Annotated in this window: 107 protein-coding genes and 2 pseudogenes (1 of these 109 only partly in view); 49 read left to right on the plus strand and 60 right to left on the minus strand. The window is 70.6% G+C overall.

Features of this window, described 5'->3' with window-relative positions; all coding sequences use genetic code 11:
- The 9 genes from ABID77_RS12860 to ABID77_RS12900 all read right to left on the minus strand — a co-directional run.
- The coding region (locus ABID77_RS12860; RefSeq protein WP_082519739.1) for a GTP-binding protein at window positions 1–94 on the minus strand (94 nt) is incomplete at its 3' end.
- A 237-nt stretch (window positions 95–331) separates the two neighbouring features.
- Entirely contained in the window at window positions 332–2431 is a 2100-nt protein-coding gene (gene fusA, locus ABID77_RS12865; protein ID WP_429596183.1) for an elongation factor G, read from the minus strand.
- An 84-nt stretch (window positions 2432–2515) separates the two neighbouring features.
- The gene (rpsG, locus tag ABID77_RS12870) at window positions 2516–2989 is read right to left on the minus strand and encodes a 30S ribosomal protein S7 (RefSeq protein WP_296314662.1); all 474 of its coding nucleotides are present in this window, start codon (window positions 2987–2989) and stop codon (window positions 2516–2518) included.
- 148 nt (window positions 2990–3137) lie between these two features.
- Entirely contained in the window at window positions 3138–3515 is a 378-nt protein-coding gene (rpsL, locus tag ABID77_RS12875; RefSeq protein WP_013543948.1) for a 30S ribosomal protein S12, read from the minus strand.
- 151 nt (window positions 3516–3666) lie between these two features.
- Window positions 3667–4845: a D-alanyl-D-alanine carboxypeptidase family protein gene (locus ABID77_RS12880; RefSeq protein ID WP_429596186.1), complete on the minus strand. Its 1179-nt coding sequence runs from the start codon at window positions 4843–4845 to the stop codon at window positions 3667–3669.
- Window positions 4846–4873: 28 nt separating this feature from the next.
- A complete protein-coding gene (locus ABID77_RS12885; RefSeq protein ID WP_429596189.1) occupies window positions 4874–5506 on the minus strand; it encodes an alpha/beta hydrolase in 633 nt (210 codons plus the stop codon).
- 46 nt (window positions 5507–5552) lie between these two features.
- Complete coding sequence (locus ABID77_RS12890; protein ID WP_429596192.1) at window positions 5553–5933, minus strand: (2Fe-2S) ferredoxin domain-containing protein; 381 nt, start codon at window positions 5931–5933, stop codon at window positions 5553–5555.
- Between the two features lie 9 nt (window positions 5934–5942).
- A complete protein-coding gene (locus tag ABID77_RS12895; protein WP_429597295.1) occupies window positions 5943–7052 on the minus strand; it encodes a VanZ family protein in 1110 nt (369 codons plus the stop codon).
- 59 nt (window positions 7053–7111) lie between these two features.
- The gene (locus ABID77_RS12900) at window positions 7112–7540 is read right to left on the minus strand and encodes a CopD family protein (protein WP_429596195.1); all 429 of its coding nucleotides are present in this window, start codon (window positions 7538–7540) and stop codon (window positions 7112–7114) included.
- 22 nt (window positions 7541–7562) lie between these two features.
- On the opposite strand from ABID77_RS12900, the gene ABID77_RS12905 reads away from it, so the two are divergent.
- The 4 genes from ABID77_RS12905 to ABID77_RS12920 all read left to right on the plus strand — a co-directional run bounded on the left by ABID77_RS12905 (window position 7563) and on the right by ABID77_RS12920 (window position 11032).
- Window positions 7563–7754, plus strand: a complete 192-nt coding sequence (locus ABID77_RS12905) for a hypothetical protein (protein ID WP_429596198.1) — start codon at window positions 7563–7565, stop codon at window positions 7752–7754.
- Between the two features lie 124 nt (window positions 7755–7878).
- The gene (gene hemB, locus ABID77_RS12910; protein WP_429596200.1) at window positions 7879–8886 is read left to right on the plus strand and encodes a porphobilinogen synthase; all 1008 of its coding nucleotides are present in this window, start codon (window positions 7879–7881) and stop codon (window positions 8884–8886) included.
- A 17-nt stretch (window positions 8887–8903) separates the two neighbouring features.
- Window positions 8904–10100: a magnesium transporter CorA family protein gene (locus ABID77_RS12915; protein WP_429596203.1), complete on the plus strand. Its 1197-nt coding sequence runs from the start codon at window positions 8904–8906 to the stop codon at window positions 10098–10100.
- A gap of 23 nt (window positions 10101–10123) precedes the next feature.
- Window positions 10124–11032, plus strand: a complete 909-nt coding sequence (locus ABID77_RS12920) for a LysR substrate-binding domain-containing protein (protein WP_429596206.1) — start codon at window positions 10124–10126, stop codon at window positions 11030–11032.
- 91 nt (window positions 11033–11123) lie between these two features.
- Here the strand turns inward: ABID77_RS12920 and ABID77_RS12925 are convergent, their stop codons facing one another.
- The 3 genes from ABID77_RS12925 to ABID77_RS12935 all read right to left on the minus strand — a co-directional run bounded on the left by ABID77_RS12925 (window position 11124) and on the right by ABID77_RS12935 (window position 12998).
- Window positions 11124–11465 (minus strand): alpha/beta hydrolase, encoded by a 342-nt coding sequence (locus ABID77_RS12925; RefSeq protein ID WP_429596210.1) that lies wholly within the window; start codon window positions 11463–11465, stop codon window positions 11124–11126.
- A 156-nt stretch (window positions 11466–11621) separates the two neighbouring features.
- Window positions 11622–12305: a dienelactone hydrolase family protein gene (locus tag ABID77_RS12930; protein ID WP_429596213.1), complete on the minus strand. Its 684-nt coding sequence runs from the start codon at window positions 12303–12305 to the stop codon at window positions 11622–11624.
- Window positions 12306–12389: 84 nt separating this feature from the next.
- Complete coding sequence (locus tag ABID77_RS12935; RefSeq protein ID WP_429596216.1) at window positions 12390–12998, minus strand: 2-hydroxychromene-2-carboxylate isomerase; 609 nt, start codon at window positions 12996–12998, stop codon at window positions 12390–12392.
- Window positions 12999–13072: 74 nt separating this feature from the next.
- Here ABID77_RS12935 and ABID77_RS12940 point away from each other — a divergent pair, with 74 nt between their 5' ends.
- Both ABID77_RS12940 and ABID77_RS12945 read left to right on the plus strand, forming a co-directional pair.
- The gene (locus ABID77_RS12940; RefSeq protein ID WP_429596219.1) at window positions 13073–13831 is read left to right on the plus strand and encodes an SDR family oxidoreductase; all 759 of its coding nucleotides are present in this window, start codon (window positions 13073–13075) and stop codon (window positions 13829–13831) included.
- Window positions 13832–13853: 22 nt separating this feature from the next.
- Window positions 13854–14501, plus strand: a complete 648-nt coding sequence (locus tag ABID77_RS12945) for a MarC family protein (RefSeq protein WP_429596222.1) — start codon at window positions 13854–13856, stop codon at window positions 14499–14501.
- 33 nt (window positions 14502–14534) lie between these two features.
- Here the strand turns inward: ABID77_RS12945 and ABID77_RS12950 are convergent, their stop codons facing one another.
- From ABID77_RS12950 to ABID77_RS12965, 4 genes are read right to left on the minus strand one after another with little or no spacing between them, the layout of a single operon-like run.
- Window positions 14535–15197, minus strand: coding sequence for an ABC-type transport auxiliary lipoprotein family protein (locus tag ABID77_RS12950; RefSeq protein ID WP_429596225.1), 663 nt, complete (start codon window positions 15195–15197; stop codon window positions 14535–14537).
- Between the two features lie 50 nt (window positions 15198–15247).
- Window positions 15248–16228, minus strand: a complete 981-nt coding sequence (locus tag ABID77_RS12955) for an MlaD family protein (RefSeq protein ID WP_429596228.1) — start codon at window positions 16226–16228, stop codon at window positions 15248–15250.
- 12 nt (window positions 16229–16240) lie between these two features.
- Window positions 16241–17059, minus strand: coding sequence for an ABC transporter ATP-binding protein (locus tag ABID77_RS12960; RefSeq protein WP_429596231.1), 819 nt, complete (start codon window positions 17057–17059; stop codon window positions 16241–16243).
- Window positions 17056–18249, minus strand: coding sequence for an MlaE family ABC transporter permease (locus tag ABID77_RS12965; protein WP_429596234.1), 1194 nt, complete (start codon window positions 18247–18249; stop codon window positions 17056–17058). Before ABID77_RS12965 ends, ABID77_RS12960 begins: the two co-directional genes overlap by 4 nt.
- 284 nt (window positions 18250–18533) lie before the next feature.
- Here ABID77_RS12965 and ABID77_RS12970 point away from each other — a divergent pair, with 284 nt between their 5' ends.
- Entirely contained in the window at window positions 18534–20225 is a 1692-nt protein-coding gene (locus tag ABID77_RS12970) for a GMC family oxidoreductase (RefSeq protein ID WP_429597298.1), read from the plus strand.
- Window positions 20226–20430: 205 nt separating this feature from the next.
- Window positions 20431–21189 (plus strand): TSUP family transporter, encoded by a 759-nt coding sequence (locus tag ABID77_RS12975; protein ID WP_429596237.1) that lies wholly within the window; start codon window positions 20431–20433, stop codon window positions 21187–21189.
- 37 nt (window positions 21190–21226) lie between these two features.
- Here ABID77_RS12975 and mrdA read toward each other — a convergent pair whose 3' ends face one another.
- The 4 genes and pseudogenes from mrdA to ABID77_RS12995 form a co-directional block, all read right to left on the minus strand.
- Window positions 21227–23221, minus strand: coding sequence for a penicillin-binding protein 2 (gene mrdA / locus ABID77_RS12980; RefSeq protein ID WP_429596240.1), 1995 nt, complete (start codon window positions 23219–23221; stop codon window positions 21227–21229).
- 24 nt (window positions 23222–23245) lie between these two features.
- On the minus strand, window positions 23246–23767 hold the full coding sequence (gene mreD, locus ABID77_RS12985) for a rod shape-determining protein MreD (protein WP_429596243.1): 522 nt from the start codon (window positions 23765–23767) through the stop codon (window positions 23246–23248).
- Between the two features lie 389 nt (window positions 23768–24156).
- Window positions 24157–25065 (minus strand): annotated as a pseudogene (gene mreC / locus ABID77_RS12990) (rod shape-determining protein MreC); the annotation flags it as partial.
- Between the two features lie 179 nt (window positions 25066–25244).
- The gene (locus ABID77_RS12995) at window positions 25245–26288 is read right to left on the minus strand and encodes a rod shape-determining protein (protein WP_429596246.1); all 1044 of its coding nucleotides are present in this window, start codon (window positions 26286–26288) and stop codon (window positions 25245–25247) included.
- A gap of 283 nt (window positions 26289–26571) precedes the next feature.
- Here ABID77_RS12995 and gatC point away from each other — a divergent pair, with 283 nt between their 5' ends.
- Genes gatC through gatB form a run of 3 tightly spaced genes read left to right on the plus strand, consistent with a single transcriptional unit; the run spans window position 26572 to window position 29907 of the window.
- Complete coding sequence (gatC, locus tag ABID77_RS13000) at window positions 26572–26871, plus strand: Asp-tRNA(Asn)/Glu-tRNA(Gln) amidotransferase subunit GatC (RefSeq protein WP_429596249.1); 300 nt, start codon at window positions 26572–26574, stop codon at window positions 26869–26871.
- Window positions 26868–28373 (plus strand): Asp-tRNA(Asn)/Glu-tRNA(Gln) amidotransferase subunit GatA, encoded by a 1506-nt coding sequence (gene gatA / locus ABID77_RS13005; RefSeq protein ID WP_429596252.1) that lies wholly within the window; start codon window positions 26868–26870, stop codon window positions 28371–28373. Before gatC ends, gatA begins: the two co-directional genes overlap by 4 nt.
- Before the next feature lie 16 nt (window positions 28374–28389).
- Entirely contained in the window at window positions 28390–29907 is a 1518-nt protein-coding gene (gene gatB, locus ABID77_RS13010; protein ID WP_429596254.1) for an Asp-tRNA(Asn)/Glu-tRNA(Gln) amidotransferase subunit GatB, read from the plus strand.
- A 33-nt stretch (window positions 29908–29940) separates the two neighbouring features.
- Here the strand turns inward: gatB and ABID77_RS13015 are convergent, their stop codons facing one another.
- Complete coding sequence (locus ABID77_RS13015; protein ID WP_429596257.1) at window positions 29941–30621, minus strand: DUF4124 domain-containing protein; 681 nt, start codon at window positions 30619–30621, stop codon at window positions 29941–29943.
- 28 nt (window positions 30622–30649) lie between these two features.
- Window positions 30650–31363 carry an orotate phosphoribosyltransferase gene (pyrE, locus tag ABID77_RS13020; protein WP_429596260.1) on the minus strand — a complete coding sequence of 238 codons (714 nt, stop codon included), beginning with the start codon at window positions 31361–31363 and terminating at the stop codon, window positions 30650–30652.
- A 12-nt stretch (window positions 31364–31375) separates the two neighbouring features.
- Here pyrE and ABID77_RS13025 point away from each other — a divergent pair, with 12 nt between their 5' ends.
- The 3 genes from ABID77_RS13025 (at window position 31376) to ABID77_RS13035 (ending at window position 33420) form a co-directional block, all read left to right on the plus strand.
- Window positions 31376–32179 carry an exodeoxyribonuclease III gene (locus ABID77_RS13025; RefSeq protein ID WP_429596263.1) on the plus strand — a complete coding sequence of 268 codons (804 nt, stop codon included), beginning with the start codon at window positions 31376–31378 and terminating at the stop codon, window positions 32177–32179.
- Between the two features lie 12 nt (window positions 32180–32191).
- Window positions 32192–32473 (plus strand): hypothetical protein, encoded by a 282-nt coding sequence (locus ABID77_RS13030; RefSeq protein WP_429596265.1) that lies wholly within the window; start codon window positions 32192–32194, stop codon window positions 32471–32473.
- 65 nt (window positions 32474–32538) lie between these two features.
- Window positions 32539–33420 carry an EamA family transporter gene (locus ABID77_RS13035; protein ID WP_429596268.1) on the plus strand — a complete coding sequence of 294 codons (882 nt, stop codon included), beginning with the start codon at window positions 32539–32541 and terminating at the stop codon, window positions 33418–33420.
- Window positions 33421–33442: 22 nt separating this feature from the next.
- On the opposite strand, the gene ABID77_RS13040 is transcribed toward ABID77_RS13035, so the two are convergent.
- Window positions 33443–34294, minus strand: coding sequence for a M48 family metallopeptidase (locus tag ABID77_RS13040; protein WP_429596271.1), 852 nt, complete (start codon window positions 34292–34294; stop codon window positions 33443–33445).
- 177 nt (window positions 34295–34471) lie between these two features.
- On the opposite strand from ABID77_RS13040, the gene ABID77_RS13045 reads away from it, so the two are divergent.
- From ABID77_RS13045 to ABID77_RS13075, 7 genes are all read left to right on the plus strand, one after another.
- Window positions 34472–35860, plus strand: a complete 1389-nt coding sequence (locus ABID77_RS13045; protein WP_429596274.1) for an AmpG family muropeptide MFS transporter — start codon at window positions 34472–34474, stop codon at window positions 35858–35860.
- 71 nt (window positions 35861–35931) lie between these two features.
- The gene (locus ABID77_RS13050; protein WP_429596277.1) at window positions 35932–37185 is read left to right on the plus strand and encodes a beta-ketoacyl-[acyl-carrier-protein] synthase family protein; all 1254 of its coding nucleotides are present in this window, start codon (window positions 35932–35934) and stop codon (window positions 37183–37185) included.
- Window positions 37182–38009 carry a beta-ketoacyl synthase chain length factor gene (locus ABID77_RS13055; protein ID WP_429596280.1) on the plus strand — a complete coding sequence of 276 codons (828 nt, stop codon included), beginning with the start codon at window positions 37182–37184 and terminating at the stop codon, window positions 38007–38009. The genes ABID77_RS13050 and ABID77_RS13055 overlap by 4 nt, the downstream gene beginning before the upstream one ends.
- Before the next feature lie 8 nt (window positions 38010–38017).
- Complete coding sequence (locus ABID77_RS13060) at window positions 38018–39703, plus strand: NAD(P)/FAD-dependent oxidoreductase (protein WP_429596283.1); 1686 nt, start codon at window positions 38018–38020, stop codon at window positions 39701–39703.
- 138 nt (window positions 39704–39841) lie between these two features.
- Window positions 39842–40588: a response regulator gene (locus tag ABID77_RS13065; protein ID WP_429596287.1), complete on the plus strand. Its 747-nt coding sequence runs from the start codon at window positions 39842–39844 to the stop codon at window positions 40586–40588.
- Window positions 40563–41783, plus strand: coding sequence for a sensor histidine kinase (locus ABID77_RS13070; RefSeq protein ID WP_429596290.1), 1221 nt, complete (start codon window positions 40563–40565; stop codon window positions 41781–41783). The genes ABID77_RS13065 and ABID77_RS13070 overlap by 26 nt, the downstream gene beginning before the upstream one ends.
- 62 nt (window positions 41784–41845) lie before the next feature.
- Complete coding sequence (locus ABID77_RS13075; RefSeq protein WP_429596293.1) at window positions 41846–43159, plus strand: O-antigen ligase family protein; 1314 nt, start codon at window positions 41846–41848, stop codon at window positions 43157–43159.
- Here ABID77_RS13075 and ABID77_RS13080 read toward each other — a convergent pair.
- Window positions 43117–43353, minus strand: a complete 237-nt coding sequence (locus ABID77_RS13080) for a zinc-finger domain-containing protein (RefSeq protein ID WP_429596295.1) — start codon at window positions 43351–43353, stop codon at window positions 43117–43119. The genes ABID77_RS13075 and ABID77_RS13080 overlap by 43 nt on opposite strands.
- Before the next feature lie 5 nt (window positions 43354–43358).
- Window positions 43359–44309, minus strand: a complete 951-nt coding sequence (locus tag ABID77_RS13085; RefSeq protein WP_429596298.1) for a branched-chain amino acid transaminase — start codon at window positions 44307–44309, stop codon at window positions 43359–43361.
- Between the two features lie 143 nt (window positions 44310–44452).
- Between ABID77_RS13085 and ABID77_RS13090 the strand changes: the two genes are divergently transcribed.
- Complete coding sequence (locus ABID77_RS13090) at window positions 44453–45484, plus strand: recombination-associated protein RdgC (protein ID WP_429596300.1); 1032 nt, start codon at window positions 44453–44455, stop codon at window positions 45482–45484.
- A 40-nt stretch (window positions 45485–45524) separates the two neighbouring features.
- Here ABID77_RS13090 and ABID77_RS13095 read toward each other — a convergent pair whose 3' ends face one another.
- Both ABID77_RS13095 and radA read right to left on the minus strand, forming a co-directional pair.
- Window positions 45525–45932 (minus strand): glycerate kinase, encoded by a 408-nt coding sequence (locus ABID77_RS13095; RefSeq protein ID WP_429597301.1) that lies wholly within the window; start codon window positions 45930–45932, stop codon window positions 45525–45527.
- Window positions 45933–45982: 50 nt separating this feature from the next.
- Entirely contained in the window at window positions 45983–47371 is a 1389-nt protein-coding gene (radA, locus tag ABID77_RS13100; RefSeq protein WP_429596302.1) for a DNA repair protein RadA, read from the minus strand.
- 149 nt (window positions 47372–47520) lie between these two features.
- Here radA and ABID77_RS13105 point away from each other — a divergent pair, with 149 nt between their 5' ends.
- Window positions 47521–48528, plus strand: coding sequence for a Bug family tripartite tricarboxylate transporter substrate binding protein (locus ABID77_RS13105; RefSeq protein WP_429596304.1), 1008 nt, complete (start codon window positions 47521–47523; stop codon window positions 48526–48528).
- A 13-nt stretch (window positions 48529–48541) separates the two neighbouring features.
- Entirely contained in the window at window positions 48542–49543 is a 1002-nt protein-coding gene (locus ABID77_RS13110) for a 2-dehydropantoate 2-reductase (RefSeq protein WP_429596307.1), read from the plus strand.
- A 20-nt stretch (window positions 49544–49563) separates the two neighbouring features.
- On the opposite strand, the gene alr is transcribed toward ABID77_RS13110, so the two are convergent.
- Window positions 49564–50685 (minus strand): alanine racemase, encoded by a 1122-nt coding sequence (alr, locus tag ABID77_RS13115; protein WP_429596310.1) that lies wholly within the window; start codon window positions 50683–50685, stop codon window positions 49564–49566.
- 193 nt (window positions 50686–50878) lie between these two features.
- On the opposite strand from alr, the gene lplT reads away from it, so the two are divergent.
- Together lplT and ABID77_RS13125 are read left to right on the plus strand one after the other, a co-directional pair.
- Window positions 50879–52183, plus strand: coding sequence for a lysophospholipid transporter LplT (lplT, locus tag ABID77_RS13120; protein ID WP_429596313.1), 1305 nt, complete (start codon window positions 50879–50881; stop codon window positions 52181–52183).
- Between the two features lie 8 nt (window positions 52184–52191).
- Window positions 52192–52698, plus strand: coding sequence for a glutathione peroxidase (locus ABID77_RS13125; RefSeq protein ID WP_429596315.1), 507 nt, complete (start codon window positions 52192–52194; stop codon window positions 52696–52698).
- 54 nt (window positions 52699–52752) lie between these two features.
- Here ABID77_RS13125 and ABID77_RS13130 read toward each other — a convergent pair whose 3' ends face one another.
- From ABID77_RS13130 to ABID77_RS13165, 8 genes and pseudogenes are all read right to left on the minus strand, one after another.
- Complete coding sequence (locus tag ABID77_RS13130; RefSeq protein ID WP_429596317.1) at window positions 52753–53211, minus strand: carboxypeptidase regulatory-like domain-containing protein; 459 nt, start codon at window positions 53209–53211, stop codon at window positions 52753–52755.
- 110 nt (window positions 53212–53321) lie between these two features.
- Entirely contained in the window at window positions 53322–54551 is a 1230-nt protein-coding gene (gene glcF / locus ABID77_RS13135) for a glycolate oxidase subunit GlcF (RefSeq protein WP_429596320.1), read from the minus strand.
- 280 nt (window positions 54552–54831) lie between these two features.
- A pseudogene (locus ABID77_RS13140) lies at window positions 54832–55575 on the minus strand (YoaK family protein); the annotation flags it as partial.
- Between the two features lie 42 nt (window positions 55576–55617).
- Window positions 55618–56784 carry a glycolate oxidase subunit GlcE gene (gene glcE / locus ABID77_RS13145; protein ID WP_429596323.1) on the minus strand — a complete coding sequence of 389 codons (1167 nt, stop codon included), beginning with the start codon at window positions 56782–56784 and terminating at the stop codon, window positions 55618–55620.
- A 64-nt stretch (window positions 56785–56848) separates the two neighbouring features.
- A complete protein-coding gene (locus tag ABID77_RS13150) occupies window positions 56849–57805 on the minus strand; it encodes an SMP-30/gluconolactonase/LRE family protein (protein WP_429596326.1) in 957 nt (318 codons plus the stop codon).
- 176 nt (window positions 57806–57981) lie between these two features.
- Window positions 57982–59406: an ammonium transporter gene (locus ABID77_RS13155; protein ID WP_429596328.1), complete on the minus strand. Its 1425-nt coding sequence runs from the start codon at window positions 59404–59406 to the stop codon at window positions 57982–57984.
- A gap of 37 nt (window positions 59407–59443) precedes the next feature.
- Window positions 59444–59782 (minus strand): P-II family nitrogen regulator, encoded by a 339-nt coding sequence (gene glnK / locus ABID77_RS13160; RefSeq protein ID WP_429596331.1) that lies wholly within the window; start codon window positions 59780–59782, stop codon window positions 59444–59446.
- Window positions 59783–59846: 64 nt separating this feature from the next.
- Window positions 59847–60578: a TorF family putative porin gene (locus ABID77_RS13165; protein WP_429597303.1), complete on the minus strand. Its 732-nt coding sequence runs from the start codon at window positions 60576–60578 to the stop codon at window positions 59847–59849.
- Between the two features lie 189 nt (window positions 60579–60767).
- Between ABID77_RS13165 and ABID77_RS13170 the strand changes: the two genes are divergently transcribed.
- Entirely contained in the window at window positions 60768–62342 is a 1575-nt protein-coding gene (locus ABID77_RS13170) for a YifB family Mg chelatase-like AAA ATPase (RefSeq protein ID WP_429596334.1), read from the plus strand.
- Between the two features lie 22 nt (window positions 62343–62364).
- Here the strand turns inward: ABID77_RS13170 and ABID77_RS13175 are convergent, their stop codons facing one another.
- Window positions 62365–63606 (minus strand): fumarylacetoacetate hydrolase family protein, encoded by a 1242-nt coding sequence (locus ABID77_RS13175; protein ID WP_429596337.1) that lies wholly within the window; start codon window positions 63604–63606, stop codon window positions 62365–62367.
- Between the two features lie 118 nt (window positions 63607–63724).
- Here ABID77_RS13175 and ABID77_RS13180 point away from each other — a divergent pair, with 118 nt between their 5' ends.
- Complete coding sequence (locus ABID77_RS13180) at window positions 63725–64630, plus strand: acyltransferase (protein WP_429596340.1); 906 nt, start codon at window positions 63725–63727, stop codon at window positions 64628–64630.
- 115 nt (window positions 64631–64745) lie between these two features.
- Here ABID77_RS13180 and pncA read toward each other — a convergent pair whose 3' ends face one another.
- The 5 genes from pncA to ABID77_RS13205 form a co-directional block, all read right to left on the minus strand.
- Entirely contained in the window at window positions 64746–65465 is a 720-nt protein-coding gene (pncA, locus tag ABID77_RS13185) for a bifunctional nicotinamidase/pyrazinamidase (RefSeq protein WP_429596343.1), read from the minus strand.
- 89 nt (window positions 65466–65554) lie between these two features.
- Window positions 65555–66355: an ABC transporter ATP-binding protein gene (locus tag ABID77_RS13190; RefSeq protein ID WP_429596345.1), complete on the minus strand. Its 801-nt coding sequence runs from the start codon at window positions 66353–66355 to the stop codon at window positions 65555–65557.
- A complete protein-coding gene (locus tag ABID77_RS13195; protein ID WP_429596348.1) occupies window positions 66352–67137 on the minus strand; it encodes an ABC transporter ATP-binding protein in 786 nt (261 codons plus the stop codon). Before ABID77_RS13195 ends, ABID77_RS13190 begins: the two co-directional genes overlap by 4 nt.
- On the minus strand, window positions 67134–69035 hold the full coding sequence (locus ABID77_RS13200; protein ID WP_429596351.1) for an ABC transporter permease: 1902 nt from the start codon (window positions 69033–69035) through the stop codon (window positions 67134–67136). The genes ABID77_RS13195 and ABID77_RS13200 overlap by 4 nt, the downstream gene beginning before the upstream one ends.
- A 10-nt stretch (window positions 69036–69045) precedes the next feature.
- Complete coding sequence (locus ABID77_RS13205) at window positions 69046–70287, minus strand: ABC transporter substrate-binding protein (RefSeq protein WP_429596354.1); 1242 nt, start codon at window positions 70285–70287, stop codon at window positions 69046–69048.
- A 247-nt stretch (window positions 70288–70534) separates the two neighbouring features.
- On the opposite strand from ABID77_RS13205, the gene ABID77_RS13210 reads away from it, so the two are divergent.
- Window positions 70535–71308: a ferredoxin--NADP reductase gene (locus ABID77_RS13210; protein WP_429596357.1), complete on the plus strand. Its 774-nt coding sequence runs from the start codon at window positions 70535–70537 to the stop codon at window positions 71306–71308.
- Between the two features lie 63 nt (window positions 71309–71371).
- On the opposite strand, the gene ABID77_RS13215 is transcribed toward ABID77_RS13210, so the two are convergent.
- A complete protein-coding gene (locus ABID77_RS13215; protein WP_429596360.1) occupies window positions 71372–74314 on the minus strand; it encodes a DNA topoisomerase III in 2943 nt (980 codons plus the stop codon).
- Window positions 74315–74452: 138 nt separating this feature from the next.
- Here ABID77_RS13215 and ABID77_RS13220 point away from each other — a divergent pair, with 138 nt between their 5' ends.
- The 3 genes from ABID77_RS13220 to ABID77_RS13230 are packed head-to-tail and all read left to right on the plus strand — an operon-like array spanning window position 74453 to window position 76361.
- Window positions 74453–75076, plus strand: coding sequence for an SET domain-containing protein (locus ABID77_RS13220; protein WP_429596362.1), 624 nt, complete (start codon window positions 74453–74455; stop codon window positions 75074–75076).
- 1 nt (window position 75077) lies between these two features.
- Complete coding sequence (locus ABID77_RS13225; protein ID WP_429596365.1) at window positions 75078–75908, plus strand: biotin--[acetyl-CoA-carboxylase] ligase; 831 nt, start codon at window positions 75078–75080, stop codon at window positions 75906–75908.
- A gap of 6 nt (window positions 75909–75914) precedes the next feature.
- Window positions 75915–76361, plus strand: coding sequence for a hypothetical protein (locus tag ABID77_RS13230; protein ID WP_429596368.1), 447 nt, complete (start codon window positions 75915–75917; stop codon window positions 76359–76361).
- 12 nt (window positions 76362–76373) lie between these two features.
- On the opposite strand, the gene ABID77_RS13235 is transcribed toward ABID77_RS13230, so the two are convergent.
- Complete coding sequence (locus tag ABID77_RS13235; protein ID WP_429597305.1) at window positions 76374–76760, minus strand: YbaN family protein; 387 nt, start codon at window positions 76758–76760, stop codon at window positions 76374–76376.
- A gap of 82 nt (window positions 76761–76842) precedes the next feature.
- Entirely contained in the window at window positions 76843–77325 is a 483-nt protein-coding gene (locus ABID77_RS13240) for a MarR family winged helix-turn-helix transcriptional regulator (RefSeq protein ID WP_429596371.1), read from the minus strand.
- 140 nt (window positions 77326–77465) lie between these two features.
- Here ABID77_RS13240 and recA point away from each other — a divergent pair, with 140 nt between their 5' ends.
- A complete protein-coding gene (gene recA / locus ABID77_RS13245) occupies window positions 77466–78647 on the plus strand; it encodes a recombinase RecA (protein ID WP_429596373.1) in 1182 nt (393 codons plus the stop codon).
- Between the two features lie 95 nt (window positions 78648–78742).
- Entirely contained in the window at window positions 78743–79222 is a 480-nt protein-coding gene (recX, locus tag ABID77_RS13250; protein WP_429596375.1) for a recombination regulator RecX, read from the plus strand.
- A 7-nt stretch (window positions 79223–79229) separates the two neighbouring features.
- Here recX and argC read toward each other — a convergent pair whose 3' ends face one another.
- Window positions 79230–80153 (minus strand): N-acetyl-gamma-glutamyl-phosphate reductase, encoded by a 924-nt coding sequence (gene argC / locus ABID77_RS13255; protein ID WP_429596378.1) that lies wholly within the window; start codon window positions 80151–80153, stop codon window positions 79230–79232.
- A 182-nt stretch (window positions 80154–80335) separates the two neighbouring features.
- Here argC and sucC point away from each other — a divergent pair, with 182 nt between their 5' ends.
- The 9 genes from sucC (at window position 80336) to ABID77_RS13300 (ending at window position 89111) form a co-directional block, all read left to right on the plus strand.
- Window positions 80336–81502 (plus strand): ADP-forming succinate--CoA ligase subunit beta, encoded by a 1167-nt coding sequence (gene sucC, locus ABID77_RS13260; protein ID WP_429596381.1) that lies wholly within the window; start codon window positions 80336–80338, stop codon window positions 81500–81502.
- 11 nt (window positions 81503–81513) lie between these two features.
- Window positions 81514–82407: a succinate--CoA ligase subunit alpha gene (gene sucD, locus ABID77_RS13265; protein WP_429596384.1), complete on the plus strand. Its 894-nt coding sequence runs from the start codon at window positions 81514–81516 to the stop codon at window positions 82405–82407.
- Window positions 82408–82547: 140 nt separating this feature from the next.
- On the plus strand, window positions 82548–83234 hold the full coding sequence (locus tag ABID77_RS13270) for a TerC family protein (RefSeq protein ID WP_429596387.1): 687 nt from the start codon (window positions 82548–82550) through the stop codon (window positions 83232–83234).
- 65 nt (window positions 83235–83299) lie between these two features.
- Window positions 83300–84076 (plus strand): Stp1/IreP family PP2C-type Ser/Thr phosphatase, encoded by a 777-nt coding sequence (locus tag ABID77_RS13275; RefSeq protein ID WP_429596390.1) that lies wholly within the window; start codon window positions 83300–83302, stop codon window positions 84074–84076.
- Between the two features lie 99 nt (window positions 84077–84175).
- The gene (locus ABID77_RS13280; protein ID WP_429596393.1) at window positions 84176–84844 is read left to right on the plus strand and encodes an FHA domain-containing protein; all 669 of its coding nucleotides are present in this window, start codon (window positions 84176–84178) and stop codon (window positions 84842–84844) included.
- 143 nt (window positions 84845–84987) lie between these two features.
- Window positions 84988–85794: an MBL fold metallo-hydrolase gene (locus ABID77_RS13285; RefSeq protein ID WP_429596396.1), complete on the plus strand. Its 807-nt coding sequence runs from the start codon at window positions 84988–84990 to the stop codon at window positions 85792–85794.
- Window positions 85795–86009: 215 nt separating this feature from the next.
- A complete protein-coding gene (locus tag ABID77_RS13290) occupies window positions 86010–86483 on the plus strand; it encodes a pilin (protein WP_429596399.1) in 474 nt (157 codons plus the stop codon).
- Window positions 86484–86637: 154 nt separating this feature from the next.
- Complete coding sequence (locus tag ABID77_RS13295) at window positions 86638–87870, plus strand: glycosyltransferase (protein ID WP_429596402.1); 1233 nt, start codon at window positions 86638–86640, stop codon at window positions 87868–87870.
- A complete protein-coding gene (locus ABID77_RS13300; RefSeq protein WP_429596405.1) occupies window positions 87867–89111 on the plus strand; it encodes a glycosyltransferase in 1245 nt (414 codons plus the stop codon). Before ABID77_RS13295 ends, ABID77_RS13300 begins: the two co-directional genes overlap by 4 nt.
- A gap of 30 nt (window positions 89112–89141) precedes the next feature.
- Here ABID77_RS13300 and ABID77_RS13305 read toward each other — a convergent pair whose 3' ends face one another.
- The 6 genes from ABID77_RS13305 to pilV form a co-directional block, all read right to left on the minus strand.
- Complete coding sequence (locus tag ABID77_RS13305; RefSeq protein ID WP_429596408.1) at window positions 89142–89735, minus strand: GspH/FimT family pseudopilin; 594 nt, start codon at window positions 89733–89735, stop codon at window positions 89142–89144.
- Complete coding sequence (locus tag ABID77_RS13310; RefSeq protein ID WP_429596411.1) at window positions 89732–90265, minus strand: type IV pilin protein; 534 nt, start codon at window positions 90263–90265, stop codon at window positions 89732–89734. Before ABID77_RS13310 ends, ABID77_RS13305 begins: the two co-directional genes overlap by 4 nt.
- Window positions 90262–94548 (minus strand): pilus assembly protein, encoded by a 4287-nt coding sequence (locus tag ABID77_RS13315; protein WP_429597308.1) that lies wholly within the window; start codon window positions 94546–94548, stop codon window positions 90262–90264. Before ABID77_RS13315 ends, ABID77_RS13310 begins: the two co-directional genes overlap by 4 nt.
- A 132-nt stretch (window positions 94549–94680) precedes the next feature.
- Window positions 94681–95319: a pilus assembly protein gene (locus tag ABID77_RS13320; RefSeq protein WP_429596414.1), complete on the minus strand. Its 639-nt coding sequence runs from the start codon at window positions 95317–95319 to the stop codon at window positions 94681–94683.
- The gene (locus tag ABID77_RS13325) at window positions 95303–96307 is read right to left on the minus strand and encodes a PilW family protein (RefSeq protein WP_429596417.1); all 1005 of its coding nucleotides are present in this window, start codon (window positions 96305–96307) and stop codon (window positions 95303–95305) included. The genes ABID77_RS13320 and ABID77_RS13325 overlap by 17 nt, the downstream gene beginning before the upstream one ends.
- A 35-nt stretch (window positions 96308–96342) precedes the next feature.
- A complete protein-coding gene (gene pilV / locus ABID77_RS13330; RefSeq protein WP_429596420.1) occupies window positions 96343–96963 on the minus strand; it encodes a type IV pilus modification protein PilV in 621 nt (206 codons plus the stop codon).
- A 175-nt stretch (window positions 96964–97138) separates the two neighbouring features.
- On the opposite strand from pilV, the gene ABID77_RS13335 reads away from it, so the two are divergent.
- On the plus strand, window positions 97139–98860 hold the full coding sequence (locus ABID77_RS13335; protein ID WP_429596423.1) for a Wzy polymerase domain-containing protein: 1722 nt from the start codon (window positions 97139–97141) through the stop codon (window positions 98858–98860).
- 1 nt (window position 98861) lies between these two features.
- On the opposite strand, the gene ABID77_RS13340 is transcribed toward ABID77_RS13335, so the two are convergent.
- Window positions 98862–99524: a DNA-3-methyladenine glycosylase gene (locus ABID77_RS13340; protein ID WP_429596426.1), complete on the minus strand. Its 663-nt coding sequence runs from the start codon at window positions 99522–99524 to the stop codon at window positions 98862–98864.
- 232 nt (window positions 99525–99756) lie between these two features.
- On the opposite strand from ABID77_RS13340, the gene ABID77_RS13345 reads away from it, so the two are divergent.
- Window positions 99757–100896, plus strand: a complete 1140-nt coding sequence (locus ABID77_RS13345) for a pirin family protein (RefSeq protein WP_429596429.1) — start codon at window positions 99757–99759, stop codon at window positions 100894–100896.
- 172 nt (window positions 100897–101068) lie between these two features.
- Window positions 101069–101380 (plus strand): putative quinol monooxygenase, encoded by a 312-nt coding sequence (locus tag ABID77_RS13350; RefSeq protein ID WP_429596432.1) that lies wholly within the window; start codon window positions 101069–101071, stop codon window positions 101378–101380.
- A gap of 22 nt (window positions 101381–101402) precedes the next feature.
- Here the strand turns inward: ABID77_RS13350 and ABID77_RS13355 are convergent, their stop codons facing one another.
- The 4 genes from ABID77_RS13355 to ABID77_RS13370 all read right to left on the minus strand — a co-directional run bounded on the left by ABID77_RS13355 (window position 101403) and on the right by ABID77_RS13370 (window position 104746).
- Window positions 101403–101798, minus strand: a complete 396-nt coding sequence (locus tag ABID77_RS13355; protein WP_429596435.1) for a carboxymuconolactone decarboxylase family protein — start codon at window positions 101796–101798, stop codon at window positions 101403–101405.
- Window positions 101728–102204 (minus strand): MerR family transcriptional regulator, encoded by a 477-nt coding sequence (locus ABID77_RS13360; protein WP_429596438.1) that lies wholly within the window; start codon window positions 102202–102204, stop codon window positions 101728–101730. The genes ABID77_RS13355 and ABID77_RS13360 overlap by 71 nt, the downstream gene beginning before the upstream one ends.
- A gap of 77 nt (window positions 102205–102281) precedes the next feature.
- Complete coding sequence (locus tag ABID77_RS13365) at window positions 102282–103478, minus strand: MFS transporter (protein ID WP_429596441.1); 1197 nt, start codon at window positions 103476–103478, stop codon at window positions 102282–102284.
- Window positions 103479–103549: 71 nt separating this feature from the next.
- Entirely contained in the window at window positions 103550–104746 is a 1197-nt protein-coding gene (locus ABID77_RS13370) for a serine hydrolase domain-containing protein (protein ID WP_429596443.1), read from the minus strand.
- Between the two features lie 101 nt (window positions 104747–104847).
- On the opposite strand from ABID77_RS13370, the gene ABID77_RS13375 reads away from it, so the two are divergent.
- On the plus strand, window positions 104848–105780 hold the full coding sequence (locus tag ABID77_RS13375) for a LysR family transcriptional regulator (protein WP_429596446.1): 933 nt from the start codon (window positions 104848–104850) through the stop codon (window positions 105778–105780).
- 34 nt (window positions 105781–105814) lie between these two features.
- On the opposite strand, the gene ABID77_RS13380 is transcribed toward ABID77_RS13375, so the two are convergent.
- The gene (locus tag ABID77_RS13380) at window positions 105815–106603 is read right to left on the minus strand and encodes an NAD(P)H-dependent oxidoreductase (RefSeq protein WP_429596449.1); all 789 of its coding nucleotides are present in this window, start codon (window positions 106601–106603) and stop codon (window positions 105815–105817) included.
- A 98-nt stretch (window positions 106604–106701) separates the two neighbouring features.
- On the opposite strand from ABID77_RS13380, the gene ABID77_RS13385 reads away from it, so the two are divergent.
- Complete coding sequence (locus ABID77_RS13385; protein WP_429596452.1) at window positions 106702–107622, plus strand: LysR family transcriptional regulator; 921 nt, start codon at window positions 106702–106704, stop codon at window positions 107620–107622.
- A gap of 68 nt (window positions 107623–107690) precedes the next feature.
- On the opposite strand, the gene gap is transcribed toward ABID77_RS13385, so the two are convergent.
- Together gap and ABID77_RS13395 are read right to left on the minus strand one after the other, a co-directional pair.
- Window positions 107691–108692 (minus strand): type I glyceraldehyde-3-phosphate dehydrogenase, encoded by a 1002-nt coding sequence (gene gap, locus ABID77_RS13390; RefSeq protein WP_429596455.1) that lies wholly within the window; start codon window positions 108690–108692, stop codon window positions 107691–107693.
- Window positions 108693–108744: 52 nt separating this feature from the next.
- Entirely contained in the window at window positions 108745–110862 is a 2118-nt protein-coding gene (locus ABID77_RS13395; protein ID WP_429596457.1) for a transketolase family protein, read from the minus strand.
- A 160-nt stretch (window positions 110863–111022) separates the two neighbouring features.
- On the opposite strand from ABID77_RS13395, the gene ABID77_RS13400 reads away from it, so the two are divergent.
- Window positions 111023–111330: the 5' portion of a nucleotidyltransferase family protein gene (locus ABID77_RS13400; RefSeq protein ID WP_429596460.1), read on the plus strand. The gene runs 427 nt beyond the window's last position; 308 of the gene's 735 nt are visible here — the first part of the coding sequence; it begins with the start codon at window positions 111023–111025; its stop codon lies beyond the right edge, outside the window.

Below are 111330 nucleotides of genomic sequence, written 5' to 3' on the forward strand. Positions count from 1 at the left end.
TCGCCGCCGTCAGCGTCGTCTTGCCATGGTCCACGTGGCCGATCGTGCCCACGTTCACGTGGGGCTTGGTGCGGGTGAATTTACCTTTTGCCATTTTTCAAATCCTTGGAAAGAGCAGTTCCCGTGTAGTGGTTTTACGTCTGCATCCGATTGCTGATTCATCCCGCACGGGAACAGGATGGCACCGGATCGCAGACAAAAATGAACCCCTGTCGACGCGTCTGGATCTCTTCGCGAGACACCGCAGAACCGGCTTTGCCGGGCTGCTGGTGTCGCCCCCGGAAGGGGGTTGGCGAAGCGACACGCAGTGCGCGCAGCCTGGGGGAGAGCCTTACTTGGCGCGGGCGGCCACGATGGCTTCCGCCACGTTGCGCGGCGCTTCGGCGTAGTGCTTGAACTCCATCGTGTACGTGGCGCGGCCTTGCGACATCGAACGCAGCGTGGTGGAGTAGCCGAACATTTCCGACAGCGGCACTTCGGCCTTGATGGCCTTGCCGCCACCGATCATGTCGTCCATGCCCTGCACCATGCCGCGACGGCTGGACAGGTCGCCCATCACGTTGCCGGCGTAGTCCTCGGGCGTCTCGACTTCCACGGCCATCATCGGCTCCAGGATCACGGGGCTGGCCTTGCGGGCGCCTTCCTTGAAACCGAAGATCGCGGCCATCTTGAACGCCATTTCGTTCGAGTCCACGTCGTGGTAGGAGCCGAAGTGCAGCGTCACCTTGACGTCGACCACCGGGTAGCCGGCAAGCACGCCCTGGCCCAGCGCTTCGATCACGCCCTTCTCCACCGCCGGGATGTACTCGCGCGGCACCACGCCGCCCTTGATGGCGTCGACGAACTCGAAGCCCTTGCCCATCTCCTGCGGCTCGAGCTTCAGGATGACGTGGCCGTACTGGCCCTTGCCGCCCGACTGACGCACGAACTTGCCTTCGGCGTCCTCGACGGTCTTGCGGATGGTCTCGCGGTAGGCCACCTGCGGCTTGCCGACGTTCGCCTCGACACCGAACTCGCGCTTCATGCGGTCGACGATGATTTCGAGGTGGAGCTCGCCCATGCCCGAGATGATGGTCTGGCCGGATTCCTCGTCGGTCTTGACGCGGAACGACGGATCTTCCTGGGCCAGGCGCTGCAGCGCGATGCCCATCTTTTCCTGGTCGACCTTGGTCTTGGGCTCGACGGCCTGGGAGATCACCGATTCCGGGAACACCATGCGCTCGAGCGTGACGACGGCCGCCGGATCGCACAGGGTCTCGCCCGTGGTCACTTCCTTCAGGCCCACGCAGGCGGCGATGTCGCCGGCGCGGATCTCGCTGACTTCCTCGCGGTTGTTGGCGTGCATCTGCACGATCCGGCCGATGCGCTCCTTCTTGCCGCGCACCGGGTTGTAGACGCTGTCGCCCTTGGAGAGCACGCCAGAATAGACGCGCACGAAGGTCAGCTGGCCCACGAACGGGTCGGTCATCAGCTTGAACGCGAGGGCCGAGAACTTCTCGCCGTCGTCCGCCTGGCGGACCACGGGCGCCTCGTCCTCGTCGGTGCCGCCGACGGGCGGAATGTCGGTCGGCGCGGGCATGTATTCGATGACCGCGTCGAGCATCGCCTGGACGCCCTTGTTCTTGAAGGCCGAGCCGCACAGCATCGGCTGGATCTCGCCGGCGATGGTGCGCTGGCGGATGGCGGCCTTGATCTCTTCCTCGGTCAGCGTCTCGCCTTCGAGGTACTTGTTCATCAGCTCTTCGCTGGATTCGGCAGCCGCTTCGACGAGCTTCTCGTGGTATTCGTCGCAGACGTCTTTCAGGTCGGCGGGGATCTCGCCGTACTGGAAGGTCACGCCCTTGTCCTCGTCCCAGATGATGGCCTTCATCTTCACGAGGTCGACAATGCCCTGGAACTTGTCCTCGGCGCCGATCGGGATCTGGATCACGACCGGGTTGGCCTTCAGCCGGTCGATCATCATCTGGCGCACGCGCAGGAAGTTCGCCCCGGTGCGGTCCATCTTGTTGACGAACGCGAGGCGTGGGACCTTGTACTTGTTGGCCTGGCGCCAGACGGTTTCCGACTGGGGCTGCACGCCGCCGACGGCGTCGTAGACCATGACGGCGCCGTCGAGCACGCGCATCGAGCGCTCGACCTCGATCGTGAAGTCGACGTGGCCGGGGGTGTCGATGATGTTGATGCGGTGCTCGGGGAACGTGCCGGCCATGCCCTTCCAGAAACAGGTCGTGGCGGCGGACGTGATCGTGATGCCGCGCTCCTGCTCCTGTTCCATCCAGTCCATGGTGGCAGCACCGTCGTGCACTTCGCCGATCTTGTGGTTGACGCCCGTGTAGAACAGGATGCGCTCGGTGGTCGTCGTCTTGCCGGCGTCGATGTGCGCCGAGATACCGATGTTGCGGTAGCGCTCGATGGGGGTCTTGCGTGCCATGAAATTACTCCGTTGAAAGATGGAAAGCCCGCCCGCCACAGGGCGGGTCGGGCTTGCATCCGATCTGGTTTGAGGGACGGTTCTTTAGAAGCGGAAGTGGCTGAAGGCCTTGTTGGCCTCGGCCATGCGATGGACTTCATCGCGCTTCTTCATGGCACCGCCACGGCCTTCCGTGGCTTCCATGAGTTCGTTGGCCAGACGCATGGCCATCGACTTCTCGCCGCGCTTGCGGGCGGCTTCCTTGATCCAGCGCATCGACAGCGCGAGGCGACGGACCGGGCGCACCTCGACGGGCACCTGGTAGTTCGCGCCACCGACGCGGCGCGACTTCACTTCAACCATCGGCTTGACGTTGTTGATCGCCATGGTGAAGGCTTCGACCGGGTCCTTGCCCGGGTTCTTCTTCTCGATCTGCTCCAGGGCACCGTAGATGATGCGCTCGGCCACAGCCTTCTTGCCGCCTTCCATGATCACGTTCATGAATTTGGACAGCTCGACGTTGCCGAACTTCGGATCCGGCAGGATTTCACGTTTGGGGACTTCGCGACGACGTGGCATGTTACTAACCTCTTTGCTTCAGTTGGTGCCATCTCGGCACCGCGAGAGACGACATCGATCTCTCACTTACTCGACCCAGGATCGGGTCACTTCGTTCGATGCACCCGCCAAGGCACGCCGAACACCGCTGAATGGAAAACAGAAGGACTTAGGCCTTCTTGGGACGCTTCGCGCCGTACTTGGAACGCGACTGCTTGCGGTCTTTCACGCCTTGCAGGTCGAGCGAACCGCGCACGATGTGGTAGCGCACGCCGGGCAGGTCCTTGACACGACCGCCGCGAACCAGCACCACGCTGTGTTCCTGCAGGTTGTGGCCTTCGCCGCCGATGTAGGAGATGACTTCGAAGCCGTTGGTCAGACGGACCTTGGCGACCTTGCGGAGCGCCGAGTTGGGCTTCTTGGGCGTCGTGGTGTAGACGCGGGTGCAGACACCGCGGCGTTGCGGCGAGTTCTGCATGGCAGGGCTCTTCGAGTTGATCTTTTCGACCGTTCGACCCTGACGCACCAGTTGATTGATGGTTGGCATGAATGAATGAATCCCAAAACAGTCCCGGCCGTGGCCCTCACCGTGACATGAGGAACCGGGAAGTGACAAAAACGTGAAACCCTTCGGAATTTTTTCCGAAAAGCCCGCGAGTATAGCAGGCCCGAAAAGGCCCGCCCGTTTTTCGTCCTGCCTACTTGATCCAGAGGCGGACGGCGTCCCAGGCCCGACCCAGGATGCCGGCCTGCTCGACGGCGTCGAGCGCCACCAGCGGCACCTCGGTGACCGGCTCCTCGCCCAGCATGACCTTCAGCGTGCCGACGTTCTGGTTCTTGGCGAACGGCGCGACCAGCGGATCCGGCCGGGCGATCTGCGTCTTGATCCGGGCGGCGGAGCCCGCGGGCACCGACACGACGATGGCTTCGGGCCGGCCGAGCTTGAGCGTGTCGGTCTTGCCCTTCCAGACGGCGGGGGTGGCGGCGGGCTGGCCGGCCTCGAACAGGCGCACGGCGTCGTAGGCGGTGTAGCCCCAGTTCAGGAGCTTCTGCGACTCGTTGGCGCGCGCGTTCTCGCTCGACGTGCCCAGCACGATGGTCAGCAGACGGCGCCCGCCCGTGCCCAGGTTGGGGAAGTCGCGCCTGGCCGTGACGATCATGCAGTAGCCCGCGGCGTCGGTGTGGCCGGTCTTCAGGCCGTCGACCGTCGGGTCGCGGAACAGCAGCAGGTTGCGGTTGGTGTCGTTGGTCGAGGGCGTGCCGGGATAGCGGTACTTCTTGATCGAGTAGTAGTGGACGTACTCGGGGAAGTCGCGCATCAGCCGGGTCGCGAGGATGCTCAGGTCGCGCGCCGTGGTCGTGTGGCCGGGTGCCGTGAGGCCTTCGGGATTCTTGTAGCCCGTGTTCTTCATGCCCAGCACCTTGGCCTGGTCGTTCATGAGTTCGACGAAGCGCTCGACGGAGCCGGCCACGCCCTCGGCCAGTGCCACGGTCGCGTCGTTGCCCGACTGCACGATCAGGCCCTTGATGAGGTCCTCGACCGGCACCTGCATCTTCGGATCGATGAACATGCGCGAGCCGGGCATCTTCCAGGCGCGCTGGCTCACCGGCAGCGTCTGCGCGAGCGTGAGCTTCTTGGCCTTGAGGGCGTCGAACACGAGGTAGGCCGACATCAGCTTGGTCAGCGAAGCCGGCTCGACCGGGCTGTCGATGTCCTTCTGCGCCAGCAGCTGGTTGGACGTGACGTCAAGCAGCAGGTAGCTGCGCGCGGCGATCTCGGGCGGCACGGGCACGGTCTGGGCGTGCGCGGCCAGCATGCAGAAGGAGGCGGCGACGGCCAGCATCAGCGCGCGCAGCGCGTCGGAAAAGCGATTCATGGGGGGATGCGGGGAGAAACCGGAAAAGCTAGCCCGCGCGGAGGTGGCGGGCGACGAGGTTCTTGAGGAGCGGCAATTGTCCGTGAAAGAAATGACCGCCCCCGGGGACGACTGTGACAGGAAGTGACTGCGGCCGCGCCCAGTCCATGAGCGCCGACAGCGCGACCGTGTCGTCGGCCTCGCCGTGCACGACCAACGTGCGATCCAGCGCGTCGGCCGGCAGCGGCGGCGGCACCACGCGCGCCACGCTGGCGCCGACCAGCGCGATCCGGCCCACCTCGCGCTCGCCCCACAGCGTCTGCAGCGCGTTGATGGCGACGAAGGCACCGAAGGAGAAGCCGGCGATCGCCAGTGTTCCTTCGGGCGCGACTTGCGCGACGACGGCGCGGTAGTCCTCGGCCTCGCCGCGCCCCTCGTCGTGCGCGCCCGCGCTGGCGCCGACGCCACGGAAGTTGAAGCGCACGGCCGTCCAGCCGGTGGCGACGAAGGCGCGCGCCAGGGTCTGCACGACCTTGTTGTCCATCGTGCCGCCGAAGAGCGGATGCGGATGGGCGATGACGGCGATGCCGCGCGGGGGCGTGCCCGCGGGCGGCAGGTCGCGCAGGGCTTCGATGACGCCGGCGGCGCCTTCGAGTCGGAGTTTCTCGGTCTGGGAATTCATGGGCGTCGTCCGTCGAGCTGCGTGATCCTGGCGATGGCCACGGCCCTCATCGGCCCACGTCCGGGGGCAGCACGAGCCGCTCGACGACGCGGCCGTTCTTCAGGTGCGACTCGACGATCTCGTCGATGTCGTCCTTGTCGACGAAGGTGTACCAGACCGCCTCCGGATAGACCACCGCGACCGGGCCGCCGGCGCAGCGGTCCAGGCAACCGGCCTTGTTGACGCGCACCTTGCCGGGACCCGACAGGCCGGCTTCCTTGACGCGCGACTTGCAGCGATCGAAGCCGCTCTGCGCGTCGTGCAGGGCACAGGAATCTTCGCCGCCCTTGCGTTCGTTCAGGCAGAAGAAGATGTGGCGCTCGTAGTAGCCGGGCGCGTCCGGGGCCTGCGTGGCGGCCACGGGGGAAGTGACGGGGGTGGGAGGCATCGATCGATTCTAGGTTTGGCGCGGACGCCGGGACAGCGCTGCGACCACGTAGCCCAACGTCGCGAAGGGCCAGAGCCAGCCGACCCACTGCGCCAGGCCGTGAAAGCGGATGAAGCGGCCCTGCTCCCAGCTGGCCAGCGTCTCGGCGAAATAGGCGCTCTCGGGCGCCTGGTTGAGCAGGCCCAGGTGCAAGGCCAGGGCCACCAGCAGCAGGGCCGCGCAGAGCCGGCGCGGAGCACCCAGCAATGCCGTGCCCCCCACCGCTGCGGCGGCGATGCCGACCTGCACCGGCGGGCTGAGCCAGGCCCAGGCGTGCTCAGGCCCGTAGCTCAGCGCCGCCGACAGGGCGCTCGCCGCGACGCCGGCCGACAGGGTCAGCGCCAGCACGATCGCGCGGCGCGGCGCCGAGCGCGTCACCATGAACGCCAGCAGGCACGGCACCAGCGCGCCCAGCATCACGCACAGCAGTTCCACGCCCGGCACCAGCGGTTCGAGCTCGAACTGGCGCACCGGCAGCCAGTCGATGAAGGGCGTGTCGAGCAACCCCTCGGCGATCGCCGTCTCCAGCCGCTCGAAGACCTGTCCCAGCCCGAAGGTGACCGCCGCCGGGAACAGCAGCGCGAACGGCCACAGCGCCAGCAGCACCAGCGCGCCGCTGGCGTCGGCGACGAACCAGTGCGAACGCACGCGGCTCCAGTGCGCGATCGCACCGGCGCGCTCCAGCCCCGCGGCCAACGCGGCGCCCGCGAAGGTGCCGGCGGTGTTGAGCGCCAGGTCGACGTTGGACGGGATGCGCACCGGCAGGTAGCTCTGCAGGGTCTCCATGGCGAAGGACACCGCGCCGCCGGCGAGCGTGGCGCGCAGCACCGCCTGGGACACGCCGGCGTCCGGACGCGTGCGCAGCACGGCGAGCGCGGCGAGGAACCCCATCGGCACGTAGCCCGCGACGTTGATGCCGAGGTCGAACCCGGTCCAGTACCTGGGCCACGGCGCAGCGAGGTAGGCCCACGGCGCGATGCCCTGGTCGCGCCAGTCCGCGAACGGATACAGGCTCGCATAGGCGATCAGCGCCGCGTAGGCAAGCGTCAGGGGCAGTGCGGCGGAGACGAGGCGCGGCAGCTTCACGCGGGAGGATTGGGCAACGGACACGGCATCGCCCCGTGCGGGCATGGCTTTCCTCAGAACGGCTTGACGACCACCAGCACGACGATGGCCAGCAGCAGCACGACCGGCACTTCGTTGTACCAGCGGTACCAGCGCTCGCTGCGCCGGCTGGTGCCGTCCGAGAAACGCCGCAGCAGCACGCCGCAGCTGTGGTGGTAGCCGATCACCAGCAGCACCAGCGCCAGCTTGGCGTGCATCCAGCCGCTGCCCGGCCCGCGCCCGATGCCGTAGACCCCCCACAGCCACAGTCCGAGCCCCAGCGCCGGCACGGCCAGGATCGTCGTGAAGCGCAGCAGCCGGCGCGCCATCAGGAGCAGCCGCGCGCGCTCGGCGACGGAGCCGGCGGGCACCTGCGCCAAGTTGACGAAGATGCGCGGCAGGTAGAACAGGCCGGCGAACCAGCTGGCGATGAAAACGATGTGAAGCGACTTGATCCAGAGCATCGCGGCAGTTTAGTGGGCCGCCATGACACACCCCGCCGGCCGTCGCGGGCCCCGGGCGACGGGCAAAAAAAAGCCCGACGTGAAGACGTCGGGCTGGGAAGCCCTTTTGCTGTCACACATCAAGGCACCCGCTCAGGGAGGAAAAGCGGGGAGCGGCAAGCCGCCCGGCGCGAAATTTAACAAATACTTCAATGCCGATCAACCTCATTTGTAGGAAATTATTGTTAGCCAATTGGCTTGGCTTCCAGCATTTGGAACCTTTTTGGCATGCATGGATGCAAAAGGTCGTCATCCGCTCGCACCCCGACGCGCCGACCACATGGGGCACAATTTTCGGCATGACCTTCCACGCCCCCTTCCCCGCCGGCCGGCCCCGTCGCCTGCGCCGCGACGCCTTCACGCGCAATCTCGTCCGTGAGCACGCGCTCACCGCGCACGACCTGATCTACCCGGTGTTCGTGCAGGAAGGCGAACGCCGCCGCGACGCGATCGCCTCGATGCCCGGCGTGGAGCGGCTGAGCCTGGACACGCTGCTGCCGGTGGCCGAGGAATGCGTCGCGCTGGGCATCCCGGTGATGGCGCTGTTCCCGGTCATCGACCCCGACCTCAAGACCCCGAACGGCGACGAGGCCTTCAACCCCGACGGCCTGATCCCGCGCGTAGTCGCCGCGCTCAAGCAGCGCTTCCCGGAACTGGGCGTGCTCACCGACGTCGCCCTCGACCCCTACACCAGCCACGGCCAGGACGGCCTGCTCGACGACGACGGCTACGTCATCAACGACGCCACCGTCGAGGTGCTGGCCCGGCAGGCACTGGCGCAGGCCGCCGCCGGCGTCGACATCGTGGCGCCGAGCGACATGATGGACGGGCGCATCGGCGCCATCCGCGACGCGCTCGAGGCCAACGGCGACATCCACACGCGGATCATGGCCTACAGCGCCAAGTACGCGAGCGCCTTCTACGGCCCGTTCCGCGACGCCGTGGGCTCCGCTGGCAACCTCGGCAAGAGCAACAAGAAGGTCTACCAGATGGACCCGGGCAACACCGACGAGGCGCTGCGCGAGGTCGCCATCGACATCGCCGAGGGCGCCGACATGGTGATGGTCAAGCCCGGCATGCCCTACCTGGACATCGTGCGCCGCGTGAAGGAGGCGTTCCGCGTACCCACCTTCGCCTACCAGGTCAGCGGTGAATACGCGATGCTGACGGCGGCGGCGCAGAACGGCTGGCTCGACCGCGAGGCCGTGATGATGGAGAGCCTGCTGGCCTTCAAGCGCGCCGGCGCCGACGGCGTGCTGACGTACTTCGCGCTCGACGCGGCCCGCCTGCTGCGCGGGCAGCGCTGAGAGGGACCGGTTCCTCCGTGCGCATCTTCGAGATCCACGGCTCGCAGGTCGACGAGCATCCCGCGCTGGCCCCGCTCGCGCGGCCCGGCGCCTGCCGCGGCGGCTACCTGTGGCTGTCGCTCACACGCTCCGAACTGCGCGCCGAGCTGGCCGCGGTGCAGCCGGTGCTGGAGGCGCTGTGCGGCACGCAGCTGCTCGACCTGCACGTGAGCGACCTGCTCAACGACCAGCTGCCCTCGCACTACGACTACACCTCGCGCTACGACGTGCTGGTGCTGCGCCGGCTGGCCGCGGGCGCGCTGGCGACGGAGCCGGCCGGTGGCACGGCGACGACGCTCGGCACGCCCGCCGCCGGCCCCTCGCCCGCGCGCGGCGGCGGCCCGCCCGTGCTGCGGCGCGTGGACACGCGGCCGGTCGGCTTCGCGGTGTTCGATCGCGTGCTGCTGTCGGTGCATCCCGAGGACGGCGCCGTGCGCGACGCCTACGCGCAGAAGCTGCTGGCCGCCGTGCGCGGCAACGGCAACGGCAACGTCGCGCGCGAGGGTTCCGGCACCGGAGCGCCGGCGCTCGACGCCCGTGCGGTCAGCGCCCGCATCCCGACCAGCCCGGCCGACCTCATGCTGCGTCTGGCCAACCAGATCGTCGACGGCTACCTCGACCTGCGGCGCCAGCTCACCAAGCAGCTCGACCACTGGCAGGCCGAGCTGATCGACCCCAAGAGCCGCTTCACCAACTGGAGCGCCCTGATGGACGCGCGCCAGTCGCTGCACCACCTCGACGAGATCTGCGAGGACCAGCGCGCCGCCCTGCAGGACTGGATCGACGCCCTGGAGACCCTGCCGCCGCCCGAGTCCGCCGCCGAGGCGCGCGAGCACGAGCTGGTGCTGGTGCGCAGCCGCGACGTGCTCGAGCACATCGAGCGCGTCGTCCACCACGTGCGCCGGCTCGAGCAGAACGCCGAGACCGCCGTGCAGATGCACTTCAGCGTCCAGAGCCACCGCACCAACGACATCATGCGGGTGCTCACCGTGCTGACGGCCGTGTTCCTGCCGCTCAACCTGATCGCCGGCATCTTCGGCATGAACTTCGAGTTCATCCCGCTGGTGCACAAGGCCGACGGCTTCTGGATCGCGATGGGCTCGATGGGCTTCACCGCCGTCGCGCTGGTGGCGGTGTTCTGGCGCAAGCGCTACCTGGCGCGCACCGCGCGCTGAACGTCCAGCGCCGGGGACGCCGCATGGACACGCTCGAACTGCTCAAGACCTTCCGCGACGTCGCCGAGCAGGGCAGCTTCTCGCGCGCGGCCACCCGCCTGGGCCTGGCCAAGGCCACCGTGAGCAAGTACGTGGCCGAGCTGGAGGCGCGCCTGGGCGTGCGGCTGCTCAACCGCTCGACGCGCTCGGTCAGCCTGACCGACGCCGGCGCCCTGCTGCTCGAGCGCAGCGGCCCCGTCATGGAGATGCTCACGCTCACCCGGGACGAGCTGCAGGCGCACGCGAGCCGGCCGACCGGGCGGCTGCGCATCTCGGCGCCGCACGGCATGGGCCAGGGCGACCTGCCCCGGCTGCTGGCCCGCTTCATGGGCCACTACCCGGACGTGCGCCTCAGCCTGCACCTGAGCAACCGCACCGTCGACCTGGCCGACGAGGCGATCGACCTCGCCCTGCGCTTCGGCCCCGTCGCCGACGAGAACCTGATCGTGCGCAAGCTGCGGCAGGTACCGCTGGTGGTGTGCGCCTCGCCGCGGTACTGGAAGCGGCACGGCGTGCCGGCGCATCCGGCCGACCTGGCGCGGCACGACGCGCTGACCTACTCGCGCCTGGGGCCGCACCCGCACTGGCGTTTCGAGGTCGACGGGCGACCCATGGACGTGCCGCTGAAGAGCCGCATGGACGCCACCGAGCTCGCGCCGCTCATCCAGGTGGCGATGGAAGGCTTCGGCGTGCTCTACGTGCCGTCGATGCTGGTGCGCTCGCAGATCGACCACGGCGAGCTGGTGGCCGTGCTGCAGGGCCACGCGCGCAGCGACATCTGGCTGTCGGCCGCCTACCTCCAGCGCCGGCACAACAGCGCCGCCCTGCGCGCGCTGCTGGACTTCCTGCAGACCCACCTCGCCGACAGGCCGGCCCCCGGACGCGCCCGCTGAAAAGCACAAAGCCGGACGACGCGTCGAGCGCCGTCCGGCTTCCTGGGTGTCGTGCGGGCCGGGCGGAGGCGCCCGGCGCGGAAACGGTCGATCAGAACGTCGAGAAACCGTTGCCGCGGTCGGCCGGCATGCGGCTGTTCACGAACGACGACGGCTGCATGTTCTGGTAGGGCGCGTGCGCGGCGGCCACGGCGCCGACGCGGACGGCCGCGCGGTCCTGGGCCGACGTGCGGGTGGGCACCACGCCGGACATGGCGCTCTGGCGGTAGATGTCGGCGCCGTGCGCGGCGGCCACGGCCTGCGCGCTGGTCTCGGAGCGCGACACCACGCTGGTGGTCGGGACGTTGGGCACATAGTCGTAGACGTCCGCGTGCGCGCCGGCGGCGGCGAGCAGGGCGAAGGCGGCGGTGGCGATGATCTGGGTGGTCTTCATGTCGGCTCTTTCAATTCCTTGGGGTTTGTCAGGCTGGCGTCGAGCGCCAACCCGTGCATGGAATTCTGAGCCGGATCGACACCGGAAACCGCCTCGGAGCGCGACCACTGCGTTCACGGAACGCGAACAATCGAGTGCTCCGATCGCCTCCGGAAATCAGCCGACGTGCCGGGCGAAGAACGCCAGCGTGCGCTCCCTGGCCAGCTTCGCGGACTCGGCGTCGTAGGAGCCGCGCTGGTCGCAGTTGAAGCCGTGGTCGGCGGCGTAGACATGCACCTCGACCTCCGGGTGCGCGGTCTTGAAGGCCTCGACCGTGTCGACCGGGATCCAGTGGTCGCGGCTGCCGAAATGCGCCAGCACCGGCACCTTCGGCGCGCGCGCCGATTCCTCCGGCGTGGTCATGCCGCCGCCGTAGTAGGGCACCGCCGCCGCGAGGCCCGACACCGACGCCGCCGCGCGCCAGGTCAGCAGGCCGCCCCAGCAGAAGCCGACGATGCCGACCTTGCCGGCGCGCGCCGCGTAGTCGACGGCGGCCTGCACGTCCTGCAGCACGCCGGGCGCGGGCAGGGCCTCGACGGCCGCCTTCAGCGCCGAGCCGGCCTGCATGTCGTCGCCGGTGTAGCCGAGTTCGACGTCCGGCTTCACGCGGTGGAAGGTGGCCGGCGCCACGGCCAGGTATCCGGCGGCCGCGTAGCCGTCGGCGACCGAGCGGATGTGCGAGTTGACGCCGAAGATCTCCTGCAGCACGACGATCGCGCCCTTGGGCCGGCCGGCCGGTTCGGCGACGTAGGCGGGAAACCGGAAGCCGTCCTTGGCGTCGAGGTCGATGAATTGGCTCATGGTGGGGGGTCTCCTGGAGAGCGGGGGTGGAATGGAATCGGAAAGAAGGAAGAGGTGCATGGCGGAGCCTCCGGAGGCTGGCGCTCAGGTCCGCGCCCGCAGCGCGCGCTCGACGAAATCGAGCCGGTCCTGGCCCCAGAAGATCTCGCCGTCGACCACGTAGCTCGGCGCGCCGAACACCTTGGCCTCGATGGCCTGGCGGGTGTAGTCGTCGTAGCGCTCCTGCACGGCCTGGCTGTGCGACTGTTCGGCGCGTCGGGCATCGAGACCGCATTCGGCGGCGATGGCCTCGAGCACCGCCGGGTCGGCGATGTTGCGCTCCTGCACCCACACGGCGGCGAAGATCGCGCCGCACAGCGCCATCGCGGCCTCGGTGCCGTCGTGCAGGTCGGCGGCGATGATGAGCCGGGAGGCGTCGTCGCCCGAGACCGGGAAGAACTTCGGCTGCGGGTTGATCGGCAGGTCCAGGTGATGAGAGAAGCGCGTCATCTCGACCAGGCGATAGGCCTGGCGCTGCGGCGCGCGCTTGCCCAGCGGCAGGCCGCCCGAGACCGGGAACACGGCGCCCAGGTCGACCGGCCGCACGCGCACCTCGGCCCCGGCGCGCCGCGCGATGGCGGCGAAGCGCGCGTGGCCCAGGTAGGTCCACGGGCTCTGCGGCGTGAAGTAGTAGTCGACGGTGGTGCGTGTCATGCGATCGCTCCTCGGGTGATGTAATCCGGACGGGTTTTTTAACTGACGCGCAGTTTCTGTGCAGGAGGTGGGCTTTGGAGACTTCAGGATCGAACGTGCTGCTGGTGACCGGCGGGAGCCGCGGGATCGGCGCCGCCACCGCCCGCCTCGCCGCCCGCCGAGGCTGGGCCGTGGCGGTGAACTACGCCAGCAACTCGCTGGCCGCCGACGAGGTCGTGCGCGCCATCCGCGCCGAGGGCGGCACGGCCATCGCGGTGGCGGCCGACGTCGGCGACGAGGCGCAGGTGATGGCGATGTTCGAGCGCATCGACGCCAAGCTCGGCCGGCTGACCGGGCTGGTCAACAACGCCGGCGTGGTCGACCTCACCGCGCGCGTCGACGCGATGGACGTGGCGCGCCTGGAACGCATGCTGCGCATCAACGTCGTGGGCAGCTTCGTCTGCGCGCGCGAGGCGGTGCGGCGCATGAGCACGGCGCACGGCGGCGCGGGCGGCGCGATCGTCAACGTCTCGAGCGTCGCGGCGCGCCTGGGCGCGCCCGGGCAGTACGTCGACTACGCCGCCAGCAAGGGCGCGATCGACACCTTCACCATCGGCCTGGCCCGCGAAGTGGCCGACGAGGGCATCCGCGTCAACGCGGTGCGCCCCGGCCTCATCGACACCGAGATCCACGCCTCCGGCGGCCTGCCCCGGCGCGCCTTCGACCTGGCGCCCACCGTGCCGATGAAGCGCGTCGGCCGCGCCGAGGAGATCGCCACGGCCATCGTCTGGCTGCTGTCGGAAGAGGCCAGCTACACCACCGGCACCCTGCTCGACGTGACCGGAGGCCGCTGAGGGCACGCCGGCGATGGCGACCATGGACCTCATCAAGCCGCTGATCACGCTGCTGGCGATCGTCAATCCGCTGGCCATCGTGCCCTTCTTCATCCACTACACGCAGGGCTACACCGAGCGCCAGCGGCGGCGCACGGCATGGGTGTCGGCCTTCAGCGCCTTCATGGTGATCGCGGTGAGCGCGCTGCTGGGGCTGCAGCTGCTGGGTTTCTTCGGCATCACCATCGCCAGCTTCCAGGTCGGCGGCGGCATGCTGCTGCTCATCAGCTCGCTCAACATGCTCAATGCGCAGCCGGCCGAGGCCAAGACGAGCAAGGAGGAGATCCGCGCCACCGAGGTGAAGGCGTCGCTGGGCGCCTCGATCGCGGTGGTGCCGCTGACCATCCCGCTGCTGACCGGTCCGGCCACGATGTCGACGGTGGTGATCTACGCCGAGAAGACGCAGCACTTCTGGCAGCTCGCCACGCTGGTGGGCTACGGCGTGGTGATCGGCCTGGCGACCGGCGTGGCCTTCTCGCTGGCGGTGCCGATCGCGCGCGTGCTGGGCAAGACCGGCATCAACGTCATGACGCGGCTGATGGGCCTGATCCTGGCCGCGCTGGCCGTCGAGGTCATGGCCGACGGACTGGGCAAGTTGTTCCCGATCCTGGGACGCGCGGCGGCGGGCTGAGGCGCGCGGCGGCGACGCCGGGACGGCGGCGGCTCAGCGCGTGGCGTCGACCCAAACCACCAGCTCGTCGATCGCCGCGTCGCTCGCCGCGGCCAGGGCCTTGACGCCGCCGGCGGCGTCGGCGCTCGGCGCCGGCCAGCGCGCCGCGAAGACGCGCTGCGCCAGCACGCGCTCGCCGGCGGGCGTGCTCTGGACCAGCGTGGCGCGCAGCCGCACCAGGCCCGAGCTGGTGCTCGGTGTGTCGAAGTAGTGCGAGAACTCCTCCAGCGACACGCGCAGCGTGTGCGGTCGCTGGCCCTGCGCGCGCGCGAGGGTCGCGCTCTCGCCGGTGGTCAGCACGGTGCGGTTCGCAGCCAGGGCGTCGCGCAGACGGTGCTGCACCAGCTGCACCGGCGTCACGCTCCAGCGCGCCTGGGCGTAGGGACGCAACTCGTTGGCATCGGCATAGCCGAGGCGGTAAAGCACCTGGGTGCTCTCCAGGCGCGTGCCGGAGTCGATCTCGGCCAATGCGAGGGTCGGTTGCCGGTCGGCGACGGCCACGGCGGCGGACGGCGCCAGCGCCCCCGCGCCGGGACCGAAGTCGTAGAGCACGACGCGCGCCGGCCGGTCCGGCAGCGCGCCGCAGCCGGCCAGCGCCAGCAGCGCGGCCAGGATCAGGGCGGCAGGGGAGACGCGGGAATGGGCAAAGCGTGTCATGGTCGTCGTCACCTTGGTCTGGCTGCGTGCTTCGGTGGGCGCTGGGGGGATCAGGGTCGTGCCGCCGCCGGCGCGGCGAAGCCCGGCTCGCCCGGCCCGGCCGCCGTGCCGCCGTTGCCGAACAGCAGCGACTGCGGGTTGTCGTTGATGCCGTCGGCCGCGCGGCCCAGGCGGCGCACGGCGCGCGAGGTGTCCTCGGCGACGCGGTTCAGGCGCGGCAGGGTCGCATTGTTGAAGGAGTCGACCGCCTGCGCCAGGCCCTGCGTGCCGGTGCCCAGCCGGTCGAGCGGGCCGTCGGCGGCGGTGATGCGCCCGACCGTGGCGTTGAGGTTGTTGGCCACGCGCGAGATGTCGCCGGCGGCCGTGCGCACCGTGCCCATCGTGTCGCCGGCGCGCGCCATGAGCGGCGGCAGCGCGGCGAGCGCGGGCTGCACGCCGGTCTTCATGGTCGCGTCGAGCTGCTTCGTGAGCTGGGCGACGCTGCCGGTGGCCTGCGCGACGTTCTCCAGCGCGTCGGCGATGCGCTTCTGGTTGTCGTCGCCCATGAGCGTGTTGGCGCGCCGGGTGACCTGCTCGACCTGGTCGAGGATGGCCTGGCCGCGGTCCTGGAGCTGCGCCATCATCGACTGGCGCAATGGCAGGCGCGGCGGATCGGCCTCGTCGGGCACCAGCGCGACCTGCGACTCGCCCTTGTCGTCCAGCGCGATGAAGGCCAGTCCCGTGACGCCCTGGTAGCTCAGGGTGGCGAAGCTCGACTGCGTGAGCGGAACGCGGCGATCCACCGTCAGGCGCACGCGCACGTTGCCGCGCACCTTGGGGTCGAAGTCGATCGACGTCACCTTGCCCACGCCGATGCCGCGGAAGCGCACCATCGCCTGCGGCTGCAGGCCGCTGACGGCGTCGCGCGTGGAGAGTTCGTAAGTGTCGCGCACGGTGTCGTCGCGCGTGAGCCAGACCACCAGCGCGACGAGCACGGCGAGCAGGCCGAGCACGAAGGCGCCGGCGGCGAGGGCGTGGGCCTTGTTTTCCATGGCGTCGATTCCTCAGTGGGGAGCGGCGCCGGGGGGCGCCTCGTGCAGGGCTTCCAGCGCGCGCCGGCCACGGCCGCCGAGGAAGTATTCGCGGATGAAGGGATGCGGATGGGCGATCACCTCGCGCGGGCGGCCGGCGACGATCACGCGCTTGTCGGCCAGCACGGCGATGCGCGTGCTCAGGTCGAACAGGGTGTCGAGATCGTGCGTGACCATCACCACCGTCAGGCCGAGCTCGCGGTGCAGGCCGCGCAGCAGGTCGCAGAAGCCGTCGGAGCTCTCCGGGTCGAGCCCGGCGGTGGGCTCGTCGAGCAGCAGCAGCGGCGGGTCCATGATGAGCGCGCGCGCCAGCGCCACGCGCTTGATCATGCCGCCCGAGAGGTCCGACGGCCGCTTGCCGGCGTGCTCCGGGCCGAGGCCGACCATCTGCAGCTTGACCAATGCCGCGTCGCGGATGAGCGCGTCGGGCAGCAGATGCAGCTCGCGCAGCGGGAAGGCGATGTTCTCCAGCACGCTGAAGGCCGAGAACAGCGCCCCGCGCTGGAACAGCATGCCGACCTTCGCCGCCCCGCCGGCGCCGTGCTGGCCGGGCTTCTGGCCGAGCACGCGCACCTCGCCGCGCGCCGGATGCTCCAGCCCCAGGATCTGGCGCAGCAGCACCGTCTTGCCGGTGCCCGAGCCGCCCACCAGCGAGAGCACCTCGCCGCGACGGATGTCGAGGTCGAGGTCCTGGTGGACGACCTGCTCGTCGCCGTCGGGCGACTCGAAGACCGTCCACAGCCGGCGGATCTCGACCAAGTGCGGGGCGTCGGGCGTCGGCGTCTCGATCATCGGAATCCCGTCCCCCGGAACAGCACCGCGAACAGCGCGTCGATCAGGATCACGACGGTGATCGAGGTCACGACCGAGGAGGTGGTGCGGCGCCCCAAGCTCTCGGTGTTGGGCTGCACGCGCATGCCGAAATGGCAGGCCACCAGCGCGATCATGATGCCGAAGACCGCCGACTTCGCCAGCGCCAGCCACAGGTTGGTCATGGCCACCGCGCGCGGCAGGGCCTGCAGGAAGAACGCCGGCGAGATGCCCAGCGACAGGTCGGCCACGATCATGCCGCCGAAGAGCGCCGCCATCGAGGTCCACAGACTGATCAGCGGCATCGCGATGGCCAGCGCCAGGACGCGCGGCATCACCAGCCGGAAGCCGTGCGGGATGCCCATCACGCGCATGGCGTCGAGCTCCTCGGTCACCCGCATCACGCCGATCTGCGCCGTGATCGCCGAGCCCGAGCGCCCCGCCACCAGCACGGCCGCGAGCACCGGCCCCAGCTCGCGCACCAGCGCCAGGCCCAGGATGTTGACGATGAAGGTCTCGGCGCCGTACTGGCGCAGCTGCTGCGAGGTCAGGTAGGCCAGCACGACGCCGATCAGCAGCCCGACCAGCGCCGTGATCGGCAATGCCGTGGCGCCGAACTGGTAGAGCTGGCCGGAGATGTCGCGCCACGGTCCGCGATGCGGCGCGCGCGCCAGCGTGCCGACGTCCAGCGCGAACTGGCCGATCAGCCGCACGAAGTCGCGCACCACGATCGCCATGCGCGTGCCGGTGTGGGCGAACGACTTCAGGCGCTCGGCCGTCGTCGGCGGCACCTCGGGCGGCAGGCTGCAGGTGAACTGCGCGCACTGGTCGAGCACGGCCTTGTGCGGCGTGTCCATCGCCAGGCGCGCCGGCCAGGTCTGGCCCCAGTGGTTCCACAGCAGCTGGGCGCCGATGTGGTCGAGCGGCTCGATGCCGCGCAGGTCCCAGCCCAGGCCGTCGCGGGGCGGCACGCGCTGCAGCGCGCCGGACAGCGCGGTCCAGGTGGCGCGCGAGGACAGCGCCGCCGCCGTCCAGCGCCCGCCCGCCACGGCCCATGCGATGCCGTCGACGTCGCGCGGCGCGACCGTCGGCGCAGCGCCCGCCGACGGCGCGCCGGACGAACCGGAATCGGCGGTGTCGGGCGCGTCGGCGGTCGGCGGTGCGGGCGGCATGGCGCGTGGGAGGCGTGGAACGCTTGGAAGTCGGTCGGAGGGCGTGAACGTTCATCCTAACCCCCGGTCGCCGCCACCGGCTCCCGTCAAATCCCCAGGATCCGAACGCCGCCGGACGCCCGGACGACACACGCGCCGGCGCCCCGGTGCTACCCTCGTCCGCACACGGACCGCCGGCCGTCCACGGGACGGGTCGAACGCGCCACCCGAGCGGAGACAACGCGTTGAACGACACCACGACCTTCGACTACCTCGTCATCGGCGGCGGCACCGCCGGCGCCCTGATGGCCAACCGCCTGACGCAGGACGGCCGCCACCGCGTGCTGCTGCTAGAGGCCGGGCGGCGCGACGACTACCACTGGATCCACATCCCGGTGGGCTACCTCTACTGCATCGGCAACCCGCGCACCGACTGGCTCTACAGCACCGAAGCCGACGCCGGCCTCAACGGCCGCGTGCTGCGCTATCCGCGCGGCAAGACGCTCGGCGGCTGCTCCAGCATCAACGGCATGATCTACATGCGCGGCCAGGCGCGCGACTACGACGGCTGGGCGCGGCTCACCGGCGACGACGCCTGGCGCTGGGACCACGTGCTGCAGGCCTTCAGGCAGCACGAGGACCACTACCTGGGCGATCCGCGCGCCGTCGCGGCGGCCGGCGCGGCCGGACCCGACCCCGACTTCGCCACCTTCCACGGCGTCGGCGGCGAATGGCGCGTCGAGAAGCAGCGCCTGCGCTGGGACATCCTCGACGCCTTCGCGCTGGCCGCGCAGGAGGCCGGCATCCCGCATTCGAGCGACTTCAACCGCGGCGACAACGAGGGCGTCGGCTACTTCCAGGTCAACCAGAAGGACGGCTGGCGCTGGAACACCGCCAAGGCCTTCCTGCGGCCGACCTGCGAGAAGCGCCCCAACTTCACGATGTGGACCGGCGCCCAGGTCGCGAAGCTGATCGTCGAGCCCCTCTCCGACGGCCGCCTGCGCTGCACCGGCGCGGAGGTCTGGAACGGCCGCGAGACGGTCGTGGTGCATGCCGCGCGCGAGGTCGTGCTGTGCGCGGGCAGCATCGGTTCGCCGCAGGTGCTGCAGCTCTCGGGGATCGGTCCGGCCGCCCTGCTGCGCGAGCACGGCATCGACGTCGTGGCCGACCTGCCCGGCGTCGGCGCCAACCTGCAGGACCACCTGCAGATCCGCGCCGTCTACAGGATCTCGGACGCGCCCACGCTCAACGTCCTGGCCTCGACGCTCTACGGCAAGGCCAAGATCGGCCTCGAATACCTGATGAAGCGCAGCGGCCCGATGAGCATGGCGCCCTCGCAACTGGGGGCCTTCACGCGCAGCTCGCCCGACCGGCCCTGGCCCAACCTGCAGTACCACGTGCAGCCGCTCTCGCTCGACGCCTTCGGCGAGCCGCTGCACAGCTTCCCGGCCTTCACCGCGAGCGTGTGCAACCTCAACCCGACCAGCCGCGGCACCGTGCGCATCCGCAGCCCGCGCTTCGCCGACGCGCCGGCCATCGCGCCCAACTACCTGAGCACCGAGGACGACCGGCAGGTCGCCGCCGACTCGCTGCGCGTCACGCGCCGCATCGCCGCCCAGCCCGCGCTGGCGAAGTACCGGCCCGAGGAATGGAAGCCCGGCGTGCAGTACCAGAGCGACGCGGACCTGGCCCGGCTCGCGGGCGACATCGCCACCACCATCTTCCATCCCGTGGGCACCACGAAGATGGGCGCCGACGGCGATCCGATGGCGGTGCTGGATTCGCGCCTGCGCGTGCGCGACGGCCGGGGCGGCCTGATCGCCGGCCTGCGCGTGGTCGACGCCGGCGCCATGCCCACCATCACCAGCGGCAACACCAACAGCCCGACCCTGATGATGGCCGAGCAGGCCGCGGCCTGGATCCGGGCCGACGCGGCGACGCGGCCGGCGTTCCAGATTCCGGCATCCACTAAAACCAAAGCTTTCGCCAGCGGGTAATTCCCGATGCACTGCGACGGTGCGTCCCTTAAAGTCCTGCCACTCGCAAACGGGCACCCCCCGTGGCGCGGGAGGTTCCGAGGAGACACTTCGCCAACCAATTCGAATCAAAGATCCAAATACAGGCGTCCATCAAGAGATGCCCGGTTTTTCACAAGGCGCCGCTTCTGTCGGCGCCTTTTTTTTGCCGGCGACAATCCCGCCCATGGAATGGCTGATCCTCCCCCTCGCCTCGGCCTTCGCCGGGTTCATCGATTCCATCGTGGGCGGTGGCGGCCTCATCCTGGTGCCGGTGCTGTTCGGCGTCTTTCCCGGCGCCGCACCGGCCACGCTCCTGGGCACCAACAAGAGCGCCTCGGTCTGGGGCACGGCGGCCGCCACGGTGCAGTTCAGCCGCAAGGTCGAGATGCGCTGGCGCGCGCTGGGCGTGGCCGCGGCGCTGGCCTTCGCCGGCTCGCTGCTCGGCGCCTGGACGGTGACGCTGGTCTCCGGCGAGTTCCTGCGCCGTCTGCTGCCCTTCATCCTGATCGCCCTGCTGGCCTACACCCTCGCCCGCAAGGACATGGGGCGCCACCACACACCGCGCTTCACGGGCCGCGCCGAACTCGCGGCGACCGGCGCCGTCGGGCTGGCGCTGGGCTTCTACGACGGCTTCTTCGGCCCGGGCACCGGCAGCTTCTTCGTCTTCCTGTTCGTGCGCTGGCTGGGCTACGACTTCCTCAACGCCTCGGCCTCGGCCAAGCTGCTCAACACCATGACCAACCTGGGCGCGCTGCTGCTGTTCGGCGCCAAGGGCCACGTGTGGTGGCACTTCGGCCTGGCGATGGCGGTGACGAACGTCGCGGGCAGCCTGATCGGCGCGCGCGTCGCCCTGCGGCACGGCGCGGGCTTCGTGCGCGCGGTGTTCATCCTCGTGGTGAGTGCGCTGATCCTGAAGACCGGCTACGACGCGTTCCTGCGCTAGGTGCCGCGCCGACGCCGCGTGCAACCCGGGCGCCGGTTCAGGGCGCGGTGGCGGGCGTGGCGGTGCCGACCGACGCCGCCGACACCGGCGCCGGCCCGGCGACCTCGCTCGCCGCGCGCGGCTTGCCGATCGGCGCGGTCGCCTTGCCGACCCGGATGGCGGCCATGTCGGCCTCGCTCGGATACTGGTCGAGCAGCCAATAGTCCATCACGCGGCGCGCGATCGGGGCGGCGGCGCCGGCGCCCCAGCCGGCGTTCTCGACGATCACGGCCAGCGCGATCTTCGGCGCGTTGGCCGGTGCGAAGCCCATGAACAGGGCGTGGTCGCGCTGGTGCTCCTCCAGCGCGCGGGCGTTGTAGCGGGTGTTCTGCGCCTGCGTCACGGCCTGCGCGGTGCCGGTCTTGCCGGCGGCGACGTAGCCCGCGCCCGCGAACACGCCGCGCGCGGTGCCGGCGGCCACCACGCTCATCAGGCCCTCGCGCACCACCGCGACGTTGGCCGGCGCGTAGCCCAGGCTCTCGGCCGGCGGCTGCACCACCGACTTGACCTGTCCGCTGACGGTGTCGCGGATCGACAGCGCGACGTGCGGGCGGTGCCGCTTCCCCACGTCGGCGACGATCGAGGTCGCCTGCGCGAGCTGCAGCATCGTGAAGGTGTTGTAGCCCTGGCCGATGCCCAGCGAGATGGTCTCGCCGGCATACCACTTCTGCTGCTCGGGCCGGCGGTAGGCGTTGCGCTTCCACTCGGTGCTCGGCAGCACGCCGCGCACCTCGCCGCCCAGGTCGATGCCGGTGATCTGGCCGAAGCCCAGCGGCTTCATGAAGTCGTGGATCCTGTCGACGCCCATCTCGTTGGCCAGCGAGTAGTAGTAGATGTTGCTCGACAGCTGGATCGAGCGGCGCATGTCGACGCCGCCGATGTTGCCCTCGGGGCTGCCGAAGCGGTGGCCGCCGAAATTGAAGAAGCCGGGGTCGTTGACCACCACGTTGGGCCCGCGCGTGCGGGTCTCCAGCGCGCCGAGCGCCATGAACGGCTTGTAGGTCGAGCCCGGCGGGTAGGTGCCGCGCAGCGCCCGGTTCAGGAGCGGCTTGTCCGGCGACTCGTTGAGCTCCTTCCAGCTCTCCGAATCGATGCCCTCGACGAACAGGTTGGGGTCGAAGGTCGGCTTGCTGACGAAGGCCAGGACCTCGCCCGTGCGCGGATCGATCGCCACCAGGGCGCCGCGCCGGTTGCCGAACATGTCCTCGATCAGCTTCTGCAGCTTGATGTCGATCGACAGCATCACGGTGTCGCCGGGCGTGGCCGGGTGGCTGGCGAGACGGCGCACGGCGCGCCCGCCGGCGGAGGTCTCCATCTGCTCGACGCCGGTCTGGCCGTGCAACGTGCGCTCGTAGCTCTGCTCGACGCCGAGCTTGCCGATGTGGTCGGTGCCCTTGTAGTTGGCGATCTCCTCGTCCTCCCAGTCCTCCATCGCCGCCTTCTCGCGCTGGCTGATGCGGCCGATGTAGCCCAGCACGTGGCTGGCCGTCTCGCCCAGAGGGTAGTTGCGGAACAGGCGCGCCTTGATCTCGATGCCGGGGAAGCGATAGCGCTGGGCGGCGAAGCGGGCGACCTCCTCGTCGCTCAGGCGGGTGCGGATGGGCACCGAGTCGAAGCTGCGCGAGTCCTCGCGCAGGCGCTTGAAGCGGCGCCGGTCGCGCGGCGTGACGTCGACCACGCCCGCCAGGGCGTCGATCGCCGCCTCCACGTCGCCGGCCTTCGCCGGCGTGATCTCCAGCGTGTAGGCCGAGTAGTTGGTGGCCAGCACGACGCCGTTGCGGTCGAGGATCAGGCCGCGATTGGGCACCACCGGCACGATCGCCGTGCGATTGCTCTCGGCCTGCTCGGCCAGGTCGGCATGACGCACCACCTGCAGGTAGACCAGCCGCGAGGACAGCAGTCCGAAGGCGCCCAGCACCACCAGCCCGATCACGACCACGCGCCGCTTGAAGCGGGACAGGTCGGCGGCGACGTTGCGCAGTTCGGTCGACATCCTCGGTGCGTCCAGGGCTCGGGGTCAGAGGGGGCGGTTGGCGTCCGGGTCGGGCGTGCGGCGCTGGGGGGCCAGCAGCAGCACGCTGGCCAGCGGCCACAGCGCGGCCTCGAGCGCCGGCGCCACCAGCATTGTCCAGCCGGGGAAGATGCCCCCACCGATCATGCGGATGGCCAGCTCGATGACGTGCGACAGCAGGAACAGCGGCAGCACCTGCGGCGCCTGCGACAGCACCGAATACCAGGTCAGGCGGCGGTGCATCATGATCGCCAGGAAGCTCAGCGTGGTGTAGGAGAGCGCATGCTGGCCCAGCATGGCCGACTGGTGCACGTCCATGCACAGGCCGAAGACGAAGGCCGCGCCCATGCCCACGCGCGCGGGCTGATGCACGCTCCAGAAGACGATCACCAGCGCCAGGACGTCGGGCATCCATGCGATTCGGCCGAGCGGCAACATGGCCAGCAGCAGCGCCACCACCAGGCTCGCCCACATGAAGAAGGGGCTGACGGGCAGCAGGAGCTGCTGCTGGCCGGGACGCATGATCATGGGGTGACGCGCCTGTCGGCGGGGTTCGCGGGCGACGGGACCGGCCGCGCGGCGCTCGCGCGGGGCGCCGCGGGCGCGGGGGTGGCCGGTCGCGCGGCCGGCGTCGTCGCGGCGGCCGGTCGCACGGTCGTGGACGGCGGCGCGACGGGCCGGGTGGCCGGCGGCGGCGTGGCCGGTCGGGCGGCGGCCGGCGCGGCGGCGGGCCGGCTGCCCGACGATGCGGGCGCGGCCGCCGGCGGATTGGCGGCGCGCGCCGGTGTCGGTGTCGGCGCAGGGCTCGGGACCGCGCCGCGCACGGCCGCCCGGCCGGTGGCGGGCGGCGTGGCCGGGACGCCCGCGGCGGCCCCCGAAGCCGTGGCGGACGACTTGGCGGCGGCGGCCGTCGAGGCACCGGCAGCGGCAGCGGATGCCGCCGGCGCCGACGGCGCCGTGCCCTGGCCCTGTCCGCCCACCGGCGCCAGCACCAGCACGTAGCGCGCCGCGTTGACGTCGCCCAGCGGCTGGCAGTAGATGCGGGCGAAGCCGGAATCGGCGCGGCGCTCGATGCGCTCGATGCGCGCCACCGGCAGCCCGGGCGGATAGACGCCGTCGACGCCGCTGGTGGTGAGCATGTCGCCCTCCTGCACGTCGGAGTTCGCGGCCATGAAGCGCAACTCCAGCCCGCCGCCGTGCGCGTTGGCGTCGCCGAAGGCCACGCTGCGCGCGCCGGTGCGCGTGTTCTGCACCGGGATGGCCTGGTCACGGTCCACCAGCAACGTGACCTCGCTGGTGAGCGGCTGCACCAGCGTGACCTGGCCGACCACGCCGCTCGGGTCGATCACCGGCGAACCCGCCACCACGCCGTGCGCGACGCCCTGGTCGATGACGACCTTGCGGGTGTACGGGTCGGCCGAGTCGTAGAGCACCTCGGCCGCGCGGCCGGGCGTCGAGGTGGTCTGGCGCAGTTCCAGCAGGGCGCGCAGGCGCTCGTTCTCGCGGGCCAGCACGTCGGCCTGGCCGGCGCGCTCGGACTGCAGCGCCAGCGCGCGGCGCGCATCGGCCTCGTTGCGCTGCGCGAGCTGCAGCTCCTCCAGGTAGCGCCCGCCCTCGGCCACCGCCTGCACCGGCTTGAGCGCCAGCCACTGCACCGGATAGAGCACCGTGCCGATCGCCAGCCGGATCGGCCGCACCATGCCGAACCGCGCGTCCGCCACCATCAGGAACAGCGCCAGCGCGCTGAAGAAGATCAGCTTGCTCAGCGCCGAAGGCCCCTGGTTGAACAGCGGCGGCGTGGAGCGGTCGAGCGTGCCCAGCGGCATGAGGTCAAGAACCCGTCAGGGCGAAGAGCGGGCTGGAAAGATGGCAGCGGCGTCAGCGGGCCCGGTGGTTTCCGCTTTCGCGAGGGTGTCGCGGAACCGGCTCCGCCGGGCCGCAGACACCGCCCCCGGTCGGGGGAAGGCGAAGGCGACACGCAGTGCGCCGCAGCCTGGGGGCGAGCTCATTCACTCGTGAAGATGCTGCCCAGCCGGTCCATGCGCTCGAGCGCCATGCCGCAGCCGCGCACCACGCAGGTCAGCGGTTCCTCGGCCACCAGCACCGGCAGGCCGGTCTCCTCGGCCAGCAGGCGGTCGAGGTCGCGCAGCAAGGCGCCGCCGCCGGTCAGCATCATCCCGCGGTCGGCGATGTCGGCGCCGAGCTCGGGGGGCGTCTGCTCCAGCGCGTTCTTGACGGCCGAGACGATGTTGTTGAGCGGGTCGGTCAGCGCCTCCAGCACCTCGTTGCTGCTGATGGTGAAGCTGCGCGGCACGCCCTCGCTGAGGTTGCGGCCCTTGACCTCCATCTCCTTGACCTCGGAGCCCGGGAAGGCCGAGCCGATGGTCTTCTTGATGACCTCGGCCGTCGGCTCGCCGATCAGCATGCCGTAGTTGCGGCGGATGTAGTTGATGATGGCCTCGTCGAAGCGGTCGCCGCCCACGCGCACGCTGCCCTTGTAGACCATGCCGCCCAGCGAGATCACGCCCACCTCGGTGGTGCCGCCGCCGATGTCCACCACCATCGAGCCGCTCGCCTCGCTCACCGGCAGGCCGGCGCCGATCGCCGCGGCCATGGGCTCCTCGATCAGGTAGACCGCCGTGGCGCCGGCGGCCTCCGCCGCGTCCTTGATGGCGCGGCGCTCGACCTGGGTCGAGCCGCAGGGCACGCAGATGATGATGCGCGGGCTGGGCGCGAGCAGCGAGCGCGGATGCACCATCCGGATGAACTGCTTGATCATCTGCTCGGTGATCACGAAGTCGGCGATCACTCCGTCCTTCATGGGACGGATGGCCTCGATGTTGCCGGGCACCTTGCCGAGCATCGCCTTGGCTTCCCGGCCCACGGCCTGGATCACCTTCTTGCCGTGCGGGCCGCCCTCGTGACGGATCGCGACGACGGACGGCTCGTCCAGGACGATGCCCTTGTTGCGGGCGAATATCAGGGTGTTGGCGGTGCCGAGATCGATCGCGAGGTCGGTCGAAAAGTACCGACGGAAAGCTCCGAACATGTGGGATTCCTCTGGGGCACGGCACGCGCTTCGGCATGGCGCCGCCCTCTATCTGGGTCGTCTGACGGGGTGGATGGGGTCGCTCTTGCGGCAAAAACCGGCGCGTTCGCGGGGGGTGCGGCAAAGGCGGGATAATACCCGAATCCCCTCGGCGACCCCTTGCTCCGCCCTCTGAAGGACGGGGTACGCACCCCTCGCCGGCGCCCGGTTCCGGCGTGCCGGACCGGTGTCCGAGGCCGCGTTCCAGACCTTTTCCAGACCCCTCCATTCCTGCCCTCTCCCCATGTCGCTCCAATCCTCCGACATCGCCCGCATCGCCGCGCTCGCGCGGCTGCGGCTGACACCCGACGAAAGCACCCGGATGCTCGGCCAGCTCAACGGCTTCTTCGACCTGGTCGAGACGATGCGCGCCGTCGACACCGCCGGCGTGGAGCCGCTGGCGCACCCGGTCGCCGCGATCGGCGACATCGCCCTGCGCCTGCGCGACGACGTGGCCAGCGAGCCCGACGCCCGCGAGGCCAACCAGCGCAGCGCCCCGGCCGTCGAGCGCGGCCTGTTCCTGGTGCCGAAGGTGATCGAATGAGCGACGTCAAGCACACCCCCGAACTGCACGCGATGGGCGTGGCCGAACTGGCCGCGGCGCTGGCCGCGCGCGAGGTCTCGGCGGTCGAGGCGGCCGGCCACTTCCTCGCGCGCATCCACGCCAACGAGGCCCTGGGCGCCTTCGTGGCGGTCGACGACGAGGCGACGCTCGCCCAGGCGCGCGCCGCCGACGCGCGCATCGCCGCCGGCGATGCGCCCGCGCTCGCCGGCGTGCCGATCGCGCACAAGGACATCTTCGTCACCACCGACTTCCCCACCACCGCCGGCTCGAGGATGCTCGCGGGCTACCGCTCGCCGTTCGACGCCACCGTGGTGCGCCGTCTGGCCGAGGCCGGTGCCGTGACGCTGGGCAAGCTCAGCTGCGACGAGTTCGCGATGGGTTCGGCCAACGAGAACGTGGCGGTGCCCGCCGCCGGCCACGACCGCGCCGCGCCGGTGGAGAACCCCTGGGACCGCGAACGCATCCCCGGCGGCTCCTCGGGCGGCAGCGCCGCCGCCGTGGCCGCGCGCCTGGCGCCGGCGGCCACCGGCACCGACACCGGCGGCTCGATCCGCCAGCCGGCGTCCTTCTGCGGCATCACCGGCATCAAGCCGACCTACGGACGGGCCTCGCGCTACGGCATGGTCGCTTTCGCCTCCAGCCTCGACCAGGCCGGTCCGATGGCACGCTCGGCCGAGGACTGCGCGCTGCTGCTGTCGGCGATGTGCGGACCCGACCCCGACCGCGACTCGACCTCGCTCGACCGGCCGGCCGAGGACTTCTCGCGCTCGCTCGCCGACTCGCTCGACGGCCTGCGCATCGGCGTGCCGTCGGAATTCCTGGGCGAGGGCGTCGCCCCCGGCGTGCGCGCGGCGGTCGACGCCGCGCTGGCCGCGTACGAGCGCCTGGGCGCGAAGCGCGTGGCCGTCACGCTGCCGCGCACCGAGCTGTCGATCCCCGTCTACTACATCCTGGCCGCGGCCGAGGCGTCGAGCAACCTGAGCCGCTTCGACGGCGTCAAGTTCGGCCACCGTGCCGCGCAGTACAAGGACCTGGCCGACATGTACGCCCGCACGCGCGACGAGGGCTTCGGCGACGAGGTCAAGCGCCGCATCATGATCGGCACCTACGTGCTCTCCCACGGCTACTACGACGCCTACTACCTGCAGGCGCAGAAGGTGCGCCGCCTGATCGCCGACGATTTCCAGCAGGCCTTCGCGCAGTGCGACGTGATCGCCGGCCCGGTGGCGCCGACGGTCGCCTGGAAGCTCGGCGCGCACGGCGACGACCCCGTGGCCGACTACCTGGCCGACATCTTCACCCTGCCCGCCTCGCTCGCCGGCCTGCCCGGCATGAGCGTGCCGGCGGGCTTCGGCGAGCACGGCATGCCCGTGGGCCTGCAGCTCATCGGCAACTACTTCGGCGAATCGCGGCTGCTCAACGCGGCCCACCGCTTCCAGCAGGCGACCGACTGGCACACCCGCGCCCCGCAGGGCGTCTGACGTTTCCCCGACCGATATGACCGATTCCTCCCTGAACACCTTCGAAGCGCAGCAGCAGGGCCGGCCGACCGGCCCGCTGGTGCGGGGCTACGAAGTCGTCATCGGCTTCGAGACGCACGCCCAGCTCTCCACCGCCAGCAAGATCTTCAGCCGCGCGTCCACCGCGTTCGGCGCCGAGCCCAACACGCAGGCCTGCGCCGTCGACATGGCGCTGCCGGGCACGCTGCCGGTGATGAACCGGGGCGCGGTCGAGCGCGCGATCCGGCTCGGCCTGGCGCTGGGCTCGACCATCGCGCCGCGCAGCGTCTTCGCGCGCAAGAACTACTTCTATCCCGACCTGCCCAAGGGCTACCAGATCAGCCAGTTCGAGATCCCCGTGGTGCAGGGCGGCGCCGTGAGCTTCTTCGTCGGCGACGAGCCCCGGACCGTGCGCCTGGTGCGCGCGCACCTGGAGGAGGACGCGGGCAAGTCGCTGCACGAGGACTTCGTCGGCCAGTCGGGCATCGACCTGAACCGCGCCGGCACGCCGCTGCTGGAGATCGTGACCGAGCCCGACATGCGCTCGACCGCCGAGGCCGTGGCCTATGCGCGCGAGCTGCACAAGATCGTGACCTGGATCGGCATCTGCGACGGCAACATGCAGGAAGGCAGTTTCCGCTGCGACGCCAACGTGTCGGTGCGCCGGCCCGGCGAGCGGCTGGGCACGCGGCGCGAGATCAAGAACCTCAACAGCTTCAAGTTCATGCAGCAGGCGATCGACTACGAGATCCGCTGGCAGATCGAGGAGATCGAGGACGGCCGCGCCATCGAGCAGGCCACCGTGCTGTTCGACCCCGACACCGGCGAGACGCGCGCCATGCGCACCAAGGAGGACGCGGCCGACTATCGCTACTTCCCCGATCCGGACCTGCCGCCGCTGGTGATCGCATCGGAGTGGATCGAGCGCGTGCGTGGCGAGATGCCGGAGCTGCCGCGGGCGATGGCCGAGCGCTACGTGCAGTCGCACGGCCTGTCGGCGTACGACTCGGCGCAGCTCACGCAGAGCGTCGCGCTGGCGCGCTACTTCGACGCCGCCGTGGAAGCCGGCGCGGCGCCCAAGCTGGCGAGCAACTGGATCACCGGCGAACTCGCGCGGCGCCTGAACGCGCAGGACATCGGCATCGAGCAGGCGCCGGTGGGCGCCGTCCAGCTGGCGCAGGTCATCGTGCGCATCGCCGACGGCACCGTCTCGAACAACGCCGCGCGCCAGCTGTTCGAAGAACTGTGGAAGGCGGGCTCGACCACCGACGGCACCACCGCCGAGTTCGTCGACGCCCTGATCGATCGCCTGGGCCTGCGGCAGATGAACGACAGCGGCGCCCTGGAGTCGATCGTCGACGAGGTGCTGGCGAAGAACGAGAAGAACATCGCCGAATACCGCGCCGGCAAGGACAAGGCCTTCAACGCGCTGGTCGGCCAGGTCATGAAGGCCAGCCAGGGCAAGGCGAACCCGGCGCAGGTCAACGCGCTGCTGAAGGCGCGGCTGGATCGCTGAGCCGCACCCGTCCGCGCCTGCCGGTCACGCGCCTCAGCGCGACGGCGACGCGGAGGCTTCGGTCGCGGGCCAGAACTGCCGAAGCCGCTCGCGCTCCTCGTCGAAGCGCGCATTGACGCGTCGCTTCTCCTCCTCCTGCCCGGCCAGCAGGTCGATCTGCGTCTTCATGCTGGCGGTGTTGTCCTCGAGCCTGCGGCGCACCGCCATCGGTGCGCGCGTGACGTCGCGGCGATAGAACTCCAGTTCGTCGTCGAGCGGCTTGCGCTCGGCGGCGATCTCGGCCATCCGCTTGCGGGTCATGTCGATCGTCGCGTCGACCTGCGCGACGGCCACGGCACGCTCGCGCGCGTGCGAGGCGGCATTCGGATAGCGCGCCAGCAACGCGCGGTCGCGGCGGCGCTCCTCCATCAGGCGAGCGACCTTCTGCGCCGACTGGCGGGCGCGTTCGTCGCGCTCGGCCTGCTCGTGCAGGGTGTAGGTGGGCTCCACGGTGCGGCGCACGACGCCGCTGGGGCCGAGCTCGCGCTGCTGACGATCGGCACAGTCGGGAATGGGACGGTCGGCGGTGAGGGTGCGGCCCCGCGCGTCGGTGCAGGTGTAGATGCCCGCCTCGTTGGCCGTCTGCGACCTGGGCTGCGACGACGCGGCACCGACCCACGAGGCGGTCAGTCCGACGGCGACGATCGCAGACCAGGGGGTTGTTCGCAGCGGCATCCGGACGTCCTTCTCGACAGGGGGGGCTTCAGGTGGCGCCGTACCTCGCACGGTAGGCCAGCACGTCGTCGCGATGGACCGCCAGGGCGGCGTCCTCGCTCCGGTCCAGATATTGCAACAAATCGTCAAGATTGGCGATGGCGGCGACCTCGAGACCCAGGGCATTCCGGACATATTGGACGGCGCTGTGGGGCACGTCGGCGCCGTTCTCGGTCGCCTGCTCCTGGCGGTCGAGGGCGATCGCCACCGCGTGGGGCTGCGCGCCGGCGGCGCGGATGGCCGCGATCGACTCGCGCACGGCGGTGCCGGCGGACATGACGTCGTCGACGATCAGCACGCGCCCTCGCAGGGGGGCACCCACCAGCGTGCCGCCCTCCCCATGGTCCTTGGCTTCCTTGCGGTTGTAGGCGAAAGGCACGTTGCGCCCGCGCCGAGCGAGCTCGGCCGCGACGGTCGCGCCCAGCGGGATGCCCTTGTAGGCCGGGCCGAAGATCATGTCGAATTCGATGCCGCCGTCGGTCAGGAGGTCTGCATAGAATTCCGCCAGCCGCAGCATGCGCGCGCCGTCGTTGAACAGACCCGCATTGAAGAAGTAGGGGCTCGTGCGGCCGGCCTTGGTCTGGAAACTGCCGAAGCGCAGCACCCCCGCGTCGATCGCGAAGCGCACGAACGCCTGGGCGCGCACCCGGTGCGCCTCGCTCGCGGCCGATCCCGTTTCCCCTGTCCCCGTCACATCAGCCATCGGAATTTCCTCGTGTTCAAACTGACCAGCCTCAACCTCAACGGTCTGCGCTCGGCCGCCACCAAGGGCGTCGCGGACTGGGTCGCCGAAGCGGCGCCGGATTGTATTTGCATGCAGGAGACGCGCGTCCAGGCCAGCGACATTGAGGGTCGCTTCGAACGCATGGCCGGCCTGCAGGGGCATTTCCACTTCGCCGAGAAGAAGGGCTACTCGGGCACCGCCATCTACACGAGGCACGCGCCCAGCGCCGTCGTCACCGGCTGGGGCGACGCCGAGTTCGACGCCGAGGGCCGCTACATCGAGCTGCGTTTCGACACCCCGATACGCAAGCTGTCGATCATCAGCTGCTACTTCCCCAGCGGCTCGTCGGGCGAGGAGCGCCAGGCGGCCAAGTTCCGCTTCCTCAAGGGCTTCTTCCCGCACCTGAGGGCCCTCAAGCGCGAGCGCGAGTTCGTGCTGTGCGGCGACATCAACATCGCCCACCACGAGATCGACCTGATGAACTGGAAGGGCAACCGCAAGAACAGCGGCTTCCTGCCCGAGGAGCGCGCCTGGATGACGAACCTGCTCGACGCCGGCGCCGAGGGCGCGGGCCTGGTCGACGTCTACCGGCTGCTCAAGCCCGAGGCCACCGGCGACGCCTACACCTGGTGGAGCAACCGGGGGCAGGCCTATGCGAAGAACGTGGGGTGGCGGCTGGACTACCACCTGGCGACGCCGGCCATCGCCGCGCTGGCGCGCAGCGAGCACATCTACAAGACGGTGAAGTTCTCGGACCACGCGCCGATCACGGTGGATTACGACTTCCAGTTGTAGCTTCCCACGGCGTTGACGGCGTCTCCAGGGACGAGAGTCGGACGACCCTCGCCTTCCTCGCAGTGGATCGAGCAACCCGAGTTCGTCCACGCCCATGCGTGGGAAGCGCAGGGCATCGCGGTCTGGGACAACCGCACCACCCAGCACGACGCGCATGCCGACCACTGGCCGCACCGTCGCATCAACCAGTGCATGACCTTCGACGCGCACGGTCGCGCGCCGCAGGACGGCACCACCACCCTGGATCGGGTGAGCACGGCCGACCGGCACGGCGAAGCCGCCTGCGGCGCATGACGGCGGGCGGTAGAGTGCGGCGGGCCGATCGAAGCCCTCCGCCGGCGGCGTCCGCCAAGCCACCCATGACCCTGCCCCCGAGCCTTCCCCTCCCCCTGCTCCTGGCGATCCTGTTCGCCGCCCTGCTGCACGCCGGCTGGAACGCGCTGATCAAGTCCGGCGGCGACAAGTCGCTCGACACCGCGCTCATCCACGGCCTGGGGGTGGGCCTGGCCGTCCCGGCGGTGCTGTGGTTCGGTCTGCCGGGCGCCGCCGCGTGGCCGTACATCGCGGCCTCGACCGCGATCCACGTGGGCTACTACACCGCCCTGGCCGGCGCGTACCGGCACGGCGACCTGGGGCTGACCTATCCCGTCATGCGCGGGTCGGCGCCGCTGCTGGTGGCGCTGGGGAGCTCGGCGCTGTTGGGCGAGCCGCTGTCGTGGCGGGCCTGGGCGGGCGTGGTGGTGCTGTCGGCGGGCGTGCTGCTGGTGGGGCTGGGCCGTGTCGGCGGCGACGCGGCGGACGCCGGCCCACGGCGCAAGGCACTGGGCTTCGCCCTGGCGAACGCCTGCATCATCGCCGGCTACACTGTCGTCGACGGGCTGGGCGCACGCGCGGCGGGCGATCCGTTCGCCTACGTGGCGGCCCTGTTCCTGGTCGACGGCCTGCCCTACCTGGCGCTGGTGCTGTGGCGCGCCGGCCCGCGGCGCGGCGAGGCGATCCGCTACATGCGCTCCCGCGTCCGCTTCGCCCTGGGCGGCGCCGCCGCCTCGATCGGCAGCTACGGCATCGCGCTCTGGGCCATGACCCACGCGCCGGTGGCGCTGGTGGCGGCCCTGCGCGAGACCTCGGTGATCTTCGCCGCCCTGATCGGCACCCTGCTGCTGGGCGAGCGCTTCGGCTGGTCGCGCGCCGCGGGAACCAGCCTGGTGGTGGCGGGCGTCGTGACCCTGCGCTTCGGCTGAGGGGAAAGCGCGCGCCGTTCCCTCAGCCGCGCCCGGAAGCGGCGCGGTACAGCCCGTCGACCTTGGGCACGTTGCTCTCGAGGATGCGGATGCGGTCGCTGCCGCTCGGGTGGGTCGACAGGAAGCCGATCCCGCCCTGGTTCTTGGAGGCGGTGGCCATCTTGCGCCACAGGGTCACCGAGGCGCGCGGGTCGTAGCCGGCGCGGGCGGCGAGTTCGAGGCCGACCAGGTCGGCGTCGGTCTCGTCGCTGCGGCTGAACTTGAGCGTGATGAGTTCCGTGCCGGCGCGCGCGGCGAGGTCGCCCACCTGACCCAGGCCGAGGATCTGCGCGCCGAGCGACAGCGCCGCGCCGGTGCCGGCGTTCTTGGCCACCCGCGCGCGGGCGTGCTCGCGCAGGGCGTGGGCCATCTCGTGGCCCATGACCATCGCGACCTCGTCGTCGCTCAGGTTGAGCTGGTCCAGGATGCCGCTGTAGAAGGCGATCTTGCCGCCGGGCAGGCAGAAGGCGTTGATCTGCGGACTGCCGATCAGGTTGACCTCCCACTTCCATTGCGCGGCGCGCGGATTCCATTGCGCCGCGAACGGGGTCAGGCGCGCCGCGATGCCGCGCAGGCGCTTGACCTGCGGGTGGTCGTCCGGGGCCAGCATGCCCTTGGCGCGGGCCTGCAGGGTCAGCTCGGTGTACTGCTGGGCACCGGCCTGCTCGATGTCGTCGGCCGGCACGAGGTTGCGCGCCACGGAGGACTTGCCCACGCTGACCTGCGCCAGCGCGGGCGCGGCGGCCAGGGCCGACGCCGCGCCACCGGCGGCCAGCAGCAGGAAGGAACGGCGGCCGCGCCAGGGCCCGGATAAGCGCATGCAGTTGGAACACATGCGGGAATAATAAGCAGCCGTCCGCCGGCGGCGCGATCCGGCGCATCCACCGTCTTCGTGCGGGAATGGACGCCGTCACGGTCGCCGCCCGCTGCCGATCGGGCGTTTCCCCTTCCTCGCGACGCCGCCCGGCAGCACCCGGTCCGCTCCCTCGCCCTCCTCCAGCCACGCCCGCCCATGTCCTCCCCCTCCCCGGTCGCCGCCGCCGACACCGTCGCCTCCCCCGCGCCCGCCGACGCCGCCGCGTCCGTGGCGCCGGTCTCCTGGCGCGAGGCGCTGCGCGTCTACCTCGAGCCCGCCACGCTGCGCATGCTGGCGCTGGGCTTCTCGGCCGGGCTGCCGTTGCTGCTGGTGCTGGGCACGCTGAGCTTCCGCCTGCGCGAGGCCGGCATCGACCGCACCACCATCGGCTACCTGAGCTGGGTCGGCCTGGCCTACGGCTTCAAGTGGGTCTGGGCGCCGCTGGTGGACCGGCTGCCGCTGCCGCCGCTGACCACGCTGCTGGGCCAGCGCCGCGGCTGGCTGCTGCTGTCGCAGGGCATGGTCGTGGCGGGGCTGGTCGGCATGGCGCTGACCGATCCGGGCGCGGGCGCTGGCCTGGGGCCGATCGTGGGCTTCGCGGTGCTGGTGGCCTTCGGCTCGGCGACGCAGGACATCGCGCTGGACGCCTTCCGCATCGAGTCGGCCGAGACGCGCAAGCAGGCCGCCCTGGCCGCCGCCTACCAGACCGGCTACCGCCTGGCGATGATCTGGGCCGGCGCCGGCGTGCTGTGGATCGCCGCCTGGGCCGAGCTCGCCGGCGCCACCGGCTACCAGAATGCCGGCTGGAAGGCCGCCTACCTCGCCATGGCGGCGTCGATGGCCGTCGGCGTGCTGACGGTGCTCGTGTCGGCCGAGCCGGCGCGGCGCACGCTGCCGCGCGCGCGCAACGCCGCCGCCTGGCTGCACGACGTGCTGGTCGCGCCCTTCGCCGACTTCTTCGGACGCTACGGCTGGCAGGCCGCGCTGATCCTGGCGCTGATCGCCATCTACCGCATCAGCGACGTCGTGATGGGCATCATGGCCAACCCGTTCTACGTCGACATGGGTTTCACCAAGGAGCAGGTGGCCTCGGTGAGCAAGGTCTTCGGCGTGGTCATGACGCTGGTGGGCGCCTTCGTGGGCGGGGTGCTGTCGATGCGCCTGGGCGTGATGCGCGTGCTGATGCTCGGCGCCGTGCTCAGCGCGGCGAGCAACCTGCTGTTCGCCCTGCTGGCCACGCGCGGGCACGACCTGACGATGCTGGTGATGGTGGTCTCGGCCGACAACCTCGCCGGCGGCATCGCCTCGGCGGCCTTCATCGCCTACCTCTCCAGCCTGACCAACGTCACCTACTCGGCCACGCAGTACGCCCTGTTCAGCTCGCTGATGCTGCTGCTGCCGAAGTTCATCGCCGGCTACTCCGGCCGCTTCGTCGACGCCTACGGCTACGTGCCGTTCTTCGTCGGCACCGCCGCGCTGGGGCTGCCGGTGCTGGTGCTGGTGGCGCTCGCCATGCGGGCCCGGCGCGGGGCCTCCGGGTCCTGAATCCCCAGGCCGGCCGGGGCTGCTGGTAGGCTGCAAAACTTTCCACGTCGGAAACCTTTCCTCACACCATCGTGCCCAACCGAATCACACCCCTCCGGATCAGCGCCTACACCGCCACCTCGGCCGTCGGCGTCGGCAAGGCGTCGCTGCTCGCGGCGCTCGAGAGTTCGCGCAGCGGCCTGCGCGCCAACGATTTCGTCGACGAGGCGCCCGGGCGCACGCCCCCGCCGCCGCTGCCGACCTGGATCGGCCGGGTCGACGGCTTGGAGGCGATGCGCCTGCCCGAGGCGCTGGCGTCCTGGGACTGCCGCAACAACCGGCTGGCCTGGCTGGGCCTGGAAGCCGACGGCTTCCTCGACGCCGTGGCCGCCGCGCGCGCGAAGTACGGCCCCGCGCGCATCGCCGTGATCCTGGGCACCTCGACGTCGAGCATCGGCGAGACCGAGGCCGCCTACACCCGGCTCGACGCCGACGGCGGCTTCCCCGCCGACCAGCACCGCCCGCGCGTGCACACGCCGCACTCGCTGTCGATGTTCGTGCAGGAGGCGCTGGGCCTGGAAGGCCCCAACGAGACGATCTCCACCGCCTGCTCGTCGAGCGCCAAGGCCTTCGCCTCGGCCGAGCGGCTGATGCGGCTCGGGCTGATCGACGCGGCGGTGGTCGGCGGCGTCGACACGCTGTGCGGCAGCGTGCTCTACGGCTTCAACTCGCTCGAGCTGGTGTCGCTGCGGCCGTGCCGACCGTTCGACGCCGGACGCGACGGCATCAGCCTGGGCGAGGCGGCCGGTTTCGCGCTGCTCGAACGCGCGGATGCGGATGCGGGCGCGGGCGCGGCCGACGGCGCCGACGCCCGTCTCCTGCTGCTGGGCTACGGCGAGGCGAGCGACGCCCACCACATGTCGACGCCGCACCCCCAGGGCCTGGGCGCCGAGCGCGCGCTCGACGACGCCCTGGCGCGCGCGGGCGTCGCGCCCGAGGACATCGGCTACATCAACATGCACGGCACGGCCAGCACCAAGAACGACGAGGTCGAGGGCGCGATGGTCAAGCGCCGCTTCCCGGCCACCACGCACGCCAGCTCCACCAAGGGCTTCACCGGCCACACGCTGGGCGCGGCGGGCATCGTCGAGGCCGTGATCAGCCTGCTGGCGCTGGAGACCGGCCTCCTGCCCGGCACCATCAACACCACCGTGCTCGACGCCGACTGCGGCCCGCAGATCCGGCTCGAACCCGCGCGCGCCGACGTACGCCTGGCGCTGTCGAATTCGTTCGGCTTCGGCGGCAACAACTGCTCCCTCATCTTCGGCAAGGACCTCCCCGCATGAGCGCGATACCGACGAACCGCACCCCCACGCTCTACATCGAGGGCCCGGCCTTCTGGGCGCCGACGCTGCCGGGCTGGGACATCGCCCGCGCGGCCTTCACGGGCGCCGGCGGGCCGGTCGATCCGCCGGCCAAGCGGCCCTCGCCGCAGGTGCTGGCCCCGGCCGAGCGCCGCCGCGCGCCCGACACCGTGGCGCTGTCGCTGGAGGTGGCGGCGCAGGCTGTCGCCGCCGCCGGACGCGAGGCGCGCGACCTGCCCTGCGTGTTCGCCTCGGCGCACGGCGACCTGGGCATCAACGACTACATGTGCGGCACGCTGGCCAACGACCCCACGCTGCTCTCGCCGATCAAGTTCCACAACTCGGTGCACAACGCCGCCGTGGGCTACTGGACCATCGGCACGGGCTGCATGGCGGCGAGCAACTCGCTCGCGGCCTACGAATCCACCTTCGCCGCCGGCCTGCTGGAGGCCGCCGCGCAGTGCGCCGCCGACGCTCGGCCGGTGCTGCTGGTGGGCTACGACATGCCGGCGGTCGGCGCGCTGGCCTCGGTGACGACCAGCCGCGGCCTGCTGGCCGTGGCGCTGGTGGTCGCGCCCGAGCGCACCGAGCGCACCGTCGCCGCCTTCGACTGGTCGCTCGAGCCCGGCGAGGCGACGGCCGCCACGCCGCGCTCGGTCGCCGCGCAGGCCCTGGCGGGCAACGCGATGGCCGATGCGTTACCGTTGTTCGAGGCATTGGCGGACACCGGTGCCTTCCCGGCGACGGTATCGATGCCGCTGGCAGCCCGACTTTCCCTGAGGCTGCAGTTCCACAGCCACCAGTGACGAGAACCATGCTCCAAGACGCTCCGCCCACCCGACCCGGTGACACCGCCATGCACGACGTGGTCATCATGGGCGGCGGCCTCGCCGGCCTGACGCTCGCGCTGCAGCTCAAGCGCCGGTTCGGCGACATCGACGTGCTGGTGCTCGAACGCCGCGCGCACCCGGTGCCGCATGCGACGCACAAGGTGGGCGAGTCGTCGGTGGAGATCGGCGCGCACTACTTCGACACCGTGCTGGGCCTGAAGCCGCACCTGCAGGGCGAGCAGCTGCGCAAGTTCGGCTTCCGCTTCTTCTTCAGCGAGGGCCGGCGCGACATCGACCGGGTGACCGAGGTCGGCGCCAGCCGCTACATGTCGGTGCCCAGCTACCAGATCGATCGCGGCATCTTCGAGAACTACCTCGCCGAAGAGGCCGCGCGGCGCGGCGTGAAATTCCTCGACCACGCGATGGTGCGCCAGCTCGACCTGGCCGAGGACGCGCACACGCCGCACCGCCTGAGCTGGACGAAGGACGGCGCAACCCACGCCATCGAGGCGCGCTGGGTGGTCGACGCCTGCGGCCGCGCCGGCATCATCAAGCGCAAGCTGGGCCTGGCCGAACCGAACGCGCACGACGTCAACGCCGTGTGGTTCCGCATCGGCGAGCGCATCACCCTCGACGCGTGGAGCGATGACCCGCAGTGGCGCGAGCGCTGCGACCCGCAGGCGCGCTGGCTCTCGACCAACCACCTGGTCGGCGCGGGCTACTGGGTCTGGCTGATCCCGCTGGCCTCGGGATCGCACTCGGTGGGCATCGTGGCCGACCCCCGGTACCACCCGCTCGACACCATCGACACCTTCGACAAGGCGATGACCTGGCTCGCGACCTACCAGCCGCGCCTGTTCGACGAGCTCGACGGCCAGCGCGACAAACTCCAGGACTTCGCCTTCTTCCGCAAGTTCTCCTACGGCTGCAAGCAGGTGTTCTCGGGCGACCGCTGGGCGCTCACGGGCGAGGCGGGGCTGTTCCTCGACCCGTTCTATTCGCCCGGCAGCGACTTCATCGCCATCGGCAACACCTACATCTGCGACCTGATCGCGCACGACCGCGCCGGCCATTCGGTCGCAGCGCGCGCCCAGCTCTACGACCAGATCTACCACTCGTTCTACGAGAGCACCCTGGCGCTCTACCAGGACCAGTACGGCCTCTTCGGCGATCCGGAGGTGCTGCCGGTGAAGGTGATCTGGGACTACACCTACTACTGGGCCGTGCTCTCGCGGATCTTCTTCCACGACCGCCTGACCGACCTGGCCCTGCTCGGCCGCGTGAAGGACGAGATGCTGCAGTGCCAGCAGCTCAATGTCGCCGTGCAGGACTTCCTGCGCGCGTGGTCGGACGTCACCGAGAAGAAGAACCCGGCCGTGATGCTCGACCAGTCGAAGCTGCCGTGGTTCGCCGAACTCAACCGCAGCCTGAACGACACCCTGGACGACGAGGCCTTCGTCGAGCGCATGCGCGCCGCGCTGGACCAGCTGCGCGCGCTGGCCGGCGAGATCCTCGCGCGGGCGCGACAGGGCCATCCCGGCCTGGCCGCCGAGGCGCTCGACGCCCTGCTGGACGCGCCGGGCCCGGCCACCCGTCGCGCCGAGGCCGCCGGCAGCGCGGCGCGACCGATGCTCTTCGGCATGGACGTCGCGACCGCCGAAGCGGCCTGAACACCGGCCTGCGAAGACGCTTCGGAGACCATCGAGAATGACCGCCCCCGGGAGCCAGCGACCGGCGCGGGCGTCCGGTCACGCCATTTACCCCATCTTTACGGCGCATTCAAGCCGGCTTGCCGGCCGCGAATCATCATGGCCCGCATGAGCACCCCCCAACTCCTGATGATCGAAGACGACGCCCGCCTGGCGCAGATGGTGAGCGAGTACCTGACGCAATCGGGCTTCGCCTTCGCGCACGCGGCCGACGGCACGAGCGGCATCGAGCAGCTGCAGCAGCGTTCGCCCGACCTGGTGATCCTCGACCTGATGCTGCCGGACATCGACGGCCTGGAGGTGTGCCGCCGCATCCGCGCCCTGCCCGGGGCGCTCTCGCGCGTGGCGATCCTGATGCTGACGGCCAAGGGCGATCCGATGGACCGCATCATCGGCCTGGAGATCGGCGCCGACGACTACCTGCCCAAGCCCTTCGAGCCGCGCGAGCTGCTCGCGCGCATCCGCGCCGTGCTGCGCCGGCGCGGCGAGGGCGGCCTGCACGGCGGCAACGCCGCCGACGCGGCCGCCGCCGAGAACCTGCTGATGCGCTTCGGCTCGTTGGAGATCGACCGCAACAGCCGCACCGTCACGGTCGGCGGCGCGCCGGCCGAACTCACCTCCTACCAGTTCGACCTGCTCGTGGCCATGGCCGAGCGCGCCGGCCGCGTGCTCACGCGCGATCAGATCATGGAGGCCGTGCGCGGGCGCGAGCTGGAGGCCTTCGACCGCTCCATCGACGTGCACATGGGCCGCATCCGCGCGGCCATCGAGGCCGATGCCAAGAACCCCAAGCGCATCCTGACCGTGCGCGGCGTGGGCTATGTCTTCGCCAAGCAGCAGGACTGAGTCCGTGGTCGGGCTCTTCACGCGCCACCTCTACGTGCGCATCTGGCTGGCGGTGCTCGCCGGCGTGGCGGTGGTCGCGCTGGCGGCGGGCTGGGCCTGGCAGATGGCCGACGAGCAGCGCGCGGCGCCGCTGCCGCGCGAGGTGGTGCTGCGCGACGCGCAGGACCGCGTGATCGGCACCGGCGAGTCGCTGCGCACCAGCCGGCCGGGCGAGCCGCTCGAGTTCACCGTCACGCTCAAGGACGGGCAGGCCTTCCAGATGCAGTTCGGCCCGCGCCCCGACCGGGGCGGCGGACCGCCCCCCTGGGTGCGGCCGCAGACCGGCTTCTTCTGGCTCATGGGCCTGGTCGGGCTGGCGGTGGCGATCGGGCTGTTCCCGATCGTGCGGCGCCTCACGCAGCGCCTGGAGGCCTTGCAGCGCGGCGTGCAGCGCTGGGGCGAGGGCGACCTCGCCGCGCGCGTGCCCGAGGATGGCCAGGACGAGGTCGCCGACCTGGCGCGCCGCTTCAACGCCGCCGCCGCGCGCATCGAGACCCTGGTGCGCTCGCACAAGTCGCTGCTGGCCAACGCCTCGCACGAGCTGCGCTCGCCGCTCACCCGCATCCGCATGGGGCTGGAGCTGATGGGCGGCGGCGGGCGGCCGAACGACGGCGCGCGCGGGGAGATCGCGCGCAACATCGGCGAGCTCGACCAGCTCATCGACGAGATCCTGCTGTCGAGCCGGCTCGACGCCCGCGAGGCCGACATGGGCACGGTCGAGGCGGTCGACCTGACCGGCCTGGCGGCCGAGGAATGCGCCCGCACCGAGGCCGAACTGGACCTGGCCGAGGGCACCGACAACGCCGCGCTGACGGTCAGCGGCGTGCCGCGGCTGCTGCGCCGCGCCATCCGCAACCTGCTGGAGAACGCGCGGCGCTACGGCGCGGGCGACATCTCCGTGCGGCTCGACGCCACCGAGCGCTTCGCGCGCATCCATGTCGACGACCGCGGTCCCGGCGTGCCCGCCGCCCTGCGCGAGCGCATCTTCGAGCCCTTCTACCGCCTGCCCGGCGCCAGCGAGCGCGAGGGCGGCGTCGGCCTGGGACTGGCGTTGGTCAAATCGATCGTCGAGCGCCACGGCGGCACGGTCGCCTGCGAGGACCGCCCGGGCGGCGGCGCGAGCTTCGTGATCGCGCTGCCCCGTCCGCTGGCATGAGGGCCGCGGACGCCGCGGCGGCGCCGGCGGAGCGCTCCGGCGGCAATGGGAAAATACCCGGCATGAGATCGTCCATCGTCGGCCCCGCGGCCATGTTCTGGGGGCTGGCGGTGTTCGCGCCGGTGGGTGTGAACTACCTGGCCGCCACGCTCCTGCTCGTCGCCCTGCTGGCCGCCGGTGGCGTGCGCGAACGCGCCGCGCGACTGCGCGCCTCGCCGCTGTGGTGGCCGATCGTCGCCTACGTCGGCTGGACGCTGGTGGTCTTCGCCATCGGTCCGCACTACCCGCAGACGCCGTCGAACCTCTGGCACGGGATGCGCATCGCGCTGACCATGCTGATGGCGCTCTCGCTCGACCGGGACGAGGCGATCCGGGTGGTGCGCGGCTTCTTCGTCGCCGCGCTGGGCAGCCTGGCGATCGTGCTGCTCTACCGCACGGTCGGCTTCCCGCTGTGGACGCTGTGGCGCGCCACGCTGGAGGTGGAAGGCAACAAGTCGATCAACAACGCCCTGCTGTTCACGCTGTTCGGCGCCACCGCCGCCGTGGCGGGCCTGGCGCAGTTCGGCGAGCGCGGCGCGCATCGGCCCGGCCGCGCCCTGGCGGCGTTCGCGCTGATGGCCCTCGCCGGGCTGGTCATCACGGCCTGGCTGACCTCGCGCACCTCGCTGCTGGCGCTGCTGGTGGCCGTGCCGGCGGCCTGCGTGCACCAGTGGCGGCGCCAGCTGCGCACGCTGGCGGTGGCATTGGCGATCGGCGGAGCGGTGGCGGCGATGGCGCTGTGGCAGTCGCCGCAGGTGCAGCAGAAAGTGGCGCTGGGCATCCAGGAGATCGAGGCCGCGCAGGGCGGCGCGGTGTCGGAGGGCAGCTGGGTCGTGCGCTTCTACATGTACCGCGACACCGCGCGCATGATGATCGACCGGCCCTTCGCCGGCTGGGGCATCGGCGGCTGGACCGACCAGTGGCACGCGCGGGGCCCGGCGCTGCTGGCCGACTACAACATGCCGCACAACGACTTCCTGTGGATGGGCGCGCAGGCCGGGGTGCCGGGGGCGCTGACGCTGCTGGCGATCCTGCTGGTCGGGCTCTGGCAGGGCTGGCGCCGGCCGGACCTGGCCGGCCGGCTGGGTTTCGTCGCCATGATCGCGATGGCGATCGCCACCAGCGTGAATTCGGCCATGCGCGACGCCCAGATCGGCCTGGGCATGCTGTGGATGACCTTCGTCTACCTGCGCCTGGCCCACGAGCCGGGCGCGCCGTGGGACGGCCTGCTGCCGGCGCGCTGGCGGCGCGACGGCACGGCGAACGTCGCCGCCGGCACCGTCCGTGCCCGGGCTCAGTGGCCGTGCGAGACGGACTCGCCGGCCCTGAGCCGGTAGACGGTGCCGCAGTAGGAACAGCGCGCCTCGCCAGTGCGGGCGACGTCGAGGTAGACCTTCGGATGCGTGTTCCAGAGCTTCATGTCGGCCAGGGGGCTCGGGCAGAACACGCCGCCCTGGTGGTTGAGGTCGCTGGCGCGCACCTCGACGACGGCGACGGGACGGGGGACGGGGCTGGAGGTGGTGTTGCTCATGGCGTTCAGACCTTCGCGAGCCAGTGGGCGTACTTGGGATTCCTGCCGTTGACGATGTCGAAGAAGGCGCTCTGCACCTTCTCGGTCACCGGGCCGCGCGAGCCGCCGTCGCCGCGGTTGCCGATCTCCACGCGGTCGAGTTCGCGGATCGGCGTGACCTCGGCGGCGGTGCCGGTGAAGAAGGCCTCGTCGGCGATGTAGACCTCGTCGCGCGTGATGCGCTTCTGCACGACCTCGATGCCGAGGTCCTTGGCGATGTGCAGGATCGTGTTGCGGGTGATGCCGTTGAGCGCGCCGGCCGAGAGGTCGGGCGTGTAGATGGTGTCGCCCTTGACGATGAAGACGTTCTCGCCCGCGCCCTCGGAGACGAAACCGCTGGCGTCGAGCAGCAGCGCCTCGTCGTAGCCGTCGTCGAGCGCCTCCATGTTGGCCAGGATCGAGTTGCTGTAGTTGCTCACGGCCTTGGCCTGCGTCATGGTGATGTTGACGTGGTGACGCGTGTAGCTCGACGTCTTCACGCGGATGCCGCGCTTGAGGCCTTCCTCGCCGAGGTACGCACCCCAGGCCCAGGCCGCGACCATCGCGTGGATGGTGTTGCCGCGCGGGCTGACGCCGAGCTTCTCCGAGCCGATCCAGACCAGCGGGCGCAGGTAGCAGCTCTCCAGCTGGTTCTCGCGCACGACCTGCTTCTGCGCCTCCATGAGTTCCTCGCGCGTGAAGGGCAGCTTCATGCGCAGGATCTTGGCGCTGTTGAACAGGCGCTCGGTGTGCTCCTCCAGGCGGAAGATGGCGGTGCCGTCGACCGTCTTGTAGGCCCGCACGCCTTCGAAGGCACCGCAGCCGTAGTGCAGCGTGTGCGTGAGGACGTGGATCTTGGCGTCGCGCCACTCCACGAGTTGGCCATCCATCCAGATCTTGCCGTCGCGGTCGTCCAGCGAGGGGGGGAGCACGCTCATTTCTTGTCCTTTGGGGGGAGGGCGACGGGGCGTCGCAAAGCCCGCGATTTTACGGCGGACGTGCGCCGGTGCGCTGGCGGCCGGACGCACGGGCGCGACGACAATGGCCCGTTCCGTCCATCGCCAGATAAAGGTTGCATCCCGTGTCCGTATTCAAGAACGTCATCGTCTATCGCATCGAGGCGCCCTGGTCGCAGTCGCTCTCGGACGCCGAGGAGGCGCTCGCGGCCCAGCGCTTCGTGCCCTGCACGCCCTCGCAGGAGAAGTCCGCCGGCTGGGTCGGCCCGCGCGGCGACGAGCACGGCCTGCTCGTCGAATCGGTGGGCGGTCAGTGGATCCTGGAATTCATGGTCGAGTCCAAGACGCTGCCGGGCTCGGTGGTGCGCCGCAAGGTCGACGAGCGCTGCGCGCAGATCGAGGCCGCCACCGGCCGCAAGCCCGGCAAGAAGGAAAAGAAGGAGCTCAAGGAGGACATCACCCACGAGCTGCTGCCGATGGCCTTCACGCGCCACGCCCGCATCGCGGTGTGGATTGACCCCGCCGAGCGCCGGCTGATCGTCAACGTCGCCAACGCGGCGCGCGCCGACGAGGTCGTGACCGGCCTGGTCAAGGCGTTCGAGGGCTTCGCGGTGACGCAGATCAACACCCTCGTCGAGCCGGCCGCCGCGATGGCGAACTGGCTCTCGACGCAGGAGCCGCCGGCGGGCTTCACCATCGACCGCGAGTGCGAGCTGCGCGCCACGGACGAGTCGAAATCGGTGGTGCGCTATGCCAAGCACCCGCTCGACATCGAGGAGGTGCGCCAGCACATCGCCGCCGGCAAGCGACCCACGCGCCTGGCCATGACCTGGGACGACCGCGTGTCCTTCGAACTGACCGAGGGCATGCAGATCCGCAAGATCGCCTTCCTGGAAAGCACCGACCGCGCGGCGGACGGGAAGAAGGAGGACAACTTCGACGCCGACGCGGCCATCGCCACGGGCGAGCTCGGCCAGCTGGTGCCGGAACTGCTGGAGGCGCTCGGCGGCGAGGCGGCGCTGGGCCTGTCGGCCGCCGACATGCCGTCGGTGACGAAGGATGCGAACGACACGATCGGGGCACCGGCCAAGACGGCGGCGCCCGGGCCGGCGGCACCGACGGACGCGGCCACCGAAGAGGAAGACGCGCCCTTCTGAGTCCTGCGGGCCGGTGCGGCGACCGGCCCGCCGGCGCGTGTCAGTCGGCCGTCGGAGGCCGCACCAGCGTCCACTCGCGCAGCTTGCCGTCGACGAACACGCCGTCGACGTGCGACTCGCCGCCGTCCTTCCAGCGGTAGGTCTCGGGCTGGGTGTCCGGGGCCGAGCGCAGCTCGCCGAGCGAGCGCGTCATCGCCACCACGTGCAGCAGTGTCACGCCCGGCTTGAGCTTGGCGTTGAGCATCACGGCGCTGGCGACGTAGCCGATCGGCCGGGTCGCGGCGCGCTTGAGCACGGTCATCGTGCGCGTGAAGTGCAGCAGCAGGAACATCACGATGCCGCCGGCGACCACCGCCACGCCGGGCCAGCCGTACTGGCGCCAGGCGAAGCCGAGCACGACCAGACCGGCGACCGGAACGAAGACTTTCTGGAGATTCATGACGCGCATTGTCGGTGCGCCATCGCGCGTGCCGATGAGGGATGACCACATGCCGGAGCTCAGGATTGCAGCCGCCGCACCACCTCCATCGCCTCCTCCACGCGCTCGACGGCATGGATCTCCAGCCCCTCGATCGGCTTCTTCGGCGCGTTGGCCCGGGGCACCACGGCGACGCTGAAGCCGAGCTTGGCGGCTTCCTTCAGCCGCTCCTGGCCGCGCGGCGCCGGCCGCACCTCGCCGGCCAGGCCGACCTCGCCGAAGGCGATGAAGCCCTTGGGCAACGGCTTGCCGCGCAGGCTCGACGTGATCGCCAGCATCACCGCCAGGTCGGCCGCCGGTTCGGTGATGCGCACGCCGCCCACCGCGTTGACGAACACGTCCTGGTCCATGCAGGCGATGCCGGCGTGGCGGTGCAGCACGGCCAGCAGCATCGCCAGACGGTCGCGGTCCAGGCCCACCGACAGCCGGCGCGGGCTCGGCCCGCCGCTGTCGACCAGCGCCTGGATCTCCACCAGCATCGGCCGCGTGCCCTCCAGCGTGACCAGCACGACGCTGCCGGGCACCGGCTCGGCATGCTGGCTCAGGAAGATCGCGCTCGGGTTGGCCACGCCCTTCAGGCCGCGCTCGGTCATGGCGAAGACGCCGATCTCGTTGACCGCGCCGAAGCGGTTCTTGATGGCGCGCACCAGGCGGAAGCTCGAATGGGTGTCGCCCTCGAAGTACAGCACCGTGTCGACCATGTGCTCCAGCACGCGCGGGCCGGCCAGGGCGCCCTCCTTGGTGACGTGGCCGACCAGCACGATCGCCGTGCCGCTGGCCTTGGCGAAGCGCGTGAGGTGCGCCGCGCACTCGCGCACCTGCGCCACCGAGCCGGGCGCGGAGGTGAGCTGGTCGGAGTAGACGGTCTGGATCGAGTCGATCACCGCGATGGCCGGGCGGTGGGCGTCGAGCGTGGCGATGATCTTCTCCAGCTGGATCTCCGGCAGCACCTGCACCTGCGAGTGGTCCAGCCCGAGCCGCCGCGAGCGCAGCGCGACCTGCGCGCCGCTCTCCTCGCCGGTGACGTAGAGCGCGTTCTGCCCGGCGCGCTGCAGGGCGTCGACGGCCTGCAGCAGCAGGGTCGACTTGCCGATGCCCGGGTCGCCGCCGATGAGCGTCACGCCGCCGGGCACGATGCCGCCGCCGAGCACGCGGTCGAGCTCGTCGATGCCCGTGGGCGTGCGGTCGACGTCGCTGGCCTGGATCTCCGAGAGCACCGCGATCTCGCTGGTGCCCGCCAGCGCCGCGAAGGGCGCGCTGAAGCGGTTGTTGGCCGGACCGCCGCCGGCGGCCTGCGCCACCTGTTCGACGAGGGTGTTCCAGGCGCCGCAGTGCGGACACTTGCCCAGCCATTTCGCGCTGGTGCCGCCGCAGGTGCTGCAGACGTAGTTGGTTTTTTCCTTGGCCATCGAGGGAGTGTAGGGAGGCCGAAAGACCGGTGCCGGGTATGCCGCCGGAGCAAGGCAGACGTGGCGTAAACGTGGGGGCGCCCTCACGCGGCTTGCCGGAAAATCCGCCGCATCCACCGATTCCAACCATCCCGACGGAGACATCCCCCATGACCTTCACCCGCCGCCAAATGCTGCAGACCACCGGCGCCGGTGGCGCCGCCGCCCTGCTCGCCGGCATCGGCCGGACGGCCTTCGCGCAGGCGTCCGGCGCGCACATCGAGACCGCGTCCATCGTCACCGGTTTCGCCGCCGGCGGCACCTCCGACAACATCTGCCGGCGCATCGCCCTCAAGCTGGCGCCCGACTTCGCGAAGACCGTGGTGGTCGAGAACCGCACCGGCGCCGGCGGCCAGATCGCCATCGGCTACGTCAAGGGCCGGCCGGCCGACGGCACGGCGATCCTGCAGACGCCGACGTCGATGCTCACGATCTATCCGCACATCTACAAGAAGCTGCCCTACGACTTCGCCACCGACCTGACGCCGGTCTCGCTGGGCTGCTCGTTCGACTTCGGCTTCGCCGTCGGCCCGTCGGTGCCGGCGAACGTGAAGACGGTGCCCGACTTCCTCGCCTGGGCCAAGGCCAACCCGGCGGGCGCCAACTTCGGCTCGCCGGCCGCGGGCTCGACGCCCCACTTCATCGGCGCGCTGCTGGGCAAGGGCGCCGGCGTCGAGCTCAAGCACGCGGCCTACCGCGGCACGCAGCCGGCCATGCTCGACCTGCTGGGGGGCAACGTCTCGGCCGTCTCCGGCCCCGTCGGCGACATCACGCAGCACCTGGCCAGCGGCAAGGTGCGCATCCTGGGCGTCTCGGGCGAGAAGCGCAGCCGCTTCGCGCCGGACGTGCCGACCTTCGGCGAACAGGGCATCCCCGACATGGCGCACAGCGAGTGGTTCGCCTTCTTCCTGCCGGCCAAGGCGTCGCCCGAACTGGTCGCGCGCCTGAACGCGTCCATGCGCGCCGCGCTGGCCTCCAAGGACGTGATCGACGGCCTGGGCACCTTCGGCCTGGAAGCGATGTCCTCCTCGCCCGAGGAACTCATGGCGCTGCTCAAGAAGGACACCGCCAAGTGGGGCCCGATCGTGAAGAAGGTCGGCTTCACCGCCGAGGCCTGACGCGGGACCCGGCATGAAGGCCTGCATCTACGGCGCCGGCGCCATCGGCGGCTGGATCGGCGCGGCACTGGCGCGCGCGGGCGTGCCGCTCCACGTGGTGGCGCGCGGCGCGACGCTCGGCGCGCTGCGCCACGAAGGCCTGTCGCTGGTGCGCGGCGCGCCCGGCGGCGAGGGAGAGGGCTCGACGCGCGAGCGTTTCGCCGTGCACGCGACCGACGACCCGGCCGAACTGGGCGTGCAGGACCTGGTCGTGATCGCGGTGAAGGCGCCGGCGCTCGCCGGCGTGGCCGCGCGCATCGCGCCCCTGCTGGGCGACGACACGATCGTGCTGACGGCCATGAACGGTGTGCCGTGGTGGTTCCTCGACGGCGGCTTCGGCGGCGCGCTGGCCGGCACGCGGCTGGCGGCGGTCGACCCCGACGGCGCCATCGCGGCGGCGATCCCCGCGCGCCACGTGATCGGCGGCGTGGTGCACGCGAGCTGCTCGCTCGACGCGCCGGGCGTGGTGCGCCACCACTTCGGCAACGGCCTGCTGCTGGGCGAGCCCTCGGGCGAGGCGACGTCGCGCGTGCGCGACCTCGCGGCGCTGCTCGCGCGCGGCGGCATCGAGGCGCGCGTGTCGCCGCAGATCCAGAAGGACGTCTGGTTCAAGCTCTGGGGCAACATGACCGTCAACCCGGTCAGCGCGCTCACCGGCGCCACCACCGACCTCATCATGGACGACGAACTGGTGCGCGGCTTCATCTCCACCGTCATGTGCGAGGCGCGCGAGATCGGCGCGCGCATCGGATTGCCCATCACCGACAGCCCGGAGGACCGCCACGCGGTGACGCGCAAGCTCGGCGCCTTCAAGACCTCGATGCTGCAGGACGTGGAGGCCGGCCGCGCGGTCGAACTCGACGCGCTGGTGGGTGCGGTGCGCGAGCTCGGGCGGCTCACCGGCGTCGAGACGCCGTTCACCGACGCGCTGTTCGGACTGGCCCGGCTGCAGGCGCGCCAGCGCGGCCTGTACTGAGGGCCCCGGCGCCGGTCTCCTCAGTCGCCCACGACCACCGGCACGCGCGGCGCCACCGCGCACATCAGCTCGTAACCCACCGTGCCGGCCGCGTGCGCCACCTCGTCGATCGGCAGCACGGCGCCGTCGGCCGCGCGGCCCCACAGCGTGACCTCGCTGCCGATGCCCGGCGCGCGCGCCGCGCCGGCGCCGCCGCGCGCGCGCAGCACCGGCTCGAGGTCGACCGTCACCATGTCCATGCTCACGCGCCCGACCACCCGGGTGCGCACGCCATCGACCAGCACCGGCGTGCCGGTGGGCGCATGGCGCGGGTAGCCGTCCGCGTAGCCGACCGCGGCGACGCCGATGGTCATGTCGGCGTCGGCGACGAAGTTCGAGCCGTAGCCCACCGTCGCGCCGGGTGCGAGCGACTGCACGCCGATGAGCTTCGTCGCCAGCGTCATGCCGGGACGCAGCTGCCAGTGCGCGCTGTCGTGCGCGGGGAAGTCCGGCGCGCTGCCGTAGAGCACGATGCCCGGGCGCACCCAGTCGGCGCGCGTGCGGTCGGCATGGCGCAGCACGGCCGCGCTGTTGGCGATCGAGCGCTCGCCCGGCAGGTCCTGCGTCACGCGCTCGAAGACGGCCAGCGCCTCGTCGATGCCGCGCGCGCCGTCGGCATCGCTGAAGTGCGTCATGAGCGAGATCTCGTCGACCTGGGGCAGCGCGTTCAGGCGCGTCCAGGCGGCGCGGTAGCGATCGGGCGCGAAGCCCAGGCGGTTCATGCCGGAGTTCATCTTCAGGAACACGCGCTGCGGCACCTGCGTCTTGTGCGCGGCGAGCATGTCGATCTGCGCGTCGCTGTGCACCGTGTGCCAGAGGCCCAGGCGCGAGCAGAGTTCGAGGTCGCGTGGCTCGAAGACGCCCTCGAGCAGCAGCACCGGACCGCGCCAGCCCAGGGCGCGCACGCGCTCGGCCTCGGCCAGGTCCAGCAGCGCGAAGCCGTCGGCGCCGCGGAAGCCGTCGAACACGCGCTCGATGCCGTGGCCGTAGGCATCGGCCTTGACCACCGCCCACACGCGGGCATCGAGCGCCGAGCGGCGCGCGCGGTCGAGGTTGTGGCGCAATGCGTCGGAATGAACGGTGGCGAGAATGGGGCGGGGCACGGGCGGAGAACCTCTGGATGGGGATGACGGAACCCGTGAATTCCTGCACGCAACACGCAGGAACCCTGGGGTTTTGCGCCTGATTTTGGCATTTCACCCCATGCTATAACCGCCTTCACGAACGTGCGTTCTTTTTACTTAAGACGCGTTTTTCCCGCCCCACACGCCAGTCCACTGGCCAGCCAGCCCATCGATGAAGCGCGGTTTCTACACCATCATGTCGGCCCAGTTCTTCTCGTCGCTGGCCGACAACGCGCTCTTCGTGGCTGCCGTCGAACTGATGCGAACCTCGGGCGCGCCCGAGTGGCAGCGCGCCGCGCTGGTGCCGATCTTCACGCTCTTCTACGTCGCGCTGGCGCCCCTGGTGGGAGCCTTCGCCGACGCCTTTCCCAAGGGCAAGGTCATGTTCGCCAGCAACGCCATCAAGGTGGCGGGCTGCCTGATGATGCTGTTCGGCTCGCACCCGCTGCTGGCCTACGCGGTGGTCGGGCTGGGCGCGGCGGCGTACTCGCCGGCCAAGTACGGCATCCTCACCGAACTGCTGCCGTCGTCGCAGCTGGTCAAGGCCAACGGCTGGATCGAGGGCCTGACCATCGCCTCGATCATCCTGGGCATCGTGCTGGGCGGGCAGCTCGTCGGCCACATGGTGTCGAGCCACCTGCTGGCGCTGGACTTCCCGGTCATCGACACCGCCATCGACACGCCGCCCGAGGCCGCGATCTCGATGCTGATCTTCATCTACGCGCTGGCGGCCTGGTTCAACACACGCATCCCGCACACCGGCGTCGAGATGCGTCCCCTGCGCGCCAATCCGCAGCACGGCATGGCGCGCAACGTCGTCGCGCTGCTGCCGGATTTCTGGCAATGCAACATGCGGCTGTGGCGCGACAAGCTCGGCCAGATCTCGCTGGCGACGACCACGCTGTTCTGGGGCGCGGGCGGCAACCTCAAGTACATCGTGCTGGCCTGGGCCTCGCTCGCCCTGGGCTACAACACGGCGCAGGCCTCCTCGCTGACCGGCGTGGTGGCCATCGGCACCGCCGTGGGCGCCATCGTGGCGTCGATGCGCATGCGCCTGGACATGGCCACGCGCGTGATCCCGCTGGGCATCGGCATGGGGCTGCTGGTGATCGGCATGAACTTCATCGGCAACATCTGGGTGGCGGTGCCGTTCCTGATCCTGCTGGGCGGCTTCGGCGGCTTCCTGGTGGTGCCGATGAACGCCCTGCTGCAGCACCGCGGCCACAACCTGATGGGCGCGGGCCGCTCGATCGCGGTGCAGAACTTCAACGAGCAGGCCTGCATCCTGGTGCTGGGCGCGTTCTACACCGCCTGCACGGGGCTGGGCCTGTCGGCGTACACGGCGATCACCGCCTTCGGCATCGTGGTCGCGGGCTTCATGTGGCTGATCCGCCGCTGGCACCAGAACAACCTGCGGCGCTACCCGGAAGAGGTCGAGCACCTCCTGGCGATCGCCCGCAGCGACAAGCATCACTGACCCTCGCGATGAACGACGAACCGACGATCTACGACTTCGAGGCCGACGACATCGAGGGGCAGCGGGTGGCGTTCGACGCCTTCCGCGGCCGGGTGCTGCTGATCGTCAACACGGCCAGCCAGTGCGGCTTCACGCCCCAGTTCGACGGCCTGGAAATCCTGCACCGCACCTACGCCGAGCAGGGCCTGGTGGTGCTGGGCTTTCCGTCGAACCAGTTCGGCGCCCAGGACCCGGGCAGCGATGCCGAGATCGGCGCCTTCTGCCGGCGCAACCACGGCGTGAGCTTCCGGATGATGCACAAGGTCGACGTCAACGGCGACCACGCATTGCCGCTCTACCGCTGGCTGACGCACGAGAAGCCGGGCCTGCTGGGCACGGAAGCCATCAAGTGGAACTTCACGAAGTTCCTGGTCGGGCGCGACGGCCGGGTGGTCCGGCGCTATGCGCCGCTGGACAAGCCGGCCTCGCTGGCCGGCGACATCGAGGCGGCACTGGCCGCATCCCCGCCGGCTTGAGCGCGCCGTGCGCGTGACCCCTCGCCGGCTCTCGCCCCGAGGCGGTCTCGCGGCCTAGAACCGGAAATCCGCCGTCGCCGGCATGCCGCCCAGCGTCACCTCGTGCGTCAGCGTGCGGCCGTCGGCCCGCGCCTCGACGCCGTAGCGCCCGGCGGGCAGGTCGACCAGGCAGATCGGACCGGCCGCGCGCAGCGCCAGCGCGGTGTCGCCCTTGGCGTCGCGGATGGTGACGTCGACGTCCGCCACGTAGGCGCCGTCGGCACGCGCGAACAGCAGCGACAGCGGATGGGATTTCATCGCCAGGCGCATCGCGGTCGACTCGTCGGAGCCGATGCCGCCGCAGGCGTGGCGCGCGACACCCTCGCCGCGCATCGGCGGCACCTGGGCATGGGCCGACAGGGCCAGGCCGCCCAGCCCGGCCGCCAGCGCGAGGACGGCGGTGCGCGCGAAGGCGCCACGGCGGACGACGGTGGAGACGGAAATCGAACGGATCAGACGGGACGTGCTCGGCATGGCGGAGGTGCTCCTCGAATGGCTTGAGCGCCGATTCGACCCGACCGGCGCGGTGCCGTGCGTCGTCCGCCAGCGGACATCGTCGTCCGGCGGTGGCGACGGCGACCCGTTCAGGCCGGCGCCAGTGCCGCGTCGAGCAGCTCGACCCAGTGCCGCACCGGCACCGCGCTGCCGCTCTGCAGGTGCGTGATGCAGCCAATGTTGGCCGAGGCGATGGCGGTCGGCTGCAGCTGGTTCAGGTGCCCCAGCTTGCGGTCGCGCAGCGGGTAGGCGAGCTCGGGCTGCAGCACCGAGTACGTGCCGGCCGAGCCGCAGCACAGGTGCGCCTCGGCCTTGGCGACCTGCACGTCGAAGCCCAGCGCGCGCAGGTTCACCTCGACGCCGTTGCGCAGCTTCTGGCCGTGCTGCAGCGTGCAGGGCGGGTGGTAGGCGACGACGCCCTCGGGCGCGCGCACGCGGGCCTTGAGCACCGGCACGAGTTCGGGCAGCAGCTCGCTCAGGTCGCGCGTGAGTTCGGCGATGCGCTTCGCCTTGGCGGCGTAGGCCGCGTCGTCCTTCAGGATGTGGCCGTAGTCGCGCACCGTGACGCCGCAGCCCGAGGCGTTCATGACGATCGCCTCGACCTCGCCGCGCGCCACGTACGGCCACCAGGCGTCGATGTTGACGCGCATGTGGGCCCGGCCGCCTTCGTGGTCGTTCAGATGGAACTTCACCGCGCCGCAGCAGCCGGCCGTCGATGCGACCACGGTCTGGATGCCGGCCGCGTCGAGCACGCGCGCGGTGGCGCCGTTGATGTTGGGCATCATCGACGGCTGCACGCAGCCCGCGAGCATCAGCACCTTGCGCGCGTGCGTGGCGGTGGGCCAGCGCCCGGCGTCCTGGCGCGCCGGCACCTTGGCCTTGAGCTTGTCCGGCAGCAGGCCGCGCACCGACTGGCCGAGCTTCATCGCCGGGGCGAACAGCGGCGAGGTCAGGCCCTCCTTGAGCAGCCAGCGCGTGGCCCGCTCGGCGGCCGGGCGCGGCACCTTCTCGTCGACGATCCGGCGGCCGATGTCGACCAGGTGGCCGTACTGCACGCCGCTCGGGCAGGTGGTCTCGCAGTTGCGGCAGGTCAGGCAGCGGTCGAGGTGGAGTTGCGTGGCGCGCGTGGGCTGCTTGCCTTCGAGCACCTGCTTCATCAGGTAGATGCGTCCGCGCGGGCCGTCGAGCTCGTCGCCGAGCAGCTGGTAGGTGGGACAGGTGGCGGTGCAGAAGCCGCAATGCACGCACTTGCGCAGGATGGCCTCGGCTTCGCGACCATCGGCCGTGCCCTGGAATTCGGGGGCGAGTTCGGTTTGCATCGTGGGCGTCTCGTGTTCTTGTCGGTGGGGAAGAGGGAGAGGATCGCAGCCGCCGGTGTTCCCGTCAGGCGGAGGGGAATGAGGGCGGCGGCGATGTCGTCGGACGTGGCGGCCGCGCGGACGACGGCGCGGGCGGCGGTGCCGACACGGGCGCCACCGACGCCGGCGGCGCGGAGACCGGCGGATCGAAGGACGGCCCGTCCGCATCCGGTGACCGCACGGGCGCGGAGGGCGACCGAGGTTGGCCGAAACGCCGTCCGAACGACGCCAGCCGCTGCCGCAGGTAGGCCGAGCGGCGCAGGTCGCGGCGCAGCGGCGGCAGCGACAGCGCCAGCAGCAGCGCGGCCAATGGCATCACCCAGACGAAGCCGACGTACTTGAAACCCGCCGCGCCGACGATGCCGCCGGCGACGAACATGCCCAGCAGGCCGCCGTGGAAGCGCAGGGCCGGACGGCTGGCGCGCACGCGCTCGCCCGCCGGCAGGCCGCGCGGATTGCGGTAGAACAGCCGGCCCAGTTCCAGTCCCAGGTCGGTGACGTGGCCGGTCATGTGGGTGGTGCGCAGCCGGCCGTGCGACATGCTCGAACTCAACCCGTTCTGCAGGCCCATGATGTAGGACAGCAGCAGCACCGTCAGCGGCACCGAGAACGGCGTCGGCCAGGTCAGCGTGAGGGCGCCCAGGAGTCCGAAGACCAGCAGCAGGCCGGCCTCCAGCAGCAGCGGCACGGCGTAGGCGCTGCGCAGGTGGTGGCGCTGCGCCCAGTGGACGATCACCGCCGTGCTGGCCGCACCGCCCACGAAGGCCAGCAGCGCGCCGGTGGCGCCCAGCAGCAGCGTCGCGTTGCCCAGCACCAGACCGTCGGCCACCTGCGAGGCGAAGCCCGACATGTGCGAGGTGTACATGTGCACCACCAGCAGCCCGCCGGCGTTCACCGCGCCGGCGTTGAAGGCCAGCAGCAAGCCCAGCAGGTTGTCGATCGACGCCGTGCGGTGCCGGCCGGAGAGATGGAGCAGGCGGCGCATGGGGTCGATGGAGGCGCTGGCGATCTCGCGGGCGGCGGGACGTCAGCCGGCGAGGGCCGCGGCCGCCGGCGAGCCTTCGCCGGGCACGCCGAGGCGGCCACGGTCGAACACGCCGGCCGGGTCGAACTCCTGCTGCAGCGCGCGCTGGATGCGGGCCAGCGCAGGCGACAGGGTGTCGCCGCGCTGCACGGCCGCGCCGGCCGCCTCGGTCGCCGCGCCGCCGCGGAACAGCGTCGCGTGGCCGCCCACGGCCTTCGCCGCCGCGCGCCAGTGCTCGCCCTGGCCGGGTCGCGCGCGGTACCAGCGCTGGCCGCCGTGCCATTCGATCAGCGGGCCGGCGTCCTCGCCGGCACCGGCCGGCGACGCGATCACCGGCGCGGTCTGCGGCACCGACAGCCGCCAGAGGTCGCGCGCGTCGCCGCGGTCGGCGAACCACGGCAGGCGCTGGTCGCGGCACAGCGTCCAGTCGCCGGCGGCATCGGGCTGCGGCTCGCCGCCCAGGTGCGCCCGGGCGGCCTCCACCGCCGCGACGGCGCCGCGCAGGCGCAGGTAGAGCGTGCCCCGGCCCGCGTCCTCGACCCAGCAGCTGGCGTTGAGCGGCAGCGGCCGGCCGCCCCAGCCGTTGAGCAGGTCGATCGCCTCGGCCTGGGTGCATTCGAAGCGCAGCGTGGCCTCGGCCGGCGCGACGGGCAGCACCTTGAGGCTGACCTCGGCGATCACGCCCAGGGTGCCGAAGGAGCCCGCCAGCACGCGCGAGACGTCGTAGCCGGCGACGTTCTTCATCACCTGGCCACCGAAGCTCAGCACCTCGCCGCGCCCGTCGACCAGCTGGACGCCGAGCACGTAGTCGCGTACCGCGCCGACGCTGGCGCGCGCCGGACCGGACCACCCGGCGGCCACCATGCCGCCGACCGTGCCGCCCGCGCCATCGACGCCGAAGTGCGGCGGCTCGAAGGGCAGGCACTGGCCCTCGGCGGCCAGCGCGACCTCGAGCTCGGCCAGGGGCGTGCCGGCGCGCACGGTCACGACCAGTTCGCTGGGTTCGTAGGCGGTGATGCCGGCGAGGGCGCGGGTGTCGAGCACCGGGACGCCGGTACCGGCGGGGACGCCGTGGAAGTCCTTGGTGCCGCCCCCGCGGATGCGCAGCGGGGTGGCGTCGGCGGCGGCACCGCGGATGCGCTCGACGATCTGTTGAAGCTCGGAGTCCATGCGGTCGATGGTACTGCCGGGAGGGCTTTCGGCGGTCGCGATGAGGACGTCGCCGATGCGGTCTTCAGTCCTCGAAGAAATTCACCGGCAGTCCCGGCGTCTCGACGCGCGAGGCGAGCACGCAGCCCGACGCCGGTAGCCGCGCGAGTTCGTCGGCCGGGCGCCCCTTGGCGCCGGTGGTGACGTAGAGCATGCGCAGGTCGTCGCCGCCGAAGCAGGGCATGGTCGGGCACTGCGCGGGCAGGGCGAGGGTTTCGATCCGTTCGCCCGCCGGCGAGAAGCGCAGCAGCTGTCCGCCCTCGAACATCGCCGCCCAGTAGTCGCCCCGGCTGTCGACGGCGGCGCCGTCGGGCCGGCCGTCGTAGGGCACCGGCGAGGCGGAGGTCCAGCCCTCGGGCCTGGCGTCGAATCGGGCGAAGGTGCGTTCGCGCGCCAGCGTGTTGGCCTCGGCGTCCCAGTCCCAGGCCCGCACCCGGTGCGCCGCCGTGTCGGCCCAGTAGGCCGTGCGCCCGTCGGGCGAGAAGGCCAGTCCGTTGGCGGTGGTGACGCCCGTGGCCAGCGTGGCGAAGCGCGGAGCGCCCGGCGGCCGGTCGGGCCGCAGGTCGAGGCAATGCAGCGCCCCGGTCGCGCCGTCCTTGGCCTCGTTGAGGGTGCCGGCCCAGAAGCGGCCGAGCGGGTCGCACTTGCCGTCGTTGAAGCGCATCGTGCGGGTGTCGTGCACGGCCGGCTCGAGGCATTCGAGCGCGCCGCCCCAGTCGCGCGCGCGGTAGATGCCGTCGCGCAAGGCGATCACCAGGCCGCCGCGGCGCGCGGGCGCCATGCAGCCGGGCTCGCTCGGCAGCGCCCAGCGCTCCACCGCGCGGACGCGGGGCGGGGCGTCGCCGCCGTCGTCCGCGTGCATCGGCGCGCGCAGCACGGCGCGCCCGGGGATGTCGAGCCAGTAGAGCGCACGCTCGTGCGGATGCCAGAAGGGGGATTCGCCGAGCTGGCAGAGGCTGTCGTCGAGGGGTGTCCAGGTCATGCGGGACATTGTGGCTCCGCGCCGGCGTCCATCGACCCAAAAAAACAGCCCGCGGGCGCTGGGCGCCGGCGGGCTGAACATCCAAGGAGACACTCGCTGAAGAACTCGTTGCGTCCGGATGTGGAGGGTGGGTTGGCACCGTGGCCGGGCCGCCCGCGGGCGGCGCCGGGCACGGATCAGCGGTTGTAGGCCGTCTCGCCGTGCGACGAGATGTCCAGGCCTTCGCGCTCTTCCTCTTCGGTCACGCGCAGGCCGATGGTCAGGTCGGCGATCTTGAAGGCGACGAACGAGACGACGCCCGACCACACCATCGTGAACAGCACGCTCTTGACCTGGATCCAGACCTGGCCGCCCATCGTGAAGGTGTCGGGGGTCAGGCCGCCGGTGCCGCCCAGGCTCTGCGAGGCGAACACGCCCGTCAGGATGGCGCCCAGGATGCCGCCCACGCCGTGCACGCCGAAGACGTCGAACGCGTCGTCGACCTTGAGCATGCGCTTGAGACCGCTGACGCCCCACAGGCAGACGATGCCGGCCAGCAGGCCCAGCACGATCGAGCCCATCGGGCCGACGAAGCCGGCGGCGGGGGTGACGGCCACCAGGCCGCCGACCGCGCCGGAGGCGGCGCCGAGCATCGACGCCTTGCCGCGGTGCAGGCTCTCGCCCAGGCTCCACGACAGGGTGGCGGCGGCGGTGGCGAGCACCGTGTTGATGAACGCCAGGCCGGCCGAGGCGTTGGCCGCGCCGGCCGAGCCGGCGTTGAAGCCGAACCAGCCCACCCACAGCAGCGAGGCGCCGACCATGGTGAGCGTCAGCGAGTGCGGCGTGAACGCCTCGCGGCCGAAGCCCAGGCGCTTGCCGACCATGTAGGCACCCACCAGGCCGGCGACGCCGGCGTTGATGTGCACCACGGTGCCGCCGGCGAAGTCGAGCGCGCCGTCCTTGGCCAGCAGGCCGCCGCCCCAGACGATGTGCGCCATCGGCACGTAGCTGAAGGTGAACCACAGCACCGAGAACAGGATCACGGCCGAGAACTTGGCGCGTTCGGCGAAGGCGCCCACGATCAGCGCCACGGTGATGGCGGCGAAGGTGCTCTGGAACGAGACGAACACGTACTCGGGGATCGTCGTCAGCGCGCCGAAGGTCTCGGTGGTGACGCCCTTGAGGAACATCTTGTCGAGCCCGCCGAAGAAGTTGCCCTCGCCGGTGAACGCCAGGCTGTAGCCGTAGACGGCCCACAGGATGCTGATGAGCGAGAAGATCACGAAGACCTGCATCAGCACCGACAGCATGTTCTTCGAGCGCCCGAGGCCGCCGTAGAACAGCGCCAGGCCCGGCAGGACCATCAGGATCACGAGCAGCGTGGAGGTCAGCATCCAGGCGGTGTCGCCGGAGTCGATCTTGGGTGCCGGCGCGGCGGCCGGGGCCGAGGCGGCGGCGGCAGCCGGTGCGGCCGAGGCGGCGACGGAGGCCGAGGCCGGCGCCTCGGCGGCGGTCGCGGCCGTGGCGGCCGGTGCGGCGGCCGGCGCGGTCTGCGCGAAACCGGTGATGCCGGCGGTGAGGACGCTCAGGCCGAGCGCCAGTGAGACAAGCAGTTTTTTCATTTGTTTCGTTCTTTCGTGCCGTGTCGGGTCACCGACCTCAGAGCGCCTCGCGGCCGGTCTCGCCGGTGCGGATGCGCACGACCTGCTCCAGGTCGTAGACGAAGACCTTGCCGTCGCCGATCTTGCCGGTGCGGGCAGCGCTCTCGACCGCCTCGATGACGCGCTCGACCAGGTCGTCGGAGACGGCCGCCTCGATCTTCACCTTGGGCAGGAAGTCGACGACGTACTCGGCGCCGCGGTAGAGCTCGGTGTGGCCCTTCTGGCGTCCGAAGCCCTTGACCTCGGTGACCGTGATGCCCTGGACGCCGATGGTCGACAGGGCCTCGCGCACCTCGTCGAGCTTGAAGGGTTTGATGATGGCCGTGACCAGCTTCATTTGAAATTTCTCCTGGAATGGAATGGCGAAGGCGCGGCAGCAAGGCCCGCGCCCTCCTGGAGGCTCAGAGTGCCTTGCTCACCGTGACGATGGCGCGCGCCTTGTTGATGTCGCCGAAGTAGTTCTTCTTGGTGGCGCCCTGGACGCCGCCGTACAGCGCCAGGCCGTTGCCGAAGTCGTAGGACACGCCCAGGGCGTAGTCGACGTAGCTGGGCACGCCGCTGCCGCGGATGTCGCTGGAGAAGCGCGTGTAGTTCACGGCGCCCTTGAGCGTCAGGGAGGGAGCGATCTCCTGGGCCACGATCAGGCTCAGGTAGCCGGTGCCGGTGCCCTTGAGGCCGGAGTCGTTGCGGTAGTTGGCATAGCCGAAGTAGTCCTTGGACACCGTGGCCGCGTACTTCAGGGTCACCGGGCCCAGGGTGCCCGCGCCGTAGAGTTCGGTCGTGTTGCCGGTGCTGTTGCCGGCGTAGACGTAGGTCAGCGCGCCCACGTCCCAGGCGATGCCGCCGGCGGCGAACTTGTAGCCGCCGTAGAAGTCGCTCTCGATGCTGTTGCCCGGCAGCCAGTTGACGCTGGAGTTCCAGTTGCCCACGTACCAGCCGGTCTCGCCGAACGCATAGTCCAGACCGCCCTGGATCGCCGGCTTGAACGCGCGGTTCTTGCTGGTGTCCTGGTCCTGGCCACGGAACTTGTAGTTGCTCGTCAGCGCGACGTTGCCCGTGAACTGGGCGGCGGCGAGCATGGGCAGCGACGCCAGGGCGGCGACGGCCAGGGCCTGGGCGGTCTTGCGGTGCATCATCGGGTGACTCCTCGGGATTTAATAGGTTGGGAAGTCCTTCAAAGCAGGGAGCGTGCCAAAGGGTCGGAAACGCGTGTCACCGCGTTTCGCACGTCCCTCGGCCCGGGCGCACCAAAAGAGCGGCCCGGCTGACACCGGACGATTCGCGCACCATGTTGGTGATGTAAAGCAAGCAGGGAGAACAAAATGAGTCTGTCTTTGGTGCAGAGCCGCGCGCTGCTCGGCCTGGAAGCGCCTTCGGTCACCGTCGAGGTGCATCTGGCCAACGGCCTGCCGAGCTTCACGCTGGTCGGCCTGGCCGACGTGGAGGTCAAGGAAGCGCGCGAGCGCGTGCGCTCGGCCATCCAGAACGCGGGGCTGGAGTTCCCCAACAACAAACGCATCACGGTGAACTTGGCGCCGGCCGACCTGCCCAAGGACTCCGGCCGCTTCGACCTGCCGATCGCGCTGGGCATCCTGGCGGCGAGCGGACAGATCGAGGCGGCGAGGCTGGCCGGCCACGAGTTCGCGGGTGAGCTGTCACTCTCGGGCGAGCTGCGCCCCGTGCGCGGCGCGCTGGCGATGGCGCTGGCGCTGCTCACGCACCGGATCGCGACCCAGCTGGTGCTGCCCCCGGACAGTGCGCGCGAGGCCGCCCTGGTGCCCGGCGCTGAGGTCTACGGTGCGCGCCACCTGCTCGACGTGGTCGACCATTTCCGTCCGCCGCCGGCCGAGGGCGAGGCGGCGGACGGACCCGCCGCCGACGGCGCGGCCGCATCCGGGACCGGCTGGGTTCGCCTGCATCCCGCCACCGACGCCGCCGCCGTGGCCTATCCCGACCTGGCCGACGTCAAGGGCCACGCCGGTGCCAAGCGCGTGCTGGAGATCGCGGCGGCCGGCGGCCACAGCCTGCTGATGGTCGGCCCGCCGGGCTCGGGCAAGTCGATGCTGGCGCAGCGCTTCGCCGGCCTGCTGCCGGCCATGACGGTCGACGAGGCGCTGCAGAGCGCGGCCGTCGCCAGCCTGGCCGGGCGCTTCTCGCCGGCGCACTGGATGCGCCGCCCGACCGGCAGTCCGCACCACACCGCCAGCGCCGTCGCGCTAGTGGGCGGCGGTTCGCCGCCGCGGCCGGGCGAGATCTCGCTGGCCCACCACGGCGTGCTGTTCCTCGACGAGTTCCCGGAGTTCTCCCGCGCCGCGCTCGAGGCCCTGCGCGAGCCCCTGGAGACCGGCACCATCACCATCGCACGCGCCGCCCGGCGCGCCGAGTTCCCGGCCCGCTTCCAGTTGGTCGCGGCCATGAACCCCTGCCCCTGCGGCCACCTGGGATCGGCGCAGAAGGCCTGCCGCTGCACGCCCGACCAGGTGCTGCGCTACCAGGGCAAGCTCAGCGGTCCGCTGCTCGACCGCATCGACCTGCACATCGAGGTGCCGGCCATTCCCGCGCAGGAGCTGCTCGACACGACGGCCGCCGCGGCCGGCGAGTCGACCGCCGCCACCCGCGAACGCGTCGCCGCCGCGCGCGGCCTCGCCGTGGCGCGCCAGGGCCGGCCCAACCAGGCGCTGCAGGGCGCCGACATCGACCGCCACGCCGCGCTCGACGCCGCCGCGCTGAAGTTCATGCACGCCGCCGCAGCGAAGCTGGGCTGGTCGGCGCGCGGCACGCACCGCGCCCTCAAGGTGGCGCGCACCGTGGCCGACCTGGCCGGCGCGGCCGAGGTGCAGGTCGCGCACGTGGCCGAGGCGGTGCAGTACCGGCGGGCGCTGCGCGGGGCGACATAGACAGCGCCTTCCGGCCGCGCCGTCAGAGCAGCCCGCGCCCCGCCAGGTTCTTCATCAGCGCCGCGATGCCGAAGGTCCAGCGCGGCGCCCGGTCGGCGTGCACCACGCGGTTGACCAGCGCGCCGAGCTCGGGCGCGGCGATGCGCACGCGGTCGCCCACGACGTGGGTGAAGCCCTGGCCGGGGCCGTGGCGGTCCTGCGTCGGCGCGAACATGGTGCCCAGGAACAGCATCAGGCCGTCGGGATAGTCGTGGTGCGCGCCGATGGCCTGGCCCACGAGGTCGAGCGGGTCGCGGCTGATCCTCGAGAGCGAGCTCGACCCCTCCATCACGAAGCCCTCCGGGCCGTCCACGCGCAGGGCGACCGTGATGCGGCGCACGTCGTCGATGCCGAAGTGGTCGTCGAACAGGCGGATGAACGGGCCGATGGCGCAGGAGGCGTTGTTGTCCTTGGCCTTGCCCAGCAGCAGGGCGCTGCGGCCCTCGAAGTCGCGCAGGTTGACGTCGTTGCCCAGCGCGGCGCCCCGGGCGCGGCCCCGGCTGTCGACGGCCAGCACGACCTCCGGCTCGGGGTTGTTCCAGACCGAGCCCGAATGGATGCCGACCTCCGCGCCGGTGCCCACGGCCGCCAGCACCGGCGCCTTGGTGAAGATCTCGGCGTCGGGGCCGATGCCGACCTCCAGGTACTGCGACCACGCGCCCTGCGCGATCAGCACCTCCTTCACGCGCGCCGCCTCGGCCGAGCCCGGCACGATGCCGCGCAGGTTGTCGCCCAGCACGTCGCCCAGGGCCGCGCGGGTGGCCTCGGCGCGCGAGGCGTCGCCCCGCGCCTGCTCCTCGATCACGCGCTCGAGCAGGCTCTCGACGAATGTCACGCCGCTGGCCTTCACGGCCTGCAGGTCGCAGGGGGCGAGCAGGTGGGGCGTCGCGTCGTCGTCGCGGCCGGCCTGCGGGTCCCGCGCCAGGACGTCGTCGAGCGCGGCGATGCGCGGCACCGCGCCGGCCGCCAGCGCGGCGCGCACGGTGCCGGCGGGGTCGTCGCCCTCGAGCAGCTGGCTGGCGGTGGGCGCCAGGCGCGAGAGGTCGTACAGGGCGCCCTCGTGCGCGGCCACCAGCACCGGTCCGACGCCCGGCCGCCAGAGGCGGCCGACGAGCGTGGCGCGGTGGGCGTCATGGGGCAGCGTCGTGGCGGCGTCGAGCCGGAAGGGCGTCGGCGAGGCGGAAGCGGAATCGGAAACGGCGGCGTCGGGCGTGGCGGAGGGCATGGGTCTTGTCTCGCGATGCGGTGTCGTTGGAAAGCCTGGAGCGGAACGGGATTCTCGGCCGCTTCGGCGGCCGGACAATGCGCGGTTGTCCTCACCTCACCTTTCCTGCCCCATCTCCATGCTCGGCTTCCTTCCCCCCGTCGTCCGCGGCGTCCTCGCGTTCCTGCTGCTGGTGATCAACACGCTGTTCTGGTGTGCCCTGCTCTTCGTGTGCGCGCTGGTGAAGCTGGCGCTGCCGTTCGCGGCGGTGCGGCGGCGCATCGACCCGCTGCTCAACGCCATCGCCACGGCCTGGATCGCCTGCAACGGTGCCTGGATGCGGCTGACCCAGCGCACGACCTGGGACGTGGCGGGCGTGGACGCGCTGGCCTACCGGGGCTGGTACCTGGTCAACGCCAACCACCAGTCGTGGGTCGACATCTTCGTGCTGCAGCGCGTGCTCAACCGGCGCATCCCGCTGCTGAAGTTCTTCCTCAAGCAGCAGCTGATCTACGTGCCGGTGATCGGCCTGGCGTGGTGGGCGCTCGACTTCCCGTTCATGAAGCGCCACGGCAAGGCGGAGCTGCGAAAGAACCCCGCCCTGCGCCAGCAGGACCGCGAGACCACGCGCCGCGCCTGCGAGAAGTTCGCCCTGGTCCCCACCAGCGTGATGAACTTCGCCGAGGGCACGCGCTTCACGCCGGCCAAGCACCGCGCGCAGTCCTCGCCCTACCGCCACCTGCTCAAGCCCAAGGCCGGCGCGCTGGCCCTGGCGCTCGACGCCATGGACGGCAAGTTCCAGTCGCTGGTCGACGTGACGATCGTCTACCCCGGCGGCGTGCCGAGCTTCTGGGACTTCCTGTGCGGCCGCACGCCGCGCGTGGTGCTGCGCGCCCGCGAGGTGCCCATTCCCGCGGCCTTCGCCCACGGCGACTACGAGGGCGACTCGGCCTACCGCGGCGACTTCCACCGCTGGCTGGCGGAGATCTGGACGTTCAAGGACGCGCAGATCGAGCGGCTGCTGCAGTCCGACGCGAAAGCTTGAGCGGAACCACTGCAACGCCACGCCAGAAACACCGTGGAACCGGCTTTGCCGGGCCACCGGTGTTGCCTCCTGGAAGGGGTTGGCGCAGCGACACGGAGTGCGCGAAGACTGGGGGTCAGCCAATCTCCGCTGAACGGATCCGCTTGACGCCCTTGGCCGCCATCTGCTTCCACGCCGCCGCGAGCGAGCCGTTCAGGTCGATGGCGCGCGTGGCGTCCTCGATCACATAGGCCTCGAAGCCGGCCTTGCGGGCGTCGAGCGCCGTCCAGGCGACGCAGAAGTCGGTCGCCAGCCCGGTGACGAACACGGTCCTGATGCCGCGCTGCTTCAGGTAGCCGCCCAGGCCGGTGGCGGTCTTGCGGTCGGCCTCCTCGAAGGCGGAGTAGCTGTCGACGCCCTGATAGAAGCCCTTGCGCACGATGACCTGGGCCGCGGGCAGCCGCAGGTCCTTATGCAGCGCGGCGTCCTCCGTGCCCTGCACGCAGTGGTCGGGCCACAGCACCTGCGTGCCGTAGGCGAGCTTCGTGGTCTCGAAGGGCTTCTTGCCGGCGTGGGCGGTGGCGAAGGACGCGTGGCCGGGCGTATGCCAGTCCTGCGTGACGACGATGTTCTCGAAGGCGCCGGCCAGCCGGTTGATGACCGGCACGACCTCGGCGCCGCCCTTGACCGGCAGCGTGCCGCCCTCGACGAAGCAGTTCTGGACGTCGACGACGATCAGCGCGGCCTTCGCGCCCGGCGTGATCCTCGCCGCGGCGAAGGCCGGGGTGGCGAAGTGCGGCGACAGGCCGACGAGCCCGAGCGCGGCGCCGGCGTGGAGGAAGGTTCTGCGATGCATGGGCACTCCTTGGGAACGGGGTGGAACAGGGAAGGTGGCGCGAGCGGAAGCGCGGGTGGCGCGAATCGACGTCGGCACCGCTCCGGACGCTACAGGTCCAGGAACTGGCGTCGCACCTCGGCGTTCGCCGCCAGCTCGTCCATCGAGCCCCGGAAGCGGACCTCGCCCTTCTCCAGCACGCAGGCCCGATCGGCCACCAGCGCGGCGAAGCGCGTGTTCTGCTCCGACAGCAGGATGCTCACGCCCTCGGCCTTGAGCGCAAGGATCATGCCGGCCATCTGCTCGACGATGACCGGCGCGACGCCCTCGGACGGCTCGTCGAGCAGCACCACCCAGGGGTTGCCCATCAGCGTGCGCGCCACGGTCAGCATCTTCTGTTCGCCGCCGCTCATGCGCCCGCCGGCGCGCCGGGGCATCTCGCCGAGGTTGGGGAACAGCGCGAACAGGCGCTCGGGCGTCCAGGCCGGAGCGGGGGCCGCGCCGGCGCCGTCGCCGGGCCGGCGCCGGGCGGGTTGCCGCCCGACCTCCAGGTTCTCCAGCACGCTGAGGTCGGTGAAGATGCGCCGGTCCTCCGGCACGTAGCCCAGGCCCCGACGCGCGGCCTCGTGCGGCTCGGCGCCCGCGATGTCGTGGCCCATGAAGCGCACCGTGCCGCCGCGCCGCCCCCGGGGGCCGAGCAGGCCGATCAGCGCCTTGAGCGTGGTCGACTTGCCCGCGCCGTTGCGCCCCATCAAGGCGACGACCTCGCCGGCGCGCACGTCGAGGTCGACGCCGTGCAGGATCTGCGCCGCGCCGTACCAGGCGCACAACCCGCGGGCCTCGAGCAGCACCTCGCCCGGCGCGTTCGGCACGGACTGCGGTTGCGGCGGGGACGATGAAGACGTGGTCATGACGCCGTCGCCGCCTCGAACGTCCGCCCGCTGCCGAAGTAGACCTCCTGCACCTTCGGATGGGCCCGGATCTCCAATGGCGAGCCCTGCGCGATGAGCCGGCCGCGCGCCAGCACGATCACGCGGTCGGCGTGCGCGAAGACCACGTCCATGCTGTGCTCGGTGAAGAGCACCGCCGTGCCGCGCTCGTTGACCAGCCGGCGCGTCAATGCCATCAGCGCGTGGCGCTCGCCCGGCGCCATGCCGGCGGTGGGCTCGTCCATCAGCAGCAGGCGCGGGTCGTGGGCCAGCGCGATGGCCAGCTCGATGCGCTTGACATCGCCGTAGGCGAGCTCGCCGGCCGGCCGGTCGGCCTCGGCGCGCATGCCGACCTGGTCGAGCAGTGCCAGGGCGTCGTCGCGCCGGTGGTCGGCGGCGCGGCGCCACATCGACCACAGCGCGCGGTCGTGCGAGAGCAGCGCCATCTGCACGTTCTCCGCCACGGTGAGCGAGGCGAAGGTCTCGGCGATCTGGAAGGTGCGCCCGACGCCCAGGCGCCAGATGTCGCGCGGCCGGCGGCCCACCAGCTCGGCGCCGCCGAGCGCGATGGAGCCCCGGTCGGCGCGCAGCTGGCCGTTGAGCATGTTGAAGGTGGTCGACTTGCCCGCGCCGTTGGGGCCGATCAGCGCCAGCAGCTCGCCCGGCGCGAGATCGAAGGACACGTCGTCGACCGCGCGGACGCCGCCGAAGGACTTGCCCAGGCCGGCGACGCGCAGCAGGGGCGGGGAGGCCGTCGTCGTCACGATGCGCGCCTCCCGCGCTGCGCCACCCATTCGGCGAGCTGCTGCGCCGCGCCCGCGATGCCGCGCGGGAACAGCAGCACCAGCATCAGGATGATGCCGCCGAGCACGCCGCGCCAGTAGTCGGTGTTGCGCGCCACCGTGTCGTGCAGCCAGGTGAAGGTGACGGCGCCGACCACCGGCCCGGCCAAGGTCTGCACGCCGCCGAGCAGCACCATCACCAGGGCGTCGACCGAGCGGCCGATCGACATCGATTCCGGCGAGATGCTGCCCTTGGAGAACGCGTACAGCGCCCCGGCCAGCCCGGCGACCGTGCCGGCGACGACGAAGGCCGCCCACTGCAGGCGCTTGACGTCGATGCCGATGGCGTCGGCGCGCAGCGGCGAGTCGCGGCCCGCGCGCAGGGCCTGGCCGAAGGGCGAGAACAGCAGCCGGCGCAGCCCCCACACGCCCAGCGCGACCAGCGCCAGCACCAGCGCGTAATAGGCGCGCCGGTCGGCCAGCCAGGCGGCCGGCCAGACGCCGGTCAGGCCGTTGCTGCCGCCGGTGAAGGCGTCCCACTGGTAGGTGACGGCCCAGGTGATCTGCGCGAAGGCCAGCGTCAGCATCGCCATGTAGACGCCCGACAGGCGCACCGAGAACCAGCCGAAGACCAGCGCGCCGGCGGCCGCCACCAGCGGCGCGGCGGCCAGCGCCAGCACCATCGGCACGCCGCTCGCGCGCGCCAGCAGCGCCGCGCCGTAGGCCCCCAGCCCGAAGTACGCCGCGTGGCCGAACGAGTGCATGCCCGCCGGCCCCATCAGGAAGTGCAGGCTGGCGGCGAACAGCGCGGCGATCAGCAGGTCGACCAGCAGCACCAGCGTGTAGGGCGAATCGGCCGCCAGGAAGGGCACCGCCGCGAGCGCCGCCATCAGGGCGCCCACGGCGACGACATAGGCGCGGTGCGGGCGGCGCAGGGGCGCCTCCTGCGCCGCCACCGCGTGCCGCACGGCCGCCTGCGGCCGGCCCATGAGGCCCCACGGGCGCCACACCAGCACCACCGCCATGACCAGGAAATCCACCACCAGCGTCAGCTTGGAGAACGACACCTCGACGCCCCACAGGTCCACCACGCCGAGCCAGATGCACACCGCCTTCAGCTCGGCGATGAGGAGCGCCGCCACGTAGGCGCCGGGCAGCGAGCCCATGCCGCCGACCACCACCACCACGAAGGCGGCGCCGATGACGTTGAGGTCCATCTCCAGCGTCGCCGGCTCGCGCGGCAGCTGCAGCGCGCCGCCCAGGCCGGCGAGCATCGCGCCCAGGGCGAACACCGCCGTGAAGAGCCAAGCCTGGTTGACGCCCAGCGCGCTGACCATGTCGCGGTCCTGCGTGGCCGCGCGTACCAGCGTGCCGAAGCGCGTGCGCGTGAGCAGCAGCCACACCGAGCCCAGCACCACCGGGCCGACGGCGATCAGGAACAGGTCGTACGACGGGAACTGCCGCCCCAGGATCTCCACCGAGCCGCGCAGGCCCGGCGCGCGCGGGCCCAGCAGCTCCTCCGGCCCCCACAGCCACAGCGCCGCGTCCTTGATGACCAGCACCAGCGCGAAGGTGGCCAGCAGCTGGAACAGCTCGGGCGCCTTGTAGATGCGACGCAGCAGCAGCACCTCGACCGCCGCGCCCAGCACGCCCACGGCCGCCGCCGCCGCCAGCAGCGCCGGCCAGAAGCCCAGCACGGCGCCGAAGCGCTCCACCAGCGTGTAGGCCGTGTAGATGCCCACCATGAAGAACGAGCCGTGCGCGAAGTTGACGATGCGCGTGACGCCGAAGATCAGCGACAGCCCGGCGGCCACCAGGAACAGCGACGACGCGCCCGCCAGCCCGTTGAGCAGCTGGACGACGAAGCCGGAGAAGCTCATGCGCGGTCGGTCAGTCGGGGGTGCGCGACTTCTTGATTTCAGCGGCGCTCGGCTGGTACTTCGCGCCGTCGAGGTAGGTGTAGTCGACCATCACGCCCTTGCCGTTGTCGTTCTTCGTGCGGCCGACGAAGGCGCCCATGGTGGACTGGTGGTCCTCGGCGCGGTAGGTGATGCGGCCGAAGGGCGTGTCGACCTGCAGGCCCTTGAAGGCCTCGACCAGCTTCGCGCTGTCGGTGCTCTTCGCCCGGGCGAGGCCGGCGGCGGCCGACTTGATCATCGCGTAGCCGACCACCGAGCCCAGGCGCGGATAGTCCTTGTACTTGTCGTGGTAGGCCAGGAAGAAGGCCTTGTGCTCGGGCGTCTGGATGCCGTACCAGGGGTAGCCGGTGACGATCCAGCCCTCGGGCGTCTCGTCCTTGAGCGCGTCGAGGTACTCGGGCTCGCCGGTCAGCACGCTGACCACCGGGCGGTCCTTGAACAGGCCGCGCGTGTTGCCCTCGCGCACGAACTTCGACAGGTCGGCGGCGAACAGCACGTTGAAGATGGCGTCGGGCCTGGCGTCGGCCAGGGCCTGCACGACGCTGCCGGCGTCGACCTTGCCCAGCGGCGGCGCCTGCTCGGCGACGAACTCGACGTCGGGCTGCGCCGCCTTCAGCAAGGTCTTGAAGGCCGTCGCGGCCGACTGGCCGTACTCGTAGTTGGGGTAGACCACCGCCCAGCGCTTCTTCCTCAGCTTCACGGCCTCGGGCACCAGCATGGCCGCCTGCATGTAGGTGCCCGGGCGCAGGCGGAAGGTGTAGGCGTTGCCGCCCTGCCAGGTCATCTTGTCGGTCAGCGGCTCGCCGGCGAGGAAGAAGAATTTGCGCTGCTTGGCGAAGTCGGCCACGGCCAGGCCGGTGTTGGAGAGGAAGGTGCCGGTGAGCACGTCGACCTTCTCGCGCGAGACCAGCTCCTCGGCCACGCGTACGGCGTCGCCGGGATTGGCGTTGTCGTCGCGCGTGACGAGTTCGAGCCTGCGGCCGTTGACGCCGCCGGCGGCGTTGATCTGCGCCACGGCCAGCTCCATGCCCTTCCGGTAGGGCTCCAGGAAGGCGGGCTGGGCCTTGTAGCTGTTGAGCTCGCCGATCTTGATCACGCCCGGCGTGTTGCCCTGGACACCCTGGGCCTGCGCGTGCGCGGGGAACAGCGCGGCGGCGAGCGTGGCGGCGGCGAAGGCGGCCGTGGCGACGAGGGCGGAGGACGGATGGGTCACGGGAGAGCTCCTTGGGGATCCTGGGATGGGCGGACGGGCGGACGGACCGTCGTGTCGCGCGGCGGACACGGCACGCGGTGCGGGAGCATAAGGGCATCGGCGCGATGCCGGCCTTAGACCCCGTCGCCGGTGCCGGCTCGCGGGTCGAAGACAATCGGAGGCCTCCGACCGGTTGACGCCGCCAGCCCTTCCGCCAAGCATTCGTCGCCGCCATCCCGTCAACCTTTCCCTCCGAGTCTTTCCTCTCATGAGTGCATTCAGCGAAGAACGCGTCCTGTCCGTCCACCACTGGACCGACCGCCTGTTCACCTTCACCACCACGCGCGACCCGGCGCTGCGCTTCTCCAACGGCCACTTCACCATGATCGGGCTGCGGGTCAACGACAAGCCGCTGCTGCGCGCCTACAGCATCGCCAGCGCCAACTACGAGGAGTACCTCGAGTTCCTGAGCATCAAGGTCGACGACGGCCCGCTGACCTCGCGGCTGCAGCACATCCAGGTCGGCGACACCGTCATCGTCGGGCGCAAGCCCACCGGCACGCTGCTGATCGACTACACGCTGCCCGGCAAGCGGCTCTACCTGTTCGGCACCGGCACCGGCCTGGCGCCCTTCATGAGCATCATCCGCGACCCGGAGACCTACGAGAAGTTCGAGAAGGTGATCCTGGTCCACGGCGTGCGCCAGATCGACGAGCTGGCCTACCACGACCTGGTGGTCGACCACCTGCCGCGCCACGAGATCCTGGGCGAGATGATCGAGAAGCAGCTGCTCTACTACCCGACCGTGACGCGCGAGGAGTACCGCAACATGGGCCGCATCACCGAGCTGGTGGAGAGCGGCAAGCTCACCGACGACCTCGGCCTGCCGCCGCTCAACGCCGCCGAGGACCGCGTGATGCTGTGCGGCAGCCCCGGCATGCTGGTCGACCTCAAGCACATGCTCGAGGGTCGCGGCTTCAAGGAAGGCAACACCTCCACGCCCGGCGACTTCGTCGTCGAGCGGGCCTTCGCCGAGAAGTGATCCGGCACCCGGGAAGGGCGGTCCGCGCGGACCGTCCCTCCCGGTATCGCGGCACCCGGCCGCTCAGGCGCCCAGGTGCTTGCCGACGATGCCGGCGAGCTCGAACATCGTCACCTGGTCCTTGCCGAACACCGCCTTGAGCTTGGCGTCGGCGTTGATGGCGCGCTTGTCGGCCGCGTCCTGCAGGCCGTGGGCCTTGATGTAGTCCCAGAGCTTCTTGATGACCTCGGTGCGCGCCACGGGCTCGGCGCCGATCACCGCGGCCAGCGCCTCGCTGGGCTTCAGGCCGGCGCCGGGCGTCGTCTTGCGCGGCGCCTTGGGGGCGGCGGTCTTCTTCGCGGCGGTGGTGGTCTTGGCCGTGGCGGTCTTGCCGGCCGCCGTCTTCTTCGCGGCGGGCGCGGCCTTGGCGAAGGTCTTGCGCGGCGGGAACTTGCTGCCGCCCTCGCGCGGCGCGAACTCGAAGATCACCTTGCCCTCGTCCTTGCTCCACGTCAGGAAGGCCTTGAAGGCGCGGCGCGTGCGCATCGAGACGAACTTGTCGAGCAGGTCGGTCTTGCCGGTGGCCAGCAATTTCTCCATCTGCTCGCGCTCGACCGGCTGCGTCAGGATGACCTTGCCGGTCTTGAAGGTGCAGCTCGGCGTGGGCTGGGCCAGCGTGGGCACCGACTTCTCGCAAACGTAGTTGGCGCCGTGCTCGAACACCGGCGCGCCGCACACCGGGCAGGGGCCGAGCGTGTCCTGCTGGCTGAAGTCGACGATCTCGCCGGACTCGGCGTTCCTGTCGTCGCCGAAATCGAACTCGAGCTTGAAGTTCTTCGCCTCCTCGTCGTACTTGATGACGATCTCGGAGGTGAAGGGCCAGCCGGCCTTGGAGCGGAAGCCCTCCAGCGGGCCGATGCGCTTGTCGGCCAGCAACTGTTCGGCCTCGGCGACCTCGAAGGTGCGGCCGGCCGGCGACTTGCCGAACGAGAAGCCGCAGCCCTCGGGCGCGCCGGGCTTGCCGACGCAGGTGTAGCGGCGGTAGTTCTCCTTGACCACGCCGCCGCAGTTGGGGCAGGGCGACTGCAGCGTGGCGTAGTCGCCGGGCACGGTGTCGCGGTCGTACTCCTTGGCCTTGCGCACGATGTGCTGCGTCATCTCGGCGATCTCGCGCATGAAGGTCTCGCGGCTGAGCGCGCCGCGCTCCATCTGCGCGAGCTTGTACTCCCAGTCGCCGGTCAGCTCGGCCTTGGAGAGTTCCTCCACGCCCAGGCCGCGCAGCAGCGTCATGAGCTGAAACGCCTTGGCCGTCGGGATCAGTTCGCGGCCCTCGCGCAGCATGTACTTCTCGGCGATCAGGCCTTCGATGATGGCCGCGCGCGTGGCGGGCGTGCCCAGGCCCTTCTCCTGCATGGCCTCGCGCAGCTCGTCGTCGTCGATGGTCTTGCCCGCGCCTTCCATGGCGCCGAGCAGCGTGGCCTCGGAGTAGCGCGCGGGCGGGCGGGTCTTGAGCGCCTTCGGATCGGCGGCGACGGTCTTCACGACCTCGCCCGGCTTCACCGGCACCAGGTTCTTGCCGTCCTTCTCGTCGTCATCGCTCACGGCCTCCTTGCCGTAGATGGCCAGCCAGCCCGGCTTGACCAGCACCTTGCCGTCGCTGCGGAACGGGTACTTTTTCCCGTTCGTCTCGACCGTGCTGATGCGGGTGGTGACCTGGAATTCGGCGCTCGGGAAGAACACCGACAGGAAGCGGCGCACGACGAAGTCGTAGAGCTTCTGCTCGGCCTCGGACAGGCCGCTGGGCGCCTGCAGCGTGGGGATGATGGCGAAGTGGTCCGACACCTTGGCGTTGTCGAAGATGCGCTTGGTCGGCTTGACGTAGTTGCCCTCGACGGCCTGCTTGGCGAACGGCGCGAGGTGCCGCATGCCGCTGTCGGCGAGCATCGCCATCGTGTTCTTCACCACCGGCAGGTAGTCCTCGGGCAGGGCGCGCGAGTCGGTCCGGGGATAGGTCAGCGCCTTGTGGCGCTCGTAGAGGCTCTGCGCCAGGGCCAGCGTGGTCTTGGCCGAGAAGCCGAAGCGGCCGTTGGCCTCGCGCTGCAGCGAGGTCAGGTCGAACAGCAGCGGCGAGGCCTGCGTGGTGGGCTTGCTCTCCTCGGTGACGGTGGCGGGCCTGCCGCGCGCGGCGTCGGCGATCTCGCGCGCCTCGCGCTCGTTCCAGACGCGGTCGGCGCGCTGCTCGGGGTCTGCGACGCCGTCGGGGCCGGGCGGCGGCTTCCTGAACTGCGGGTCGAACCACTTGCCCGCGTAGGTGCCGGCCTGGGCCTCGAAGGCGCCGTGGACCTCCCAGTAGTCGCGCACGACGAACTTGCGGATCTTCTCCTCGCGCTCGACCACCACCGACAGCGTGGGCGTCTGCACGCGCCCCACGGTCGTCAGGAAGAAGCCGCCGTCGCGCGAGTTGAACGCGGTCATGGCGCGCGTGCCGTTGATGCCCACGAGCCAGTCGGCCTCCGAGCGCGAGCGCGCGGCGTCGGCCAGGCCCTGCATCTGCGCCTCGCTGCGCAGGTGCGCGAAACCGTCGCGGATGGCCTGCGGCGTCATCGACTGCAGCCACAGGCGTCGCACCGGCTTGCCCAGCGGCTTGGCGCCGCCGGCGTACTGCTCGATCAGGCGGAAGATCAGCTCGCCCTCGCGGCCGGCGTCGCAGGCGTTGATGATCTGCGTCACGTCCTTGCGCTTGGCCTGCTTGACCACCGCGTTCAGGCGCGTCTTGGTCTTGTCGACCGGCTTCAGGTCGAAGCGCGGCGGGATCACCGGCAGGTTGGCGAAGCTCCACTTGCCGCGCTTGACGTCGAATTCCTCCGGCGCCTGGATCTCGACCAGGTGGCCGACCGCGCTGGTGACGACGTACGCGTCGCTCTCGAAATACTCGTCGTGCTTCTCGAACTTGCCGGCCGTGGGCGTGAGCGCGCGGACGATGTCCTGCGCCACCGAGGGCTTTTCTGCAATTACCAAGGTCTTCATGGATCCGTCATTCAAGGTGGGGGCGAAACCGGCGCCGGACGCCCGGCGGGGCCGGGATGGCGTCCTTACAATGCGCCGCTCTCGCGGGCGCACGCATGCACGCGCATGTGTGCCTATTCAAACTATCAGACTTCGGCGATGCCTTCAAAAACCTCACCCGCCGCCGGCCGCCGCATCCAGACCCGACGCTCGGGCGTGCACGGCAAGGGCGTCTTCGCCGTGCGCGACATCGCCGCGGGCGAGACGATCATCGAATACAAGGGCGAGGTCATCAGCTGGAAGGAGGCCCTGCGCCGCCACCCGCACGACCCGTCCCAGCCCCAGCACACCTTCTACTTCCACGTCGACGACAAGCACGTGATCGACGGCCGCGTCGACGGCAACGCCGCCCGCTGGATCAACCACGCCTGCGATCCCAACTGCGAGACCGACGAGGTCGACGGGCGCATCTTCATCAAGGCCGCGCGCGACATCGCCGCCGGCGACGAACTCAACTACGACTACGGGCTGGTGATCGACCTGCCCTACACGCCCGAGCTGCTGGCCGAATTCCCGTGCTGGTGCGGCGCCGACGCCTGCCGCGGCACGCTGCTCGCGCCCAAGCCGGAAGCGGACAAGAAGAAAAAGAAGAAGAAGGACCGCAAGAAGGGCGGCAAGGACAAGAAGGCCAGGTCCAAGGGCGGCAAGCGCAAGGACGCGAAGAAGGCCGGGAACGAAGGCACGGACAACGCCGTCCGGGCCGGCGATCCCGCAGGGGACTGACATGAACGGCGCCTGGTCCGTCACCGACCTCTCGGCCGCCCTGGCGCCGCTGCTGCCGGGCCTGCGCGTCGAGATCGTTCCCGAGATCGACTCCACCAACACCGAGCTCATGCGCCGCGCCCGCGCCGGCGACACCGCCCCGGTGCTGCTGGTGGCCGAGCGCCAGACCGCCGGGCGCGGCCGGCTCGGCCGGGCCTGGAGCATCCAGGGCGTCGAACCCGGCACGCAGGCCGTTTCTCTCATGTTCTCCCTCGGCCTGCCGTTCGCGCCGAGGGACTGGTCGGGCCTGTCGCTCGCCGTCGGCGCCAGCGTGGCCGACGGCCTCGATCCCGACGGCACCGCGGGCGTGCGCCTGAAGTGGCCCAACGACCTCTGGATGGCCGACGACCGCAAGCTCGCCGGCATCCTCATCGAGACCGCCTCGCCGGTCGCCGGAAGCGGGGCCGCTGCCGCCACCGCCGTCGCGCCGCGCCAGCTCGTGATCGGCATCGGCATCAACATCGGTCCGCGCGACGCGCAGGGCCTGCGCGCGCCGCCGGCCTGGGTGCGCGAATGGCGGCCCGACGCCACCGCCGGCGACGTGCTGCGCGACATCGCGCCGCCGCTGCTGCGCGACGTGCTGGCGTTCGGTACCCGGGGCCTCGCGCCGTTCGCCGAGCGCTTCGCGGCGCGCGACGCCTTGCGCGGGCGCGAGGTCGATCTCAGCGACGGCACCACCGGGCAGTGCGAAGGCATCGGCTGGGGCGGCGAACTGCGGGTGCGCACGGCCGCGGGCCTGCAGTCGGTCACCAGTTCCGACATCAGCGTGCGGCCGCGCCGCGCCGGGGACTGAACGGCCATGGGGCGCGCGGCGGTCATCGTGCTGGCGCTCGCGAACCTGGGGTATCTCGCCTGGAGCAGGGGTGCGCTGGCGACCTTCGATCTCGTGCCGGCCGACCTCGCCGCGCGCGAGCCGCAGCGGCTGGCCCGGCAGATCCTGCCCGAGCGGCTGCGCGTCGTCACGCCGGCGCAGGAACGGGAGGAAGCCCGCGCGCGGGCGGAGGCCGAAGTCCAGGCGCAGGCGCGACTCCGGGCCCAGACGCGGGAGATCCGCACCACCGCCTCGGCGACGCTGGCGGGGTCCGGCACCGTGATCGGGGTGTCGGAGCCGGTCGTGCTGTCGGTGCTGCCCGATCCGTCCGCTCCGACCGACCGGTCCGCGTCGCCGAGGCCGTCCACGCCGCCGGCCCCGGCGGCATCCGCGCCCACGTCCGAACCCTCCCGGCCGGCGTCGGCGGCCCGGTAGCCGGCGCCGGCGTCAGCCCGGCTCGGGCCGCAGCCAGAGCCAGCCCAGCACCGCCGCCATCGTGCCCAGGACCAGCCCCGCCACCCACGTCGTGCGGATGCCGTGCCAGACCAGCACGGCGCTCGCGCCCATGGTGAACGTGGCGATCCACTTCACGCGCCGCGCGACCCTGCCGCCGTCATCCCAGTCGCGCAGCAACGGGCCGAACAGGCGGTGCGCGTAGAGCCAGGCGTGCATGCGCGGCGAACTGCGCGCCGCGGCCCAGGCGGCCATCAGGATGAAGACGGTGGTCGGCATGCCCGGCACGATCGCGCCGATGAGGCCCAGCACCACGCACAGCCCCGCGAACGCCATCAGGAGCCAGCGCGCGACGCGCGGCAACGGCTTGCGCGACGCCATGACGGGCGTCGGGTCCGGGGCGGGAGGGGTCGGGTCCGGCTCGGAAGGCACGGCGCGCCGCGCGGGTCGCGCGCCGTCTTCTTCAGGACGCATAGGCCTCCAGGCCGATCGTCACGACGGTGGCGATGTCGTCGCCCACGCTGGCGCGGAATTCGGCCTCGGCCTGCGCCACGGCCTTGCGGAAGGCTTCCAGCCAGGCCAGGCCGTCGGCGGTGAACAGCACGCGGCGCGCCCGCGCGTCGAGCGGGTCGGGCCCGCGCGTGACCAGGCCCCAGGCCTCGCACTGGTCGACCAGCGTGCCCATGGCCTGCTTGGTCATGCCCGCGCGCGCGGCCAGTTCGGTCAGGCGCGAGCCGCCGCGTTCGAGGTGGCGCGTGATGTGGACGTGGGCGGCGCTGACCTGCGAGCGCGCGGCGAGGTTCGACAGCGCCAGCGGCACGTCGACGTCGTGCGCCATCAGCGTCAGCACGCGCTCGTCGAAGCGGCGCATCGCGTGGCCCAGCAGACGGCCCAGGTGGGTCTGGCGCCAGTCGTCGGTGACGTCGAGAAGGGACGTTTCGGTCATCGGAAAATGGTCATCCAAACTGACCAAAAAACGCTCTTGTTCTTTGGCACACCGTCTTAAACTACTGTTCAAGCATCCAGCGAGTCCTTTCAAGACCCGGGGTGCCGACATCACAACCCGTTGATTTTAAAGGATTTCTCATGGACGCACTCGTCAAGGGCAGCAGCATCTCCGTCGCCGGGAGCGAAAAGGCTAAGGCCCTCCAGGCCGCGCTGGCGCAGATCGAAAAGCAGTTCGGCAAGGGCACGATCATGCGGCTCGGCGAAGGCGAGGCGCTGGAGGACATCCAGGTCGTCTCGACCGGTTCGCTCGGCCTGGACATCGCGCTGGGCGTGGGCGGCCTGCCGCGCGGCCGCGTGATCGAGATCTACGGTCCGGAATCCTCGGGCAAGACCACGCTCACCCTGCAGGTCATCGCCGAGATGCAGAAGCAGGCCGGCACCTGCGCCTTCGTCGACGCCGAGCACGCGCTCGACGTGCAGTACGCCCAGAAGCTGGGCGTCAACCTGTCCGACCTGCTGATCAGCCAACCCGACACCGGCGAGCAGGCCCTGGAGATCGTCGACTCGCTGGTGCGTTCGGGCGCCGTGGACCTGATCGTGGTCGACTCGGTCGCCGCGCTCACGCCCAAGGCCGAGATCGAGGGCGAGATGGGCGACTCGCTGCCCGGCCTGCAGGCCCGCCTGATGAGCCAGGCGCTGCGCAAGCTCACCGCCACGATCAAGAAGACCAACTGCATGGTCATCTTCATCAACCAGATCCGCATGAAGATCGGCGTGATGTTCGGCTCGCCCGAGACCACCACCGGCGGCAACGCGCTCAAGTTCTACGCCTCCGTGCGCCTGGACATCCGCCGCATCGGCACCATCAAGAAGGGCGACGAGGCGATCGGCAACGAGACCAAGGTGAAGGTGGTGAAGAACAAGGTCAGCCCGCCCTTCAAGACGGCCGAGTTCGACATCCTGTTCGGCGAGGGCATCAGCCGCGAGGGCGAGATCATCGACATGGGCGTGACCGCCAAGATCGTCGACAAGTCCGGCGCCTGGTACGCCTACATGGGCGAGAAGATCGGCCAGGGCCGCGACAACGCGCGCGAGTTTCTGCGCGAGAACCCGGCGCTGTCGCGCGAGATCGAGAACAAGGTGCGCGAGTCGCTGGGCATCCCGATGCTGGCGGCGGAAGCGGGCACGGCCGACGCCGCGGGCGCCGCTCCCAAGGCGGACAAGGGCGACAAGGTCGAGAAGACCGACAAGGCCGAACCGAAGGCCGACGCCAAGGCACCGAAGCCGCCGCTGTCGCAGCAGCAGCCACTGGCGTCCTGATCGTCCCTGGTGCCTCGAAGGCGCCCGCGCTTCTGGCGACGGGCGCCTTTTCCTTCGCATCGCCACCACTCACGTCGCCGAGGATCGATCCTGCCATGGCCTTCGCCGCTCCGTCCCTCAAGGGTCGCGCCCTGCGCCTGCTGAGTCAGCGCGAGCATTCGCGCGCCGAACTCGCGCGCAAGCTGGCGAAGTACGAGGAGGAGCCCGGCACGCTGGCGGCGGCGCTCGACGAGCTCGAGGCCAAGGACTTCATCAGCGAGGCGCGCGTGGTGCAGTCGGTGGTCCACCAGCGCGCGCCGCGCATGGGGGCAATGCGGGTGCGCCAGGAACTGCAGAAGAAGGGCATCGCGCCGGAGGCGATCGGCGAGGCGGTCGCCGGCCTCAAAGACACGGAACTGGCCCGCGCTGGCGAGGTGTGGCGCCGCCGCTTCGACGGGCCGGCCGTCGATCAGAAGGAGCGCGCCCGGCAGGCGCGCTTCCTGATGGCGCGGGGCTTCTCGGGCGCGGTCGTCGCGAAGGTGCTGCGCGGGGCCACGGACATGGATGCCGATACCGGCACCGGTTTCGAGGACTGAGCCGCGCTCAGAGCTTGAGCATCAGCTTCAGGTTCTGCACCGCGGCGCCGCTCGCGCCCTTGCCCAGGTTGTCCAAGCGCGCGATGACGACCGCGTGGCGGTGGTCCTCGTTGGGATAGACGCGCAGTTCGAGTTCGTTGGTGTCGTTGAGCGCGGTGGGTTCGAGCTTGCCGTCGGCCGTGGGCGGCAGCACCTTCACGAAATGCTCGGGCGTGTTGCTCCTGGCGTAGTGCGCCGCCAGCGTGTCGTGCAGGTCGGCGGCGCGGGGCTTGCCCGGCAGGTCGTCGAGGTGCAGCGGCAGCTGGACCAGCATGCCCTGGCGGAAGTTGCCCACCGACGGCACGAACATCGGCCGGCGCGAGAGACCGGTGTATTTCATGATCTCGGGGATGTGCTTGTGCTTCAAGCCGAGCGCGTAGACCTCGTAGGGCGGTGCTTCGCCCTTCTCGTAGGCCTCGATCATCGGCCGTCCGCCGCCCGAGTAGCCGCTGACCGAGGGCAGCGCCAGCGGGAAGTCGGCCGGGATCAGGCCGGCGTCGATCAGCGGCCGCACGATGGCGATGGCGCCGGTCGCGTAGCAGCCCGGATTGGCCACGCGATCGGCCCGCGACACCGCCTCCCAGTGGCCTTCCACCAGTTCCGGAAAGCCGAAGGCCCAGCGCGCGTCGGTGCGATGGGCGGTGGAGGCGTCGATGATCTTCGGCCTGGCGCCGGGCAGCTGGTCGATCAGGGCCACCGACTCGATGGCCGCGTCGTCGTGCAGGCACAGCACGACGAGATCGACGCCGGACATCAGGTCGCGCTTGGCGTTCGTGTCCTTGCGCAGCTCGGGCGCGATGCTCACCAGCTCGACCTGCGGCATGGACTGGAGCCGTTCGCGGATCTGCAGGCCGGTGGTCCCGGCTTCGCCATCGATGAAGACTTTGGGCATGATTGAAGTGGGTGAGTTCGTTGAAACCAGGGAACCAATGCCGAGCCGCCGGCTCGCGTTGGTGCAGCGCACCATGATACATTTCCACGGTTAATCGCCGCCCCCGTCCTCCGAGACGCCGCGGCCCGCGATCGACATCCCTTTCATCGCCCGTTCTCAACCTCCGTCCCGAGAGACCCCTCATGAAGATTCACGAGTACCAAGGCAAGGAAATTCTTGCCAAATTTGGCGTGCCCGTGCCGCGCGGCATCGCGGCCTACACGGTCCAGGAGGCGGTCGAAGCCGCCCAGAAGCTCGGCGGCCCGGTCTGGGTCGTCAAGGCCCAGATCCACGCGGGCGGCCGCGGCAAGGGCGGCGGCGTCAAGGTCGCCAAGACCATCGAGGACGTCAAGCGCATCGCCGGCGAGATCCTGGGCATGCAGCTCAAGACGCACCAGACCGGCCCCGAGGGCCAGAAGGTCCGTCGCCTCTACATCGAGGACGGCGCCGACATCCACAAGGAATACTACGTCTCGGCCGTGACCGACCGCGCGACGCAGAAGATCGCCTTCATCGCCTCCAGCGAAGGCGGCATGGACATCGAGGAAGTGGCCCATTCCTCGCCCGAGAAGATCATCACCGTCTACGCCGACCCCAAGGACGGCCTGACCGACGCGCAGGCCAAGGAGATCGCCGACGGCATCGGCATGCCGGCGGACTCCACCGCGCAGACGGTCGACATCCTCAAGAAGCTCTACACCTGCTACATGGAGACGGATGCCGCGCTGGTCGAGATCAATCCGCTCAACCGCGACAGCAAGGGCAACGTGATGGCGCTGGACGCCAAGTTCAACTTCGACAGCAACGCGCTGTTCCGCCACCCCGAGATCGTCGCCCTGCGCGACCTCGACGAGGAGGACGCGGCCGAGGTCGAGGCCTCCAAGTTCGACCTCGCCTACATCAGCCTGGATGGCAACATCGGCTGCCTGGTCAACGGCGCCGGCCTGGCCATGGCCACCATGGACACCATCAAGCTGTTCGGCGGCGAGCCGGCCAACTTCCTCGACGTGGGCGGCGGTGCCACCCCCGAGAAGGTGACCGAGGCCTTCAAGATCATGCTGAAGAACAAGAACGTGGAAGCCATCCTCGTGAACATCTTCGGCGGCATCATGAAGTGCGACACCATCGCCACCGGCGTGATCGCAGCCTGCAAGGCCGTGAACCTGCAGGTGCCGCTGGTCGTGCGCATGAAGGGCACGAACGAGGTCGAAGGCAAGAAGCTGCTGGCCGATTCGGGCCTGCCCATCATCAGCGCCGACACCATGGCGGACGCGGCCCAGAAGGTCGTCGCAGCGGTCAAGAAGGCCTAAGGAACACAGTCATGTCGATCTACATCAACAAAGACACCAAAGTCATCACCCAAGGCATCACCGGCAAGACCGGCCAGTTCCACACGGAGAAGTGCCAGGAGTACGCGAACGGCAAGAACTGCTTCGTGGCCGGCGTGAACCCGAAGAAGGCCGGCGAGTCGATCTTCAGCATCCCGATCTTCGGCTCGGTCAAGGAAGCCGCCAAGGAGACCGGCGCCACCGTCTCCGTGATCTACGTGCCGCCGGCCGGCGCCGCCGCCGCGATCTGGGAGGCCGTCGAGGCCGACCTCGACATGGCGATCTGCATCACCGAAGGCATCCCGGTGCGCGACATGCTCGAAGTGCGCAACAAGATGAAGGCCAAGGAAGCCGCCGGCGGCAAGAAGACGCTGCTGCTGGGCCCCAACTGCCCCGGCCTGATCACGCCCGACGAGATCAAGATCGGCATCATGCCCGGCCACATCCATCGCAAGGGCCGCATCGGCGTGGTCTCGCGCTCGGGCACGCTGACCTACGAAGCCGTGGCCCAGCTCACCGAGATCGGCCTCGGCCAGTCGAGCGCCGTCGGCATCGGTGGCGACCCGATCAACGGCCTGAAGCACATCGACGTCATGAAGGCCTTCAACGACGACCCCGAGACCGACGCCGTCATCATGATCGGCGAGATCGGCGGCCCCGACGAAGCCGACGCGGCGCGTTGGTGCAAGGACAACATGAAGAAGCCGGTGGTCGGCTTCATCGCCGGCGTCACGGCGCCTCCGGGCAAGCGCATGGGCCACGCCGGCGCGCTGATCTCGGGCGGTGCCGACACGGCCGACGCCAAGCTCTCCATCATGGAAGAGTGCGGCTTCACCGTGACGCGCAACTTCTCCGAACTGGCGAAGCTGCTCAAGGCGCGCATCTAAGACGCCTCGGGCGTATCGCACACCGAGTTCGCGCACGTCCCTCACGCCGACAGCGCGTTCCCCCAAGCCACCCCAAAAGAAGAGCGCTCGCAATGACCCATTGCGAGCGCTTTTTCAATACATAACAACGGGACATCGACATGGAATTCCTCAACACCTCCACCTTCTGGATCGGTCTCCTCGAGATCGTCTGGATCAACATCATCCTGTCGGGCGACAACGCGGTCGTGATCGCGCTGGCGGCCCGATCGCTGCCGCCCGAGCAGCAGCGCAAGGCCGTGCTGATCGGCTCGGGCGCCGCCGTCGTGCTGCGCATCGTGCTCACGATCGTCGCCGCCAAGCTGCTCGCGCTGCCCTACCTGCAGATCATCGGCGGCCTGCTGCTGCTGTGGATCGGCCTGCAGTTGCTGGGCGAGGAAGACGAGGGCGAAGGCCACGGCAAGCACCACGGCACCATGTTCTCGGCCGTGCGCACCATCCTCATCGCCGACCTGGTCATGAGCCTGGACAACGTGATCGCCGTCGCGGCCGCCGCGCACGGCAACTCGCTGCTGCTCATCCTGGGCCTCGCGATCAGCATTCCGCTGGTGATCTTCGGCAGCACGATCATGATCAAGATGATGGAGCGCTTCCCGATCATCGTGGTCCTCGGCGCGGCGCTCATCGGCTGGGTCGCCGGCGAGACCATCATGAACGACGTGGCGCTGCATGGCGTGCTGGAAGCGAAGCCCTGGCTGCACTACATCGGCCCCGCGGCCGGCGCGGCGTTCGTGCTGCTGGTGGGCAACTGGCTCAGGCACCGTGCGCGCCGCACCGCCGCCGACTAGGCGGCGCTGACCTCCTGCGGCACCGTGTGCCGTTATAAACACGTCCCATGACGCACTTCGCACCCTTGACCGATGATGCAGCCGGCGCGGTGCCGTCATGGAGCTTCGCGACGCTCACCGACCGGGGCCGGCTGCGCGCCAACAACGAGGACGCCGTCTTCGCCGATCCGCGCCAGAGCCTGGCGATCCTGGCCGACGGCATGGGCGGCTACAACGGCGGCGAGGTGGCCAGCGGCATGGCCATCGCGCTGCTCTCGGCCAGCTTCGGCCGCTGGCTGGCCCACACCGACCTGTGTGACCAGACCCGCGCCGTGCGCCGGGCCCTGCAGATCGGCACCGACGAAGCCAACCGGGCCATCCTCGAAGCCGGCGCCATCGACGCGCAATTGCTGGGCATGGGCACGACGCTCGTGCTCGCCTTCTGCGGCACGCGGCGCATCGTCGTGGGCCACATCGGCGACTCGCGCTGCTACCGCCTGCGCGATCGCCGCCTGGAGCAGCTCACGCGCGACCACTCGCTGCTGCAGGACCAGCTCGACGCCGGCCTCATCACGCCGGCCGAGGCCGCCACGTCGCCCCACCGCAACCTGGTCACGCGCGCCCTGGGCATCGAGGCCCGCGTCACCCTTGAGACCAACGACTACCCCGTGCAGCCGGGCGACCTGTACCTGCTGTGCTCCGACGGCCTCAGCGAAATGGTCTCGGATGCCGACATCTGCACAGTTTTATTACAAAAGAACTCACTTTCAGACAAAGCAACACTTTTGGTTTCAATGGCAAATGACAATGGCGGTCGTGACAACATTTCAGTGATCCTGGCCAAGGCCGAGACGGCATCGTGATGCCTGCGGACGCACTGGAAACCGGGCGACGATGCAGGGAAGCACGACGTTCCTGAGGTCGCCCGCCGCATTCAACCTCGCAGATTTCAGGAGTCGGCCATGCCGAAAATGATCGTTTCGATCGACGGTGTCGTCATCAAGGAAGTCTCGTTGGTCAAGGACCGCACGACCCTCGGCCGACGACCCTACAACGACATCGTGATCGACAACCTCGCCATCAGCGGCGAGCACGCCGTGCTGCACATGATCGACGGCGCGGTCTACCTCGAGGACCTCAACAGCACCAACGGCACCTACGTCAACGCACGCGCCGTGCGGCGCCACATGCTCGAGCACAACGACGTGGTGGAGGTCGGCAAGTACAAGATCCGCTTCCTCGCCGGTCACCAGCCCTTCGCCGCCTCGCGGCCGATGACGATGCCGGCCTCGCTGCAGGCGGTGGCGCCGGTCCAGCCGGTCGCAGCGACGACGCTCTCGAACGTGGCGGCTTCCGCGCCGCTGGGCGGTGGCGTCGCGCCCGCGGCCATCCGCGTGCTCTCGGGCGCCGGGGCCGGACGCGAACTCACGCTGGCCAAGGTCGTCACCACCATCGGTCGCCCGGGCGTGGCCGTCGCGGCGGTCACGCGGCGCCTGCACGGCTACGTCGTCGCCCCCATCGATGGCGGCACCCTGCTCAACGGCGAGCAACTGGGCCAGGAGGCCGTCGCACTGCAGGACGGCGATGTCCTGGAGCTGGGCGGGACGAAGATGCAATTCGTCCGAGTCTGAAAAGCGAAGGCGCAATGCCAAAAAATTCCTTTGCTCGATCCGGATCCAGCGTTTAGCCTCGATCCCGGTGCGCCCCGCGATCCGGACGGGAGACGTCGTCATCCGGTTCGAGCGAGTTCATGCCAATCCAAGGATCCCCGTCGATGCAGGTGCGTGTCCTGGGCTGCTCAGGCGCCATCGCCAAGGACTGCCGCACCACCGCCTTCCTGATCGACGACGACCTGCTGGTGGACGCCGGCACCGGCGTCGGCGACCTGACGCTCGACGAGATGGCCGGCATCGACGACGTGGTGCTCACGCATTCGCACCTCGACCACATCGCCGCGCTGCCTCTGATGATCGACGCCGTGGCCGGCCGCCGCCGGCAGCCCCTGCGCGTGCATGCGTTGGTCCCCACCATCGACGCCCTGCGTGTCCACGTCTTCAACGACGTCGTCTGGCCGGATTTCGCCCGCATTCCCAGCCCGGAACGGCCCTTCGTCTGCTTCCACCCCATCGACGTCGGCGCGACCCTGACGCTGGGGAGCCGCCGCGCCAAGGTGATCGAGGTGCTGCCCGCCGTCCATACCGTCCCGGCCTGCGGCTTCGCCGTGCGCAGCGCCGCCGGCGGGCCGCACTGGGCCTTCAGCGGCGACACCGAACGCAATCCGCCGTTCTGGGAGCGCATGAACGCGCTCGACATCGGCATGCTGGTCATCGAGACGGCCTTCAGCGACCGCGACCAGCCTCTGGCACAGCGCAGCCTGCACCTGTCGCCCGCCACGCTGGCCGGCGAACTCGCCTGCATCGATCCGGGCCGACACTACCCGATCTACATCACGCACACCAAGCCGGCCGAGACCGACGAGATCATGAGCCAGATCGAGGGCCTGGCCTCGGGCAGCACGATCGACCCGGCACGCGTCCGGAGCATCCGGTGGCTGCGGGCGGCCGAAGTACTGACGCTCTGATCGACACATTGGGCTGCACTGACAAATTTGTCAGTAACTTATTTCTTACATCCGACCATTTTTGTCACCTGCGTAAGAAAATGTGATCTATCGGTTTACAGCCGATGCACGTTCAACCGACCTCCGGCGGTTGGCACGCCAGATGCAGTAGGGAAAGGGCACCGCGGGTCCGATGCCCGGGTCTTTCCAACTGCAACTTCCTTCTGGAGTAATGAATGAACCGTCGTTCCATCGCACGCAACGTGCAAAAGGGTTTCACCCTGATCGAATTGATGATCGTCGTGGCGATCATCGGTATTCTGGCTGCGGTGGCGCTGCCGGCTTATCAGGATTACACGGTGCGGGCGCGTGTAACTGAAGGTCTTGTACAGGCATCTGCTGTGAAAGCAACAGTCTCAGAAAATATTGCCAATTCTGGCGGCGTAATCGATGCTGACTCATGCAAAGGATTCACTAATGTTTCTACTGCTGTCAATCACGTTGCTTCGCTTACCTGTGCGAGTGGAGTTATCACTGCAACAATGGACGCTACCGCAAAAAGTGCTGTTTTGACTCTTACTCCTACTTTGATTTCTAGTGCCGCAAGCGGAACTGGTGCCAGTGCAACCGCAGCATCTGTTGTTGGTACCAAGTGGGTTTGCACCACAACGACTGACAAGAAATATGTGCCTGCCGAGTGCCGTGGTTAAGTAGTCTTTTCCAAAAAGCCGCCTCGGGGCGGCTTTTTTTATTTTTGAATACGATTGGTTTTTCGCATTTCGAAAAATTCCTGTCCGTATCGTATTGAATTCATAGCAATTCATTCTTATTTTTTACATGCAAATCCTTCACGTCATCCCCAGCATGGACCCCGCCCAGGGCGGCGTTGCACAAGCCGTCCGAAACATGGTCCCGGCGCTGGCACGACTCGACGTGCGGAACGAAGTGTTGAGCTTCGACGCGGCCGATGCCGCCTTTCTCGGCCGCGACGACTTTCCCGTCCACGCCATCGGGCCGGCGAAGGGCGGCTACGGCTACTGCCCGGCCCTCGGGCCCTGGCTCGCCGCCAACCTGCAACGCTTCGACGTGGTCATCGCCCACGGTCTGTGGCAACACCATCTCGCGGGCTCATGGCGGGCCGTGGCCAAGTTCCGTCGATCGCACGCACCGGCCGCCGGATCGCCGCGCTTCTACGTCATGCCCCACGGCATGCTCGACCCCTATTTCCAGAAAGCACCGGGCCGCCGCATCAAGGCGCTGCGCAACACGGTGTTCTGGAAGTTCATCGAGGCCAAACCCGTGAACCAGGCCGACGGCGTGCTGTTCACCTGCGCCGAGGAGCTGACGCTGGCGCGCGAGCCGTTCAGGCCCTACCGGCCACGCCGCGAGCTCGACGTCGGCCTGGGCATCCAGGCCCCGCCGCCCCGGCATCCGAACATGGCGCCGGCCTTCGCCGAGCGCTGTCCGCAGGTCGCGGGGCGTCCCTACCTGCTGTTCCTGAGTCGCCTGCACGAGAAGAAGGGCACCGACCTGCTGATCCGCGCCTACGTGCAGCTGCGGGCGCAATGGCGCCGCGACGGCAAGGGCCGCGCGCTGCCCGCGCTGGTCGTGGCCGGCCCGGGCCTGGACACCGACTACGGCCGCTCGCTGCAGCAGATGGCCGCGCCCCAGCCGGGCGAAGCGGATGGCGCCTCCGACATCCATTTCCCCGGTATGCTCAGTGGCGACGCCAAATGGGGCGCGCTGTACGGCTGCGACGCCTTCGTGCTGCCGAGCCATCAGGAGAACTTCGGCATCGCGGTGGTGGAAGCCATGGCCTGTGGCCGGCCGGTGCTCATCAGCCGGCAGGTCAACATCTGGCGCGAATGCGAGCCCGGCGGCATCGTCGCCGAGGACACGCAGGCCGGCGCGCTGGAATTGCTCACGCGCTGGCTGGCATTGACCCGACAGCAGCAGGCGATGCTCGGCGATGAGGCGCGTGCCGCATATCAGCGACACTTCGAGGTTGGCGAAGCCGCACGACGCCTGAAGGAAGCACTCCAACCCGGAACGCCACCCGTTTCAGAGAGGCTGCCGACAGCATCGACAGTCCCATGAAACTCGTATTCTTCACGCACCCCCCCTTTCTCGCGATCTCCAGCATGACGCGCTATGCGTCGTGGCTCGTCGACGACATGAAGCGGCGCGGCCACGAAGTGCAGACCTGGACGCCCACCGCCGTGTTCTACCGGTTGCCGGTGCCCGAGCGCCTGAAGAAGTGGATGGGCTACATCGACCAGTTCGTGGTGTTCCCCGCCCAGGTGAAATGGCGTCTGCTGCGCCAGCCGCGCGCCACGCTCTACGTCTTCGCCGACCATGCGCTCGGCCCCTGGGTGCCCTTGGTCGCCAGGCGGCCCCACGTCGTGCACTGCCACGACTTCCTGGCCCAGGACTCGGCGCTCGGACGCATTCCGCACAATCGCGTGAGCCAGACCGGCCGGCTCTACCAGCGCTACATCCGCAACGGCTTCCGCCAGGCGCACGCCTTCATCGCCATCTCGCAGAAGACCCGCGAGGACCTGATGGACGTGGTCGATCCGTCGAGCCGCTGCGACGTGGTCTACAACGGCGTCAACCCGCGCTTCAAACCCGCCGCCGACGTGCCGGCCCAGCGCCGGGCGCTCGGCCAGGCGCTGGGCATCGACCTGTCGCGCGGCTTCGTGATGCACGTGGGCGTGAACACCTGGTACAAGAACCGCCAGGGCGTGCTGGCGGCCTACGAGGCGTGGCGGCGCACGCGGGCGCAGGACGCAGGCGCGTCGGGGGAGGTGGGCACCGCGGGTGTCGCCGGCGATGCGGAAGCCATCCCGCTGCTGATGATCGGCCCGCCGCCGCCCGATGCACTGACGGCGCTCCAGGCCGGCATGCACAGCGCGGCCGACATCCACTTCCTCTCCGACGTGTCCGACGAGCAGCTCGCCGCGCTCTACGGCGCGGCCACCGTGTTCCTGTTCCCGTCCATCGCCGAGGGCTTCGGCTGGCCGATCGTCGAGGCCATGGCCTCGGGCTGCCCGGTCATCACGACCGGCGCGGCGCCGATGACCGAGGTGGCCGGCGACGCGGCGGTGCTGATCCCTGTCTCGACGCTTCAGGACACGGAAGACCCGGCCCCCTGGGCCACGCCGTGGGCGGCGCGCGCCGGCGCGGCGCTGGCACGGGTGGCGGGCCTGTCGGCACCGGAGCGCCAGGCGATGGTGGAGCGCGGCCTGGCGCAGGCGAAGCACTTCGATTCCGCCAAGGCGCTCGATCGCATCGAGGCCATCTACGCGTCGCTGCTGAAGAAGGTCTCGGCGCGCTGAAGTCGCGACGCGGCGCGCCGACGTTCGGGCTCAGTCGGTGGCGCCGTCGATGCAGGTCGTGTCGGTCGAGGGCTTGCAGGCGCGGGCACGGCCCGTGCGCGCGACGATGACGCGCCGTGTCTGTTCGGCCAAGGCGGTCCCCGTGAGGTCGTTGCGGGCGATGCTCAGCGTCAGTTCGTTGAAGCCTCCGCCCTTGGTCTTGGTGTAGCCCGAGGGGTCGAACATCATGTAGGGGGCCGTGCCGGTGGCGGTGCCGCTGCCGGCAACGGCGAAATAGCTCGCCAGCGCGGGTTGCTGCTGCACCACGAGGTCGCTCGCGTCCAGCGTGCCGTTGCGCGTCGTGCTGGTGTCGACGAAGACGGTCCAGCCGTTGCGCCAGCTGGCCCCGTCGGTGGGCACCACCACCGCGTTCAGGCCGCGCTTCATGGCTTCGCCGCGCGCCGCGTTGATGCCGGCCACCAGCGCGTTGGCGGCCGCCGTGAGCTCGGAGTTGCGCTGCATCGTGACGAAGCTGGGCACGCCCACCATCAGCAGGATCGCCGCGATGGCGATGGTCACCATCAGTTCGATGAGGGTGAAGCCATCGGGCCGGCGGGGCCGGCCGTGGCGGCGGGAGAGGGTCATGGCCAGCAGAGCTTGGGGTTGGCGGGGCTGGCGGTCATGGCGGTGCCGCTGCAGTCCTTGAAGCCGGTGCTGGTGATGCGCAGTGCCCCCGCCACGGGGTCGGACGTCGCGGGCTGCGGCGTCGCCACGAGCTGGATGCAATCAGTCAGAGGTTGCGCCGCGCCGGTGGCGCCGACGGCGGGGCATTGGTTGGCAGACAGCACGTACCTCGCACCGGCGCTGGTGCCGGCGTCTCCCGAGTAGATCTTGAAGTTCGTCGCGGCGGTCGCGTCGTTGGCTGCGAAGGCCAGGTATGTCCCGCGCTGCGTCATGTAGCGCTCCTGCTGCTGCATCAGTTCGAGCAGTGCGGTGCGGGCCTCGGCACGGCGGCCCTTGAGGATCGAGTCTTTGTACGACGGGTAGGCGATGGTGGCGAGGATGCCGACGATCGCCACCACGATCATCAGCTCGATCAAGGTGAAGCCGCGTTGTCGCGTGGCTTGCGTCCTCCTTCGCTGCAGGGCGCGTCCGGCAGGGCCGTGGGGGTTCATGGCGTGCTGCCTTTCAGGTCCTGGTAGTTGTTGATCTGGCGCCAGCTCAGGCGGCCGGCGGCGAAGACGTTCTTGATAGGCACAGGCGTGCCAGGACCCTTGTCGCCCACGGGGCTCGCCGAACTGGTGATGCTGCGCATACGCCGGCCCGTCCCAATGCTGACCTCATCGACGGCAACCGCGTCCAGTACGATCGAAGGACCGAGGATGCCCACCTTCGAGATGAACACATTGGCATCTCCTGTGTCGATGTTGAAGAAGTAGCTGGAGCCGCCTCCGCCGCTCACGCCGCACACGGCGGCGACGCCCGCGCTGCCGGGGATGAGGCTAGGCACGACCAGCGTGTCACCGCGCAACTGCGCGCTGCTGATCTGTCGTTCGCCGGTGGTGGGATAGTCGAAGTACCAGCCCGAACGTTGCGTCGCGTCGCTGTCGCTGGTCGCCCGGCCGGCCACGAAAGCCGGTGCCTCGATGGTGTTGTCGCCTGCGGTGGTGGTGATGTCGCTCTTGTAGCCGGCCGTGGTGTAGACACCCCGCGCCAGACGCGCCCGACTGCTCACGGCGGCGGCTCCGCCCGAAGTGTCGAGCGTGGCGCTCGCGTTGTCGTAGATCGCGTAGAAAGTCTGTGGCTGCACCGAGACACGATCGTCGGATTCGATGAACTTACCGGTGCCGAAGGCCACGTAAGACGCCGCGCTGCCGCGCACGGCGGACACGATCGACGGCGTCATGGAGATCGGCTGCACGTTGTTGTTCGCGTCCCGCGCCACGAAGAGCGGGACCGGCGTGGCACCGGAGAGGAAGGCCGACAGCTTGGCGAGCGTCCAGTCGGCCGTGCCCCAAGGGCGGAAGTCGAGCTTCCACATGTTGCCGTGCAAATCGCCGGCATAGATCAGCGTGACCTGTCCCTGGGCACCGTTGACGGCCTCGAAATTGATCATGCCGGGTGCCGAGGTCGCCGCGAGCGTGGCGTTCACCGGGAACAGGATCTTGTAGTAGTTGGAGTTCAGGGTCCAGGCCGTCGACGCCGGCTTGGCCAGGTCGAGCAGGAACAGCGCGGGCTGTCCGGTGGCGCTGAACACGCCGGCCTGGCTGGTGTAGTTGTTGACGCCGCTGGTCACGACGGCGAACCATTTGTAGGTGGCGGTGGTCGCGTTCGCCGCGCTGGTGCGCAGCTTCAGAATCTGTGGCCGGCCGACGACGAAGCCCATGTCGCGATCGTCGTTCTGCGTGAATTCCCACATCACCTTCGACGCATTGAAATTGGCGGGCTGTGTCACGTCAAGAGCGAACACACCACGTCCGCCCGCACCGGTGCCGGAGACGAGCACCGTGCGCCAGTCCGCCTTGGTGTTGGCGGTGCCGACCTCGGCCTGCGCCACGACCGGCGTGCCGTCCACGTAGCTCTGGTGCGCGCTGTTGTAGGTCGGGCTCGTCAGCGCTGCCAGCTTGGGGCCCATCCAGCTCGGGATGTAGGCGAATACTTCGTTGCCAGCGGCGGCGTTGAACGCATGCAGCATGCCATCGTTGGCACCCACGAAGACGACAGGCGCGCGCGTGAGGTTGTCGGCCCGGAAGCCGGCATAGGTCGTCGACGTGATCGTGGCGGGGGGCGGACCCGAATACGCCGCGCCCGAGTTAATGATGTCGCCCAGGAACTTGTTATTGCGTGCCCGGAAAACGGAGCCTTCGCGGGTGACCGCACCGCGCAGGTAGTTCAGGCGATCGTTTGCCAAGCCGTCGGTGGTGGTCGACGTGGGCTTGCCGAGCTGGGTCTTGAGGTCGGCAGAGATGGCATCCCAGGTGAAGGGCACGGCCGTCGCCGTGGCGGTGGCGCCGGCATTGCCTACGACGATGTTGCGACCAGTATTCGACAGAATCTGGGCCGTCAACTGTGCAGCAGCGCTCCATGTTGGCGTCGAGGACACGCTGGCGTTACCGGCGGTGTCGACCGCAGTCGGCAAAGCCTTGAGATCCCCGCTCCAGTCGGACGTGTCGAACGATCCCTGGTAGACGACATTGCCCTGCGCGGTGGAACTGCCTGCCAATGTGGCACCGGCAATGTTGCTCGCGCGCGTGACTGCGTTGCTGAAGATGCTTTCGAACGCCGCGAGCACTCCGCGCGCGTCGCTCTGCAGGAAATAGCTGCCGGCCTCGCCCGGCGTGGCAGTGTTCTGCCAGACGTTGTTGTCGGCCGTGCCATCCATGCGGCGGAACGGGTTGCCGTAGGTGTTGAAGGCCTGGCTGGCGTTGGAGATCGACTCAAAACCGCCGTACTTGGCGGCGGTGAAGAACTGGTTGTTGTAGCGGCGTTGGTTGGCGTCGTTGCCGGTGCCGTATTCGTTGACGTCGAAGAGGAAGGTCTTCACGCGCAGGCCGGGACGCTGCAGCGCTTCGTTTCCCGTCCAGGCCTTGCCGCGGATGTCCTGGGTATGGGCCCAGTAGGCGTAGCCGATGATGGCGTCGCCGCGCGGCGAGGTGTCGACGTAGCCGCTCGGGTTGCTGGTCGTGCGCGCCACGCCCTGGCCGTCGGTGTAGCTGCGCGTGCCGCCGCTCTCGAAGCTCTGGACCACGCTGGTCCAGCCGGCGCGGTCGGGGATGTTCGCCGCCGCGTTGGCGGCCGGGAAGGCGTTGATGTTGTCGTGCGTGTTGATGTCGCCCACCACCACCACGTTGCTCCTGAGGCAGGAGTAGTCGCTGTCCTTCGACCGCGGCGCCGCGTAGGGATCGAGGCCGGTCCAGCTGGTGAAGACCGGAAAGCCGTCGTACATCGCCTCGGTGATGTTGCTGACCGCCGCCGGGCTGGGCGGCAGGCCCTGCATGTAGCGCAGCGTCTCGTAGTAGAGCTCGCTGACCGGGTCGTAGATCTTGTAGAGGCCCCGGGTGCCGGTGCGGCCGAACTTGTTGAGGTAGTTGATGACGCCGCTGATGCCGCGCGCGTTGGCGTCGGGATTGATGGCGAAGACGCCGGTGTCGGTGCTCCATTCGGCATTGGGATTGCCGGTGGCGGGCGTGTTGTCCTGGCCGTAGACGTCGAAGGTCTTGCCGCCGACGTACTTCATGGGCGCGCGCAGCACGCCGCCGTAGCGGCCGCCGTCGGGGCTGCGGGTCTGGTCGAGCAGGTAGCCGAAGGCGGCCAGGCGCAGCTGGTCGCTGTACTTCTGGATCACGCCGGTGGGCTTGAAATTGCCGCTCGGATAGCGCGTGCAGAACGTGCTGGCGTTGAGATAGACACGGGTGTCGGCGAGGTCGGCACCGGTCTTGTTGCAGACCTGGACGCGGGCGTAGAAGAAGCCGTCGGGGTTGAGCCCCGTGGTGGCGGCGGCCGGACGCCAGGTGCCGGTGTAGGCCCGCGTGTAGCAGCGCTTGACCGTCCCCGGGATCGGGTCGCCGAAGACGCCGTTGGTGCAGGCCGTGCCATTGTTCGCGGGAGCGACCTTCCACGAGGTCAGGGCGCCGTACCAGACCTCGCGCAGACCGGAGAAGCTGCAGGTGCCGTTTTCGGAGGCGCAGACGCCGCCCAGCAAGGCGTCGGCGGGCAGGATCGAGGCATCGCTGATCGGTCCCAGCGTCGTCGCCGGGGCCGCGGCGCCCAGCGTGTAGGCGCTGGTGTCGTTGCAAGATCCGGTCCTCGAGGTGCCGAAGTAGATCCGGTCAAGCGTGTTGGCCACCCAGATGTCGTTGCTGCCCGCCGCCGTGGCCATCGCGTTGGGCACGGCGCCCCAGTAGGTGCCTGCGCCGCCGCCGTTGCGCGTGAGCTGCTTGGCCGGGAAGTTGCTGGCGCTGTTCCACATGCAGGTCGGATTGCCGTTGGGAAGGATGGCGCGCTGCAGGATGGTGAGGTCGGTGGTGTCGATGTAGCGGTCGCCGCCCGACAGCGCCAGGCGCAGCATGTCGATGGCCGAGCTGCTGGCCCAGTTCAGGAAGTTGCCGCTGAAGGCGTTGCTGCAGGACCGCACGGTGGCCGAGGTGGTGGGACCGATGCGGTCGAAACGCCGGTAGTCCGATGCGGTGAGCCCGGTCGCGGGCGTCTCCGTGGGACTGGCGTTGTAGCTGTAGCAGCTGTTGACGTCGTAGTAGCCCAGGTACTCGGTGGTGTTGCTGTAGGTGCTGTCGGTGTCGGTGCCCGTGGTGTATTGCGCGCCCACGGTCGGGTACTCGACCGACAGCGACAGCGCCATCGCCGGCTTGTCGCCGGTGGTGGTGGCGTAGAGCGGGTCGCTCGCCAATGCGACGGCCTTGAACGCCGGCGCCGTGTTCTGGCCGACGGCGCCGAACGACACAAGCAAGACGATCGCGGCGACCGGGAACGCCGCCCAGACCCAAGCGCGGCGGGGAAGTCTGCGAAGGAGGTTTGTCGTCATGGCGGAGAAGGGAAGGGCGATGGCTCGATGCGGATGGATGAACGCGCGCGCTCAGTCGCGGTAGAGGATCTGGTTGATGGCCTGGATGTCCGCGCGCGGCCCGAAGCCCATGGCGGTGACCCGGTAGATGAATCCGGGCTGCTTGTTGGCGTTGGCCTTGCCGGAAACGCCGGCCTCGCGCTCCAGAATGTCGGGGAGCGGCTCGATGACATAGCGCGGCGCCTTGGCGGGCTGCACGCCCGTCGCCGTGCCCCCCGCGGCGACCGATGCGAAGCTCCGACCCGTGAACGTGCCGAAGGCCGTGCTGGGCGCAGTCGCCGAGTCGAGCGTGAAATCGACGGTCAGCCAAGCCGGCTTGCCGGTCAGGGGCAACTGGCACAGGCCCCGGTTCTTGTCGGTCGTGCTGGTGCCGCAACCGGCGACGAAGGCGTTGGTGTTGTTCATCCCATCGAACGTGGCGCGGCGACTGGCGGCGGCAGTGTTGGGGCCATGGATGTCGAACTCGGCGTCCATCAGTGCCGCCTCGGCCGCCTGCCAGGCGACCTGCATGTCGCGGTCGTTGCGCGAGCCGCGCTCGGCCATCAGGGCGATCTGCGCGCCGCCCACGCCCAGCACCGACACCACCACCAGGATCAGCAGGACGACGATCAGCGAGACGCCGCGCTGGGACGGATCAGAGGGTCTGGTCATTGCGCAGGTGGAAGGTGAAGGTGACGCTCTGACGCAGGCGGCCGTCGGGTGTCTGCGGGAAGTTGGTGCCAGGGTCGCGGCCTTCCGTCGTCGCGAGGGCGGCACTCACGTTGCCCGACGCGTCCTTGACCCTGCCGAAGGGAAGGAAGGTCTGTGGGTCGCGGTCCTGCGTCGCACCGGGCGGCGTGCGCAGCACCATGCCGATGCGCACGCTGCGCACGCGCCGCCAGTTGTCCCGGGTGTCGTTGGCCGACGTGGCAACGCCGATCTGGTCGGCACGCAGGTAGCGGTCCGGCACGTCGGGCGCGCTGGCGGCGACGGCCGGCGTCAGGGCCGTGTTGGCGACGACGCGATCGACGCCGTAGAGCACCTGGAAATTTTCCACGCCCTGGATCAACGGCACCGTGGTCCAGGAGCCCACTGCGCCCGTGGGCGAGTAGGTGCACATCAGCGTCGGCTCGCCGTTGTTGAGAGCGACGTGGAAGATGCTGACGATGCGGTTGTCGGCGGCCAGGCCGGGATTGCGGGGGTCGGGAACGGTGGCGACGTTGTTGCCCGCGCAGTCGATCATCGACTTGTCGGACACCGTCGCCAGCAGCGGATCGTCCGTGTTGGGATAGAGCTGCGAAGCCTGGTAGCGCAGGATCAGGATGTCGCTGCCATAGCCCACCGTGCCGCTCGTGCGGGCGGTCGCCGCGGTCGTGGGCGTCGCCGCGATCAGCAGCGAATTGTTGAAGCCCGCGATGCTCGGCTCGCGCGTGGCGTCGGTGGAGAGCTTGCTGGCAACGACATTGAAATCCCGGTAGCCGGCCTGCTCGCCGATGCGCTGGATCAGGTCGGAGGCGAAGCGGCCGTTGTCGCGAAGTTGCGAGGCCGCGTCGACGGTGGTGAAGCCGCGTCGCGCCACGGTCAGGGCCGCGACGGCGGCCAGCACGATGACCAGACCGATGACCATCGCCACCATCAGTTCGATCAGCGTCAGGCCCAAGGCGGACCGGCGCGGGGCGGAACGATGACGCGCGATCACTTCGTGCTGCCCGGCGTCACGGGAACGATCACCGACGGCACGTCGGCGTACTTGAGCGCATCGGCGTCGTTGGCCGACGTCGCCCGTCGGAACGACGGGCGCGTCCAGCCGATCTTGATGACCACCCCGTTCGGGGCCGCGCCGGCGGCGGCGGCGGAGCAGGTCCAGACCGGCAGGCCGGCCGTGTCGAAAGGCGCCGAGTCGGCACAGATCGATACGCGCGCGCCGGGCAGCTGGTCGTTGACGCGGGCGAGCCATTCGGTCAATTGGGCTCGGGCGACGTCATCCGAGGTGGGGCACGGCGTCGCGCCGACGTTCAGGCAAGAGGATGTCGTGGGCGGCACCAGGGCGCCGGTGGCGAACTGGCCCAGGTACGCATTGCCGGCCTTCAGGGCCACCTCCTTGTTCCCCCGCATCATCTCCGCCAGCTCCCGCGCCAGCAGAATGGCGGTCGACTGCAGCCGCGCGTCGCGGTTGGCCTGCAGCGACGCCGCCTGCAGGCCCACCATCCCCAGCAGGCCGAAGGACAGCACCACGATCGCGACCAGCACCTCGATCAGGGTGAATCCCGCAACTCGCTGGGGTCGCGACCCCGTCTGGGCAGACCGTGTGCTCATCGTCGAATGTGCCCAAATATGACCAATTGTTAAGAGGGTGGATACTAACCTTCGACTTCCGCTGACGCTGACCGCTTATCGCAATATGAATACCGTCAGGCTACAGATTTCGGATCCGCGATAAATGCACGTACTTTCGATTGAGCAAACAGCCCCGATGGACCGCCATCGCGCGATGTCCGCGGTCGCGACGCACGCCGCGCTGGTCGCCTTTCCCTTTCTTTCCCCCTTCGTCGCCGGACCGTCGGTCAACGTCTGGCAGCTGCTGGGCGCCTGGGTCTGCGTGGCGGCGCTGGTGCTGCTCGCCGGCCGGTCGCAGGGCGGCGGGGTCGCTCCGGCGCGCCCGCTGCTGTGCTGGCTCGGCGTGGTGCTGGCGGCGATCGCCTGGCGCCACGGGCGCGATCCGGCCCTGTTCCTGGGTGCCATGGGCGCGGTCGTGGCGGTGGCGCTCGCCGCCTGCGTGGGCGCGGGCTGGGCCCGGGCACCGCGGACGCGCCCCGCGGCGCTGGCCTGGGGACTGCTCGCGGCCGGCCTCGCGAGCGCGGTGCTGGGGCTGTGCCAGTACTACGGCGCCGCGACGGCGCTGGTGCCGTGGACCACCGCCCCGGAAGTCGGCCAGGCCTACGGCAACCTGCGCCAGCGCAACCAGTTCGCCACCCTCGTCGCCATGGCGCTGGCGGCGGCCCTGTGGCTGTACGCCGACCGGGCCGCGCGCGGCGCGCCGGGCCGCGCGGCATCGGGGGCGGCCACGGCGGCGATCGCCCTGCTGACGCTGGCGGCGGCGGCGTCGACCTCGCGCACCGGCCTGCTGCAGTGGATGTCGATCAGCCTCGCCGCCGCCGCGCTGGCCTGGGGCGAGCGCCGCGCGCGCGCCCGGCCGCATCGGCTGCCGCATCCGGCCCTGCTGCTGGCGCTGATCCCGGCCTACTTCGCCGCCGCCTGGGCGCTGCCGCTGGCCGCCGGCCCCGAGGTGGAGGGCATGCTGCGGCGCCTGCGCGACGGCCTGCCCGAAGGCCACGGGCGGATGCTGCTGTGGCGCAACGTGGTCGACCTGATCGCGCTGCATCCGTGGGCCGGCTGGGGCTGGGGAGAACTGAGCTTCGCGCACTTCGACACGCTCTACGCCGGTCCGCGCTTCGTCGAGATCCTGGACAACGCGCACAACCTGCCGCTGCATCTGGCGGTGGAGCTGGGCGTGCCGGCGTCGCTGGCCATCTGCGGCGGCTTCGCGGTGCTGGCGCTGGCGGCGCGGCCCTGGCGCGAGCGCGAGCCGACGCGCCTGCTGGCCTGGGCCGCGCTGGGCGCGATGGTGCTGCACAGCCTGCTCGAGTACCCGCTCTGGTACGGCCCGTTCCAGCTGGTCTTCGGCCTGTGCCTGGGCCTGCTGTGGCCGGGCGCCGCCGCCGCCGCCGGTCGCGACGCGGGTGAGGCGGCGATGGTCGAGGCCGCGGCTGCCGGCGTCGCGCGCCGCCCGACGCCGACGTCCGCATGGATGCAGCTGCCGCGCGCGGCGGCGGTGCTGCTGCTGGCGGCCGTCGCCTTCGCCGCCTGGGACTACACGCGCATCAGCCAGCTCTACCTCGCGCGCGCCGATCGCCTGGCGCCGTGGCGCGACGACACGCTGGCCAAGCTGCGCTCGTCGTGGCTGTTCGCGAGCCAGGTGCGCTTCGCCGAACTCTCGATGACGCCGGTGACGTCGGCCAACGCGGCGGAGGTGCATGCGCTGGCGCAGCGCATGCTGCATTTCTCGCCCGAGCCGCGCGTGATCGTCCGGCTGATCGACAGCGCCACGCTGCTGGGCCGCGACGACGAGGCCGCCGCGCTCGCCGCCCGCTTCAAGGTCGCCTTCCCGGCCGAGTACGCCCGATGGCTGCGCGGCAAGCCGCCGACTTCGTGAGCTAGCTGCGCCGGCCGAACGCCCGGCTCAGGAACCGTGAGCCGCGCTCGCCGAAGCGCCAGGGCACGTCGACGGCCTTGGAGATGCCGATGCGGGGACCGACGTCGACCAGGACGGCGGGGTGGTCGTCCGGCGCGGCGATCAGCACGAAGGGCGGCGCGTCCAGCGGCAGGCCGTCGAGGCGCCGGTCCACCCCCAGCGCCTGGCCGACGCGCCCCGGCCCGGCGCACAGCAGGCGCACGTCCTGCAGGCCACGCCGCTCGCGCATCCGGTCCAGCCCCACGGTCGGCTCGATGGCGCGGATCAGCACCCCGGCGCCGTGGCCCGCCTCGCGGCAGACGAAATTCAGGCACCAGTGGATGCCGTAGGAGCGGTAGACGTAAACCCGGCCCGGCGGGCCGAACATGGCCGCGTTGCGCGGCGTCGGGCCGCTGAAGCTGTGCGAGGCCGGATCGTCGCGGTCGTAGGCCTCGGTCTCCACGATCCGGCCGCCGATGCCGTCGACCAGCAGCGTGACGCCGACGAGCCGTCGCGCCACCTCGTGCGAGGGGGCGGCGAAGTCGATGCCTTCGATGACGGCGGCGGTCGGCGGGAGCGCCGCCGGTTCGGATGGAACGCCGGCAGGCGACGAAGCGACACGACGGTGGGAAGAACGGGTGACCATGGCCGCCACGCTAGCGCGGAATGCGTCGCGCCCGCGCCGGACGGCGCCGCCGATGCGCGGCCCGGTGCTGACCGCCGTCCGATCCCGCGCGAGGCCCTGTCCATCGTCCTGCCAGCGGAACGCCGTGTCCCCGGCGGCCGTCTTTTGCGCCCCGGCATCGGCCCCATGTGAGGTCGATGCCGTGCCGCGCGTTCCGCGCGACGCGGCGCCCCACCACGAAAGGACACACGCCATGGCCGCCACCCTTCACGCCACCTCGCCCGCCGGCACGCCCGCACCGGACGCCATCGTCAGCGCCCGGCCCCTGGGCTTCCCGTGGGCGACGATCGATCCGTTCCTGTTCTGCGCCTACCACGACGACGGCTATCCGCAGGCCAATGCCGACATGGGTCCGGCGACGCCGCTCGCCGGCCGCGCCATCGGCCAGGACTTCAGCCGCAAGGACGGCTGGAGCATGTATCACGGCGAGACCGTGCCGGGCTTCCCGGGCCACCCGCATCGCGGCTTCGAGACGGTGACCATCGTGCGCAAGGGCCTGATCGACCACGCCGATTCGCTGGGCGCGGCGGCGCGCTTCGGCGGCGGCGACGTGCAGTGGGTGACGGCCGGGCGCGGCATCGTGCATTCGGAGATGTTCCCGTTGCTCGACGAGCAGGCAGGCAATCCGCTGGAGCTGTTCCAGATCTGGCTCAACTTGCCCGCGCGCCACAAGATGGCGGAGCCGCATTTCACGATGTTCTGGGCCGAGGACATCCCGCGCGTCACCGCGACCGACGCCGCCGGCCGCACCACCGACGTGGCCTGCGTGGCCGGGCGCTGGGCACCGGCGACGGCGCCCGGCGAGCCGGCCGCGACGGCGGACGCCGCCGTGCAGCCCCTGGCGCCGCCGCCCGATTCCTGGGCCGCGCAGGCCGATGCCGACGTCGCCATCTGGACGTTGCGGATGGCCCCCGGCGCGCGTTTCACGCTGCCGGCCGCCACCGGTGCCGGCACGCGCCGCAGCCTGTACTTCTTCAAGGGCGCGCGCGTGTCGATCGGCGGCCGGACCCTGGCGGACCACGCCGCGATCGAGCTGCGCGCCGGGCAGCCAGTGGAACTGGTCAACGAAGGCGACGCACCGGCCGAGTTCCTGCTGCTGCAGGGCCGCCCGATCGGCGAGCCGGTGGCGCAGTACGGCCCGTTCGTGATGAACACGCAGGCTGAGATCGCCCAGGCGATGCAGGACTACCGCCGCACCGGCTTCGGCGGCTGGCCGTGGCCGGACGAAGCGCCGGTGCACGGGCGCGATCCGGCGCGCTTCGCCCGGCACCCGGACGGGCGCGAGGAACGGCCGGCGGCACCGGCAGCAGAGGCGGCAATGGCGTCTCGCTGACGGCATGCCGGCGCGGCGGGCCGGGGTCGCTCGCGTCGGCGCGACGGGCAGGCCAGGGCGCTCGCTCGCGCCGGGGCCGACCGCCTTGTCGCTGATCGGACGCACCGGGCGGCACGCCCGGTCGTAGATTCGGACCTCCCGGCCCCTGCGCCATTCCCGAAAGCCCACCGACATGATCCACGTCGTCGCCGTCATCACCGCCAAGCCCGGCCTGCGCGCCCAGGTGCTCGAACATTTCGCCGCCAACCGGCCGGCCGTGCTGGCCGAGGAGGGCTGCATCGAGTACGTCGCCACCGTCGACGCCCAAGGCATGCCCGCCTCCAAGGGCACCTTCGGCGAGGACACCTTCGTCGTCGTCGAGAAGTGGGCCAGCCTTCCCGCCCTGCAGGCCCACGCCGCCGCGCCGCACATGGCGGCCTACGGCGCGAAGACGAAGGAGCTGCTCGCCGACCGCGTGATCCACGTGCTGGAGCCGCTGGGCTGAGTGAGACGAAGCCCGCGTCGGATCACCCGGCCGCTTCGCGCGCGAACACGTCCTTCGCGGCCGCGAGGCCGTTGAGCGCGGCCGGGAAGCCCGCGTAGACCGCCATCTGCATGATGGTCTCGACGACCTCCTCGCGCGTGACGCCGACGTTGAGCGCGCCCTGGATGTGGACCTTCAGCTGCGGGGCGGCATTGCCCAGCGCGGTCAGCGCGGCGACCACCGCGATCTCCCGGCTGCGCAGGTCCAGCCCCGGCCGTGAATAGATGTCGCCGAAGGGGAACTCGATCAGGTAGCGCGCGAAGTCGGGCGCGATGTCGGCCAGGCCGGCGACGACCTGCTCGCCGGCCTCACCGTCGATCTCGCGCAGCCTGGCGAGGCCTCGTTCGTAGCGGTCCGGGATCTGCGTCGTGGGCGTCATGGGGATTTGCTCCTTTCGGGATGGATGAATCAGGCGCCGGGGACCGCTCCAGTCGCCGGTAGTGGTCGATCTTGGCCGTCAGGGCCTCGGCCGCCTGCCGCATGGCGTCGATCCGCGCCAGCACGTCCGCCCGGTGCGCCTCCAGCATCCGGCGGCGTTCCGGGACGGTCGCATCGCCGGTCGCGCGCAGGGTCGCGAAGGCGCGCATCCGTCCGATCGGCATGTGCGTCGTGCGCAGCCGCAGCAGGAACTCGATCCAGGCCATGTCGGCGGCCGCGTAGCAGCGCTGCCCGCCCGGCCCGCGGGCGACCGGCGCGATCAGCCCGATGCGCTCGTAGTAGCGCAGCGTGTGCGCCGTCAGCCCCGTGCGCCGGGCGACTTCCTCGATGCTCAGGTGCGATGCCATGCGCCGATTCTGGAAGTTCGAGCGCGCTCGAAGTCAAGGCTTTTCCCATCGCGTCCGCACGCCGTGGCGGACCGCCCTCAGCACGTCGGGCGGCGGGCACGCGCCGACCGGACCGGTGCGCGTTCCAGGGCCGCGACCCACGCCACGGCGAGCGCCACCGCCAGCAGCGCCAGCACGACCGGCGGGAACGCGCCGGCGCCCAGCCGGTCGAGCAGCACGCCGCCGACGAGGCCGCCGCCCGCGATGGCCAGGTTCCAGGCCGTCACCAGCATCGACTGGGCGACGTCGGCGGCGGCCCCCGCCGCCCTGGCGAGCGCCGTCTGGAACAGCGTCGCGACGCCGCCGAAGCCCAGCCCCCACAGCCCGGCCGCCGCGCAGACGGTCGGGAGATCGCCGGCCACGCCCAGCGCCGCCGTGGCGAGACCGAACAGCAGGATGCTGGCGAGCGTCAGCGCCCTCGGATGGCGGTCGATCAGCCGCCCCACGAGCCAGAGGCCGGCCAACGACATGACGCCGAAGACCAGCAGCACGAGGTCCGTGCGCCCGGACAGGCCGGCGGCGGCCAGGAACGGGGCGATGTAGGTGTAGAGGATGTTGTGCGCCAGCACGAAGGTCAGCACCATGGACAGCACCGGGCGGACGCCCGGCAGCACGAAGACGCCGCCGAGCGTGGCGCGTTCGCCCTTCGCCTGGCCGTCGAAGTCCGGCACCCGCAGCCGCACCCAGGCCATGAGGACCAGCGCCAGCGCGCTCATGATGCCGAAGCAGGCGCGCCAGCCGACCCACGCGCCCAGCCAGGCGCCGGCGGGGATGCCGAGCGACAGCGCCAGCGGGATGCCGACCATGGCCAGGGCGATGGCGCGCCCCTTCAGGTGCTCGGGCACCAGGCGCGCGGCGTAGCCGGCCAGCAGGGCCCACAGCAGGCCCGCCGCGACGCCCGCCAGGAACCGCGCCAGCATCGTCGGCACGGGGCTGGCGGCGAGCGCCGTCACCGTGTTGGCGACGACGAAGCCGGCCAGCGCGGCCAGCAGCAGCGGTCGGCGGCGCAGCCCCTGGGTGGCGACGGCCAACGGCATCGCCGCCGTCAGCGAGCCGAGGGCGTAGACCGTGATGGTCTGGCCGACCCAGGCTTCGGAGACGGCCAGCCCGCGCGCCATCTGCGGCAGCAGGCCGGCGGGCAGGGCCTCGGTCAGGACGGTGATGAAGGCGGCCATGGCCAGCGCCAGCAGCGCGGCCAGCGGCAGGCGGTCGGCGGCGGCGGGGCCTACCGCCATGGACCGCTGCGCGTGCGGCCGGCCGTTCCTGTCGAGACGCTCGGCCTCCCGCCGGCGCGACGGCGCCGCCGTCACCGTGCCTCCCGTGCGCCGTAGACCGCGTCGCGCAGGTCCGTGACGAAGCGCCCCGACATGCCTTCGTACAGCGTGTTCGTGAGGGCGACCACGCTCAGGCCGCGCGCCCGGTCGACGAACCACGAATGCCCGTAGGCGCCGCCCCAGCGCCAGGTGCCCGCCGACTCGGGCGAGGCGGCCAGCACCGGATCGCGCAGCACGGAGAAGCCCAGGCCGAAGCCGAAGCCCGGCGCATCGGGCAGCGTCAGGCCGCCGGTCTGGTCGCGGCCCATCGCCTCGACCCATTCGGCCGGCAGCAGGTCGCCGCCGCCCCGGCGCAGCACCTCCAGCAGCCGCGACACGTCCCCGGCCGTGCCGGCCATGCCCGCGCCGCCGGACGGAAAGGCGCGTGCGTCGAGGATCCGGGCCGGGCTGTAGGTGACGCCGACCGTGCCTTCGAAGGGCGCCACGGTCTCGCCCTCGGCCAGGCGACGGGGCTGCGGCGCGTCGTTCACGTAGGGCGTGGCCAGCCGGTGCGGATCGCGCGCGACGAAGCCGGTGTCGGCCATGCCGAGCGGTCCGGTCACCAGCTCGCGCACCGCCTCGTCCAGCGGCAGGCCCCGCACGCGCTCGATCAGCGCGCCCAGCACGTCGGTGGCCAGCGAGTAGCCCCAGTCCGTGCCCGGGGCGTAACGCAGCGGCACGCCGGCGAGACGGCGCAGGTTCTCGGCCAGGCCGATGCCGGCGGCGTCCATGCCGTCGGACACGCCGGCGCGCGCGTGAGGTCCGTCCGCGTCGGCTTCGAGGAAGCGGTAGCCCAGCCCGGCCGTGTGGCTGAGCAGCTGGCGCGCCGTGATGCGCGCGGCGCGGCCATCGGCCAGTCGGGGCCGGAACCCGGGCAGCCAGCGCTCGATGCCCTCGTCGAGGTCGAGCCGGCCCCGCGCCGCCAGCACCAGCGCCGCGGTGGAGACGATGGGCTTGCTCACCGAGGCCAGGCGGAAGATCGTGTCCGGCGCCATCGGCAGCCCGCGCTCGCGATCGGCGAGGCCGTCGGCCTGCTCATGGACCGGTTCGCCGTCGCGCATCACCAGGACGACGGCGCCGACCAGCCGTCGCTCGTCCAGCGCCTGCCGGACGACGGCCCCGACGCGGACGGACAAGGCGCTGGTGGAAAGACCGGAAGATGGCCGTGGAAGGGAGGTCGGATGTGTCATGCCCCGACGATAGGAATCCGGCGACAGGAGATAAAGACGGCTAGAGTTCCTGGCTCTGCGGACGAACCTGTCCGCAATCGACATAGGAGCAGGGGAGCGACATGGACAGCCTGAACGGCTTCGCGGTGTTCGTGCAGGTGGCCGAGACGCGCAGCTTCGTCGCTGCCGGCCGGCTGCTGGGGATCTCGGCCTCGGCCGTCGGCAAGAGCGTGGCGCGGCTGGAGGACCGGCTGGGCGTGCGCCTGTTCCACCGCAGCACGCGCAGCGTCGCGCCGACGGCCGAGGGTCTGCTGTTCCTGGAGCGCAGCCGCCGCATCCTCGACGAGATCGAGGCGGCGCAGCAGGAGCTGTCGCAGGCCGGCGCGGCGCCGCGCGGCCGGCTGCGCGTGAGCCTGCCGCTGGTCAGCTCGCTGGTGCTGCCGGTGCTGGCCGACTTCATGCGCGCCCATCCGCAGATCGAGTTGGACCTGGACTTCAGCGACCGCCTGGTCGACGTCATCGACGAGGGCTTCGACGCCGTGGTGCGCACCGGCGAGCCGGCCGACTCGCGGCTGGTGGCGCGGCGCCTGGGCACCTTCCGTGCGTGCCTGGTGGCCTCGCCCGACTACCTGGCGCGGTGCGGCACGCCCCTCCTCCCTGCCGATCTGGAGGCGCACAGCTGCCTGCACTACCGCTTCCCCCACAACGGCAAGCTCGAGGCCTGGGCGCTGCGGCCGGCGCCCGGCGCCCCCGACCTGCGGCTGCCGACGTCGATGGTCTGCAACAACATCGAGACGCGCCTGTGCTTCGCGCTGCGGGGACTGGGCATCGCCTACCTGCCGGACTTCGCGGTCGCGCAGGCGCTGGCCGAGGGACGGCTGCGCGCGCTCCTGGGCGAGCACGTGATGCACACGGGCGTGTTCCACGTGCTGTGGCCGGCGAGCCGGCACCCTTCGCCGAAGGTGCGGGCCTTCGTGGACTTCCTCTGCGAGCGGGTGTTCCCGGCGGCTGGGGTCGGGGTCGGGGTCGGGGAATCGGACGCCGTCGACCGCTAGCGACGGGCGGGTCGGTGCGGGCCAGTGCGGGCCGCTATCGAACCGCCTCCTCGACATGGATGCCGAAGCCCGACGCGCCCGGCCCGAGCTCCTCGCGCAGCGTCAGCTCGGGAATCCGGTAGTCGCCGGCGTTCTGCCTGCGGAACGCGATCGGTGCGGTGGTCGCGAGCGTGTCCAGGCGCTCGCCCAGGGCCTCGCAGGCCTGCGCGAACCCCGCCGCGTCGACCTTGCCGGTGCGGTGGATCACGTGCGGCGGCAGCACGTCGAAGCCGGGATAGAACAGGATGCCGTGCTGGATCGGGAACAGCAGGTCGTCGATCGGTCCGTTGATGCCCCGGGGCGCGTAGTGCGAGGCCCAGCCGCCCGTCGTCACCACCAGCATGGCGCGCTTGCCGGCCAGGGTGCCCTCGCCGTAGCGGTCGCCCCAGTGCGTGTCGGAGTGCTCGCCCACGCCATAGGCGAAGCCGCAGGCGTACACGCGGTCGACCCAGCCCTTGAGGATGGCCGGCATCGAGAACCACCACAGCGGGAACTGCAGGATGACGGCGTCGGCCCGGCGCAGCTTGTCCTGCTCGCGCGCGATGTCGTTGCTCTGCGTGCCACCGTCGAAGGCCGCCCTGGAATGCAGCGACGCATCGAACCGCGCCTGCGGCGCCAGCGCGGGACCGTCGTCGGCGTCCAGCGCGGCCTTCCACCGCATGGCGTACAGGTCGGACACCTCGACGGTGTGGCCGGCCGCCTTCAGGCGGCGGATGGCGAAATCCTTGAGCGAGCCGTTCAGGGAACGGGGTTCGGGATGGGCGTGGACGAGAAAGACGTTCATGGCGGGTCGATGCGAAGCCGGGATGGAGGAAGAAGGGACGCACGATAGGTCGCGCCGGGTCATGTGGAAAATGAATTCCCCGCATGCCAGGTATTGCCATGAATGATTCCCTGCGTCGTCTCGACCTCAACCTGCTGGTCACGCTCGACGCCCTGCTGGCCGAGCACCACGTGACCCGCGCCGCCGAGCGCCTGCACCTGTCGCAGCCGACGGTGAGCGTGCAGCTCGCGCGGCTGCGCGAGGTCTTCGGCGATCCGCTGCTGCTGCCCGGCCCGCGCGGCATGCGCCCCACCGCCCGGGCCGACGAGCTGCGCGAACCGCTGCGGCAGGCGCTGGAGACCCTGCGCGCGGCCGTCGCGCCGTCCACCCCGTTCGACCCCGTTCGGTCCACGCGGACCTGGCGCGTCATGGCGTCGGACTACGGCGAATCGACGGTCGTGCTGCCGGCGCTCGCCGGGCTGCGCGCGGCGGCGCCGGCCACGCGGCTGGCGATCGTCGAGCTCAACCCGCGCACCCTGGCGCGCCAGGCCGAACAGGGCGGCATCGATCTGGCCTTCCACGTCGCCACCAATGCGCCGCCGGACCTGCGGCGGCGCTCCATGTTCACCGAGCGCTACGTGCTGGCCGGTCGCGCGGACCATCCCCGGCTCCGGCGCCGCCCGACATTGACGCAGTTCTGCCGGCTCGGCCACGTGATCGTCTCGCCCGACGGCGGCGGCTTCCACGGCGCGGCCGACGCGGCGCTGGCCGAACGCGGCATGGCGCGGCACGTCGCGCTGTCGGTGCCGCACTTCCTGTTCCTCGAGGCGGCGCTCGCGGCCACGGACCTGGTCGCGCTGGTGCCGTCGCGGCTGGTGCGAGGCCGCGCCGCGCTGCGGGTGATCGACCCGCCGCTGGAGGTGCCGGGCTTCGAGCTGCTCATGCTGTGGCACGAGCGCGTGCATCGCGATCCGGCGCACCGCTGGCTGCGCGAGCACGTCGCGAAATCGATCGGCGCGGGCGATACGGCGGCGCCATGAAAAAACGCGCCCGGAGGCGCGTCTTTCCTGCAGACCGGGCGCGGTGAGCGCCCGGTGACGACGTGCGATTACTTCGAGACGACGCGCACCATCTCCAGGCACTTGTTCGAGTAGCCCCATTCGTTGTCGTACCAGGAGACGAGCTTGACGAAGGTGCTGTCGAGCGCCAGGCCGGCCTCGGCGTCGAAGATCGAGGTGCGCGGGTCGCCGCGGAAGTCGGTGGCCACCACCTTGTCCTCCGTGTAGCCCAGCACGCCTTTGAGCGCGCCTTCGGACTGGGCCTTCATCTCGGCGCAGATCTCCTTGTAGCTGGCTTCCTTCTCCAGCTCGACGGTCAGGTCGACCACCGACACGTCGGAGGTCGGCACGCGGAAGCTCATGCCGGTGAGCTTCTTGTTGAGCTCGGGGATCACCACGCCGACGGCCTTGGCCGCGCCGGTCGACGACGGGATGATGTTCTCCAGGATGCCGCGGCCGCCGCGCCAGTCCTTGTTGCTCGGGCCGTCGACGGTCTTCTGCGTCGCGGTGGTGGCGTGCACGGTGGTCATCAGGCCGCGCTTGATGCCCCACTTGTCGTTGAGCACCTTGGCCAGCGGCGCGAGGGCGTTGGTGGTGCAGCTGGCGTTGCTGATGATGGCCTCGCCGGCGTACTTGGCGTCGTTCACGCCGTAGACGAACATCGGCGTGTCGTCCTTGCAGGGGGCCGACATGATGACCTTCTTCGCGCCCGCGTCGATGTGCTTCTGGCAGGTTTCCTTGGTGAGGAACAGGCCGGTGGCCTCGAGCACGATGTCGGCGCCGACCTCGTTCCACTTCAGGGCCGCCGGGTCGCGCTCCTGCGTCAGGCGGATCTTCTTGCCGTTGACGATCAGCGTGTTGCCGTCGACCGAGACCTCGCCCTTGAAGCGGCCGTGCACCGAGTCGTACTGGAGCATGTAGGCCAGGTAGTCCGGCTCGAGCAGGTCGTTGATGGCGACGATCTCGATGTCGTTCTTGAAGTTCTGGACGGCGGCGCGCAGCACGTTGCGACCGATGCGGCCGAAGCCGTTGATACCGAGTTTGATAGCCATGTGGACTGAGCTCCTGGAGGTTGAGAAAAAGGGCGGAAAGGATCGGTCGGGTTCAGCGCTCGAGCGCTTTCTCGACGGTGGCGGCGACGTTCTCCGGCGTGAAGCCGAAATGCTTGAACAGCACGCCCGCGGGCGCCGACTCGCCGAAGGTGTCGAGGCCCACGACGGCGGCGCAGCCGTACTTCCACCATCCGTCGGTCGAACCCATCTCCACGGCGATGCGCGGCAGGCCCTTGGGCAGCACGCGCTTCTTGTAGGCGAGGTCCTGGCGGTCGAAGGTGGTGGTGGAAGGCATGGAGACCACGCGCACGCCGATCTTGCGCGTCGCCAGCAGTTCCTGCGCGCGCAATGCGAGCTGCACCTCGGAGCCGGTGGCGACGAGGACGGCCTTGACCTTCTTGTTCTTGATGCCGACGCGCTCGGGCTCGGCCAGCACGTAGGCGCCGCGGGCGATGTCGCCGAGCTCGTTCTTGGCGGAATACGGCAGGTTCTGGCGCGACAGCAGCAATGCCGTCGGGCGCGTGGCGTTCTGCAGCGCGACGGCCCAGGCCACCGCCGTCTCGGCCGTGTCGCCCGGACGCCAGACGTCCAGGTTGGGGATCAGGCGCAGGCTGGCCGCGTGCTCGACCGACTGGTGCGTCGGGCCGTCCTCGCCCAGGCCGATGGAGTCGTGCGTGAAGACGTGGATCACGCGGCGCTTCATCAGCGCGGCCATGCGGATGGCGTTGCGACTGTAGTCGCTGAAGGTCAGGAAGGTGCCGCCGTAGGGGATGTAGCCGCCGTGCAGCGCCACGCCGTTCATGATCGCGGCCATGCCGAACTCGCGCACGCCGTAGTTGATGTGGCGCCCGATCAGGCCGTGCGGCGCGGGAGCGGCATCGGCGCTGCTGGCGGGCTTCTTCTCGTCCTCGGCACCCTGCGCGGCGGCCTTGGGCGCGTCGAGCGTCACGGCGCCGGTGGCGGCGTCGAAGCGCAGCGCGGGCGTGCTCTTGGTGTTGGTGAGGTTCGAGCCCGTCAAGTCGGCACTGCCGCCGAGCAGCTCGGGCAGGGCGGCGGTGAAGGCTTCCAGGGCGATCTGCGAGGCCTTGCGGCTGGCCACGGTCTCGGCCTTGGCGTGCGCGGCGACGACGGCGTCGAACGCGGTCTGGTGGAAGTTCTTCGGCAGCTCACCCTTCATGCGGCGCGAGAACTCATCGGCCAGCTCGGGGAAGGCGGCGGCGTAGGCGGCGAAGCGCTCGATCCACTCGGCCTCGGTCTTCGCGCCGGCGGCCTTGGCGTCCCACGCGTCGTAGACGGCCTGGGGCAGCTCGAAGGGCGCGTGCGCCCACTGCAGCGCGTCGCGCGTGAGGGCGATCTCGTCGGCGCCCAGCGGCTCGCCGTGCGCCTTGGCGGTGTTGGCGCGGTTGGGGCTGCCCTTGCCGATGTGCGTCTTGCAGATCACGAGCGTCGGGCGGTTGCCGGCGACGCCCTGCAGCTTGGCCTCGCCGATGGCGCGCGAGACGGCGCCGGCATCGTGGCCGTCGACCGGACCGATCACGTTCCAGCCGTAGGCCTTGAAGCGCGCGGCGGTGTCGTCGACGAACCAGGGATTGACGGGGCCGTCGATGCTGATGCCGTTGTCGTCGTACAGCGCGATCAGCTTGCCCAGTCGCCAGGCGCCGGCGAGCGCGGCGGCCTCGTGGCTGATGCCTTCCATCAGGCAGCCGTCGCCCAGGAAGGCGTAGGTGTGGTGGTCGACGATGGCGTGGCCGTCGCGGTTGAACTCGGCCGCCAGCAGCTTCTCGGCCAGCGCGAAGCCGACCGCGTTGGTGATGCCCTGGCCGAGCGGTCCGGTGGTGGTCTCGACGCCGGGGGTGACGTCGACCTCGGGGTGGCCGGCGGTCTTGCTGTGGAGCTGGCGGAACTTCTTCAGCTCGTCTACGGCCAAGTCGTAGCCCGACAGGTGCAGCACCGCGTACAGCAGCATCGAGGCATGGCCGTTGGAGAGCACGAAGCGGTCGCGGTCGACCCAGTGCGGGTTGGCCGGGTTGTGGCGCAGGTGGTCGCCCCAGAGCGCCGCGGCCATGTCGGCCATGCCCATCGGGGCGCCCGGATGACCGGAATTGGCGAGTTGAACGGCATCCATCGCCAGCGCGCGGATCGCGTTGGCCATCAAGGCTTGGTTGGCCATCTGTACAGGCTTTCGGGGGAGGGGAAGAGGAAAAGCCAACAATTTTAACGGCCGGGTCCTTGCGGCGTCATGTCGCGGGGCGCTGCTAGAGTCGCCGCCCATGCAGGGACCGTCCGACCACCGCCATTCTTTTCCTCCGAGCGGGTCCGGCGCCCGCGCCATGATCCTCGCGGCCGGCCGCGGCGAACGCATGCGACCGCTCACCGACCATGCGCCCAAGCCGCTGCTCGAGGTGCGCGGTAGACCCCTCATGCAATGGCCCCTCGAAGCGCTGGCCCGGGGCGGGTTCACCGACATGGTCGTCAACACGGCCTGGCTCGGCGACCTGATCGAAGCGCGCTTCGGCGCCACGCACCGCGCGGCCGACGGCGCCGCATCGACCTCGATCGTCTATTCCCACGAGGGCCGCGACTTCGGCCGCGCGCTGGAGACCGCCGGCGGCATCGCGCGCGCGCTGCCGCTGCTGGG

This window comes from Variovorax sp. PvP013, assembly GCF_050435945.1.
Taxonomy (GTDB): Bacteria; Pseudomonadota; Gammaproteobacteria; order Burkholderiales; family Burkholderiaceae_C; genus Variovorax.

Excerpts from the sequence above, each read along its gene's own strand:
- fusA (WP_429596183.1), bottom strand. The coding sequence starts at position 2,431 with ATGGCACGCAAGACCCCCATCGAGCGCTACCGCAACATCGGTATCTCG.
- rpsG (WP_296314662.1), bottom strand. The coding sequence starts at position 2,989 with ATGCCACGTCGTCGCGAAGTCCCCAAACGTGAAATCCTGCCGGATCCG.
- rpsL (WP_013543948.1), bottom strand. The coding sequence starts at position 3,515 with ATGCCAACCATCAATCAACTGGTGCGTCAGGGTCGAACGGTCGAAAAG.
- ABID77_RS12880 (WP_429596186.1), bottom strand. The coding sequence starts at position 4,845 with ATGAATCGCTTTTCCGACGCGCTGCGCGCGCTGATGCTGGCCGTCGCC.
- ABID77_RS12885 (WP_429596189.1), bottom strand. The coding sequence starts at position 5,506 with ATGAATTCCCAGACCGAGAAACTCCGACTCGAAGGCGCCGCCGGCGTC.
- ABID77_RS12890 (WP_429596192.1), bottom strand. The coding sequence starts at position 5,933 with ATGCCTCCCACCCCCGTCACTTCCCCCGTGGCCGCCACGCAGGCCCCG.
- ABID77_RS12900 (WP_429596195.1), bottom strand. The coding sequence starts at position 7,540 with ATGCTCTGGATCAAGTCGCTTCACATCGTTTTCATCGCCAGCTGGTTC.
- ABID77_RS12905 (WP_429596198.1), top strand. The coding sequence starts at position 7,563 with ATGACACACCCCGCCGGCCGTCGCGGGCCCCGGGCGACGGGCAAAAAA.
- hemB (WP_429596200.1), top strand. The coding sequence starts at position 7,879 with ATGACCTTCCACGCCCCCTTCCCCGCCGGCCGGCCCCGTCGCCTGCGC.
- ABID77_RS12920 (WP_429596206.1), top strand. The coding sequence starts at position 10,124 with ATGGACACGCTCGAACTGCTCAAGACCTTCCGCGACGTCGCCGAGCAG.
- ABID77_RS12925 (WP_429596210.1), bottom strand. The coding sequence starts at position 11,465 with ATGAAGACCACCCAGATCATCGCCACCGCCGCCTTCGCCCTGCTCGCC.
- ABID77_RS12930 (WP_429596213.1), bottom strand. The coding sequence starts at position 12,305 with ATGAGCCAATTCATCGACCTCGACGCCAAGGACGGCTTCCGGTTTCCC.
- ABID77_RS12935 (WP_429596216.1), bottom strand. The coding sequence starts at position 12,998 with ATGACACGCACCACCGTCGACTACTACTTCACGCCGCAGAGCCCGTGG.
- ABID77_RS12945 (WP_429596222.1), top strand. The coding sequence starts at position 13,854 with ATGGACCTCATCAAGCCGCTGATCACGCTGCTGGCGATCGTCAATCCG.
- ABID77_RS12950 (WP_429596225.1), bottom strand. The coding sequence starts at position 15,197 with ATGACACGCTTTGCCCATTCCCGCGTCTCCCCTGCCGCCCTGATCCTG.
- ABID77_RS12955 (WP_429596228.1), bottom strand. The coding sequence starts at position 16,228 with ATGGAAAACAAGGCCCACGCCCTCGCCGCCGGCGCCTTCGTGCTCGGC.
- ABID77_RS12960 (WP_429596231.1), bottom strand. The coding sequence starts at position 17,059 with ATGATCGAGACGCCGACGCCCGACGCCCCGCACTTGGTCGAGATCCGC.
- ABID77_RS12965 (WP_429596234.1), bottom strand. The coding sequence starts at position 18,249 with ATGCCGCCCGCACCGCCGACCGCCGACGCGCCCGACACCGCCGATTCC.
- ABID77_RS12970 (WP_429597298.1), top strand. The coding sequence starts at position 18,534 with ATGGCCAACCGCCTGACGCAGGACGGCCGCCACCGCGTGCTGCTGCTA.
- ABID77_RS12975 (WP_429596237.1), top strand. The coding sequence starts at position 20,431 with ATGGAATGGCTGATCCTCCCCCTCGCCTCGGCCTTCGCCGGGTTCATC.
- mrdA (WP_429596240.1), bottom strand. The coding sequence starts at position 23,221 with ATGTCGACCGAACTGCGCAACGTCGCCGCCGACCTGTCCCGCTTCAAG.
- mreD (WP_429596243.1), bottom strand. The coding sequence starts at position 23,767 with ATGATCATGCGTCCCGGCCAGCAGCAGCTCCTGCTGCCCGTCAGCCCC.
- ABID77_RS12995 (WP_429596246.1), bottom strand. The coding sequence starts at position 26,288 with ATGTTCGGAGCTTTCCGTCGGTACTTTTCGACCGACCTCGCGATCGAT.
- gatC (WP_429596249.1), top strand. The coding sequence starts at position 26,572 with ATGTCGCTCCAATCCTCCGACATCGCCCGCATCGCCGCGCTCGCGCGG.
- gatA (WP_429596252.1), top strand. The coding sequence starts at position 26,868 with ATGAGCGACGTCAAGCACACCCCCGAACTGCACGCGATGGGCGTGGCC.
- gatB (WP_429596254.1), top strand. The coding sequence starts at position 28,390 with ATGACCGATTCCTCCCTGAACACCTTCGAAGCGCAGCAGCAGGGCCGG.
- ABID77_RS13015 (WP_429596257.1), bottom strand. The coding sequence starts at position 30,621 with ATGCCGCTGCGAACAACCCCCTGGTCTGCGATCGTCGCCGTCGGACTG.
- pyrE (WP_429596260.1), bottom strand. The coding sequence starts at position 31,363 with ATGGCTGATGTGACGGGGACAGGGGAAACGGGATCGGCCGCGAGCGAG.
- ABID77_RS13035 (WP_429596268.1), top strand. The coding sequence starts at position 32,539 with ATGACCCTGCCCCCGAGCCTTCCCCTCCCCCTGCTCCTGGCGATCCTG.
- ABID77_RS13040 (WP_429596271.1), bottom strand. The coding sequence starts at position 34,294 with ATGTGTTCCAACTGCATGCGCTTATCCGGGCCCTGGCGCGGCCGCCGT.
- ABID77_RS13045 (WP_429596274.1), top strand. The coding sequence starts at position 34,472 with ATGTCCTCCCCCTCCCCGGTCGCCGCCGCCGACACCGTCGCCTCCCCC.
- ABID77_RS13055 (WP_429596280.1), top strand. The coding sequence starts at position 37,182 with ATGAGCGCGATACCGACGAACCGCACCCCCACGCTCTACATCGAGGGC.
- ABID77_RS13060 (WP_429596283.1), top strand. The coding sequence starts at position 38,018 with ATGCTCCAAGACGCTCCGCCCACCCGACCCGGTGACACCGCCATGCAC.
- ABID77_RS13065 (WP_429596287.1), top strand. The coding sequence starts at position 39,842 with ATGGCCCGCATGAGCACCCCCCAACTCCTGATGATCGAAGACGACGCC.
- ABID77_RS13070 (WP_429596290.1), top strand. The coding sequence starts at position 40,563 with ATGTCTTCGCCAAGCAGCAGGACTGAGTCCGTGGTCGGGCTCTTCACG.
- ABID77_RS13075 (WP_429596293.1), top strand. The coding sequence starts at position 41,846 with ATGAGATCGTCCATCGTCGGCCCCGCGGCCATGTTCTGGGGGCTGGCG.
- ABID77_RS13080 (WP_429596295.1), bottom strand. The coding sequence starts at position 43,353 with ATGAGCAACACCACCTCCAGCCCCGTCCCCCGTCCCGTCGCCGTCGTC.
- ABID77_RS13085 (WP_429596298.1), bottom strand. The coding sequence starts at position 44,309 with ATGAGCGTGCTCCCCCCCTCGCTGGACGACCGCGACGGCAAGATCTGG.
- ABID77_RS13095 (WP_429597301.1), bottom strand. The coding sequence starts at position 45,932 with ATGCGCGTCATGAATCTCCAGAAAGTCTTCGTTCCGGTCGCCGGTCTG.
- radA (WP_429596302.1), bottom strand. The coding sequence starts at position 47,371 with ATGGCCAAGGAAAAAACCAACTACGTCTGCAGCACCTGCGGCGGCACC.
- ABID77_RS13105 (WP_429596304.1), top strand. The coding sequence starts at position 47,521 with ATGACCTTCACCCGCCGCCAAATGCTGCAGACCACCGGCGCCGGTGGC.
- ABID77_RS13110 (WP_429596307.1), top strand. The coding sequence starts at position 48,542 with ATGAAGGCCTGCATCTACGGCGCCGGCGCCATCGGCGGCTGGATCGGC.
- lplT (WP_429596313.1), top strand. The coding sequence starts at position 50,879 with ATGAAGCGCGGTTTCTACACCATCATGTCGGCCCAGTTCTTCTCGTCG.
- ABID77_RS13125 (WP_429596315.1), top strand. The coding sequence starts at position 52,192 with ATGAACGACGAACCGACGATCTACGACTTCGAGGCCGACGACATCGAG.
- ABID77_RS13130 (WP_429596317.1), bottom strand. The coding sequence starts at position 53,211 with ATGCCGAGCACGTCCCGTCTGATCCGTTCGATTTCCGTCTCCACCGTC.
- glcF (WP_429596320.1), bottom strand. The coding sequence starts at position 54,551 with ATGCAAACCGAACTCGCCCCCGAATTCCAGGGCACGGCCGATGGTCGC.
- glcE (WP_429596323.1), bottom strand. The coding sequence starts at position 56,784 with ATGGACTCCGAGCTTCAACAGATCGTCGAGCGCATCCGCGGTGCCGCC.
- ABID77_RS13150 (WP_429596326.1), bottom strand. The coding sequence starts at position 57,805 with ATGACCTGGACACCCCTCGACGACAGCCTCTGCCAGCTCGGCGAATCC.
- ABID77_RS13155 (WP_429596328.1), bottom strand. The coding sequence starts at position 59,406 with ATGAAAAAACTGCTTGTCTCACTGGCGCTCGGCCTGAGCGTCCTCACC.
- glnK (WP_429596331.1), bottom strand. The coding sequence starts at position 59,782 with ATGAAGCTGGTCACGGCCATCATCAAACCCTTCAAGCTCGACGAGGTG.
- ABID77_RS13165 (WP_429597303.1), bottom strand. The coding sequence starts at position 60,578 with ATGCACCGCAAGACCGCCCAGGCCCTGGCCGTCGCCGCCCTGGCGTCG.
- ABID77_RS13170 (WP_429596334.1), top strand. The coding sequence starts at position 60,768 with ATGAGTCTGTCTTTGGTGCAGAGCCGCGCGCTGCTCGGCCTGGAAGCG.
- ABID77_RS13175 (WP_429596337.1), bottom strand. The coding sequence starts at position 63,606 with ATGCCCTCCGCCACGCCCGACGCCGCCGTTTCCGATTCCGCTTCCGCC.
- ABID77_RS13180 (WP_429596340.1), top strand. The coding sequence starts at position 63,725 with ATGCTCGGCTTCCTTCCCCCCGTCGTCCGCGGCGTCCTCGCGTTCCTG.
- pncA (WP_429596343.1), bottom strand. The coding sequence starts at position 65,465 with ATGCATCGCAGAACCTTCCTCCACGCCGGCGCCGCGCTCGGGCTCGTC.
- ABID77_RS13190 (WP_429596345.1), bottom strand. The coding sequence starts at position 66,355 with ATGACCACGTCTTCATCGTCCCCGCCGCAACCGCAGTCCGTGCCGAAC.
- ABID77_RS13200 (WP_429596351.1), bottom strand. The coding sequence starts at position 69,035 with ATGAGCTTCTCCGGCTTCGTCGTCCAGCTGCTCAACGGGCTGGCGGGC.
- ABID77_RS13210 (WP_429596357.1), top strand. The coding sequence starts at position 70,535 with ATGAGTGCATTCAGCGAAGAACGCGTCCTGTCCGTCCACCACTGGACC.
- ABID77_RS13215 (WP_429596360.1), bottom strand. The coding sequence starts at position 74,314 with ATGAAGACCTTGGTAATTGCAGAAAAGCCCTCGGTGGCGCAGGACATC.
- ABID77_RS13220 (WP_429596362.1), top strand. The coding sequence starts at position 74,453 with ATGCCTTCAAAAACCTCACCCGCCGCCGGCCGCCGCATCCAGACCCGA.
- ABID77_RS13225 (WP_429596365.1), top strand. The coding sequence starts at position 75,078 with ATGAACGGCGCCTGGTCCGTCACCGACCTCTCGGCCGCCCTGGCGCCG.
- ABID77_RS13230 (WP_429596368.1), top strand. The coding sequence starts at position 75,915 with ATGGGGCGCGCGGCGGTCATCGTGCTGGCGCTCGCGAACCTGGGGTAT.
- ABID77_RS13235 (WP_429597305.1), bottom strand. The coding sequence starts at position 76,760 with ATGGCGTCGCGCAAGCCGTTGCCGCGCGTCGCGCGCTGGCTCCTGATG.
- ABID77_RS13240 (WP_429596371.1), bottom strand. The coding sequence starts at position 77,325 with ATGACCGAAACGTCCCTTCTCGACGTCACCGACGACTGGCGCCAGACC.
- recA (WP_429596373.1), top strand. The coding sequence starts at position 77,466 with ATGGACGCACTCGTCAAGGGCAGCAGCATCTCCGTCGCCGGGAGCGAA.
- recX (WP_429596375.1), top strand. The coding sequence starts at position 78,743 with ATGGCCTTCGCCGCTCCGTCCCTCAAGGGTCGCGCCCTGCGCCTGCTG.
- argC (WP_429596378.1), bottom strand. The coding sequence starts at position 80,153 with ATGCCCAAAGTCTTCATCGATGGCGAAGCCGGGACCACCGGCCTGCAG.
- sucC (WP_429596381.1), top strand. The coding sequence starts at position 80,336 with ATGAAGATTCACGAGTACCAAGGCAAGGAAATTCTTGCCAAATTTGGC.
- sucD (WP_429596384.1), top strand. The coding sequence starts at position 81,514 with ATGTCGATCTACATCAACAAAGACACCAAAGTCATCACCCAAGGCATC.
- ABID77_RS13270 (WP_429596387.1), top strand. The coding sequence starts at position 82,548 with ATGGAATTCCTCAACACCTCCACCTTCTGGATCGGTCTCCTCGAGATC.
- ABID77_RS13280 (WP_429596393.1), top strand. The coding sequence starts at position 84,176 with ATGCCGAAAATGATCGTTTCGATCGACGGTGTCGTCATCAAGGAAGTC.
- ABID77_RS13285 (WP_429596396.1), top strand. The coding sequence starts at position 84,988 with ATGCAGGTGCGTGTCCTGGGCTGCTCAGGCGCCATCGCCAAGGACTGC.
- ABID77_RS13290 (WP_429596399.1), top strand. The coding sequence starts at position 86,010 with ATGAACCGTCGTTCCATCGCACGCAACGTGCAAAAGGGTTTCACCCTG.
- ABID77_RS13295 (WP_429596402.1), top strand. The coding sequence starts at position 86,638 with ATGGACCCCGCCCAGGGCGGCGTTGCACAAGCCGTCCGAAACATGGTC.
- ABID77_RS13300 (WP_429596405.1), top strand. The coding sequence starts at position 87,867 with ATGAAACTCGTATTCTTCACGCACCCCCCCTTTCTCGCGATCTCCAGC.
- ABID77_RS13305 (WP_429596408.1), bottom strand. The coding sequence starts at position 89,735 with ATGACCCTCTCCCGCCGCCACGGCCGGCCCCGCCGGCCCGATGGCTTC.
- ABID77_RS13310 (WP_429596411.1), bottom strand. The coding sequence starts at position 90,265 with ATGAACCCCCACGGCCCTGCCGGACGCGCCCTGCAGCGAAGGAGGACG.
- ABID77_RS13320 (WP_429596414.1), bottom strand. The coding sequence starts at position 95,319 with ATGACCAGACCCTCTGATCCGTCCCAGCGCGGCGTCTCGCTGATCGTC.
- pilV (WP_429596420.1), bottom strand. The coding sequence starts at position 96,963 with ATGAGCACACGGTCTGCCCAGACGGGGTCGCGACCCCAGCGAGTTGCG.
- ABID77_RS13335 (WP_429596423.1), top strand. The coding sequence starts at position 97,139 with ATGTCCGCGGTCGCGACGCACGCCGCGCTGGTCGCCTTTCCCTTTCTT.
- ABID77_RS13340 (WP_429596426.1), bottom strand. The coding sequence starts at position 99,524 with ATGGTCACCCGTTCTTCCCACCGTCGTGTCGCTTCGTCGCCTGCCGGC.
- ABID77_RS13345 (WP_429596429.1), top strand. The coding sequence starts at position 99,757 with ATGGCCGCCACCCTTCACGCCACCTCGCCCGCCGGCACGCCCGCACCG.
- ABID77_RS13350 (WP_429596432.1), top strand. The coding sequence starts at position 101,069 with ATGATCCACGTCGTCGCCGTCATCACCGCCAAGCCCGGCCTGCGCGCC.
- ABID77_RS13355 (WP_429596435.1), bottom strand. The coding sequence starts at position 101,798 with ATGACGCCCACGACGCAGATCCCGGACCGCTACGAACGAGGCCTCGCC.
- ABID77_RS13360 (WP_429596438.1), bottom strand. The coding sequence starts at position 102,204 with ATGGCATCGCACCTGAGCATCGAGGAAGTCGCCCGGCGCACGGGGCTG.
- ABID77_RS13365 (WP_429596441.1), bottom strand. The coding sequence starts at position 103,478 with ATGGCGGTAGGCCCCGCCGCCGCCGACCGCCTGCCGCTGGCCGCGCTG.
- ABID77_RS13370 (WP_429596443.1), bottom strand. The coding sequence starts at position 104,746 with ATGACACATCCGACCTCCCTTCCACGGCCATCTTCCGGTCTTTCCACC.
- ABID77_RS13375 (WP_429596446.1), top strand. The coding sequence starts at position 104,848 with ATGGACAGCCTGAACGGCTTCGCGGTGTTCGTGCAGGTGGCCGAGACG.
- ABID77_RS13380 (WP_429596449.1), bottom strand. The coding sequence starts at position 106,603 with ATGAACGTCTTTCTCGTCCACGCCCATCCCGAACCCCGTTCCCTGAAC.
- ABID77_RS13385 (WP_429596452.1), top strand. The coding sequence starts at position 106,702 with ATGAATGATTCCCTGCGTCGTCTCGACCTCAACCTGCTGGTCACGCTC.
- gap (WP_429596455.1), bottom strand. The coding sequence starts at position 108,692 with ATGGCTATCAAACTCGGTATCAACGGCTTCGGCCGCATCGGTCGCAAC.
- ABID77_RS13395 (WP_429596457.1), bottom strand. The coding sequence starts at position 110,862 with ATGGCCAACCAAGCCTTGATGGCCAACGCGATCCGCGCGCTGGCGATG.